This window comes from Rhodococcus sp. 05-2255-3B1, from assembly GCF_002258545.1.
GTDB lineage: Bacteria > Actinomycetota > Actinomycetes > Mycobacteriales > Mycobacteriaceae > Rhodococcoides.
On the sequence record NZ_NOZC01000035.1, the window covers coordinates 226,102 to 341,444 of the forward strand.

Here is a 115,343-nt window from a genome sequence, read left to right on the forward strand (position 1 = left end):
GGTGAGGCGCCCGGGGTGACCTCCTTGCCCTCGGGGTGCCCGAAGTGCCCGACGACAGCACGTTCGGTGTTGCCGGTCATGAAGGTCACGAAGTAGCCGGCAGAATGCAAGAACGCCACTGCGCCCACCATCCCGGCCAGTCCGGACAATATCCAGGACAGACGAGCTTCGGGACCGACTGCTGTGTCGCGGCTGATTGCCACCGGAGAAGTCATGACTCGATTCTCCTGGCTACGGGCGAACCGGCAAATCTTTGAGTTGTCAATCACATAACCGACGCCGATTCACCATTCGCCACCATTCCGCGATGCATCACCCTGTTTCCCACGACTCCGCTGTGATCGGCTCGATGCATCACACATCGGTTGTCCCACATCACCACATCGCCGGGTGCCCACGCATGCCGCAACAGGTTGGTTTCGCGAGTCGAGTGCTCGAACAGCACTCGCACGGTCTCGTGCGCCTCCTCGGAGGACATTCCACTGATCGCGACGCACCGCGCCGGTGCCGACAACGCCAGTGCAGTGCGCCCGGACACGGGATGCACTGCGAACAGGGGATGTTCGGCACTGGAATCGGTGTCCGACGCCACCCCGGTCACTCGATGCGTCACGGTTCGCTCGGCCAGGTTCGCTTTCAGGTCGGCGGGCAGTGTGTCGTAGGCCTCGTACTGATCGCTGAACAGCGTGCTGCCTCCAACTTCCGGTACCTCGACCGCGCGTAACGCGGTGTAGGCAGGCGGATTCGGCACATACGTGGTGTCGACGTGGAACGTCGACTTCGGCGGGGTGGTTCGGCCGACGTTGCTGATGACGTTCAGATCGGGGAAGCCCGGCACCGGCGTCTCGCCCTCGGTGAACATCATGTCGCCGAACCGTCGGAGAAACGCCAGGAAACCCGCGTCGTCCAAGGGTTGCTCGCGCAGAATCAGCACGCCGTGTTCGGCCAACAGCGCTCGCAGTTCTTCGGTGTCGGTAGAGCTCAGGTCCAGCTCGGCGATCTCGATTCCCAACGTCACGAGGACAGCTCCTTCACCGACAGTTCGTCGAGCGATCGTGCGAACAGTTCGTCGACGGCGATGCCCGCCGCCGAGGCCATCACCGCGAGCACGCTCGACGGCGAGTACGAGCAGTACAGGCCGGCCTCGAGGAACCACGGCTCCCCGTCGGGGTCGATTCGGAAGTCGAAGAGACCGTAGTGTCGGCAGCCGAGAGAGCGATAGCACGATCGTGCTGCGGCCCAGACCTTCTCGGTGATCGGATCGGAGACGTCGACCATCCACGCCTTGGTCTGCTCCTTCGCGACCAGGTACAGATCTCCGTCCGAGGTGCGATTCAACTTGTCGGCGCTGGTGCGGATCGACTCGACGGCGTACTCCTCGAGCGGAAGACAGATCAGCTCGTCGCCTCGGGCGATGATGCCGCAACGTACCTCCCGGCCGAGTGGAACGTACGACTCCACCAGTGCCGCAGACGAGTACGCCAGAGCCTCGGTCACTGCGGTTGCCAGACGGTCGGATTCGCGAACGAGCGCGACGCCCATCGAGTTGTCCGAGTCCACCGGCTTGACGACCACGGGCAGATCGACGTCGATGTCGTCGCCGCAGCGGACCACCACCCCGGTGGGTACGGCGACCCCGGCCGCAGCGACGACGGCTCGGGCACGGGCCTTGTCCGCCGTCATCGCCATCACGTCAGGACCGTTGCCCACGTACGGCACGCCCAACAGATCGAACAGACTGCGGTACGTCGTCATCCCGGGCAGGCAGAACATCTGCGGCACCATGACGTCGAAATGCCACGACGACATGATTTCCACTGCCTGTGCCAACGACATCTGCTGCGCCGCAGCCACACTGGCGGCATCGATACCGCCGGGGAAGCTCCAGAGCCCACCGGGGGAGACGAACGCCACCTCGAAGCGGTAGTCGGGATTCCCGCCGAGCGCGTCGAGGAATCCGCCCGCGTACACCCGTGACAGATCGCAATGGAACTCGTCCACCGACGATCCGACCAACACCAGTACCGACAAGGTCATCAGTCGCCTCCGTTCTCCACGAGCTTGCCGATGTTGAAGTCGATGCGCGACCAGCCACGTCGCGCCAGCAGATTGCGCAGCAACAGGGACGGGATCTGGAGGTGGTGCACGAGAAAGTACGGCAGAGGATCCCATCCGGTCAGGATGGCGTCCTTGCCGTGGAAGATGCTGCGAAGGCGAGCTTTTCGGTTGCCCTCGGAGAACAAGCGCCATATCTCGTGGTAGACCCAGTAGGTCGGCCGAGCCGTCGGACGCGGCACGATCACCGGGTGGCCGTCGTCGAGATACGCGGCCGCCAGGTCGGGATGGTCGTAGAACATCGTGATGGCCGAGTGGGTGCGGGGGTTGCATTCGATCGCGTATATGTGGCCGTCGGCGGCGGATTCTATGAAGTCGAACGACAGCTGGCCGGTCACGTCCAGAGAAGAGACGAATGTTTCCACCCAGCGCAGGATGTCCGGCTTGTCCACCATCTCGTAGTTGACCTGGAACGCCGAGGACACGCAACAGCCGTACACCTGCAGCCGACCCTGGCGTACCGTGCCGTGCGTGCAGTACTCCTGACCGGCGATGAACTCCTGCAGAATCCACGGATCGTCGTCCGTGATGTGCAGGCTCCTGGCGAATGACGAGTTCCGCTCCGGTGTGCGTGCCGACAACCGCGTCAGGTCCATTCGCCCGACCGGGTTGTACGAGATCCGTTTCAGAATGTATTCGCGACCCGGCGGAAACTCGAAGTCGTCGATCTGGGCCGGATCGGTGATCCGCCGGAAGTCGGGCACGCGAAGTCCCAACGATGTTGCGTGCTCGGAGAATCGGGACTTGTCGTCGACCATTCGCACGGTGTCCGCGTCGCCGTGGATCACTTCGCAGTGCGGGTCGAGCACGGCCCTGGCGTCTGCGTCGTGAATGCTCGCCGCAGGGCTGGCCACGGGGACGAAGACATCGACGTTCTCGCGTCGCACGATGTCCAGCAGAGCCTGCGCGTATCCCGGGGCACCCGGATCGGGTACACAGTGAAATCGGTCGACGGCCCGGGAGAACCGGTGGCCGGTGAAGCGGTACTTGGCCGATTCCACCAGGATCACCCGATGCCCGGCGAGGTGAAAGGAGCGAGCGAGCTGCAGTGCCTTGGTCATCTTGCCGCCGCTGATCAGCACCGTTCTGGGTGACTCGGATCGGCGGGTGGGCGGCGCAGTGCCACCGATCGCGGCCACCGCCGTCGCCGCGAGGTCGGCGGGCAGGGTGGCCGCGAGACCGAGCAGCGCGGCAACCGTACGAATCATGTTCGACGGATGAGCGTGACGCCGTCGCGCAGAGGAAGCAGAACCTGCTCCACGCGAGGGTCGTTCGCTACGTAGTCGTTGAATTCGGCAACGGCCCTGCCGTTCTCGGTGGGCTGCTCGCTGTACGGCTGGCCCTGCAGTAGGGTGTTGTCGACCGCGATCACGGCGTTCTCGGCGAGCAGTTCGCTACCGAGCAGATACTCCACGTAGGCGCGGTACCCGGTTTTGTCGGCGTCGATGAACACCAGGTCGAACCGACCGTCGAGCCGTCGAAGGGTCTCCAGTGCCGGACCGACCTCCACCGTGATGGACGAGCCGGCAGGTGATTCCGCGAAGCAGGACTGCGCGAACTCGGCCACGTACGGATCCACCTCGCACGCCACCACCTCACCGCCCGCAGGCAGAGCCTCGGCCATCGCCAGTGCCGAATAGCCGGTGAACATACCGATCTCGAGTACCCGCTTCGCCCCGGTCATGTGCACGAGAAACGCGAGGAAGCGTCCCTCCACGTGGCCGGAGAGCATCTCCATCTCCAGGGGCCCCGAGCCGGAGACCACGTCGCGTGATCTCCAGTCCTCGGTGCGGGTCCGCGACGCCAGTGTCGCCAGCGCTGCGGATTGGGAGGTGGTACAGGTGTCGAGATACGGGTCGAGTCCCGCTGCGAGATCGCGGGCTCGATGAACACGGGTGGTCAGCTCGTCGGTCACCCCGGCGCCGGCGTCGAGCAGATCTGCTATCTCGCTCAGCTCACGCGCCAGAATGGTCGTCGGGGTCACCGGTCGCGGGGCCTTCGTCACGGCGTCGGCGCGGTGAACATGTCGAGGCCCTCGCCTGCCCGGGGGAAGTCCAGGCAGATCTTCTTGTGCAGCGTCAGGACATCGGCCAGCTCCGCTGCGTCGAGGTCGTTGAGGAAGCGGCACGTGCCGATCGGATCGGGCACCGCGGCACGCAGGATCCCGTCGCGTGTCTTGAGGATCGATGCCGTTGCCTCGGAAAGCAATTCGGGTGTCAGGTACGGGCTGTCCAGGGCCAGGCCGATGCTGGACATCACACCGAGTACGCGATCGCGGTCGGCCGTGGACAGATGTCCGCGTTGCTCGGCGACGGTCGTCGAGAGCGCCATGTCGATGTTGATCGCGTGACCGTGGAAGAACGGTGCAGGCGGGGTCAGCTCGAGCGTCGGACTCCAGGTGTGACCGAAGGCGATGACGCGATCGAGATCGATCTCGTGCAGATTGGGGGCCTCGAGTTCGAGCATCGTCGCGATCGCCGAGTAGGTCAGTTTGTCTGCGACCGAACGTAATTCCGCTGTTCCGTCGAGATGGCCGAATCGGGTTCGCAGCAGTTCGGGCCCGTACTGTTCGAGCATCTCGAAGATTTCCAGATTGCCGACCACGGAGATCTTGATCAGCTCGGCCATGCCGTTGCGCACCTGGTCCTCGGGCAGCGTGCCGAGGAACGAGAAGTCCAGCAGCACCTTCTGTGACGCGTGGTAGGCACCGAGGCGGTTCTTGTGCTTTCCGTAGTTGACGGCCACCTTGATGGACACGCTTGCATCGATCAAGCCGATCAGGGTGGTGGGAATGCGGATGTACGGGGTGTTGCGGCGGTAGCTGGCGCACGCGAATCCTGCTACGTCCGTTGTCAGTCCGCCGCCCACCACCAGTACCGGCTCGGTGCGGACCAGACCGAATGCATCGAACTCACCCACGATGCGCTCGAAGGTCTCCAGCGACTTGGCGGTCTCCGCGATGTGCACCGGAACCACCGTCAGCGCGATCTCGTGGTGATCGAAGTATGCGCTGATCCGGTCGCCGTAGATGTCGTGCACCGCTTCGTCGACGACCATCAGCGCGCGACCGTACGGCCGGTAGCTGTCGGCCAATTCGGTGTTCTCGATCGCGAACACCCCGTCGACGTAGATCAGGTCGTACTCGATGCGCTCGTATCCCTCGACGCGAAACGACCTGTCCCCGGCAACGACCTGGGCCTGAAGATTGCTCACTGGTTACTCCTGGAGGATTGGATGAAAAGGTCAGACAAAACGCGCGCTCCGCAGGTCGGGCTCAGGCGGAGAGCAGAGCTCGGACGCGCTCGGGATCGAGTGCATCGACGGTCTCGGTGGCCGAGTCGAATTCGGTGCCTGCAGTGTTCTCGTTGGGGAATGCCACACAGGTGATGCCCGCAGCCGCTGCCGCCTGGACACCGCCGGCGTTGTCTTCGATGGCCACACTGTCGGACGCGTTCTCGCCCAGCGTCTTCAGCGCGTACTGGTACGAGGCGGGGTCGGGCTTTCCCGGCTCGACCGAGGTGGCGTCGACGATGACGTCGAACGAGTTGGCGGTGAGTTCGGGAGACAGAGCCGCGAGGAGCGCGTCGATGTTCTCTCGCGAGGTCGTCGTCACGAAGCCGACTTTGAGGCCGTTCGCTTTGGCGGAGTCGATCGTGTCGGCGACTCCCGGACGTGTCTTGACGTCGGACTCGCCGATCAGTCGTTGGAAGATCTCCGATTTGGTGGCGTGTACGGCCGCGGCGTCCACCTCGGTTCCGGTCTCGGACGCGTATTCGCTGATTCGGTCGGCACCACCGTTCGAGCCGAGCATGGCCCGGTAGTCGTCCCGGGACCAGTTCCAGTTCAGATCGTGCGCTGCGAACGCCTCGTTGAACGAGCGACGCTGCAGTTCGGACGTGTCGACGAGTGTGCTGATCGAGCCGAACAGAATTGCGGGCATGGTTGCCTTTCGGAGCGAGAGACGTTGTACCAGTCAACGTCTCGCGTAAGCGCGATGGGGTGAGTTGGTTCGGGGGGTATGCCCCATCGGAGTCGAACGGGAAACCTTCGAATTTTTTTTCGGCCGAGCGTTCGTCAGCGGGGCCGCACGGGTGCAGCCAGAATGGTCGGTGTCGAGCGGCCGCGCAGTGTCACCGTCTCGCCCGTCGTCCAGTGCGTGCGTTCGTCGTCGGATGCGTGATCGAGCACCGTCGACGACGTGAGCACATCGGTGTCGGGGTCATCCTTGGCGAGATCGGTGAGCCGGGCCGCCTGGTTCACCGTGTCGCCTATGACGGTGTACTCGAAACGCGACTCGGCGCCGATGTTGCCTGCGATGACCGATCCGTACGTGACTCCGATGCCCAACTCGTAGTCGCCGTCGATGGACAGTTCGGCCGCCAGGGTGCGCGCGGTGCGTAGTGCGGCGGTCGCGGGATCCGGGTGATCGACCGGAGCACCGAAGATCAGCAATGCGGCATCACCCTCGAACTTGTTGACGAATCCGCCGCCTCGCTCGCCGTGCTCCACGACGACCGCGAAGAATCGATTGAGCCAGTCCACCACGGCTTCGGCCGATTCTCGTTCGGCGCGAGCCGTCGAACCCACGAGATCGACGAACAGCACCGCCACAGTCCGATTCTCGCCGCCGAGGCGGGGTGCGCTCGCGAGCGCTCGCTGGGCGACGTCGTGGCCCACGTGGCGACCGAACAGCGATCGGAGACGTTCGCGCTCGTCCAGTCCGACCACCATCTTGTTGAACCCGTTCTGCAAACGGCCGATCTCGGAGGCGTCGTAGACGTCGACACGGGTATCGGTCGCCCCGGCTTCGACGCGTTGCATGGCGCTGCTGACCTGCTGCAGCGGGTCCGAGACGGAGCGTCCGACCAGAAACATGCCGCCGAATCCGACGACCAGGGCAACCGCGGAGAGCGACACCATCGCGGGGGAAAGATCGACGTCGGGAGGGATGACGGTGTCGATCAACCTGCCGAGTCCGATGAGGCCCAACCCGAGAACGGGAATCGCTGTGCTCAGGACCCAGATGAGAACGACACGAAGCCGAACACCGAGAGCTGCGGAATCGGTGACCGCACCGACGTCCATCACCGCGGCTGTGATCGGGCGAAGAGTTCGTTCGGCCACCAGGTAACCCAGCGAGCACGTTGCCAAGCCGCCGAAGCTGACGGCGATCGCCACGATGATCGACAGCGCCGCACCGGCCGACGCATTGACCGAGACGAACACCGCGACGCCGAGCGCCCACAGCAGAACGTGGACGCCGAGTTGGCGCAACGGCAGTCGGACGACGCCGATCGCGGTCTCGTCCGTCGGCGTTCCTCCGGTGTGCAGCCACCGAATCAGGGGTGCTGCGACGCGGAGCCCGAGCCCGATACCGATGGCTATCGCGACCGGTAGGTACACGAAGAACGCCAGGTAATTTCGGTCCGACAGGATCTCTTCGGAACCGACCGGCAGCGGCAGGACGAAGCGCGCCAATACGAACACGATGACGGCCCCGATGGCGTTGGCCGACACCATTCCCACCGCGTACAGCCGCATGGGTCTGCGTTCGAGGGCAGATCGCAGGGCGGCGATCACCGGTGGTTCTCCGTGTTCGGCACGCTCGAACTCTAGGGGTCCGGCAAAAAGAATCCAGGAACTTCTGCCCGAACGACTACCTGTGTCGCTGAGTACCTGGTAATCTCCGTAACAGTTACCTACAGCTTTTCGACGATGGAAGGAACCACGGCGATGACCAGCACACTGTCCCGGAACGACGTTCTCGAGCCGGAGGACGTTTCCGCTCGTCTGCTCGATTCCGCCGCCCAGCTGTCCTACGACCCGTCCGAGGAAGTCGACTGGGAAGCCGACCTCGATCCCTCCCTCTACGGACTCAATCCGGAGTGGAGCACCCTGTACGGGACGAAGCTGTGGGACGAGATGAGCGAGGAGCAGCGCATCACGCTCACTCGCCACGAGGTCTGCTCCATCATGAGCACCGGCATCTGGTTCGAGATGATCCTGCAGCAGATGGTTCTGCGCGATCAGTACTGCAAGGACTCGTCGAACTCCGACTTCCAGTTCGCGCTCACCGAGATCGCCGACGAGTGCCGTCACTCGATCATGTTCGCCCGCGCCTGCCAGAAGATGGGCATCAAGGCATACCTGCCGCGTCGATCGAGCATCGAACTCGGCCGCGGCTTCAAGGCTCTCGCGTCCGCCGAGGTCGCCTACGGCGGCATCCTCGTCGCCGAAGAGGTGCTCGACGTCATGCAGCGCGACTGGATGCGCGGCGAGAACGTGCTGCCACTCGTGCGCACCACCAGCAAGATCCACGTCGTCGAGGAATCACGACACATGACCTTCGCGCGCGCTCAGATGCGTGAGGAGATCGCCCAAAAGAGCCCTGCTCGCCGCAAGACCAGTGCGCTCGTCGTCGCGATCGCTGCTCGGCTGATCGTGTCCAACATGGTCAACAAGGAGGTCTACGCAGCAGCGGGCCTCGACGTCGACCGCGCGGTGAAGGAAGCGAAGAACAACGCGCACCACCACACGATGATGCGTACTTCGAGCGAGCACCTGATGGCATTTCTTCTCGACTGCGGTTTGATCACCAAGCCGGCCGAGATGATCTACCGTCGCTTGCACATGCTCTGATCGCACCGCTCCCGCTCGAGGCCGTGAAGGACATCCGATAACCCATGCCGTTCGCGATCACGCAGAACTGTTGCAACGACGCATCCTGCCTGTCGGTGTGCCCGGTCAATTGCATTCACCCGACACCCGACGAGCCGGACTTCGGTAAGACGGAACTGCTCTACATCGATCCGCGCTCGTGCATCGACTGCGGAGCCTGCGCCGACGCGTGTCCGGTGGACGCGATCACGCGCGTCTCGAGACTGACGCCGGATCAGCAGATCTATGCCGACATCAACGCCGACTACTACAAGGACAAGCCCGCCGTGGCCGAGTGGGGCGCGCCCCGATTCCCGGTGGCGACGGTCAACGACCTACCGCCGATCGACATCGCCATCGTCGGAACCGGGCCTGCGGCCTGCTACACCGCTCAGGCGTTGCTGAGGGTGCCCGGCACCAGCGTCACCTTCTACGATCGGCTGCCCGTCGCGGGCGGTCTCGCCCGCTACGGCGTCGCTCCCGATCACCTGGGTACCCGACGCATCAGCGAGCACTTCCGTGGGATCTTCGCCCATCCTCGGGTGACGATGAAGCTGGGCGTCGAGGTCGGCAAGGACGTCGACCACGTCGAACTGGCCCGCAAGTTCGATTCGGTGGTCTACGCCGTAGGTGCCGACAAGGACCGGGCCCTCGAGATTCCCGGTATCGACCTCGACGGATCCGTCAGCGCGCGCACCCTGGTGGGCTGGTACACCGGCCACCCCGACGTTCCCGCAGACGCGATCGATCTCGCCGGCGTCGACCGCGTCACCGTCATCGGAAACGGCAACGTCGCGCTCGACGCGGCTCGTATCCTCACCGCCGACCCGGACGGGCTCGACGGAACCGAGATCGCCCCGCACGCGCTGGCCGAGCTGCGTCGCCATCGAGTGAACGAGGTCGTCGTCCTCGCCCGTCGTGGGCCCGAGTTCGCGGCGTTCACTCGTTCCGAGTGCAAGGCTCTGGTCGATCGGGCAGGCGTCGACGTCGTCGTCGCAGGACCGGACGGAATCATCGACGCGATCGATCGCCTGCCGTTGTCCGCCCCCGCATCGGCTCTTGCCGGGGCGACGCGAGTCGAACTGGGATCCTCGGTGCAGGGCCGGCGCATCGTGTTCGCGTTCGGCCGGGCACCGGCTGCTCTGCACGGAAGCGGCTCGGTGGAGTCCATCGAGGTGGGTGTGGGTGAACACGCGGTCACTCTCTCGTCGGAGCTGGTGCTGCTCGCGATCGGATACCGCGGAACTCCGTCACCGGGCATTCCGTTCGACGACATCACCGGCACCATTCGCAACGAGGGTGGTCGTATCACCGCCGCCGACGGCACTCCGGTTCCAGGCTGTTACGTCGTCGGTTGGGCCAAGAGAGGTGCCACCGGTGGCATCGGCGACAACAAGATCGACGCCGAGGAAACCGCCGAAGCGCTGCTGGCCGACGTGCCGACACGCGGGTCTGCGCGTCCGCTCGGGTGGTACGGAAAAGTGAGCGCGGCCCTGGGCGACCGCGTCTCGCGAGTGCGCTGACCGGCCGGTATCGCTCGGTTCTGTTCACCTTGTGTAGCAGTCTCATTCGAGTCTGAGCGATTCGGATGTGCAGCGCGGCGCGCAGGGTTACCGTTGAGTATGGCTGAACGGGGGGCCAAGCCCCAGGTTTCTTTTGTGAGACGGACGATGCTGCGCGCAGTCCGATCGTTGTTCAATCCGCTCCGGCCCGACGACTACCTGTCGATGATCAATCCGCTGTGGACCACTCGCGAACTTCGAGGGAAGGTCGAGCGGGTGGTTCCGGAGGGGTCGGAGGCCGTCTCGGTGTACATCCGTCCAGGTTTCGAGTGGCAGGGCCACACGCCCGGGCAGTACGTCCGACTCGGAGTGCTCATCGACGGTCGGTACCACTGGCGGGCGTACTCGATCACCTCCGATCCGGATCCGGTGGACGGCCTGGTCAGTGTCAGCCCCAAGCTGGTGCCCTCGGGCACTGTCTCGCCGTACCTGGTGGGCACCATCAGAACGGGCGATATCGTCCGGCTCAGCGAAGTCGAGGGTGAGTTCACTCTGCCGAGCCCGATTCCGGAAAAAATGGTCTTCATCAGCGCGGGCAGCGGGATCACACCCATCATCAGCATGTTGCGCGCCCTCGACCACCACGATCAGGTGACCGATGCAGTCGTGGTGCACTCGGTGCACAACCGCGAGCAGTTGATGTTCGCGGACACGCTCGACGAGCTCGAAGCCAAGCACGCCGGGCTCACGGTGAAGTTGCGGATCACCAGCGACGAGGGGCGGATGAAGGCCTCCGAACTGGACGAGCTGGTTCCGGATTGGCGTGAGCGTGAAGCATTCTGCTCCGGCCCGGGTGAACATCTGGACGATCTGCGCTCGTACTGGAAAGACCAGGGCGACTACGACAGATTCCATCACGAGAGCTTCCAACCGGTCATCGGCGGCGGAGACGATGCAGGTGAGGGCGGCACGGTCAAGTTCCTCAACAGCAAGAAGGACGTCGAATGCGACGGCGGCACAACCATTCTCGCCGCAGGTGAAGAAGCCGGGTTGGATCTGACCTACGGCTGCCGCATCGGCATCTGCCACACCTGTGTAGGTACCCTCAAAAAGGGGCGTTTACGTGACCTACGTAACGGGGATATCTCCGAACCTACGGGGCAAGCGGTTCGGATCTGTGTCAACACCGCCGAGGGCGACATCGAAATCGAACTCTGATCAACCATCGAACAGGGGAATTCATGACGATCGACGAAACCACCAGGCGTACCGGCACCAGTGACGAACCGGTGAACCCGTTGGCGCACCTGAGCGACGAGACCATTGCCGAACTGGCCAAGGAGTTCGACGCCATCCACGACGAGGTGTACGCCAGCCTCGGCGACAAGGACCGCAAGTACATCACGTCGGTGATCGCCGCCCAGCGTCAGTTGCTGGTCGCGGGGCGTGTGCTGCTTCTCGGCTCCACCAGCAAGCCGGCCTGGCTCGCCGGAACGACATGCCTCGGGATCGCGAAGATCCTCGAGAACATGGAGATCGGCCACAACGTCATGCACGGCCAGTGGGACTGGATGAACGATCCGGAAATCCATTCGTCCGTGTGGGACTGGGACACCGCCTCCACCGCCAGTTCGTGGAAGCACTCCCACAACTACGTGCACCACACGTACACGAACATTCGCGGCAAGGACAAGGATCTCGGGTACGAGATCATGCGTATCGACCCACGTCAGAAGTGGCACCCTGCGTACCTGGCCCAGCCGTTCTACAACGTTCTGCTGATGGCGTTCTTCGAGTGGGGCGTGGCCCTGCACGATCTCGACATCGAGGCCATCCGTCGTGGCGAGAAGCCGATCAAGGATCTCGTCGAGGACCTCAAGGGCATCGGCGTCAAGGCTCGTAAGCAGTTCGTCAAGGACTACGTGGGCTGGCCGATCATCAGCGCCGGTGCGTTCGCGCTGGCGCAGCTGGCTTCGGGTGGCCGGTTGCCCGAGAGCAAGAGGTCGCGTCTGGCGTCCAAGCTGCGTGGGTCGGCTCGGTTCGGAAAGAACCGCAGGACGGCGTCCTTCCTGGACAGCCGGTTCAGTGGAGTGGAGAGCACGTTCCTGTCCACGTTGGCCGCCAACTTCACCGCCAACATCATTCGCAACGTCTGGTCGAACGCGATCATCTTCTGCGGCCACTTTCCCGACCAGGCCTACACCTTCAGCCAGGAAGAGGTCGAGAACGAGACTCGCGGCGGCTGGTACGTCCGTCAGCTGGTCGGTGCCGCCAACATCGACGGCGGACCACTGTTCCACCTGATGAGCGGCAACCTCAGCTACCAGGTGGAACACCACCTCTACCCGGACATGCCCAGCACTCGCTACGCGGACGTCGCGCCGAAGATCAAGGACATCTGCGAGCGCTACGAACTTCCGTACAACACAGGACCGTTCTTTCAGCAGTGGGGCATGGTCCAGCGGACCATCGCACGGCTGGCGTTCCCGGGCGGCAAGACTCGGCCGAAGCCGGGCCCCTACCGGCCTGAGGAGAGCTGGCGTCGTAAGTTCGCCGAGGGTGCCACCAAGGACAGCGAGGCCGCGAAGACGCGTGGGCGCGTGCCCGCCGGGCACCCGGCAGCCGGGCCCGAGCACAACTCCGGTGGCGTCGACGTTGCGCCACCGCCCCGCGGCGACGACTGAGTTTCGTCCGTAGAGAGCCGACAAGAACCGCGGCCACCCGACTTCCGGGTGGCCGCGGTTCTGCGTTGTGGTGGGTCAGGTCATGTCGACGTCCTTGGTCTCGATCAGCCTCTTGGTGCACACCAGACTCAGTACCGACAACAGGGCCAGCATGACGCCGATGGAGATGCTGCCGAATGCGGCCGTGAGCGGTGCGGCGAGCATCGGCGGAATCGCTCCACCGAGAACTCCGGCGAGGTTGTAGCCCAAACCTGCTCCGGTGTAACGGAATCGAGTCTGGAACAGCTCGGGGAGCAGGGCTCCGGTCGGTCCGTAGGCCACTCCGAAGATGGCCAGCGTGACGCACATGCCGATCACGAACGCTGCCGGTGACCCGGTGTCGAGAACGGGGAACAGTGCGATCGACCAGGGTATCGCGATGATGCACGCTCCCATGATCACCCGCCGACGTCCCACGCGATCGGAGTAGGTGGCAGAGACTGCGATCGCGATTCCGAAGATCACCGCGGCTCCGATTCCGGTGATCAACACGAACGGGCGCTCGAATCCGAGTGTCTTGGTGCCGTAGCTCGTCAGGTACGCGGTTCCCATGTAGAAGAAGGCGAACAGTGATGCCAATGCACCTGCAGCAGTGATGATTTCGCGCTTCTGGATGCGCCAGGCGTCGAAGATCGGCAGTTTCGTCGGAGCCGCGTTCGCCGGTGCCTGCTCCTCGACGAGTTTGTTGGCGCGAAAGACCGGGGTCTCCTCGATGGCCAACCGCATGTACAGGCCGATGAGTACCAGAACGGCGCTGAGCAGGAACGGGATTCGCCAACCGTAATTGAGGAACGTCTCGTTGGTATCGCCGAGCAGGAGGCCGGTCGCGAGGAATGTGGCGCTGGAGAAGATGAAGGCGGCCGACGGTCCCAGCTGGGGGAACATCGCGTAGAACCCGCGTTTGCCGGGCGGTGCGTATTCGGCCGTGAGCAGGGTCGCGCCGGCCCATTCGCCGCCGACCGCGAACCCTTGTCCGAACCTGAGCAGTACCAGGATGATCGGCGCGGCCACGCCGATGGTCTCGGCGCCGGGGAGCAGACCGATCGCGAACGTGGACACACCCATCAGCAGCAGTGTCGAGATCAGGGTCTTCTTGCGGCCGATGCGGTCACCGAAGTGTCCGAACAGCACTGCGCCGACGGGCCTGGCGATGAACGCGACGGCGAACGTCGCGAACGAGGCCACCGTGCCTGCGGTGGAGCCGAGGGCCGGGAAGAAGATCGTCGGGAAGACCAGCGCTGCTGCGGTGCCGTAGATGAAGAAGTCGTAGAACTCGATCGTCGTGCCGATGCCACTGGCGACAGCGACCCGGCGGACACTGGTCTTGGTCTGCACCGCAGGTGGCGTCGACGCGGACACACCCGGGTCGTCGGGTGAGACAGTGGTCATTGTTCCTCCGTTTTGTCGGGTATCGGGTAAATGTGCGATACCGAGTGCGACGAACGGTAGTGACCCGGGTCACCCCACGAATACCCCCGGATGGGGGTGTGGGTGGCGGAGAGTGCGCACGTCCGCCGAGGGTTCGACTCAGGCGCACCTCAGGGTTCGCCGGTACCGTTTCGTCACGGGGGCGGAGAGCCCGTTTCTGCGGTCGGTGAAGCGGAGGTGTTCGTATGTCCATAGACCACAATCGAGACGTGTTCGACAGCGCGCGGGTAGCCGCTGCATACGTGGAGTACGCGGGTCCCACCGATGGGTTTCTCGACCGTGGGGAGGCGGCGGCGCTGGTCGCAGCAGCCGGGGTTGCTCGCGGGAAACCGGTACTGGATGTGGGCGTCGGCAGCGGCCGAACCACGGCGCTGCTGCGACTGCTCAGCGACAACTACGTCGCGATCGACTACGCACCGAACATGATCGCGAGCTTTCGACGGAACTTTCCCGACCTACCGGCGCACGTGGCCGACGCACGTGATCTCGCGGACTTCGCCGACGGCGAGTTCGGCTTGGTTGTGTTCAGCAACAACGGAATCGACACCGTGACACACGACGAACGCCGTCGGGTGCTGGCAGAATTCCACCGAGTTCTCGGCGAGTCCGGAACTCTGGTCTTCTCCACTCTCAACCGCAATGGACCGTCGTTCGGGGAGAAGCCGTTTCAGCTGAGCAGGCCGACCCAGAAATTCACGTTCTCACTCGAGCGCATCGTGACCGCCGTCGGCAGGCGACTGCTCGATCCCGCCGGAGTCGTTCGTAGCGTTGCCAATTGGTGGTCTGCGCGCAGTCGAGTTGTCGATCGCGGAACGTGGGCCGTCGCTCCGCTCGCTGCGCACGATTTCGCTCCGATCATGCACTTCACCACGGTGACGGATGTGCGACGACTGGTGACCGACGCCGGATTCACCATCTCCGAGATCTTCGCCGACGACGGTTCGATCGTGGCCCCCGACGCTCCGACGAGCTCGGCGGACAACTTCACCGTCGTCGCGCGAAAGTAGGGGCCCTCAGCCCAATCGCTCGAGTGCCTCGGTCATCTTCTCCACCGTATCCGGCGCGACCTTGGCCTCGAACCCTGCCTTCAGAAACGGGCCGGCCACCTTGGCGGCACCGTTGAATTCGATTTTCGCGTGGTAGTCGACTCGGGTCGAGCGCGGTCCTTCGGCGGTCAACGTGATGTCGTCGACGCTTGTGGCCGTCTTGTTCTCACCTTCGAACACGACGTGATCGGGCTCGTCGGTGACCAATGTGTAGGTCAGTTCGGTGGTGATACCGAACAACTTCGAAACGTTGTGCCACTGCGTGCCGACGGCAACCGGACCGTCGGAAATCTGTGTACAACTCTGGGTCCCGGGATCCCACGCTGCCGCATTGGAGAAGTCCCGGAGAAATGCCGCTGCCTTCTCGATCTCCACTGCGGCGGTGAATGTTCTGGTGACGTCGACCATGACGCTCTCTCTTTCTTCTTCGTGTGGATCAGTCTTCGAGGCGGACGCCGAGATGGTCGGCGAGACGGCGCATGGTGTCGACGATCTGATCCTCGGTCACCCGGGGGAAGCCGGCCATCTTCCTGAACTCCTGGTCGGTGACGCGTGACCAGTCGTAGACCTGAGTCAGGGCAGTGCGATCCTCGGAGACCGCGTCGAGCTCCCAGGACCACCGCGTACCGCGAGGCTCCATGCCTCGACGACGAGGAATCCATCCGATGCGCCGGTCCTGCTCGAACACGAACACGGTGTTCTCCATGACGTACTCGCCGAGCTCCGGCTGATACATGTCCATCGCGAAGGTGTCGCCCACGGCCCCCAACGGCATCGGGTCGATCGCCCCACGCAGCATTTCCGAGCCGTCGACCGCTGCCTGGACCTCGGGGTTGACGAGCGCGGTGAACACGGAGGCGGGGGGAGCGTCGATCACGCGCCTAACGGTCAACTCGTCGGTCATGGAACACGCCTTTCAGTTATTTGTGCTGGCTACGGACTTACCCCCGTCTGCGGGGAAAGAAACTCCGATCGCCGTTTTTGCCTCGCAGTGGACACAGCGACGAAACACGACCGCCACCAATCGTTCGTACAGTCGCCGGGTCGGACTCCGCACAATCCAGGTGCGGAGCAGCATCTTGTCAAGGGGTAGCCATGAGTGGAAATACCGTCCGCCTGCAGGCGATCAAAGACGTCGAGGCGTATGTACCGCCTGCGGTCAGCTTCGTCGGAGACGAGAAGCCGGGCGAGATCTTCGGTGAGAACGTCTTCAGCAAGGTCGTCATGCAGAAGCGTCTGCCCAAATCGGTCTTCAAATCGGTGATGGCAACGATCGACAAAGGCAAGAAGCTCGACCCCATGGTCGCCGACGCTGTCGCGTCGGCGATGAAGGACTGGGCACTCGAGAAAGGCGCGACGCACTACGCGCACGTCTTCTACCCGCTCACCGGGTTGACGGCCGAGAAGCACGACAGCTTCTTCGATCCGGTCGGTGACGGCAGCGCACTCGCGGAATTCGCGGGCAAGACCCTGATCCAGGGCGAGCCCGACGCATCGAGCTTCCCCAACGGCGGCCTGCGCAACACGTTCGAGGCGCGCGGATACACCGGCTGGGATGTCACCAGCCCGGCATACGTGCTCGAGAACCCGAACGGCAACACTCTCTGTATCCCGACGGTGTTCGTCTCGATGACCGGTGAAGCCCTCGACCACAAAACGCCGCTGCTGCGCAGCCAGCAGGCGATGGGCGGTCATGCCGAGCGCATCCTGAAGCTCTTCGGCCACGAGAACGTCGAGAACATCGTCTCGTTCTGCGGCCCCGAGCAGGAGTACTTCCTCGTCGACCGGCACTTCTTCCTCGCCCGGCCGGACCTGCTCAATGCAGGCCGCACCCTGTTCGGCTCGAAGCCGCCCAAGGGCCAGGAGTTCGACGATCACTACTTCGGTGCCATCCCCGAGCGGGTGCTCGGCTTCATGATGGACACCGAACGGGAGCTGTTCAAGCTCGGCATCCCGGCCAAGACCAGGCACAACGAGGTCGCACCCGGACAGTTCGAGATCGCCCCGATGTTCGAGCGCGGAAACATCGCGGCCGATCACCAGCAACTGCTGATGACGACGTTCAAGACCATCGCCAAGAAGCACGGCATGGAGTGCCTGTTCCACGAGAAGCCCTTCGAGGGCGTCAACGGCTCCGGCAAGCACGTCAACTTCTCGCTCGGAAACTCCGACCTCGGATCGCTGCTGGTTCCCGGCGACAACCCACACGACAACGCGCAGTTCCTGGTCTTCTGTGCCGCCGTCATCCGCGCGGTACACAAGTACGGCGGTCTGCTGCGCGCGTCGGTGGCGTCGGCGACCAACGACCACCGCCTCGGCGCGAACGAGGCTCCGCCCGCGATCATCTCGATCTTCCTCGGCGATCAGCTCGCCGACGTGTTCGATCAGATCGCCAAGGGCGCGGCCACCTCGTCGAAGGGCAAGGGCACCATGATGATCGGTGCCGACACCCTGCCCGTGCTGCCGACCGATCCCGGTGACCGCAACCGAACCAGCCCGTTCGCCTTCACCGGCAACAGGTTCGAGTTCCGTGCACCCGGTTCGATGCAGACCGTCAACGGCCCCATGGTCACGATCAACACGATCATGGCCGAGGCTCTCGACTACATGGCGACCAACCTCGAGACGGCCGTCGCCGACGGCACCGATTTCGACACCGCGGTGCAGAACCTGTTGACGGAGATCATCACCGAACACGGCGCCGTGGTGTTCAACGGCGACGGCTACTCCGACAACTGGCAGATCGAGGCCGAGGCACGCGGTCTACCGAACCTGCGTACGACGCTCGACGCGTTGCCGGAGCTGATCTCGGATTCGGCCATGGAGCTGTTCGAGAAGTACAAGGTCTTCAACCACCGTGAGATGCACTCGCGCTACGAGGTGGGACTCGAACAGTACGCGTTGACGGTGTTCGTCGAGGCTCGTCTGACCCTCGAGATGGGCCAGACCTCCATCCTGCCCGCAGCGGTGCGATACCAGACCGAGTTGGCGCAGAACGTCAGCGCGCTCAAGGGTGCCGGTGTCGACGATGTGGACATGACTGCGCTGCAAGCAGTGTCGGCTCCACTGTCGGAGCTGCGCGCAGCGTTGACGACGTTGAAGACCGCCCTCGAAGCCGATCCCGGCGGCGAGGCACTCGCCGAGGCGACACACGCGAAGGACGAACTGCTGCCGGCAATGGCCGCCGTTCGATCTGCCGCGGACACCCTCGAGGCAATGGTGGCGGACGATCTCTGGCCGCTGCCGACGTACCAGGAAATGTTGTACATCCTGTAGTGCGCTGCGGGCAGGAGTGGAGCCTGCGGAACGACCGGGTAGCGCAGTGGTGTGGATAAATGCCCCGGAGGGCACTTATCCACACCACTGTTGTGTTCGGGGTGAGCAATATCTCGAGTCGGAATAGCTCGATGGATCTTTCGGGTTCGGAGTGAACAGTGGCAAAGCAGTGCACGCACTCGTGAGGAGAGAGATTCATGAAGTTGTTTTCCCCGTTGGCACTCGGTGAGCTGAAGCTCGACAACCGGTTGGTGATGGCCCCGTTGACACGCGTGCGTTCCGGCAAGGACGGTGTGCCGGGCCCGCTGGTCGTCGAGCACTACAAGCAGCGCGCATCGCTGGGGCTGATCGTCAGTGAAGGCACCTACCCGAGCCACGCAGGCCAGGGCTTCCCGGGTCAGCCGGGCCTGGTGACGGACGAGCAGATCGTCGGCTGGCGCAATGTCGCCGACGCGGTCCATGCCGACGGTGGACTGATCGTCGCGCAGGTGATGCACGCCGGTCGGGTGACGCACGAGGCGACGACGGGTGGCCACGAGGTCGTCGGACCCAGTGCCATCGCCATCGAGGGGGACACCCACACCTACGAGGGTAAGAAGCCGTACCCCACCCCGCGTGCGCTGCGCGATGACGAATTGCCCTCCGTGATCGCAGATTTCGTGCAGGCGTCGAAGAATGCCATCGCCGCCGGAATGGACGGCGTCGAGATTCACGGTGCCAACGGCTACCTGTTGCACGAGTTCCTCTCGCCCGCCTCGAACCAGCGCGACGACGCCTACGGCGGCTTGCCGGAGAACCGGGCGCGCTTCGTGGCCGAGGTCGTCGAAGCAGTGGTCGCTGCTCTCGGAGCGGGCAAGGTCGGAATTCGCATCTCACCCGAGCACAACATCCAGGATGCGCTCGAGACGGACGCCGACGACGTGCGCGCCACCTACCGTGCGTTGGTCGAGCGGCTCGCGCCGCTGGGACTGGCGTACCTCAGTGTGCTGCACAAGGATCCGTCGGGCGATCTCGTCCAGGGTCTGCGACAGGCGTTCGGCGGACCGGTGCTCGTCAACAGTGGCTTCGGTGAGATCACCACCCGCGACGAGGCGCTTTCACTCCTCGACAACGGAATCGGCGACGCAGTTGTCGTCGGCCGTCCGGCGATCGCGAACCCCGACCTCGCCTACCGCTGGCGCGAGGATCTGCCGTTGAACGAGCCCGATCCGAGCACCTTCTACACCGATGGTGCCAAGGGCTACACGGATTACCCGGCCCTGCAGCACTGAGAGTGCCTGCGGCAGTGGTGCGGTCGAGTGCCCCAGAGGGCACGCAGGGGTGGAGCCTGCGGAACGACCCGAGAACAGTGCCGCACCACTGCGCGGAGCGCACTAGAAGTCGGCGGTCTTGCGGGCCCTGATCTTGCTGACGATCGAGAACACCACGGCGATGATCATCAGTGCGTAGAGCACGATGGTGATCGCGCTGCCGACCAGGATCGACGGGTCGCCCTCGCTGACGGCCAGTGCGCGTCGGAGTGACTCCTCGGCCAGCGGGCCGAGGATCACCGCGATCAACACCGGTGCCAACGGAATGTCGTATCGGCGCATCATGAATCCGACTATGCCGAGCCCGAGCATGAAGATCAGATCCACGATCGAGGCACTCGATGCGTACACGCCGAGGGCCGCGAACACCGAGATGCCGGCGTAGAGGTAGTTCTTCGGGATCTTGAGCAACTGCGCCCACAACGGTGCGAACGGCAGGTTGAGGATCAACAGCACGATCATCGCCACGAACAGGCTGGCCAGTAGGGCCCAGACGATGTCGCCGCTGCGCTCGAACAACAGCGGTCCGGGCTGCATGCCGTACTGCTGGAAGGCAGCCAACATGATGGCCGCCGTCGCCGACGTCGGAAGACCCAGGGCCAGAAGCGCTCCCATGGCCGTACCGGCCGTGGAGTTGCCGGCTGCCTCTGGTCCCGCGACACCGCGAATGGCACCCTTTCCGAACATCGGCTTCGTGCGCTTGCGATCGAGTCTGCGCTCGGTGCCGTACGCCAGGAAGCTCGGCACTTCGGCACCACCTGCGGGGATCACACCGAACGGCACACCGAATGCCGTGCCGCGCAACCACGCCGGCATCGCATCGCGGAACTCGGCCTTGCTCAGCCAGGGGCGTCCCTGCGACTTGATCAGGCTGCGATCCTCGGGTCGACCGATCTTGGACGCGATGTGGATGACCTCACCGAGCGCGAGCATCGCGACGGTGATGACGACGATGTGAATGCCGTCGAACAGGGCGGGTACCTCGAACGTGAATCGTGAAGCGCCCGAGGGGCCGTCGATGCCGATCACGGCCAGGGTGAGGCCGATCAGCAGTGCGGTCAGGCCTTTGAGGGCCGAGTCCGAGACCACGGCCGAGGTGGCGATGAACGCGAACACCGCGAGGGCCAGGTACTCGGCGGGGCCGAAGTTCGTCGCCAACGACGCGAGGGTGGGAGCGAAGAACACCACCAGGGTGGTGGCGACGATGCCGCCGATGAACGCTCCGATGGCGGAGGTGGCCAGAGCCTGTGGGGCGCGGCCGTTCTTGGCCATCCGGTGCCCCTCGAACGTCCCGGCGATCGCGGTGCTGTTGCCGGGTGTGTTCATCAGTATGCCGGAGATGGAATCGCCGAACAGGCCGCCGAAATACACGCCGGCGAACATGATCAGCGCTGCGGTGGGGTCGAGGGTGAAGGTGACGGGCAGCAGCAGGGCCACCGCCATGGCGGAGCCGAGACCGGGTAGGACGCCGACGGCGGTGCCGAGCAGCGCGCCGACGAACACCCAGACCAGGTTCATCGGGGTCAGCGCGGTGCCGAACCCGTCGATCAGATTGCTCAGTGAATCCATCGTAAGTTCAGCTCCGTCAGAAGATCTGGGCGAGAACGCCGCCGGGGAGGGTCAGGCCGAGGCCCGCGGAGAATGCGATCTGAACCGCGCTCGAGACCAGCAGAGCGACGGCCGCGTCGAACACGTAACGGCGACCGCCCAATCCGATCGAGACACCCCAGAACAACAGCGCGCCGGCGAGAACCCACCCGAGCGGATCGAGCAGTGCGATGAACACCGCTACCGATCCGACGGTGATCGACAGGGTTCGCCAGTTGCTGACGGTGCCGGTGTGCGGCACGCCGTCGCCGTCCACCCCACGGTCGACGACGTCGGGCTTGATCAACAGTTGAAGGGTGACCAGCAGGGCGACGACGAAGCAGCCTCCTGCAACGATGGCCGGAAAGACCTGCGGGCCAGGTGATGTGGCGGTGGGCGGAACCTGCATCGTGACGGTTCCGTAGACCAGGAAGGCTCCGAGTGCGACGAGCAGCGCCGGAACGATCAGTCCACTGCGGCCCGTCCAGAACGATCGGGATGTGTCCGTGTCGGTGGTCGTCGTTGTCATACCAGTCCCAACTCCTCGAGAATTCCGGTGATACGTGTCTGTTCGACGTCGAGGAACTCTCCGAATTCGTCTCCGGTCAAAACCGATTCCTTCCAGCGGTTGCGTTCGACGGCCGTGGCCCACTGTTCGGTCTCGACCATCTCGGAGACGATCTCGACCAGCGTCTGTCGGTCCTCGTCCGAGATGCCGGGTGGGGCAACGATTCCGCGCCAGTTGACGAGGTCGACGTTGTACCCCTGTTCGATGAACGTGTCCACGTCGAATCCCTCGAGGGGCTCGGGCGCGGCGACTGCGAGTGCGCGCACATTGCCCGCCTCGATCTGATCGCGGAAGTCGTTGAACCCACTCACTGCCACACCGACGGTGTTCGACAGCAGTGACGTGAGTACTTCACCGCCGCCGGAGTAGGCGATGTAATTGATTGCGGCCGGATCGATGTCGGCTTCCTGTGCCAACTGGCCCGCGACGATGTGGTCGATGCCGCCGAGCGAACCGCCGCCGATCGGAAGTCCTCCGGGGTTCGCCCGCCACGCCTCGATCATGTCTTCGAGATTCTGGATCGGTGAATCCCTCGGCACGACGAACACTTCGAAGTCCTCGGCCAGTTTCGCGATCGGGACGGTGTCGGCCAGAGTGGTCTCGGAGTTGTTGATCGCGATGCCGCCGAGCATGACGGTGCCGGTGATCATGACGGTGGTGGGTTGCCCGCTCAGGTTCTCGAGCTGGCTCAGACCGATGGTGCCGCCTGCACCGGGGACGTTGACGACCTGGGCGTTGTTGACGATGCCGTCGCTGCGCAGTGCCTGCTGCGATTCACGGGCGACGAGATCCCAGCCGCCACCTGCGGCGGCGGGCGCGATCAGCGTCAGTTTCGCTCGTGCGTCCGAGCCGCTGGCGCTGCGAGCGGCATCGATACCTGCCACGGTCACCGCTCCCACCACCACCAATGCGCCGACCGTCCGTAGCAGTGTGGGCGATATCGCCATCAGAGACCTTTCGTGTGGTGTGTCACAGCGTCAGGTTAGATACAGTTTGTCTGATTAGTCCAGTTCACAACTCTCCGAGGTGATCCTCGGTGGATACGACCAACGAGCAACGAACAACGGGAGAGAACGTGTCGGTATCGAGCGCAGTGGCAGTGGCGATGAGCAACACACCGGAGGGGCAGGAAGCGTTGCGTCGCGGTGCCGCCGAGGCCGAACTTCGTCAGGCTCCGTTGATCGTATTGTCCGTGGTGGACCGGGATTCGGTGTCCGCGGACGACCGCAACTCCGCGCAGGCCGAGGTCGAACGGACTCTGCCCGGTATCGCGACCATGGTTCGAGTGGAACCCGACGGCGGAGACCCGGCCGGTGCTCTGGTCGACCTCGTCGCGGACGTCGGTGCGGGAATGGTCGTCATCGGTTCCAAGCGTCGATCCGCGGTCGGCAAGTTCTTGATGGGCAGCACCGTGCAGAGAGTGCTGCTCGACTGCCCGGTGCCCGTTCTCGTCGTCAAGGCACCGTGACCACGACGTCGCACGGTAGTATCGGACAAAACTCTCACCACACGACCCTGAGGAATCATGGACAGCGATAAACCCGGGCCGGACACGGCTCCCCGCACTACTGCTACTACGTGCGAGGCGGTGTCCGGCGAATGAGCGTAGTGCTCACTCTCTTGCTCGGCCTGCTCGTCGTTTTTCTCATCACCGTCGCGACCGGCTACTTCGTAGCCCAGGAATTCGCGTACATGACCGTCGACCGCTCCCGGCTCAAGGCTCGCGCCGAGGCCGGTGACGCCGTCGCGGCTCGGACGTTGACGGTCACCAAACGCACCTCCTTCATGCTGTCCGGTGCGCAGTTGGGCATCACGGTCACCGGCCTGCTCGTCGGCTACGTGGCCGAACCGCTGATCGGGCAGTCGTTCGGCGCGATACTGGGCGGCGTCGGGGTTCCGACGGCCGTCGGTGTCGGACTCGGTGCCGTACTGGCGATCACGTTCGCGACATTCGTGCAGATGCTCTTCGGCGAACTGTTTCCGAAGAACTTCGCCATCGCGCGTCCCGAGCCGGTGGCCCGCTGGCTGTCGCTCTCGACCACCATCTACCTCAAACTCTTCGGCTGGTTGATCACCATCTTCGACCAGTCGTCGAACCTGCTGCTCAAAGCGCTCAAGATCGAGCCGGTGCACGACGTGGAGCATTCGGCCAGCCTGCGCGACCTCGAGCACATCGTCTCGGACTCACGCGAGACAGGCGATCTGCCCGACGAACTGTCGACACTGCTCGACCGTATCCTCGACTTCCCAACTCGCACAGTCGAACACGCGATGATCCCGCGTTCGCGCTCGGCCACGGTCCGAGACACCGACACCCTCGCCGAGGTCGCGGCTCTGATGGGCCAGGAGCATTCTCGATATCCGGTGCTCGACGAGGACGACGGCATCGTCGGCGTCGTCCATCTCGCGGACGTCCTGTCCGCGACGGTGCCGGGGTCCACCCCGATCTCCGAGCTCACGCGGGACGCGCTGATCCTCCCGGAGATCCAGAGCCTGCCCGACGCGATGCGCGAGTTGCGCTCGACGAAGAACCAATTGGCCTGTGTGATCGACGAATACGGCGGTCTGACCGGCGTCATCACGATCGAGGACCTGGCCGAGGAACTGGTCGGCGAGATCACCGACGAGCACGACGACGACCTGTCCGATCCGAGCCCGGTCAGTGCCGACGACGGCAGCTGGACCATGGCCGGTGAGGTACACATCGACGAGGTCGAGCGAGCGATCGGCATCGATCTGCCCGAGGGCGATTACGAGACCATCGCCGGTTTCGCCATCGCGCACAACGGATCTCTCCCCGACGTCGGGGAACGGATCGAAGTGGACCTACCACCGGACAACGCCGATCTGGCGAACGACGAGGAGAGTCCCGTTCGCTTCGTGATCCTCGAAATCGAAGAGATCGACAGCCACGTCCCGTCCCTGCTGACCCTGACGCTCGGCGAGCGTGACCCCGAGCACGACGACGAGTCGGCCGAGGCGAAGGAAAGTGTGCACCGATGAGCAACATCTGGGTCTTCCTGGCCGTCACGATCGGCCTCATCGCTGCCAGTGCCTTCTTCGTCGCCGTCGAGTTCGCGCTGTTGGCCGCCAAGCGGCACCGGCTCGAGGACGCCGCTCCCAATTCACGCTCTGCGCGGGCAGCTCTGCGCAGCTCGTCCGAGCTGACCGTCCTTCTCGCCGGCTCCCAGCTGGGTATCACCGTCTGCACCCTCGGTCTCGGTGCGACGACCAAACCGGCCGTGCACTACTGGCTCACGCCGTTGTTCGAGAGCGGCGGCCTGCCGTACTGGTTCGCCGACGTTCTCGGCTTCGTGCTCGCGCTGATCGTCGTCACCTTCCTGCACCTGGTGGTCGGAGAGATGGCTCCGAAGTCCTGGGCCATCGCCCATCCGGAGAAGTCCGCGACGATGCTCGCAATCCCGATGCGCGGCTTCATGTTTCTCACCCGTCCGGTGCTGACGGCGCTGAACAACATGGCCAACTGGTGCCTGCGGCGGGTCGGCGTCGAGCCGGCCGACACCGTGGGCACGGGCCAGAACGCGGACGATCTGCGTCAGCTGGTGGAGCATTCGGTGAACGTCGGTGCTCTCGATGCCAGCTACCAGGCGCAGATCTCGAGTGCGCTCGAACTGCAGGAGCTGACGGTCGGTGACCTGGTGCGCGAGTTCGGCAAGCCCACATCGGTGCCGTCGACGGCGACCATCGACGACGTGCGCGAGGCCTCGCGTCGCTCGGGGCATCTGCGGATCCTGGTCAGCGACGCGGATGTGGTCAAGGGAGTTGTGCACGTCCGCGACACGTTGACCGCACCGCAGACCCTCGCCGAGATCACGCGTCCGGCGTACACGCTGGAGTCGACGACCCCGGTGTACGTTGCGCTGCAGTCGATGCGGGAGACCAGGCACCACCTGGCGCTGGTGGTCGACGGTTCTGCTGCCGCTGACGATCCGGCGCGCAGCGTCGGCGTCGTGACACTGTCCGATGTGCTGACGCGGCTGTTGCCCCAACCCGTCTGATTCGATCCCGCCTTCGAACGAGGCATCCCCGCCCGGCCTGCGTGGCCGAGCGGGGATGCTTTGTCGTATCGGGTCGCAGATCTCAGACTGGGGCGACAACCAGCAGGTGTGCCCAGTACGACGCGACGTCGTGGCCGAGTTGGGGGAGCAGAACGTCGTAGAGCAGGTAGGACATCATTGCCGTCGAACTCCTTGTTCAGCGGGTCGTTGCCGACTCGCATTCCGAGACTGTGGGTGACCGAGACTGTGGGTCATTCAGACTCTAGATCACGCGGCCGTCGGTGACATCCATATCGCGCACTCGCCCCCCGTGGCGCACGTCAGCCGATGCAGCCCTGCAGGGTGGTGAAGCTGCCCGCGATTCCGGCACCGTCGCACACCGCGCCGGTCGGGGTGAGAGTGACGGTGGAGCCCGGTGCTGCCACCGCGATGGAGAGCCCGAGGCCGGCTGCCGTGTTCTGTGCCACGGCACCGGGGCCGAATGCGATCGCTGCAGGCGCACCACCGAAACTGCCGTTGCTGACTGCGGTTCCACCGTTCAGTCCGAGTGCAAGGGCTGCGGCATTGTTCATTGCCTCGGCCGAACCCCACCCCTCGAGGCCGAGGCCGGCCGCCGCACTCGCGACGTCTGCGGAGCTGTCGCACTGCGATCCTCCGAGGATCGCAGCGATATCCGCCCCTCCCGGGGCGGTGGTGCAGGCGACCGGCGCTGCTGATGCGGTGCCGGGTACCAGTGCCGCGAACGCGCAGGCGAATCCGAATGCTGCGGCTCCGCCGACAATCCTCTTGGTGTGGAACATGGTGAATGCCTCCCGAGATCGGTGCGTCGGCACCGGTGTGCCGAGCGTGACGGTCGCTGGGCCGTGTTGCTGGGGACCCGACTCCCTGATACCGAGTCTCGACCCGCCCGGGCGCAGCGGGGGTTCGGTAATATCTCGAAAACGTCTCGTTAGAATAACGCTGAGGTAACAGTGTTGAGGAGTGTGGTCGGTCCGAACGATTGCTTGATGATCGGACGTATCGATGAGGTCGTTTTCGACTGCTCGGATCCGGCGTTGCTCGCGCAATTCTGGGCCGGCGTGCTCGGTGGGAAACCTGCAGTACGCGACGACCGCTGGCATTACGTCGACGTTCCCGGCTTCACCCGGCTGGCGTTTCAGCGGGTCCCGGAGGGCAAGTCGGTCAAAAATCGACTCCATCTCGACGTCGACGTGCCGAGCATCGACGTTGCTGTCGAGCAGGCTATTGCGATGGGTGCGTCGGTGTTCGGCGAACGGCACTCCGACGCGGCGGGATCCTTTCAGGTGCTCCTCGACCCCGAGGGCAACGAGTGGTGCCTGGTGACGCCGCCCGGGTGAGCTCGGTCGATCAGCGAGTGTCGTGTTCGGCGCGTGATTCGAGGACGGTGGGCATGTTGCCCTCGATGAGTTCGATCAGATCGCTCAATCGGGTACCGACTTCGCGTCCCAGCGGGGTGAGGCTGTACTCCACCTTGGGCGGAATGGTCCCCTGCACGGTGCGAATCACGAGACCATCCCGTTCCAGGGTCTGCAGAGTCTGCGAGAGCATGCGTTCGCTGACGCCGTCGACGCGTCGGCGCAACGCATTGAACCGGTAATCACCCTCGGTGAGCGCCGCGAGCGCGAGAACGCCCCACCTGCTGGTGGCGTTCTGCAACGTCTGCCTCGACGCACAGTCCCGCGCGAAGACGGACGCTTCGAGTGATTCGGTGGCCTCGGACATACCTCCATGCTAGCGCATGCGAAAGGCATAGTGATGACTATGGGGGTTGCACTGCACGAAAAGTAAGTGCATAGTGGGTGAGTACTTGAAACCTCAACCTCAGGAGCTCGATCATGACCACAGCGGTAACCGGAGCAACGGGCAACCTCGGCGGCCTCGTCGTCGACGCACTCATCGAGCGTGGCGTTGCACCCGCCGAGATCGTGGCGGTGGTCCGAAACGCAGACAAGGCCTCGCCACTGGCCGAACGAGGCGTCGTGGTTCGGGTTGCCGACTACTCCGATTCGGCCGCGATGACGGCAGCTCTCGCAGGCGTCGACAAGCTGCTGCTCGTCTCGGGTTCGGAGGTAGGTCAGCGAATTGCACAGCACACCAACGTGATCGAGGCAGCCGAGACAGCCGGAGTCGGCCTCATCGCCTACACGAGCCTGCTGGCCGCCGATACATCCGGAGTGAGCCTCGCGCCCGAGCACAAGGCCACCGAGGAACGCCTCGCCGCGTCCGGCATTCCCGCGGTGTTCCTGCGCAACGGCTGGTACTGGGAGAACTACCTCGGCTCGCTCGCGCAGACCATCGAGGGCGGAGTGCTCCTCGGCGCGGCAGGAAACGGCAAGCTGGCCGCCGCGTCCCGCGTCGACTTCGCGCACGCGGCCGCCGCTGTGCTGACGCTCGACGATCAGGGCGGAAAGATCTACGAGCTCGGTGGCGACGAACGCCTCACCTACGCCGAGCTCGCGGCCGTCATCGGCGAGATCTCCGGCAAGTCGATCGCCTACAAGGACGTTTCCGAGTCCGAGTACGCCGCGATTCTCCAGGGCGCAGGACTGCCCGACTTCGTGGCAACCATGTTGGCCAGCGCAGATGCGGGAATCGCGCGCGGCGAGCTCGACACCGACTCCGGCGACCTGCAGGCCCTGATCGGTCGAGCATCCACTCCGGCCGCAGAAGTACTCCGCGCCGCAGTGTGACGGGCATCGGGGGCGGTACTTGTAGCGTGGGCGCGGTGAATCACTCCTACACCCGCACCATGTTCCTGGCCGCCTCCGTCTCGCTCGTCCTGCTGACGGGTGCGTGCAGCTCGGACTCCGACGCCTCGTCCTCGGCGACGTCCACGTCCTCGGCTTCGTCCGCCGCCGCTGCCCCGGCCGCCGCGAGCACCTGCCCCACAGCGGCACCCGACGCCGCGGCCACCCCCGACTGGACCCTCGACGGGGACTCGGGCAGCATCGCCGTCGTCGGATCCACCGACACCGCCGCGCCCGCTATCACCGTCGACACCCCGTTCAGCGTCGCCGAGACCCAGGTCGAAACGTTGACAGCGGGGGACGGGCCGGTCATCGCGTCCGACGCCGAGGTGTCGGTCTGCTACGTGGGCGTCAACGGACGTACCGGAGAGACGTTCGACAGCAGCTTCGAGCGGGGTGCACCGATCGAATTTCCACTGGATGGAGTCGTCGCCGGCTTCCAGAAGGCCATCGCCGGACAGACCGTCGGCTCGACCGTCGCCGTGGCGGTCACCTCGGCCGATGGATACGCGACCGGCAATCCGGCAGCCGGAATCGAGCCGGGAGACAGCTTGATCTTCGCGATCTCGATCCTGTCCGCGAGCTGAGTGCCTCCGGCAGTGGTGCGGTTGTGCGCTCTCCGCGGCACACAACCGCACCACTGCGGCTCCGCCGCACTTACACCGTCGAGAGCTGCTGAATGGTCGTCGCGCCGCCCGGCGTGGGTGTCGTGGTGATGAAGTTCGAGTCGTAACCCAGCGATTCGACGACTCCGCGGATCTCGCGGAACTGCTCGACGCTGACGTCGGGCGTGCGCTTGAGCACGAATCCGGACGTGCGGTTGGGGCTTCCGACGAACGCCCACGAGTAGTCGTCGGCAATGTAGGCGACGATGTAGTTGGTCGGACCGTCGAGGCTCTCCTGGGTGGGCACCCCCGGGAAGCTCACGTGCAGTTGAGCATTGGTGACGGTGTCGTTGACCCTGGCGTTTCCGACGATGCGGTTCTCGCCGCCGGTCCAGGTGGTGCAGGTGTTCTCGACGCGAATGTTGGTTTCGTCGATCATCTGGTAGTTCGCCTGGGTGTCACGAGCACAGATCAGGTTGAACGGCTGTGGCACCGCGGCAACCTGGTTCCAGGTGCCCAGGTAGCGCTCGACATCGAGTGACGGGATCGGAGCCAGCGGCTCCAGGCCGACCGATCCCAGTGGACCGACCGGCTGCGCCTGAGCCGGGGCCGCGGTCAGCAGTGCGCCTGCGGCCAATGCTCCGGCAATTGCGGTGCGTCCGAGTGCGGTACGGATGTTCATCAATTCGCTCCTTGTGTTGCGGTTGTGGTTACGGTCTCGCTGGAATCGATTCTGTTCGGCCACCAGATTTTCGGGCCGATGAGGGTGAACAGGGCGGGAATCACGACGGTGCGCACCACGAAGGTATCGAGCAGAATGCCGAGTCCGACGATGATGCCGAGTTGGGTCAGGGTGATCAGGGGCAGGACGCCGAGCACGCAGAAGACTGCTGCCAGAACGATTCCCGCGCTCGTGATGACACCGCCGGTGGCCGAGACGGCGCGCACGATGGCCGATCCGGTGCCGTGCCGAGGCGTCTCCTCGCGGGTGCGAGTGACCAGGAAGATGGTGTAGTCCACACCGAGCGCGACCAGGAACAGGAACGCGAACAGCGGGGTGTTGTCGTCGAGGGCGGGGAAGCCGAAGACGTGCAGGCTCACCCAGCTGCCGATCCCGATCGCTGCTACCGCACTCAATACCGTTGTGGCAACCAGGATCACGGGTGCGACGAGGGCACGCAGCAGTACCAGGAGCACAGCGAGCACGACCGCGAGGATCGCGGGGATCACCACGAGGCGGTCGCGGGCCGCTGCGTCGGATGTGTCGAGTGCCTTGGCGTCGCTGCCGCCCACTCGGGCTCCGTCGACGTTGCCGAGTGCCGAGCGAAGGTTCTCGACCACGGCGAACGACTCTTCGGACGCGGGGGCCGCATCGGTGACGACCGAGAGGCGGGTGAGTCCGGTGTCGGAATCCGCGACGCGATCGACCGACACGACACCGTCGATGCCCTGGGCGGTGCCGATGACTGCGTCGATGTCTGCGGTGGGAGCCAGGACCGTCATCGGATCGGCGGATCCGGCCGGAAAGTGTTGCGAGAGAGTCTCGAAGCCTTCGACGGACTCGGCGGTGACACGGAACTGCTCGGTCTGCGAGAGTCCGATCTGCGTTCCGAACAAGGCCGCGCAGCAGGCCAGCAGCGCGACGATGGTCACCGAGGCCGTCGCCACGGGGCGTCGGGCAACACCTGCCGCGATCGAGTGCCAGACGCCCTCCGTGGTGGTGTCACGGTCGGACTCCTTGGGGACGAAGGGCCAGAACAGCTTCGGGCCACACAGTGCCAGCAGGGGCGGCAGTACGAACAGCACGAACACCGCTGCCACGACGAGGCCTGCGGCGGCCAGGGCACCCAGGCTGCGGGTGCTGGGCAATATTGCCAGGAGCAAGGTCAGCAGCGCCAGGACGACGGTGGCGTTGCTGGCGAGGATGGCGGGCCCGGCATGGCGAACGGCGTGGCGCAGGGCGAGGCGATGATCGGGCTCGCGCCGCAGTTCCTCGCGGTACCGAGAGATCAACAGCAGCGCATAGTTGGTGCCGGCACCGAAGACCAGCACGCTGGTGATGCCCGACGTGGACCCGTCGAAGGACAGACCGGTGACCTCGGCCAGCGCGGTGCCGACGGTAGTGGCGAATCGGTCTGCGAAACCGATGACGGCCAACGGCACCAACCACAGGATGGGCGATCGGTAGGTGACGATGAGCAGGACGGCCACCACGAGCGCGGTAACGGCAAGAAGGGTGAAGTTGGCACCGGAGAACGAGTTCGCGATGTCGGCTCCGAAGGCCGGTCCGCCGGTGACCTGAGCGGTCAGATCGGGCGACAGGCCCTCGGTTGCTGCGGACCGCAGTTCGGTGATCAGTTCGTTGAGGGTGAAGCCCGACAACTCGGAATCGACCTGAACCAGCGCAATCGCAGCTTTGCCGTCGGGTGCGACGATCGGGGGCGGGCCGGGCTCGTCCGGTACCGAGCGATCCACGGCGATCAACCGGCTCTGCGCGGCAGCGGCGTCCTCGATGTCGGCCGGTGTGAGGTCACCGCCGTCTGTGCGGCTCAGAACCAGAATGACGGGTGCGGTGTCGGAGTCGGGGAACTGGGAGAGGAGCTCGTCCACCTGGTAGGACTCGGCCGACGTCGGCAACGAGTTCGGTGACTGGCCGGCGGAGTCGTTGCTGCCGACCAGACCCATCACGGCGACGGACAGAACGAGGACGGCGAGCGCGATCGCCCACGATCCACGGTGCGTCACGACTGCGGCGACGCGGTCCCAGACTGCGGTGTTCTCGGTTCGAGTGCTGTCCACGTGACAAACAATCTCATTTACTTAGATATTAAGCAACTGAATCTCTTGTGGGCAGTAGTCTGACCATGACCACAGCGAAGGAGTTACCACCGACATGGCCGACCGAAACCAGCTCGAATCCGCGATCTCCGCGGATCTCCGAGCGCTGTCGTCGGTCTCGGAACAGATCGGCCAAGTGTTCGGTGCTCTGCACAGCCTGCGGCCCAACGACTTTCGCGCGTTGCTCCACGTCATGGTTGCCGATGTCGAGGGTGCGCCGCTGACGGCGGGGGAACTGGGCACGATGTTGGGGCTGTCGTCGGCGGCGATGACCTACCTCGTCGAACGCATGATCACCTCCGGGCACATCCGCCGCGAATCCGACGCATCCGATCGACGCAAGGTCATTTTGCGATACGACGAGCACGGAATGGAGGTTGCACGCGGGTTCTTCGGCCCCCTCGGCAGGCGCACGAGCGCCGCGTTGGCGGACCTTCCCGACGCCGATCTCGCCGCCGCGCATCGGGTGTTCGAAGCGCTCATCGGAGCCATGCGAGAACACCACGCCGACCTGGGAGACAGCCGCCGGTCGTAACGAATGTTCCTGGTCCGATGTTCGAACCGCTGGTGGACGGCCTGCGCAGAATCGATGCTGGACTCCGAGCGTGCGAGTGCCGTAGGGTTGGCGCTGGTTGAGCTAACAGCCGGTCACGGGGAAACGCAGCGAAGTCGGCGTCCGGGTCAGGCTCTATTCTGCTCCCGCTGCATCGATCGGTTTCCCCCTCAGTTCGACCGATCGATGGGATCTGCCATGAGTGTTGAATCTTCAGGCAACAAAGTTCGAACCACCCCGGTGACTGTCGCGGAGAAGTCCGTGTCCGTCGCAGCGACCGGAGCAATCTTCACCGCGCACGACGGCCCCGACGGTTCACTCGTCGTCGCCGTCCACGGCGACATCGACATGCGCAGCGCGCCGATGTTCTCCGATTTCGTCTGCAGCCGCATGTCCAGCAAAAGGCATGTCACTCTCGATCTGTCCGATGTCGAATTCTTCGGCATCGCAGGTCTCACAGTCTTCGATGCAGTCCGTGAGTACACGGTAGGCATCGGTGCATCATGGTCGATCGTCGCAGGACGCTCGGTCTCACGTCTGATCCAGGTCGCCGACCTCGAGTCCACGATTCCGACGGCTCGTCCCTCGAACGACCGGTAGTACTCCGGCGATCATCGCCGCGACAAGAGGTGGGCAGCTCCGATTCAGGGGCTGCCCACTGTTCGTTCGGCCCCCGATCGCACCACCCGATCGACAGATCGGACGATCCCGGTCGACGGTGTGACCGAAGTTCGGGATCGTCCGAAACTGTTGCAGCACAGGCGAACTAGTCTTTGGTTCCTTCGGAGTCACTGAAGAACGCCCAGTCGCCGTCGTGCTCGACCTCGAGCCGCCACCCCAACTCCTCGTTGTCGGCGCGGCTGTCCTTGAACCAGGCGTGCGCGTCCTCGGAACTGGAGATGTCCTTGGTCGCGACGACGGTTCCGTGCGGATCGATAACTCTGTAATTTGCCATGCAGCCAGGGTGCCCCGATGTCGCAGAACCTAATCCACGGTGGAACGCGGCGGCCGACTCCTGGGATCCGCACACGCGCGCGCATTCGTCGAATGCGCGCAGAATCGCCTCCGAAACGTTGAGATTCTGCGCGCGGATGACAAACGCGCGCGCGTTTGCGGGGACCGGGTGGTGCGGCGACCGGGTGGTGCGGCGACCGGGTGGTTCGGTGACTGAGTTCTGGGGCACCCTCAGGTACGCGAGAGGACCGATCGCGCGAAGAACATCAGGTTCGCGGGGCGTTCGGCAAGCCTGCGCATGAAGTAGCCGTACCACTGCGATCCGTACGGGACGTACACGCGTACTTTGCGTCCCGCGTCCACGAGTCGACGCTGTTCGGGATCGCGGATTCCGTACAGCATCTGGAACTCGAACTCCTCGGACGATCGTCCTGCAGCCGACGCCATCCTGTCCGCCGCCTCGATCATCTCCGGGTCGTGCGAGGCCACCATGGGGTAGCCGCGGCCGTTCATCAGGATCTGCAGGCATCGGAGGTAGGAGTCGGAGACCTCGCGTGCACCCTGGAACGCCACCGACGACGGTTCGTTGTACGCACCTTTGCACAGTCGGATACGAGATCTCGGCCCGGACAGGTCGTGGCAGTCGGCCTCGGTGCGCCGCAGGTAGGCCTGCAACACCGTGCCCAGGTCGGGGAAGTCGACGCGTAGTTCCCGGACGATCGACAGGGTCGAGTCGGCGGTGGTGTGGTCCTCGGCATCGACCGTCACCCACACCCCGGCCGCGGCGGCGGCCGTACAGATCGTCCGTGCGTTCTCGAGCGCCAGAGTTCGGTCGATTCCCTGGCCGAGTGCGGACAGCTTGAGTGATATCTCGAGCGCGGTTGCGTCGGCCTCTCGCGTCGAAAAGCGTTGTACGAGTGAGAGATAGGCGTCCACGGTTGCCTTCGCCAGGCCTCGGTCGGTGGTGTCCTCACCGAGGTAGTCCACCGAGACGAACCGCCCCGACGCCAGCAGGGCGTCGACGGCGCTGACGGCCGCGGGCTCGGATTCGCCCGCAACGAAGCGGTCGACGAGGGACCGGGTGGCGCGTAGACGTGTCACGGTCGCCTGCAGTTTGGGTGAACGTGCGGCCGCGAGCAGGGCCGGACGCAGCGGATTGCTCAGCAGGGTGGTCATCGCGTGCCCTCGCCTTCCTGATGCGGGTAGCCGTGAGTGGTCGGCGGAACGAACGTTTCCTTCACGGTGCGGGCCGAGGTCCACCGCAGCAGGTTCTGCGGTGAACCCGCCTTGTCATTGGTTCCCGACGCGCGGGCCCCGCCGAACGGTTGCTGTCCCACCACCGCGCCGGTCGGTTTGTCGTTGACGTAGAAGTTGCCTGCGGCGAATCGCAGTGCCGCATGGGCCTGTTCGACGGCGGTGCGATCGGTGGCGATGACCGCTCCGGTCAACGCGTACTTCGATCCGGTGTCGACGGTGCGCAGTGTCTCGGCATAGGCGTCCGGCCTGCTGTCGTCGTAGACGTGCACGGCCAGGATCGGCCCGAAGTACTCGGTGGTGAAGGCCTCGTCGGTGGGGTCGTCCCCGAGAAGCACCGTGGGGGAGACGAAGTACCCCTCCGAGTCGTCGCAGGTACCACCGGCGGCGATGGTCAGGCCGGGAACGGACTTCGCTCGATCGAGAGCAGCTGCGTTGCGGTCGAACGCCTTTCGGTCGATGACGGCACCGCCGTAGTTGGACAGGTCGGTCACGTCGCCGTACTTCAGTGCCGAGACCTGCTCGATGAACCCGTCGCCCATCGAAGCCCACAGCGACTTCGGTACGAAGGCCCTCGACGCTGCCGAGCACTTCTGACCCTGGAAGTCGAAGGCACCGCGAATCATGGCGGTGGTCAGCACATCCGGATCGGCGGAGCTGTGCGCGACGACGAAGTCCTTGCCGCCGGTCTCACCCACGAGCCGTGGATACGAGTGGTAGTTCGAGATGTTGTTGCCCACCTCGCGCCACAGCGTCTGGAATGTCGCGGTGGACCCGGTGAAATGGATACCGGCCAGCCGTGGATCGGCAAGGGCCACTTCGGAAACCATCGGTCCGTCACCGAGAACCAGATTGATCACCCCCGGCGGAAGGCCTGCGGCTTCGAGCAACTGGAGCGTCAGATATGCAGCGACGGCCTGCGTGGGCGAGGGCTTCCACAGCACGGTGTTGCCCATCAGCGCAGGTGCGGTGGGCAGATTGCCTGCGATGGCGGTGAAGTTGAACGGGGTGATGGCGTAGACGAAGCCTTCGAGCGGACGGTATTCGACGCGATTCCACACTCCCGGTGCCGAGACCGGCTGCTCGGCGAGAATCTGTCGGGCGAACGCGACGTTGAACCGCCAGAAGTCGATCAGCTCGCAGGGTGCGTCGATCTCCGCCTGGTAGGCCGACTTGGACTGACCGAGCATCGTTGCCGCAGCGATTCTTTCGCGCCACGGACCGGACAGCAGATCGGCGGCTCGCAGGAACACCGCGGCGCGCTCGTCGAAGGGAAGCTCGCGCCACGCGGGGGCCGCTGCCGTCGCAGCATCGATGGCGTCGCGCACGTCCCCGTGGGTGGCACCGGTGAAGCTACCGATGACCGACGAGTGTCTGTGCGGTTCGACGACGTTCTCGACCGGGCCGTCGGCCTCTCGGTGAATGCCGCCGATGACCTGACGGATCTCGACGGGGGAACTCCGGAGCTCGTCCAATCGGCTGCGCAAGCGGGCCCGTTCCGGGCTTCCGGGGGCGTAGGTGTTGACCGGCTCGTTGATGGGGGTGGGGACGGATGTGACGGCGTCCATGGCTGCTCCTCGTCTTCGGTGTGTGCTGCTCATTGAAGTCCGATCCGCACCTCGTTCAATCAGCCCATCGGCCAAAGAATCGGTGATCTACTTGTCCGTATGGCCAACACTGTGTCGCTGCGTTCGATGCTGACCTCGCTGCACAGCGCCGTCGTCGAACTCGTCCTCGCGCCGGCAGGAACGGATATGGAGGTCGAGTCCGTCGCGCTGCTCGATGCCGACGACCTGCGGCTGCCTCCGGGAGCATCCTCCGATCTGACGCTGCTGGTGGGCGTGACCGAGGCCGATGTGGTGCGGTGGTTCGACGATCTCGCGTTGCGCCCGGTGGCGGATCGACCGCTCGCGGTGCTGACCAAGGTCGACGCCTCGACTGCGCTGTCCCACGGTGCGCGGGAGGCGGGTATCGCACTGGTCGCGGTGCACCAGCAGACACGGTGGGAGCTGTTGCTGTCGATGATGCGGGGAGTTCTCGACCAGGTCCGTGCCCAGAGCTCCGACGACGGACTGTTCGGAGCCGATACCGATCTCTACGAACTCGCGCAGACGGTGGCGTCGCTGACGAAGGGCATGGTGAGCATCGAGGACGAGCGCTCACATGTGTTGGCCTACTCTGCATCCGACGACGCGGCCGACGAACTGCGGACCCTGTCGATCCTCGGACGCGAAGGTCCGGCCGACTACCTGCGCAGACTGCACGAGCGAGGTGTGTTCGATCGACTCCGCCGCACCGACGACGTGATCGACGTACCGGCCGATACCGAACTGGGAATTCGGCGACGCCTCGCGGTCGGGATACGTCGCATGCACGGGAGCGCGACGACTCTCGGGACGATCTGGGTGCAGGAGGGTGCCGCCCCGCTCGCCGCCGACGCCGACGCGGTACTGCGCGGTGCCTCGGCCGTCGCGGCTCGACTGATCACCCGCATCGCGAACGCCCCGACCAACGAGGCCCTGCAGATTCAGCGCCTGCTCGGTGCACGGGGTGGCGGAGTCGACGTCCCGTCGCTCGCGTCGGCACTGTCGATCCCCACCTCGGGATCGGCGGCGGTCGTAGGATTCGCTGCCTGCGGGGAATTCGAGATCAGCACCCTGGCACCGTCTATCCGATTGCACGCCAGCGCTTTTCGCCGTGACTCGTTGGTCACCACCATCGGTGAGAGAATCTACGCACTGTTTCCCGGGGTGGCGTCGGGCACGGGGATCGCGGCGTGGACCGCCGATGCCGTCGGGCGAATCGAGACGCGCACCTCGCTGGCGTTGCGCGCTGCGGTCGCCGCACCGATCGCCGATCTCGACGGGGTGGCCGTGGCCAGATTCGAGGTCGACCGAGTGCTCGACGGCACCACCGGCGAGGTGCGGGTCACGACGCTCAAGGAGTCGAGAACCTCCGTGCTGCTGGGCGAAATCCTGGAACTGATCGCCAATCACGAACAGCTACGAGACCCGCGCATCACCGCCCTCGACCGATACGACGCGACCAACGACTCCAGAATGCGCGAGAGCCTCGTGTCGTACCTGGCGTGTTTCGGTGACGTTCGGGCGGCCGCCGAGCGACTGCACATCCACCCGAACACCCTGCGCTACCGCATTCGCCGCGTCGAGCAGATCCTGGACCTCGATCTCGGCGATTCCGATGCTCGCCTGTTGGTGGAACTGCAGCTGCGCATGTGAGAGCGGCTTCGCCGCACGTGAGCGGAAATTCGTAGCAGGCTACGAAGTTTCATGCACGTGCGGCACCGGTGCTCGACCTGATCACCAGGCTCGGTTCGATGCTCGAACGCATGGTGCTTCGATTTCCGGTGTCGATCTGGTCGAGCAGAATCTCGACGCTCCGGATGCCTACGTCGGTGAACTCCTGGCGGATGGTGGTCAGGGGCGGCGAGAAGAATTCCGCGTCGGGAACGTCGTCGAAGCCGACCACACTGACGTCCTGTGGCACTCGCCTGCCGTGGACAGCCAGTGCGCGAAGCACCCCGAGCGCCATGGAGTCGTTGCCTGCGAACACCGCGGTGACGTCGGCGTTCCCGGCCAGTTCGCTGCCGGCCTCGAACCCCGATCTCGCGGTCCAGTCGCCGCCGAGAGTGGGCGGTGGCTCCACGCCGGCATCCTCGTGGGCCATCCCCCACCCGGTGACGCGATCGGTGGCCTCGTACCAACCCAGCGGCCCGGCAACGTGCCACACGGCGCGGTGCCCGAGCGAGAGCAGGTGCGCGGTTGCGGCCTTGGCTCCGGCGATCTGATCGACCGAGACCACGGCCAGATCGCCGGCGGGCGAACCCTCGACGGCCACCAGCGGCAGCTCCCCGGCCAGATCGGCGATGTCGCCGCCGTCGGTGCGCAGTGGCGCGATGACGACCACGCCGTCGACGCCCTGCTTCTGCAACCGGCGCACGCAGGTGATGATCGCCGACTCGTCGAAGGAGGTGGGGACGGCGACCACCACCGAGTAGCCGGCGTGGCGTGCTGCGTACTCGACGCTGTAGAGGGTCGAGACCGGGCCGTACAGAGCGTTTCCGGTGCCGACGATTCCGATGGTCTTGCTGCGGCCGGTCACCAGAGCACGAGCGGCGGTGTTGGGGCGGTATCCGAGCTCCGAGATCGCCCGATCCACTTTCGTTCGCGTCGCCTCGGTCACGTTGGGATGACCGTTGATGACGCGGGAGACGGTCTGGTGGGACACACCTGCGAGCCGGGCGACATCGGTCATGGCTGGTCCGCGTGTCGGCGTCATCGTCGTGCAGCTCCTCTCGCGTCGTCGAAGACAATCACAGCATGCCGGGTCCCTCGGCGCCCGCGAACATGCACGTCAGGTGGGTGTGTTCACCGCCGTGCCGGTCGTGGTGGGCGCAGGCTTGCCCTGCTCGGCACCGGTGAACATCTCGGCGGGCACGGGCACACCGAGATAGCTGCTCGGGGGCGCGGCTTTGTCGCCCTTGTTGCCCTTGCCGCTCGCTGCTCGACGCTTGGTCCAGATGTCGAACGCAACCGCCGCGAGCAGGACCAGGCCCTTGACCAGCTGAACGCGCTCACTGGGCGAGCCGATGAGCGACATTCCACTGTTGATCACGGCGATGATCAGCCCACCGGTGAGTGCGCCGACGATGCGGCCGACGCCGCCCTGTACTGCCGCGCCGCCGATGAAGGCCGCCGCGATGGCGTCGAGCTCGAAGCCGTTGCCCGCGGTGGGTCCGGCCTGGTTGAGTCGACCGGCGAAGATGATTCCGGCCAGGGCCGAGAGCACGCCCATGTTGACGAAGATCCAGAAGGTGACCGGCTTGACCTTGATTCCGGACAGCGAGGCAGCGTGGATGTTGCCGCCGATCGCGTACACGTGCCGACCGAACACCGTCTTGCCCGCGAGGGTGGAGTAGCCCATCACCAGCACGGCGAGCAGGATCAGTACGTACGGCAGGTTCTTGAACCGCGCCAGCTGCACCGCGATGGCGAGTACGAGAGCGGCAGCGAAGGCCATCTTGATCAGGAACAGCGGCAGTGCGTCCACGGTCTGGCCGTACTTCTGCCGACCCGTGCGAGATCGCCACTGGCTGAACACGATTCCGACGACGGCCACAATGGCGACGAGCAACGTGAAGATGTCGGCCCCACCCAGTGGTCCGAGTCCCACGTTGCCGAGGAAGCCGGGCAGGAAGCCGTTGGACAGTGTGCGTACCGGTCCGGGGAACGGCCCGATGCCCTGGTTGCCGAGAACGATGAGAGTGACTGCGCGGAAGACGAGCATGCCTGCCAGCGTCACGATGAACGCCGGTATGCCGAAGTACGCGACCCAATAGCCCTGCCAGGCACCGATCAGGCCGCCGACGATCAACGTGATGAGCACCGCCAGTGGCCACGGCACGTTCTGTTGAACCATGAGGACACCGGCGATGGCACCGGTGGCCGCGACGACGGAGCCGACGGACAGGTCGATGTGGCCCGCGATGATGATCACGACCATGCCGATGGCCAGGATGAGGATGTACGAGTTCTGCACCACCATGTTGCTGATGTTCTGCGGCACCAGAAGCTGACCGCCCGTCAGCACGGTGAACAGCACGATGATCAGCGCGAAGGCGATGAAGATTCCGCTCTGGCGAAGGTTGCGCGTGAGCAACCCCCGCACGGTCGACAACTGATTCATCGAAGTACTCCTGTTCCACGGGTCATGAGATGCATGAGCGATTCCTGGGTCGCGTCCTCGCGAGTGACCTCACCGGTGATACGGCCTGCCGACAGTGCGTAGATCCGGTCGCACAGCCCGAGCAGTTCTGGGAGCTCGGAGGAGATCACCAGGACCGCCTTCCCGGCGTCGGCGAGATCGTTGATGATCGAATAGATTTCGAACTTCGCGCCGACGTCGATTCCTCGTGTCGGTTCGTCGAGAATGAGCACATCGGGATCGCTGAAGATCCATTTGCTCAACACGACCTTCTGCTGATTGCCGCCGGAGAGTTTGCCGACCACGGCGGCGACGTTCGGTGCCTTGATGTTCATGCTCTTGCGGAAACCTTCGGCGACCTTGAACTCTTGGTTGTCGTCGACGAAGCCTCCCGTCACCAGCTTGTCCAGGGCGGCGGTGGAGATGTTGCGCTTGATGTCGTCGATCAGATTGAGGCCGTACCGCTTTCGGTCCTCGGTGGCGTAGGCGATCCCGTGATGGATGGCATCGTTGACCGACTTGACGTGAATTTCCTTGCCGTACTTGTACATTCGCCCCGAGATGTCGATGCCGTAGCTTCGGCCGAAGACGCTCATGGCCAACTCGGTGCGTCCGGCACCCATCAAGCCGGCAAGACCGACGATCTCCCCGCTGCGCAGACTGAGATTCGCCTTGTCGACAACGGTCCGGCCGTGTTGCGTAGGACTGTGCACGGTCCAGTCCTCGATACGCAGAACTTCCTCTCCCACGGTCGATTCGTGCGGCGGAAACCGGTGCTCGAGATCGCGGCCGACCATGAGCGAGATGATGCGATCCTCGGTGACGTCCGGGTCTCGCATATCCAGGGTCTTGATGGTCCGGCCGTCACGGATGATCGTCGTCCGGTCCGCGATGGCCGCGATCTCGTTGAGCTTGTGCGAGATGATCACGCACGTGATGCCCTCGTCCCGCAGACCGCGTAGCAGGTCGAGGAGGTGAGCGGAATCCGAATCGTTCAGTGCCGCAGTCGGTTCGTCGAGAATCAGCAGCGTCACGTCCTTGGACAACGCCTTGGCGATCTCGACGAGCTGCTGCTTGCCGACACCGAGGTCGCTGACGACGCTGACGGGGTTCTCCCGCAGCCCTACCCGGTTCAGTAGGGCTGCGGCCTCGGAATTGGTGCGGTTCCAGTCGATGAACCCGCGCTTGGACCGCTCGTTGCCGAGAAAGATGTTCTCGGCGATCGAGAGGTACGGACTCAGTGCGAGTTCCTGATGGATGATGACGATGCCCTCGGCCTCGCTGCCCCGGATGTCGGAGAACTCGCACGGCTTACCGTCGAACACGATGTCGCCGTCGAAGGTGTCGTGTGGATACACACCCGACAACACCTTCATGAGCGTCGACTTGCCTGCGCCGTTCTCGCCGCAGATCGCGTGGATTTCGCCGCGATTCACCGAGAGAGTGACGTCCTGTAGAGCCTTGACGCCGGGAAAGGTCTTGGTGATGCCACGCATCTCCAGGATCGGGCTCGTCATCGCCGAACTCACTTCAACTGATCCTCGGTGTAGTAGCCACCCTCGACCAGCAGCTTCTCGTAGTTGTCCTTGTAGACGATCTCGGGCTGCAGCAGGTACGCGGGAACGACCTTGTCGCCGTTGTCGTAATCGGTGGTGTTGTTGGTCTCGGGCGTCTGACCGTCGAGCATGGCCTGAGCCATCGCGATCGTGACCTCGGCCAGCTGACGGGTGTCCTTGTAGATCGTGGAGTACTGCTCACCGGCGATGATGGACTTGACGGACGGCACCTCGGCGTCCTGTCCGGTGACGATCGGGTACGGCTGCCCTGCTGTTCCGTATCCGTTGCTCTTGAGTGCGGAGAGGATGCCGATGGACAAGCCGTCGTACGGCGAGAGCACGCCCTGCACCTTCTGGCCGGAGGAATACGTTTTGGTGAGCAGATCCTCCATGCGCTTCTGGGCGGTGGCCGGATCCCAGCGCAGTGTCGCAGCCGTCTCGAAATCGGACTCGCCGCTGCCGATCTTCAGAGTTCCTTTGTCCAGGTACGGCTTCAGGGTGTCCATGGCACCGTCGAAGAAGAAGGTGGCGTTGTTGTCGTCGGGCGAACCGGCGAAGACCTCGATGTTCAACGGGCCGGCCGGGGCATCGGCCTTGTCGGTGCCGTCCTCGTTCTTCAGGCCGAGACCGACGAGAAGCGACGTGGCCTGGTCGACGCCGACCTTGTAGTTGTCGAACGTCGCGTAGTAGTCGACGTTGGGCGAGTTACGGATGAGGCGGTCGTAGGCGATGACGCCGATGCCGTTGTCCTTGGCTTCCTGCAGCTGGGTGGTGATGGCGGTGCCGTCCACGGAGGCCACGATGAGAAGCTTTGCGCCCTGGGTGATCTGGTTCTCGATCTGGTTCACCTGGGTGGGAATGTCGTTCTCGGCGTACTGCAGATCGACCTTGTAGCCCTGCCCCTCCAGCGCGCTCTTGAGGTTGTCGCCGTCGGCGATCCATCGAGCCGAGGACTTCGTCGGCATCGTGACGCCGATCAGGGCGCCCGCGGTGCTTCCGCCTTCGGCCGGAGCCTGGTCCGCGGTCTTGGTGCTCGATCCACACGCGCCGAGCGTGAGGGTGAGCGCCACCGCGGCTGCGGCGATGGATAGGTGTCGAAACTTCATCGTTTCTCCCTGCGTAGTGGAGTAGACCGTGAAGCGGGGTCCGCCGGGGTGTCCCGTGTGGTTCGCATCACATCAAGACGAAAGTGTGAGCGATAACATCGGCATTGTCAAAGATTTCTTTTTCGCACCCACGTGACCAGTGTGAGCGCTAACATCGGCCGACTCGAAAAGGCCAGGAACGTACCCATCGGACGGGTCAGTGCAGTTCGTGCACCGACTGCTTACCGCTCTTGAGCCACCGACTCGGAAGTCGCCCGACCAGCTCTCCCAGCGGATGGACCGCGGCCGAGAGGATCTCGACGGAATCCTGCAGGATGTCGATCGAGATGCTCATCCGCTCGATGTTGGGGGCCACCGACGTCAACGTCTCCGAGAGCTTGACCAACTGATCGAGCGGGCCACCTTTGGCGGTCAGACGCTCGATGGCTCCGTCCTCGGCGAGGAGCGTTTCGAGGATGCCCTCCTCGGCGATGGCGCGTTCGATGAGGCCGTCCTGACGCGTGAGCACCTCGAGCGGACCGTCCTTGGCCGTCAGTCGTTCCAGTGGTCCGTTGGTGGCGGTGATGCGGTCCAGCAGACCGCCCTCGGCGAGCAGTCGTTCGAGCGGTCCGTCTTCGGCGAGCAGCCGGTCCAGGGGTCCGCCGGGAGCCAGGATTCGCTCGACCGGGCCGCCAGGGGACAGCAGCCGCTCGAGGGTGCCGTCCTCGGAGGTGAGGCGGTCCACGACGCCACCCTGGGCGAGCAGGCGATCGAGTGGCCCGCCTTCCTTGAGTGCGTTGCCCAGGGCGCGGTCGTCGGAGGTGAGCTGGCCGAGCTGGGCCAGCAGTTGCATCGTGCCGCCGCGCGGGTTGGCGAGCGAGGCGACACCTGCGGTGCCCGACGCACCGGTGGCCAAGGCCATTCTGGTGGTCGCCAGAGCGACCTCCGCGACGCCGATCGCCTGCTCGGCGATGGCAATTCCGGCGCGCGCGGGCAGTGTGATCGCTGACACCCAGTTCATCGTTTTACTGTAACTGCTCGTAGCCCGGAAAATCAGTGAAGAACCTTCAGTCCGACGACGCATCCGACGATGCCGACCAGAAGCGCAACCTTGAGCAGCGAGGCGGATTCGGCACCGGTGATCATCGCGTACGCGACGGTGAGGGTGGCACCGATTCCCACCCAGACGGCGTAGGCGGTGCCGGTGGGCAACGATCGCATCGCGATCGCGAGGCCGATCATGCTGAGCACCACCGCGACGCCGAAGACGACGGACGGTCCGAGTTTGGTGAAGCCCTCGGACTTACCGAGTGCGGTTGCCCAGATCGCTTCGAGGACGCCGGAGACGACGAGAATCAGCCAAGCCATGAGAAATCACTCCTTGCACCGTCTTGTCGCTGTTCGGGTACGGTGCGCTCGTCCGATTGTCGGAAGTGACTTGTACGATCGTACCAATTCGTGTGCACGGTGGCCATGGCGTCAGTAGGCGTACGTGTTCGCCGGTGCCTCGATCCGCGCGACCGCCGACACCGTCATCGTGGGTGTGAACGACGTGTCCTCGGTCGCGGTCGCCGCGTCGACCGTCCCCGAGATCTCCAGCCAGGTGCCGTCCGGAATGTCGTCGAGAGCCGCGCTACCTGCGTCGAGATGGATGCGAACGGACCTGGCGTCGGCCGCGCAACAGATGATGAGAATGCGGGCGAGGTCGAGGCCCTCTCTCGTGCCGTCGGCGCGCGGCGAGCCTCCGTTCGCGGTGGCGACGGCGAATCCGGTGACGCGAATCTCCCGTCCGTCCAGGCTGCCTTCGGTGTCCCTGACCGCGCGTTGTACGACATCGAGCAGCGGAACCTCGGGCGCGTACTCGTCCGGCAGGGGTGGAAACGCCGTCCTCTGACGATCGGCCGCCGAGGTGACGGATCGGTCACCCACTGCCGAGACTCCCAGCGCGGGCGGTGCGACGAACAGGATGACCGCGAGCGGGACCAGGAGCAGCCAGTACGGTCGCGAATCATGGTCGTGTCCGTCGTCTCCGGGCCCACCGCGGCGGATGTCGGCGACGATCGACGCGATCGCCAGGGCGGCGATCAACACCCCGGCGGTCAGCAGATACGGATGCAGCGACGGTTTGACGTATCGCACAAAGCTTCCGTCCACCGAGATCTTGACCGTGGCTCCGCCGAGGAGCAGCAGCAGCAGATTCTGTACCTCGCGTCTCATCGCACACCCAGGAACACGTAGCCGCTCACCGAGGCGCACACGATCGCCACGACGAAGGTCAGGGGAGCGAAGCGAGCCACGAAGCCGCGTCCGAAGCTGCCCGCCTGCATCGCCATCAGCTTCACGTCGACAGCTGGTCCCACCACCAGGAAGACCAGCCGCGGCAGCAGCGGCAGCATCGACATGCTCGCCGCGACGAACGCGTCGGCCTCCGAGCACAGCGCCAGGACCACCGCGAGGACGGCCATCACCAGGATCGACAGCAACAACTGGCCGGCGAGATGGGCGAACACCCAGTCGGGGACCACCAGATGGAGCAACGCGGCGGCCGCTGCTCCGAACACGAGAAAGGCTCCGGCCTGCAGCAGGTCCGCACGCGCGGACTCACGGAACGTCTCCCACTTCGAGGTGCCGTGCCGGTGTTCGCGATCGGCGAGGCGAGCGGTGATCCACTCGGCCTTGCCGATCCTTGTCCACAGCCGGCCCATCACCAGAGCGGTGGCGAGCGAGCCGAAGAACCGCGCGAGAACCATCGCCGGCTCGCCGGGAAAGGCCACCGCGGTGGAGACCAGGACGACGGGGTTGATCGCCGGTGCCGAGAGCAGAAACGCCAGGGCTGCAGACGTCGGAACACCCTGATCCATCAGCCGGCGCGAAACGGGAACGGCACCGCACTCGCAACCGGGCAACGCCATTCCCGCCAGTCCGCTCACTCCGACGGCAGCGGTGGCGTTCTTCGGCACCACCTTCTGCAGCACCGCGGGCGAGACGAACGCGGCGATGCCTCCGCTGACGAGCACTCCGAGCACCAGGAACGGCGTCGCCTGCACGAAGATCCCGGTGAACACCGTCGCTCCGGTCCTCAGTGCAGGGGACGAGTCGACCCACCGGGCCACGTCGGCACCGAACGCGATGCCCAACACGAGCAGAGTTGCGAATACGTGCATGGATGACACGGGAGGCCGAACCCTGGTGCGGGTGCCCGGGTTCGCGTCGACCATGGTGCTGCCATCATGCCTCCTCGTCGGGGGCTCACAGCAACCTCACAGCGAGAGTCCAGCGAACGGGCAGCATCTCGCGCGATGATGGACACCGTGAGCGAGACACCCGAGGCCCGAGTCCTGATCGTCGACGACGAACCGACGATCGTCGAACTGCTGTCGGTCAGCCTCAGGTACCAGGGATTCGAGGTGGCGACGGCGTCGTCCGGCCCCGAGGCATTGGACAAGGCCCGCAACTTCAGGCCCGAGGCTCTCATTCTCGACGTGATGATGCCCGGCATGGACGGCTTCGGTCTGCTGCGTCGGCTGCGGGCGGACGGAATCGATGCGCCCGCACTGTTCCTGACCGCACGAGACTCCGTGGAGGACAAGGTGACCGGGCTGACCCTCGGTGCGGACGACTACGTGACCAAGCCGTTCTCGCTCGAGGAGGTGGTGGCCCGACTCCGGGTGATCCTGCGCCGTTCGGGCAAGAGCGAGGACGCGCAGCCCTCCCGAGTTGCGTTCGCGGACATCGAACTCGACGACGACACCCACGAGGTCTGGAAGGCGGGCGAGCCGGTCTCGCTCTCGCCCACCGAATTCACACTGCTGCGGTACTTCATGGTCAACGCGGGAACGGTATTGAGCAAGCCGCGGATTCTCGATCACGTGTGGCACTACGACTTCGGCGGAGAAGTGGGTGTGGTGGAGTCCTACGTGTCCTATCTGCGCCGCAAGGTCGATACGGGCGACACCCGATTGATCCACACGTTGCGGGGCGTCGGCTACGTCATGCGCCAGCCACGGTGACGGGCATTCGAGGTCGGATTCGAAGTCTGCCGCTGCGCTTCACCTTGGTCGCCGCGCTGTTGCTCCTGGTCGGTCTCGGCCTGTTGGCGTCGGGGATTGCCGTGACCTCCTCGCTCGAGACGTCGTTGATGCGTCGCCTCGATCAACAACTGATCGAGGCGTCCCGTGGGTGGGCGCAGCCCGACGCTCGCCCGCTGCCACCGGTGGACGAGCCCAACCCCGGTCGACCTCCGTCCAACTTCTTCGTTCGCTCGGTGGCCAACGACGGTACCGTCCGGGGTCCGATCAACGATGTGGCAGAGGATGTTCCGGATCTGTCGGGCACGCCGTCGGCGACCCCGACGACCGTCGGTTCCGAGGGCGACCCGTCGAAGCAGTGGCGGGTGATCACGGTGACCAACAGCGAGGGTTCCACCACCGTCGGCATGTCGCTCAACGCCAATCAGCAGACCGTCAGCAGACTCGTGGTACTCCAGTTCTACATCGGCGCAGCCGTGTTGCTGGCACTGGCCGTGATCGCCTACTTCGTGGTGCGGCGCAGCCTGCGACCGTTGCGTGAGGTGGAGACCACCGCCGCGGCCATCGCCGCCGGAGACCTCCACCGTCGAGTTCCCGAGTGGAGTGAGAAGACCGAGGTGGGCCGGTTGTCGGCGGCCCTGAACGGCATGCTCTCGCAAATTCAGCGTGCGTTCGCGGCCACTGCCGCCTCCGAGGAGGCCGCGCGCGCATCCGAGGATCGAATGCGCCGCTTCGTCGCCGATGCCAGCCACGAATTACGAACACCGCTGACGACCATTCGCGGGTTCGCCGAGCTGTACCGACAGGGTGCGATGAGTGACATCTCGCTGCTGATGAATCGAATCGAGGGCGAGTCGGCGCGCATGGGCCTGCTCGTCGAAGACCTGTTGATGCTCGCGCGCCTCGACGCGCAACGACCTCTGGACATGCGGCGCGTCGACCTGCTGACCGTCGCCGCCGATGCCGTGCACGACGCCAAGGCCGTCTCGCCCACGCGGGACATCTCCCTGAAAGTGTTGGCGGGGCCGGGAATACCCGAAGTCCGCGGCGACGACGCGCGGCTGCGTCAGGTGCTCGCGAACCTCGTCGGAAACGCCGTACGGCACACGCCGGAATCCGCGTCGATCACCGTCTGCGTCGGGACCACCCAGTCGTCGGTGCTGCTCGAAGTACAGGACACCGGACCCGGTCTGGGCAAGGAAGAGGCCGCGCACGTCTTCGAGCGCTTCTATCGTGCGGACTCCTCGCGCACACGCGAGAGCGGGGGCAGCGGGCTCGGTCTCTCGATCGTGGCGGCCCTGGTCGCGGCGCACAGCGGAACTGTGACAGTCCAGAGCGCCCCGGGGCAGGGCGCGACCTTCCGAGTCGAATTACCCCGCGTCGACGGTTGATTCGCGTGCCGTTGCGGCCTTCTTGCGTTCGGCCAGCTTCGTGTACGCGGCTGCGGCGAGTGGCGCGGCGACGAGCATCGACACCAACCGAATCACCTGAACGCACGCGACGAAGGTGACGTCCGATCCCGTCGTCGCGGACACGGCCAGCACGGCGGCCAATCCACCGGGCGTGGTCGCGAGGTAGCCGGTGAGCATGCTGACTCCGGTGATCGCAGACAGTGCCCAGCCGAACAATGCGCAGATCACCCCGATCGATACGACCAGCAGTGCAGCCCACGGGAAGATGCGACCGATCGCCCGCAGGCTGGAGACGGTGAAGGCGAGCCCCGCCTGCCATCCGATGACGATGAACGCCACCGGCAGCAGCACGGCGGGTACCGAGATGTCGACCGGCCAGCCGAGCAGTTCGCAGGTGCCGGCGACGATCAGTGGTCCGAGGGTGGCGGGCGCGGGCAATCGGATGATCCGAGCGAGAACGATTCCGGCGATGACGGCAGCGATCAGAAAGGCCGTACCGATGTACCAAGGCGTCGTCAAACGCTCGGACGATGCTGTCCCACCACCGGTGTCGGTATGGAACGCGAACGTGACGATCAGCGGCATCGTGACCACCACGAGTGCGACGCGTAGGTACTGGACCACCGCGACGATGCGCTCGTCCCCGCCGAGTTCTCGGGCGATGGACACCAGACCCGTTGCGCCACCGGCAATCAGGGACAGCGCTCCGGTGACCGGGTCGACGTCGCGATGCAGAGCCAGCAGCGCGCCGCAGCCTGCACTGACGACCAGTGTCCCCGCACCGACGAGAACTGCGGGAATCCAGTTCTCGCCCAACGCACCCAGTGTGTCGGTGTCGAGCATCAACCCGATCGTCACCGCCAGTGTGCCCTGCGCCGCCATCGATGCCGGACGGGGGACGGCAGCCGGACCGAGGCCGGTGAGTGCGAAGACCACGGCGACGACAAGTGCGGCGAACAACGACGGTGCCGTCAGACCCAGAGTCGCGAAAAGGGCCCAGCCCCCGACGGATACGGCCGCGAGGCCGATCCATCGGAGGCTGTACCCGAGTACTCGTCTCATCGATGTCGGAGCACTCACGCTCCGGACTTGACCAGCAGAACCGGGACCGGGATCTCGAGGAGCAGACGCTGAATGGTCTGTCCCATCAGGAACTTTCCGACCGCCGAGCGGTGCCGCGAGCCCACCACCAGGATCTCCGACTTCTGTTCCTCCACCAGGGTCAGCAGTGTGTTGACGGCGTCGGGGTCGGGCCTACCCACTGCCACGGTCCAGGAGACCGCGTCGGCGTGGTCGATGTCGGTCAGAGCGGTCTCCACCGACGTGGACACGGCCTGCGTCTCGGCGGCCTCGGCGGACGGTTCGGCCGATCCGGAGAGTGCGTGCAGGACGACCAGGTCCGTCTCGCGGATGCGTGCTTCTCGAACGGCTGCCGCCAGTGCTGCGCGGCCCTCGGGTGAATTGTTGTGCAGTACGCCAACAGTCATGACGGTTTCTCCTACGCGAGATGGGGTGGGGGATCAGCCGAACGGGATCTGGCCGAGGACGATGCCGACGGCAAGCATCGCGAGGGAGACGACCACCGCTCGCCACAGCACCTTCTTGTGGTGATCGGCCAGTGACACTCCGGCGAGGGTGACCAGCAGCAGGATGGCCGGAACCAGCGGGCTCTGCAGGTGGACGGGCTGACCGGTGATCGAGGCACGGGCCATCTCGACCGGGTCGATGCCGTACTTGCCTGCGGTCTCGGTCAGCACCGGCAGGATGCCGAAGTAGAAGGCGTCGTTGGTCATGAAGAACGTCAGCGGGATGCTCAGGATGCCGGTGATGACGGCCAGGTACGGGCCCATGCCGGACGGAATGACGTTGAGCAGCCACTCCGCCATGGCCTCGACCATGCCGGTGCCCTGGAAGACGCCGGTCAGAATTGCCGCGGCGAGCACCATGGCGACCACCGAGACGATGGACGACGAGTGCCGTGCGATCGCGTCGCCCTGCTCCTTGACCTTGGGGAAGTTGACCGTCAGGGCAATGGAGGCAGCGATCATGAACAGCACCGGGATGGGCAGGATGTCCATGACGAGGATGACGAGGAGGATGACCGTCAGAGCAGCGTTGAACCACAGCAGCTTCGGGCGCAGGGTGTCGCGGTTGGGGTCGAGACCGTCGAAGAACTGACCCGATTCGCCGTCGTCCGATCCGCCGGTGCCTGCACCGCCGGTTGCCTTGCCACCCTTGCGGATACTGCCGCCGCCACCGGAGGCCACCAACTCGGGCTCGTAGATCAGCTTGCCGATGCGTCGGCGCTCCATGATGCCCAGGTGAACGGCGAAGAGCAGCACGATGATCAGGCCGACGATCATGGAAGGAACCATCGGAACGAACACGTCGGACGGGGAGATGCCGAGAGCGGAAGCAGCGCGAACCGTCGGACCGCCCCACGGAATGATGTTCATCGTGCCGTTGGCGAGACCGGCGACGACCGTCAGAATGACCGGGCTGACACCGAGTTTGAGATACAGCGGCAGCAGGGCGGACGTGACGATGATGAACGTGGTGGAGCCGTCACCGTCGAGCGAGACGACCATGGCCAGAATGGCCGTTCCGACAACGAGTTTCATCGGATCGTTGCGCACCAGGCGCAGAATGCCGCGCACCAGTGGGTCGAACAGTCCGACGTCGATCATGATGCCGAAGAAGATGATGGCGAAGAACAGTAGGGCCGCGGTGGGGGCCAGCGACTTGATGCCGTCGGTGATCATGTCACCGATGCCGAGCCCTGCGCCGGCCAGCAGACCGAAGATGACGGGTACGAGGGTGAGTGCGACGACGGGCGTGGCTCTCTTGGTCAGGATCAAGAACATGAAGGCGGCTACCATGAGGAAGCCGAGTATCACCAACATCGTGCACTCCTTCTCGAATGTGTGAGGTGGGTCCGGTTGGACTGTGTGTGTGACTGAAGTTACGTAACCGGCATCACATGGTCGCCGTTGTGCGCACTACCCGCGCAAGCAACGTAAAGAGCCTTTTGCGCATTGTGCTCGAGCCCGCCCGACGCATAGCCTGAACGAGTGCGATTGAGGACCCAGGTGCTGTTGTTGCAGGCAGCGCTGGTGGCGGTGGCCCTGGCTGTGGCGTTCGGGGTGTTCGCGATCAGCAGCGGCAGGCAGGCGAGCGAGGAGTACGGCGAGCGCGCGCTCGCGGTCGCCCGGACGGTGGCGTCGGACCCGGAGGTGCGCTCGCTCGTCGAGCAGTTCTCGGCAGTCGACACCGCAGGCACCGACGCCGCGCCCGCGGGAGTGCTGGCGGGCGGGGCCTTGCAGCGCGCGGCCGAGGGTGCCCGCACCCGCACCGACGCCCTGTTCGTCGTCATCACCGACGATCGCGGTCTTCGCTTGGCGCACCCCGATCCGACGGTGTTGGGCCAGCGGGTGAGTACCGATCCATCCGGTGCGCTGGCGGGCAACGAGGTGGTCGAGCAGGAGCGCGGCACCCTCGGCGACTCCGTACGCGCGAAAGTGCCTGTGCTGGCGCTCGGTTCGACCGACGTGGTGGTCGGTGAAGTGAGCGTGGGCATATCGACCACGGCCGTGCGTACCGAGCTGGTGAAGGATCTGGTCAACGGCGGGTTGGTGACCGGTGCCGTGCTGTTGCTCGGGCTGGCCGGCTCGACCCTGTTGGCGCGCAGGTGGAAACGACTGACGCTGGGGCTCGAGCCGGAGGAGCTCGCCGAATTGGTGCGTGAACAGGAGGCCGTGCTGCACGGCATCGGCGAGGGCGTGGTCGCCATCGATCCGAACGGCGTCGTCACGGTCGTCAACGACGAAGCGCGCTCGTTGCTCTCGATCGACGGTAAGCCGGGGATGCGGATCGAGGACATCGGTCTGACTCCGAGACTGCTCGAGGTCATCGAATCTCCGACGGCCGAGCCCGTACTCGCGGCGGTGAACGAGGTCGTGGTCGTCGCAGCCGCTCGGAAAGTGCTGCGTGACAATCGCAATCTGGGTACGGTGCTGACCGTGCGTGACCGAACGGACGTCGAGACGCTGACGCGTCAACTCGACGCGGTGCAGTCGATGTCCGCCGTACTGCGCGCCCAGCGCCACGAGTTCGCGAACCGAATGCATCTGGTCAGCGGACTGCTGCACGAGGGCCACCCGGATCGTGCGTCGCAGTACATCGACGAAATACTCGGCGTGGGGCCGAGATCGGAAACCGTCGAGGGTATCGATGCCCTGTCCGACGCCTATCTGCGGTCGTTCCTGACCGCGAAAGCCGCGCACGCGCGTGAGAGCGGGGTGCGAATGGTGTTGGGCGAGAACACCTGGGTCGGGGGAGAGGTGGCCGTTCCCGTCGACGTGACGACTGTGCTGGGCAACCTCGTCGACAATGCGATCGATGCTGCCAGGCTGGGAGTCCGCAGGCCCGCCGAGGTGGAAGTGGAACTGGTGCAGGACGGTTCGACCCTGCACATCGTGGTCGTCGATTCCGGTGACGGTGTGGATCTGGAAGTCGATCAGGTGTTCGTGGAGGGAGTCTCGACCAAGTCGACGGCGGACTCGCCGGGCGGCCGAGGGGTGGGGTTGGCGCTGAGTCGGCAGATCGCACGTACCCGCGGCGGCGACGTGACGCTGGCCGATGTCGGTGGGCAGATCACCGACGAGAACGAACGAGGAGGCGCAGTGTTCATCGCGTCGATCCCGGACGCACTACTGACCGACGAGGTGTCGCAATGAGAGTACTGGTGGTGGACGACGATTTCCGGGTCGCGGATCTACATGCGGCACTGGTGAATTCGCTGGCCGACTACGAGGTGGCCGCGGTGGCGACGAGCATCGCCCAGGCGCGGGAGTTGGCGTCGACGCAGTCGTTCGATCTGGCGCTGGTCGACGTCTATCTGCCCGACGGATCGGGAATCGACCTGGTGCGCGAACTCGAGTGCGACGCCGTGGTGCTCTCCGCCGCGGCGGATCAGCAGACCGTTCGATCGGCGTTGGCCGCGGGTGCCTGGACGTATCTGATCAAACCGTTTCCGCGCTCGGCGTTGGTCGATCGCCTCTCCGGATACCGGACGTACCGCGGCGCTCTCGACCGTTCGGACGAGCTGAGCCAGGCCGACATCGACAGCGGACTCGACGCGTTGCGTCCGCGCGCGGCGGCACCGCTGCCGTCCTCGCAGTCCGTCACCCGTGATCTGGTGCTCGACGCCGTGCGCGCGACCGCCGATCCGATGTCCGCGGGTGAAGTTGCTGCGGCCATCGGCATTTCACGTGCGACCGCGCAGCGTTACCTGGCCACCCTCGTGTCCAAGGGTCGACTGCGCATGCAGCTGCGCTATGGGTCGACCGGCAGGCCGGAGCAGGAGTACTCGCTACCGCCGGGAGCGTGAGACCGCCACGACCACGGCTCCGACCACGGAAATCGCCGCGGTGACCAGAGCTGCGGTGTTCCACCCTTCGGTCAGCGCCGCCGCGGAATGCTCGCCCGATGGGACAGCCACCACCGCAACGACGGTGACTCCGATGGCGGAGCCGACGTAGCGCGCGGTGTTGTTGGCACCGCTGCCCATGCCGCCGCGGCCGGTGGGCACGCTGGCCACGGCCTCGCGTCCGAGGGCGGCGTTGAGTACCCCGCTGGCGACTCCTGCCACGAGCAGTCCCGGCAGCAGTCGCGGCCAGGATGCGTTCTCGGACAACCCCGTGAGCATCACCATGCCGATCGCGACGCCGACCAGACCGACGGCGAGTTGCGTCCGACCGCTCATCGATGCGGGCAGCCTGCGGGCGAGCAGGGCGGTGACCACGGACGTGGCCGACCACCCGAACAGCAGCAGGGCGGCACCGAGCGCATCGATTCCCAGCGCGGTTCCGAGGAATCCGGGCATGTACGACATCAGGGCGATGATGCCGCCGCCGGTGGCCAGCGCGGCGACCGTGGCGGCCAGAAAGGGTGGGTGCCGGAAGAGTGTCAGATCGAGCATCGCAGTGGCACTGCGCAATTCGAGGACCACGAACGCGGACAGCAGCAGGGCTGCGAGGACGAAGAGCACGATCGGAGTGACGGCGATCCAGCCCTGCCTGCCCTCGACGAGCGCGGCCAGCAACGCGGCGACGCCCGTGGCCAACAGCAGCGCACCGACCGGATCGAGGCCACGCGGGGCGTCGGACCTGGATTCTTCGACGAGCACATGCGCGGCGACGGCCAATGCGACCGTGGCAACCGCGAGAACCACGTAGGCCTCACGCCAACTCGCCCATCGATCGAGTACGGCGGCGAGCAGCGGGCCGAGAGCGATGCCTGCACCCACGCTTGCGCCCCACACCCCGCTCGCCTTCGCGCGCACCGGACCGGCCGGGTGAGTGTGCGCGATGATCCCCAGGCTCGACGCGATGACGGCCGCGCCGCCGAGACCCTGCAGGATGCGGGCGAGGACGAAGATCAGAGTGTCGGGAGAGACGGCGCAGACGATCGCACCGACGGCCAGCACCGTCGCACCGAGTGCGAAGGTGCGTCGGCGGCCGAAGTCGTCGGCGACGGTACCGGTGGTGAGCAGGGCGGCAGCGAGGCCGATGCTCATCGAGCTGAGAATCCAGGTGCGTCCTGCTGCGTCGGACATCAGGTCCGCGGCGGTGCTGTTGATCGTCGCGAGTGGTGCGGTGAACGCCATCAGAGTCAGCAGGGTGCCCAGCGCTGCGATGGTGAGCGCGCGGGTGCTGTTGTCGGTGCTGACGGGCGAGGGTGCAGCGTCGGTCATCGTCGTCCTTTTGGTCTGGTGATCGAACTGTAGACGCCCAACTTGGTTCGGTCAACAGACTGTACTATCGCGTCATGGCACTCGGAATCGACTACGCCCGCCAGGACTGCTCCCTGGCCCGTGCCCTCGAACTCGTCGGCGAGCGATGGACGATGCTCATCGTGCGCGATTGCTTCTTCGGGGTCCGACGCTTCGGTGATTTCCAGGTCCACCTCGACATCTCCAAGGCGGTCCTCGCACAACGACTCGGCGCACTGGTCGAGGCCGGGCTGCTCGAACGACGAGCCCGCGCCGTCGAGGGCGGACGCGACGACTACGTCCCGACCGTCGCCCTCGAACGACTGTGGCCCGCCGTGTTCGCCCTGAGCTACTGGGGTGAGGAACAGACGGCGAAACCCGCAGGGAAGCGTCGACGGTTCCTGCACGCGACCTGCGGAACCGACCTCGGACCGTTGGGGATCTGCCCCGAATGCGGACTCGCGCCCGGCCCGCACGACATCGACACCGATATCGGCCCGGGCTACGACCCCGACACCCGATCCGACGAGGTGTCGATGCACCTGAGGACGCGTCGACGCTTGCTCACGCCTCTGCGGTGAGCGTGGTGCGTCACTCCGGGACGTGAGCCGCGTGCCCGAGTTCACGCAACGCCGCGCGCAGCTTGGTCGCTGCCTCGTCCTGCGACTCCGCCGACGGATTCGGGTCGGCACCGGAGATGTCGAAGTTGCCCATGTCGTATGCCGGAAACACGTGCAGATGCAGGTGCGGCACTTCGAGCCCGGCGATCAGCAGTCCGGCGCGGGGAGCGTCGAACGCGGTCCTGACCGCCTGGCCGATGATCTGGGCAACGGCAGTGATCTTGGCGAACGCGGCACCGTCGACGTCCTGCCACTGGTCGATCTCCTCGCGCGGAACCACCAGTGTGTGGCCCTGAGTGACCGGTGCGATCGTCAGAAACGCCACCACGTCGTCGTCCTGCCAGACGAAACGTCCCGGGATTTCGCCGGCGATGATCTTGCTGAAAATGGAAGCCATGGGAACAGGATGCCCTACCCGATTCGACCGGGGCCGTTCCACCGGTCGCGTCTCCCAGGTGATTGCCAGGTTCATCGCAGGGTGGGTCCAGCTCGGGGCCCGATTCTGGTCCACATGACAACGAATTCCCTCGCACGAGCAGGCCAGCGGCCCGGCTCGAACGCCACGGCCACTCTCGAGGTGGTCATCCCGGTATACAACGAAGAGGCGGATCTCGAACAGTGCATTCGTCGTCTACGCGAGCATCTGGAAGACCGGATCCCGTTCCGGTCGCGCATCACGATCGCGGACAACGCCAGTACCGACGGCACCCTCGCGGTGGCACACCGGCTGGCCGACGAGATCGAGGGAGTCCGGGTTCATCACCTGGACGAGAAGGGCCGCGGACGAGCACTCAAAGCCGTCTGGCTCGCATCGGACGCCGATGTCGTGGCCTACATGGACGTCGACCTGTCGACCGACCTCAACGCTCTGATGCCGCTGATCGCGCCGTTGATGTCCGGTCACTCGGACCTCGCCATCGGATCACGACTCAACCGATCGTCCCGGGTGGTCCGCGGTGCGAAACGCGAATTCATCTCGCGCAGTTACAATCTCATTCTACGCACGTCGCTGCGCGCACGCTTCTCGGATGCGCAGTGCGGTTTCAAGGCCATGCGCACCGACGTCGCCCGACAGCTGTTGCCGCTCGTCGAGGACACCGGGTGGTTCTTCGACACCGAATTGCTCGTCATCGCAGAGAAAGTCGGCCTGCGTATCCACGAGGTGCCCGTCGACTGGGTCGACGACCCGAACAGCAGCGTCAACATCGTCGACACCGCCGTCAAGGACCTGCAGGGATGCTGGCGCGTCGGCCGCGCCCTGGCCACCGGCGTACTGCCGGTCGCCGAACTGCGTCGAAGCCTGGGACGGGAGCCGCTCGTGCCCGGAGTACCGCACGGAATGATCAGCCAGATGGTGCGATTCGGCATCATCGGTATCGCCAGCACCGTCGCGTACGCGCTGCTGTACCTGGTGCTGCACTCGTTGATCGGCGCGCAGGCCGCGAACTTCTTCGGACTACTGATCACCGCGGTACTCAACACCGCGGCCAACCGCGCCTTCACCTTCGGCGTCCGCGGATCGGACGGCGCAGGCAAGCATCAACTGCAGGGACTGGCGATCTTCGGTTTCGCTCTGCTCGTCACCAGCGGATCGCTCGCGGTACTGCATGCCTGGGTGCCCGATGTGTCCCGGCACGTCGAACTCGCCGTCCTCATCGTCGCCAATCTCGTTGCCACGATGTGCCGATTCGTCGCACTGCGGTGGGTCTTCCGTAGCTCCACGTCGTCCGATTCGCAGTCCGCCGGTTCGGAGAAGAATCTGTGACGACGACGATCGAACGCCCCGCCGCGGACGCCTCGGCCGCGCCCGTCACCTCCCCGCGATGGGAGTGGATCGGTCTGGTCGCGTTGCTGGTCGGCACCGGCGTCGCCTACATCTGGGGACTCGGTGCCTCGGGTTGGGCCAACTCCTTCTATTCCGCTGCGGTGCAAGCGGGTTCGGTGTCGTGGAAGTCCTTCTTCTTCGGATCCTCCGACGCCGCCAACTCGATCACCGTCGACAAGCCCCCGATGTCGCTGTGGTTGATGTCGTTGTCGGTGCGCATTTTCGGCCTCAACACCTGGGCGATGCTGGTGCCGCAGGCGCTCCTCGGAGTCGCCTCGGTGGCCCTGCTGCGCGCCACCGTCAAGCGTCGCTTCGGCGGCGCGGCCGGTCTGCTCGCGGGCCTGGTACTGGCCGTCACCCCCGTCGCCGCACTGATGTTCCGGTTCAACAATCCCGACGCGCTGCTCGTGCTGCTGATGATCGCATCGGTGTGGGCACTGCTGCGCGGCGTCGAGACCGGAAAGACCAAGTGGCTGTTGATCACCGGCATGTTCGTCGGATTCGGCTTCCTCACCAAGCAGCTCCAGGTGATGCTCGTCGTACCGCCGCTGGCGTTGACCTACCTGATCGCCGGACCGCCGAAGTTTCTCACCCGGCTGATGCAGTTGTTCGGTGCACTCGGCGCGATGATCGTCTCGGCCGGATGGTGGATTCTGATCGTGGAATTCTGGCCGGCGTCGTCGCGGCCGTGGGTCGGCGGTTCGCAGAACAATTCGATCCTCGAACTCACGCTCGGCTACAACGGATTCGGTCGGCTCAGCGGTGACGAAACCGGAAGTGTCACCCCCGGCCGCGGCGGTATGGGCGGGGGCATGGGTGCCGACATGGCCGGGGGCATGCCCGGTGGTATCTGGGGAGAGACCGGCATCCTCCGCATGTTCGACGCCTCGCAGGGCGGCCAGATCGCCTGGCTTCTCCCGGCCGCGTTGATCCTGTTCGTGGTCGGACTCGTGTTGCGCGGCAGGGCACCTCGAACCGACGGGCAGCGTGCGTCGCTGATCGTGTGGGGATCGTGGTTGCTCGTGACGGGGCTGACGTTCAGTTTCATGGCCGGAATCTTCCACGCGTACTACACCGTTGCTCTCGCACCTGCCGTCGCCGCACTGATCGGCATCGGCAGCGTGGTGCTGTGGCGTCGACGCGATACGTACTGGGTACGCATCGCGATGGCCGCCGCCGTGGCGTCCACCGTGGCGATGGCGTGGGTGTTGTTGCGCCGCAGTGAGAGTTTCGTGCCGTGGTTGAAGTGGGCGATTCTCGTCGTCGGAGTTGTTGCCGTCGTGACGCTGCTCGTACCCGCGCTGACCCGGGGCAGGCTGGCGGCGGCGTCGATCCTGGCGGTGATGTTCGCCGGACTCGCCGGGCCGACGGCCTACGCGGTCGACACGATCGGTACTTCGCACACCGGCGCCATCGTCTCGGCCGGCCCGAACACCGGTATGCGCGGGTTCGGCGGTATGGGCGAGGGCCGTCGCGGTCAGGGCGGTATGCCGGGCGGAATGCAGTTGCCGGCAGGCGTCCAGCTACCGGCCGGGATGCAGCCACCGGCGGGATTCCCGGGACAGGCCGGTGCTCCCGGCCAGATGCCGGGTGGTGCCGAGATGGGCGGCATGGGCGGCGCAATGGGCGGTCTTCTCGAGGGCAGCAAGCCGACCACCGCGATCACCGAGATGCTCGAGCAGGACGCCGACTCCTACACCTGGGTGGCAGCGGCCATCGGAGCCAACACGGCGGCCGGCTATCAATTGGCCACCGAGGAGCCCGTCATGCCCGTCGGCGGGTTCAACGGCACCGACCCGTCCCCGACTCTCGCCGAGTTCCAGCAGTACGTCGCCGAGGGACAGATCCACTACTTCATCGGCGGCGGAGGGATGCCGGGAATGGAGTCGGGTACCTCGGCGGAGATCTCTGCCTGGGTCACCGAGAACTTCACCGCGACCACGGTCGACAACGTGACGTTCTACGACCTCACGCAGTAACACCGAACCACCACGAAAGAGCCCCGCACCATGACAGGTGCGGGGCGCTTTCGCGTCGAGCAGATAGTCTGATGCACTGTGCGCGTACTAGTCATTGGTTCCGGTGCTCGTGAGCACGCCCTTCTACTTGCGTTGAAGGCCGATCCGTCGGTCGAGAAGCTGTTCGTGGCTCCCGGCAACGCAGGCACCGCGAAGCTCGCCGAGCAGCACGTGGTCGACGTCGCTTCCGGTGAGGCGGTGACCGCGCTGGCGAAGAAACTCGACGCCGACCTGGTCGTCATCGGACCGGAGGTGCCCCTGGTCCTCGGTGTGGCCGACGCACTCCGCGAGGCAGGCATCGCCGCATTCGGACCGTCCGCCGACGCCGCTCGCATCGAGGGATCCAAGGCCTTCGCCAAGGACGTGATGGCAGCAGCAGGTGTCCGCACCGCGCACAGCGAAATCGTCGACTCACCCGCCCTGCTCGACGCAGCCCTCGACCGCTTCGGCCCCAACTGGGTGGTCAAGGACGACGGCCTGGCCGCAGGCAAGGGGGTTGTCGTCACCACCGACCGCCTCGTCGCGCGCGATCACGCTGCCGAACTCCTCGAGAACGGCCACCCGGTGCTGCTCGAATCGTTCCTCGACGGACCCGAGGTGTCCCTGTTCTGCCTCGTCGACGGTGAGACCGTGGTGCCTCTGCTGCCGGCGCAGGACCACAAACGCGTCGGCGACGGCGACACCGGACCCAACACCGGCGGCATGGGCGCATACACCCCGCTGCCGTGGTTGCCCGAGGGCGCAGTCGAGGAGATCGTCCGTGATGTGGTGAAACCCGTTGCCGCCGAGATGGTGCAGCGTGGCGTGCCGTTCTCCGGTCTGCTGTACGCCGGTCTGGCGATGGGTGCCGACGGCCCGGCGGTCGTCGAATTCAACTGCCGCTTCGGTGATCCCGAGACCCAGGCGGTGCTGGCGCTTCTCGATTCCCCTCTCGGTGAGGTGCTGAACGCGACGGCGACCGGCACGCTTGCCTCACTGCCGCCGTTGCGCTGGAAGGACGGTGCGGCCGTCACCGTCGTCATCGCCGCCGAGAACTACCCCGGTCGCCCGCGGACCGGTGACGAGATCCTCGGCTCCGACGGGGAAGGCGTCCTGCACGCAGGAACCGCGGTGAAGGACGGCGCAGTCGTCTCCGCGGGCGGACGCGTGCTGAGCGTGGTCGGCACCGGATTCGACCTCACCGCCGCCCGCGACGACGCATACTCCCGTATCGCGGGAATCCGATTGCCGGGCAGTCACTTCCGCACCGACATCGGCCTGGCTGCGGTGGAAGGTCGCATCTCGCTGTAGATGTGCTGCGTCGGCCGGTTCGTCGAAGCCGGTCGTCGGGGGGGGGGGGGGCAAACGCGCGCGCATTTGTCGGATGCGAGCGGAATCGCCTCCGAAACGACGCGATTTTGCGCGCACATTACACATGCGCGCGCGTTTGCGAAGGCGTGAGGTACCGAGCGTCCCGGGATCAGTAGGGTCGAAACAATGCACAGTGAATCCCAGCGATCGATGGTCGAGCCGTTCCACGTGATGGATGTGTTCGCCGCGGCGGCCGAGCGGGCGCGCACTCACGGCGACGTGCTCTCTCTTGCTGCAGGTCAGCCCTCGACGCGAGCGCCCGAGCCGGTACTGCGCGCCACCCGCGAGGCCCTGGACGCGCAGCTGCTCGGGTACACCGAGACGCTGGGCATTCTGCCGCTGCGTCGCGCGATTGCCGAGTACCACAGCGCGCGGTACGGTATCTCCGTCGACGCCGACGACGTGGTGATCACGACCGGGTCGTCGGGCGCATTCACGTTGCTGTTCCTCGCTGCGTTCGACGCGGGGGACACGGTCGTCATGGCCAGGCCGGGTTATCCGGCGTATCGAAACACGTTGGCGGCGTTGGGCTGTCGCGTCGTCGAACTGGATTGCGTCGAAGAGACCCGGTTCCAACCGACCGTCGCCATGCTCGAGGAACTGCCCGAGCCGCCCGCCGGGCTCATCATCGCGAGCCCGGCCAACCCCACCGGCACGATCATCGACCCCGACGAGCTCGCCGCGATCGCGCGCTGGTGCGACGAGCACGGAACTCTGTTGATCTCGGACGAGATCTACCACGGCATCGCCTACGGGGACGCGCGGACGTCCAGCGCCTGGGAGACCTCCAAGGAATCCGTCGCCATCGGATCGGTGTCGAAGTACTTCTCGATGACCGGGTGGCGTCTGGGCTGGATGCTGCTGCCGACGCGATTGCGCAGAGCCGTCGAACGATTGGCGTCGAACATGACGGTCTGCCCACCGGCGATCTCCCAGGTTGCCGCCATCGCGGCGTTCACCGAGGAGTCCCGCATCGAGCTGGATTCACATGTCGAGCGCTACGCCGTCAACCGTCGCATTCTGCTCGACGGTTTGCCGGCCATGGGGATCACCGACCTCGCACCGGCCGATGGTGCCTTCTACGTGTACGCCGACATCGCGCACCTGACCGACGATTCACGAAGTTGGTGTGCGCGAGTGCTGTCCGAGACCGGGGTCGCATTGGCACCGGGCATCGATTTCGACACCGTACGCGGGAACCACACCGTGCGATTCTCGTTCGCAGGCACCACGGCCGACGTCGAGGAGGCGTTGGAGCGCCTTCGTCGCATGTGAGTGTTTCCTCGTAGCAGACTACGAGGCAGGAGTGGAGCCTGCGGAACGACAGGAAGGCACGGCGCTCACATGCTGCGCAGCCGCTCCAGCGCCTCGGCGATATCGGCGGCATCGACGTCGCGGTGGGTCACGAAACGCACCTTGCCCGCGACGGTCACCGCGGCGATACCCGACTCGGCCAACTCGGTGACCGTCGATGCCGGGTCGGGAACCGTTGCGAGCACGATGTTCGTCTCCGGCTCGGTCACCTCCCAACCACGCTCGCGCAAACCGGACGCGAGGGTCGATGCGTTGGCGTGATCGACGGCCAGATCACCGATCCGATCCAACGCCACGAGCCCGGCCGCAGCCAGGACGCCACCCTGACGGACGCCGCCGCCCAACATCTTTCGTACACGCCGAGCCTCGTGAATCCTCGCGGAATCCGAGACCAACATCGAACCGACCGGCGCGCCGAGGCCCTTGCTCAGGCACACCTGCACCGTGTCCGCACCGGCAGCGAGCGAGGCGATCGGAACATCCAGAGCCACAGCGGCATTCCACAGTCGCGCCCCGTCCAGGTGCACCTTCAGTCCGCAATCACGGCCGGCGGCAACGAGATCCGACCACTCGTCCGCTCCGAACACGGTACCGCCTGCGAAATTGTGGGTGTTCTCGAGCGACAGCAGCGTGGTCCGCAGCGCGAAGTACGGTCCGTCGCCGCCGGCTTTCGCGCGCACCGTCGACGCGAGGGGACGGCCGGGCCCACCGTCGTGGGGGAGGGCGTCGGGCATTCCGCCCGCCAACCATGCGGCGGTACCGAGCTCGGACCCCAGCACATGGGCGTGCTCGGGTGCCAGGAATCGATCGCCGCGCTGCAGATGCAGCATCAGCGCGATGATGTTGCCCATCGACCCCGACGGCACCCACAGTGCCGCCTCGAATCCGAGCAGACCTGCAACGGCTTCTTCCAGTGCCGCCATCGTCGGATCGTGATCGAGGACGTCGTCGCCCACTTCGGCGTCGGCCATGGCTTTTCGCATGACCGAATCGGGTCGGGTGATGGTGTCGGAGCGGAGGTCGATCGTTCGATGTGCCACGAATACTGACAATTCCATAGCGCGAAAGCAGTCCGACGAACGGCCTCGAGCTGGCACGATGACTTGAATGTCCGCAGGTCCGACCGAGTCGCAGCACAAGGTGTCGGGTGCGACTCCGAAGGGGGTGCGCCGCCGGCAGGCACTGGCGTCGGCCGCTGCGGACCTTCTCGTCGAAGGCGGATTCGACGCGGTGCGGCACCGTTCCGTGGCCGCACGAGCCGGGCTCCCTCTTGCGTCGACCACCTACTATTTCGAGTCCCTCGGAGACCTGGTGGCCGCGGCGGTCGACGTCGTGGGCACCCGTGAGATCGATGTGATGCGCGGCCGCATCGAGGACGAGGGCAAGTGCTCGAACGAAATGGAGTCGACGGTCGACCTCATCGTCGACCTGCTGATCGGACCCCAGGACGGACACGAGCAGCTGATCGCGAGATACGAACGCTTCATCGCCTCGGCACGCCATCCCGAGCTACGGGAGGTTCAGCTGCGCCTACGCGCCCAGATCGACGACCTGCTCACCGACGTCCTGCGCCGGTCGGGTCGAACCGTGCAGGAAGAGCAGCTTCGACGACTCGTGGCGGTGGTGGACGGAGCCGTGGTGGGCGCGCTCAGCGAAGTGGACCCCGACCCCCGCCACATGGCCCGAAGCATGTTGCTGGCCGTCATCGACATCGTCGCACCGGCGGAACAGGTGCCGGCGGACTGACTGCTACCTAGCCGAGATGTTCGGCCCCGACTCGGCCCGGTCGGTCTCGCCGGAGTCTGCGTCGTGGATCGGTGGCACCTCGCACACGCCGTCCGTGCAGACGAGGCCGTGGTCGTCGCCGACGATCTCCAGAGGACCGCTCATGAGCCGGCAGCGGCCTTCTGCAGGACGTCGGCGAACACCGACGGGTCCTGAGCGCCGGACACACCGAACCGTCCGTCGATCACGAAGAACGGCACACCGTTGATTCCGTAGGCGATGGCCTGCTCCTTGTCCGCGCGCACCGCCGGCAGGAATTCCTCGGACTTCAGCGCCTCGACCACCTCGTCACGGTCGAGGCCGACCTCCGCGGCCAGGTCGGCGAGGTCATCGGTGCGGCCGACATGGCGCCCCTCCTCGAAATAGGCCGCCAGCAGGCGCTCCTTCATCTCGACCTGCTTGCCCTTCGACTTGGCGAAATGCAGCAGCTCGTGCGCCTTGACTGTGTTGGTGTGCTGCAGGGCGTCGAAGTCGTACGCGAGCCCCTCGCCTGCGGCCAGCTCGGTCATCTGCCCCAACATCTGCGTGACCTGGGCGGCCGGCATGCCTTTGTGGGAGACGAGAAAATCGACCTCGCTGCCGTCGAAGTCGACCGGTGTGTCGGGTGCCAGCTCGAACGAGTGGAACTCCACCTCGAGTGTCCCACCCCCGGCGGTGAATTCCGCGGCGCCTGCCTCGAAACGGCGCTTACCGACGAAGCACCACGGGCATGCGATATCGGACCAGATGTCGACCTTCACTGTTCGGCTCACGACGCCTCCAACAGCGGAATGCGCTGCGGTTATTCCACGCGGCGTCGACGGGCGAACGAGACGCGTGCACGAACGCGGGCGGTCGGTGGTGCAGTCCTTTCCGAAAGAGTGCAGTCGTCTTCCGAGGCCGACAACTGCGCCACGTAAGCTGGGTGCTCGTGAGCATCCCGAATGTCCTGGCCACCCGTTACGCGAGTCCCGAACTGGTGGAGCTGTGGTCTCCGGAGCACAAGATCGCCCTGGAACGCCAACTGTGGATCGCTGTGCTGCGCGCGCAGTCCTCCCTGGGAGTCGACGTACCCAACGCTGCGATTGCCGACTACGAAGCCGTCGTGGACCAGGTCGATCTCGCGTCCATCGCCGAGCGTGAGCGCGTCACCCGGCACGACGTGAAGGCACGCATCGAGGAGTTCAACGCCCTCGCCGGCCACGAGCACATCCACAAGGGGCTCACCAGCCGCGACCTCACCGAGAACGTCGAGCAACTGCAGATTCTGCGTTCACTCGAACACGTGCACGCGCACGGTGTCGCCGTCGCGAAACGGTTGGCCGAGCGCGCTGCCGAATACTCCTCCCTGGTGATGGCCGGCCGCAGCCACAACGTCGCAGCTCAGGCCACGACGCTGGGCAAGCGTTTCGCGTCCGCGGCGGACGAGCTGCTGCTGGCTCTGGCCCGGGTGCAGGAGCTGATCGCTCGTTATCCGCTCCGCGGAATCAAGGGGCCGATGGGCACCTCGCAGGACATGCTCGATCTCTTCGGCGGCGACTCCGCCAAGCTCGTTGCGCTCGAACGCATCGTCGCCGACCACCTCGGTTTCCGGCACACGCTCACCAGTGTCGGCCAGGTCTACCCCCGTTCGCTCGACCACGAGGTCGTCTCCGCGCTGGTTCAGATCGGTGCCGGACCGTCCTCGTTCGCCCACACCGTTCGCCTGATGGCGGGCCACGAACTCGTCACCGAGGGCTTCCAGGCGGGACAGGTCGGCTCGTCGGCGATGCCGCACAAGATGAACACTCGCTCGTGCGAACGCGTCAACGGCCTGCAGGTGGTGCTGCGCGGCTACGGCTCGATGGCCGCCGAGCTCGCCGGAGCGCAGTGGAACGAGGGCGACGTCTTCTGTTCCGTCGTGCGCCGCGTGGCGCTGCCCGACGCCTTCTTCGCCATCGACGGACTCATCGAGACATTCCTGACGGTGCTCGACGAATTCGGCGCGTACCCGGCCGTCATCGCCAAGGAACTCGACCGCTACCTGCCGTTCCTCGCGACGACCAAGGTGCTGATGGCTGCCGTGCGCGCGGGCGTCGGACGCGAAACCGCACACGAGGCGATCAAAGAACACGCCGTCGCGGTGGCGCTGGCCATGCGTGAGCAGGGACTGGAACCGGACCTGCTCGACCGTCTGGCCGCCGACGATCGCCTGCCCCTCGATCGCGCTGCCCTCGATGCGGCGCTGGCCGACAAGACGGCCTTCATCGGGGCGGCCGACGCCCAGGTCGCTGCCGTCGTCTCGGCAGTGGAGCGGCTGATCGCGAAATTCCCGGCCGGGGCTTCGTACACGCCGTCGCCGATTCTGTAGTCAGGAGAGGACGTCGGGCAGGTCGGCGACAGAGTCGATCACGTGGTCGGGTTCCATCGCGAACTCGTCCGTGATGCGTCGATCGAGCATGTCCTGACGGAACTTTCCGGTGCGCACGAGCACTCCCGTCATCCCGACGACCTGGGCGGCGAGTACGTCGTTGTCCAGATCGTCCCCGACCATGACGACGTCGTCCGGGTCGACGCCCATTCGCTCGGACGCCGTCCGGAATCCCAGCGGTGCAGGTTTTCCGATGGCCTTCGCGGTGTGCCCCGACGCCTGCTCCATACCGCCGAGGTACATGCCCGTGTCGATGCGCAGCCCGGCACCGGTGCTCCACATCAGCGATCGATGCATCGCAACGACGGGTATGCCTCGGCACAGCCAGTCGTAGACGCGGCTGAGCCGCTCGTGCGTGAACTCCGGGCCTGCGCCGCCGACGACCACGACATCGGGATCATCGGACGTCTCGTCGACGAACTCGATTCCCGGCATGTCGCCTGCGATCTCGCCGTTGTTGATCAGCACCACCCGCGCGTCGGGATAGTTCTCCCGGAGATGGTCCGCAGTGAGTGACGCGGCCGTGACGATTTCGTCCGAGTGCACGTCCAGCCCCACCTCGCGCAGTGCCGTAGCGATCTGCTCACGCGTCTTCGACGTCGTATTGGTCAGAAACGCGCGCGCAATGTCCTTGCTGTCCAGGTACTTCAGAGTGTCCGCTGCCCCTGGCACCGCCTGCCACGACGTGACCAGGACGCCGTCGATGTCGAAGAGAACCCCGCCGATGCTCATCGGCAAACAGTAGTCTTCGGGTCCGGGCCCCGCAGCGTCAGCAGTCGAGCGCCTACGCTCGGTGGCTGTGAACCCCTACACGATTTTCGCCGAGATCATTGCCGGTACGGCCGAGGCGTCGCGCGTCCACGAGGACGAGACAGCGGTTGCGTTCATGGACATTCGCCCGCTCACCAGCGGACATGTGTTGGTGGTGCCCCGGCAGCAGTTCCGGACATTGGCGGAGTTGCCACCCGAAATCGGGGCGCACCTGTTCGTGGTGGGGCAGAAGGTGGCCGCCGCTGTGCGAGCGAGCAACCCGCGTGTCGCGGGCGTCAACTTCTTTCTCGCCGACGGCACGGTGGCCGGTCAGGAAATCTTCCACGTGCACCTGCACGTCATCCCCCGCATGATCGGCGACGGCTTCGGCCTCCGTGCTCGACCGTCGTCGCCGCAGCGATCCGAACTGGACAGGCAGGCCGCCGAGATCGCCGCTGCACTGTAGAGCGAGGCGCATCACGGGACCACCGGCGGATGGGCACCGGTGGTCCCGTGTGTGGTCGTGTCTGCTACTCGGCGCTGACCTTCTTCGCCCTGGACAGTCCGTCGGGGGTCTGCCGGTCCGATGTCCTGGGCGGGTGGTGCAGGTCCGACCACTCCTCCGGGCGGACAGATGTTAGCCTGCTGAGGGTCGACTAAGCGAGGGTAGCCTTTCCTTATGCCTCTGGGGTGGCAAACCTCCTGGCCGCGACCGGTACGACGCACAGCAGCCGATCGAAGGGGATGCACCGAATGGATCAGCAGGGAACAGGGCTCGACGAACTGCGAACGTCGGTCGCAGAGCTGATCGGCTCCGAGCCCGACGCTGTGCCGGTCGATGCGAACCTGTTCGAGTTGGGGCTGGAATCGATCGTGCTGATGCGGTTGGTCGGTAGGTTTCGCAAACAGGGCAGTGCGGTGACGTTCGCCGACCTCGCGGCGCAGCCGACGATATCGGCGTGGTGCGAATTAGTCGGTGCCGCAGACGAACCGGCACCCCGGACTCCCGTCCCCGAGGCGGTAACGTCCGCGCGCACGCTCGACACGGACAGCTTCGATCTCGCTGTACTGCAGCATGCCTACTGGATCGGCCGCAGCGCTGAGCAGCGGTTCGGTGGCGTCTCGCCGCACCTCTACACCGAGTTCGACGGCAGCGCAGTCGATCCCGATCGACTGCGTGTAGCACTCGAAGCCGTGGCCCGCAGGCACGACATGCTGCGGGCTCGGATCACCGACAACGGACAGCAGGTGATCGAGTCCACGCCAGGGTGGCGCGGGTTGACGGTGCACGATCTGCGGAGCGAGGACGACGCAACGGACGAGCTGGAACGAACTCGTCAACGCCTGACGCACCAGATGCTCGACATCGAAGCAGGAGAGGTGTTCTCGGCCGATCTGTCGTTGCTCCCGGACGGTCGAACGCGACTGCATCTCGACATGGACATGATTGCGGGCGACGCCGTCAGCTTCAGAATCCTGGTCGCAGATCTGGCCAAGGCATACGACGGACAGGTGCTTCCCACCGTCGATTACAGCTATGCGCGCTACCTCGCCGACCGCCCGCAGGATCGCCGCGAGGCGCGAGCGCAGGCGCAGCGATACTGGACCGATCGACTCGACGCGCTGCCCGGTGCACCCACTCTGCCTCTGCTGGAACATCATTCGGGATCTCCGTCGGCGACCAGGCGGTCGTTTCACCTCGATTCGCAGAACTATTCGCTGTTGCAGTCGCGGGCTCGCGCACATGGCGTCACCCCGGCGGTAGCGGTGGCAGCGGCGTTCGCCGAGGTGGTCGGGGCCTGGTCACGTGAGCAGCGATTTCTGCTCAACGTTCCGATGTTCGACCGCGCCCCGACGCACCCCGCTGTCGGTGATCTCGTCGGCGACTTCTCGTCCTCGGTCATGCTGGACGTCGATCTGAGCGAGAACCTGTCGTTCGCCGAGCGGTCCCGGCAACTGAGGGCTCGACTGCACGAGGATGCCTCGCACGTCGACTACTCCGGAGTCGAGGTTCTCCGTGACCTCGGCCGTCGTCGGGGAGAACCGGTACTCGCGCCCGTGGTCTTCACCAGTGCGCTCGGGTTGGGCGAGTTGTTCGACGCCCGCGCGCGGGAGATTTTCGGGGACCCGGTGTGGATCATGTCGCAGGGGCCGCAGGTGGTACTGGACGCCCAGATCACCGAGCTCGACGGCGGCGTGCTGGTCAACTGGGACATTCGCGAGAACGAGTTCCTACCTGGGGTTTCCGAGGCGATGTTCGACGCTTTCGAGACGCTGGTTCGCGGACTCGTCGTCGACGGTGACGCCGTGTGGTCGGAACCGGTGGGTCGGCTGGTTCCGCAGCGTCAGCTGGTCTCACGAACTCCGTCGGACGATGTACCCCGAACGGACGCGTCGCAGGCAGCCGGGAACGAGTCCCTGCACCGCGCCTTCTTCGATCGCGCGTCGCAGAATCCCGATGCGGTGGCGCTCGAGTGGGGCGAGAACGAGTCGATGACGTACGGCGATCTGTGTGACCGAGCGCTGAGAGTGGCTGCGACACTGAAGGATCGAGATGTGGCAGTGGGCGACACCGTAGGGGTGACGCTGCCGAAGGGGCCCGATCAAGTGGTCGCCGTTCTCGGTGTGCTCGCCGCGGGCGGGGTGTACGTCCCGATCGGCGTCGACCAACCGGCGAGTCGCGCTGCACTGATCGCGCGAAAAGCAGGGTTCGCGGTGACGATCGGAGGATCGGGTGGCGACGGCCTCGCGGTGTCCGACGCGGTCCTCGGTGACGCTCTGCCCGCCCCACATCTCGGACCCGACACCGCTCCCGCGTACATGATCTTCACCTCCGGTTCGACGGGGGAGCCCAAGGGTGTGGTCGTGTCGCATCGTGCGGCGATGAACACGATCGGCGACCTGGTCGACCGATTCGCGCTGGACGAGCGCTACCGCCCGTTGTGCCTGTCCGAGTTGGATTTCGACCTCTGCACGTTCGACCTGTTCTCGGTGTTCGCCGTCGGCGGCAGCGCCGTGCTCGTCCAGGAGCACGAGCGCAAGGATCCGCAGCGGTGGGCCGCTCTGATTCGTGCGCATCGAGTCACGGTGATCAGCTGCGTACCGCCGCTGCTGGACATGATCCTCTCCGCCGGTGAGGATCTGGGTGACTCGCTGCGGGTCGTCATGCTCGGCGGCGACAAGGTCGGTGTCGATCTCTACCGCCGACTGAGGGCAGCCGTTCCGGAATGCCGATTCGCCGGACTCGGCGGCGCAACCGAAACGGCCATCCACAACAGCATCTGCGAGGTCGTCGAGGTCGATCCGCACTGGCGTACGGTGCCGTTCGGAGTGCCGCTGCGTTCGATGGCGTTGCGGGTCGTCGATGCGCGCGGGTATCCGGTGCCGGACTGGGTGCCCGGCGAGCTGTGGGTAGCAGGAACAGGATTGGCCGACGGTTACCTGGACGACCCCGAGCGCACGAGCGAACGCTTCGTCGAGGTCGAGGGATATCGCTGGTACCGCACCGGCGATCTGGTTCGCTACGGCACGGACTCGATGGTGGAATTCATCGGCCGCGTCGACAATCAGATCAAGATCAACGGGTTTCGCATCGAGCTGGGAGAGATCGAGTCGGTCCTGGTCGGCGATCCCGACGTAGCCGCCGCCGCGGCAGTTGTCGATCGCTCGGGCGCTGCGGTGGTGATGGCTGCGGTGGTGCTCGGCGATTCCGACGCGGATTCCGACGAGACCGTCGCGGGCATCACCGCCAGGGTTGCCGACCGTTTGCCTGCCCACATGGTGCCGGACCGGACGGTGGCACTGCGGGCCCTGCCGCTGACCGTCAACGGGAAGATCGATTCGGCGGCAATCGTCCGACTGTGCCGGGCGGCAGGTGATACCGAGCGGGTCAGGGCTCGTATCGCGCCTCGAACTCGACTCGAGGGTGCACTCGCCCTGATCTGGCAGAGCGTGCTCGGTGCCGAGGAGGTGGGAGTCACCGACACCCTGTTCGCGCTGGGCGGCGACTCCGTGCTCGCGACCACCATCGTCGCCCGAATTCGCGCGGCCTTCGACATCACCTCCGTCACGGTGAGGATGCTGTTCTCCGCGCCGACCGTGTCGGGTCTGGCGGAGTCGATGATCGCAGCCGAAGGTGACGCCGAACTGCTGGAGGCGACCGCAGAGATCTACGTGTCGATCGAATCCATGACGGAGGACCAACTGCTGGCCGCACTCGACCACCAGCACACCCCCTGAATCGACATGCCCACCCACTCCTTCCACGATCGGGAATCCACAGTGCACCCAGTCATCGAGCACAACGCTGACTTCGTACCGTTCGACCGGGGCCGCGCCCGAACGTACCTCGACGCCGGACTCTGGCGCGAGACAACACTTCCCGACGTGTTCACCTCGTGGGTGCACCGCTTCGGCTCCAGACGCGCGGTAGTGGACGAATCCGAGGAGCTGACGTACGACGAGCTGTATTCGCGAGTACGAGCGACCGCAGCAGGGTTTGCCGACCGCGGCATCGGGCCGGGGGATCGAGTGGTGGTGCAACTACCCAATTCGGTGTCGTTCGCGGTCGTACTGCTGGCGTTGCTCGAGTGCGGCGCGGTCCCGGTACTGACTCTCCCCGCACATCGCCGACGCGAAATCATCCATCTGGCAGCCACATCGAAGGCCGTGGCGTACGTGATCGCCGACCGGGACGGACAGTTCGACTACCGTGCGCTCGCCGACGAGACAGTGGCGGCGGTACCGAGCATTCGGGACGTCTTCGTCGATGGATCGTGCGGCTCGCACAGTCCGTTGTCCGAGGTCGTCGGTACGCCACGGGATTTTCCGCGCGCGTCCCCTGCGGATATCGCGGTGCTGTTGGTATCCGGCGGAACGACGGGTCTGCCGAAGTTGATTCCGCGTACCCACAACGACTACGAGTACAACGCACGGGCCAGCGCGCAGGTCTGTGAGCTGAAAGCCGAGGACGTGTATCTCGCGGTTCTGCCTGCCGCGCACAACTTTCCGCTGGCCTGTCCTGGTCTGCTCGGTGCTCTCGGGGTCGGAGCAACAGTGGTGTTCTCCCGTACCCCCAGTCCCGATCAGGTGTTCGCGGTGATCGAGCGGCATCGGGTCACGGTCACCGCGCTGGTTCCGACGTTGACGCATCTGTGGTGCGAGGCGACGGACTGGGAAGAGGCGGACCTGTCCAGCCTGCGCTTGTTGCAGGTCGGGGGAGCGAAGCTGACACCCGAGATCGCCAAGATCGTCGAACCGTCGCTCGGGTGCCGGTTGCAGCAGGTGTTCGGGATGGCCGAGGGGCTCTTGAACTACACACGGACCGACGACGCACCGGAGCTGGTGATCGGCACCCAGGGACGCCCCCTGTCCGAGCACGACGAGATCCGGATCGTCGACGCCGACGGTCACGACGTCCCGGCAGGGCAGACGGGCGAGCTGCTCACCCGCGGCCCATACACGATCAACGGCTACTACGCTGCGGCAGAGCACAATACGACGGCCATCACCCCCGACGGTTTCTACCGCAGCGGAGATCAGGTTCGACGATTGCCTTCCGGTCACCTGGTCGTCACCGGCCGGATCAAGGACGTCATCACCCGCAACGGGGAGAACGTCGCGGCCGACGAGCTCGAGGATCTCCTGCTCACCCATCCCGGAGTTGCCCGAGCCGCGGTGATCGGAGTACCCGATCCCGATGTGGGCGAGAGCATCTGCGCCGTGATCGTGCCGAACGACAGTGCTCGGAACGACAGCGCTGGAAACGACAGCGCTCCGACCGTCGCCGAGGTGCGAGCATTCCTCACGGCCGCAGGCTGCGCGGGGTTCAAGCTGCCCGACCGCGTGGTGACCCGACCGTCGCTGCCCGTGACGGCAATCGGCAAAGTGGACAAGTCCTTGCTCGTCACGCAGTCCTCCGAACGGCAGGCGACTCGATGAAGGCGACGGATCTCGACGACATCAAGCGCCGGTTGCTGGCGGATCGGCTCCGGCGCGCCCGGGGTGGCGAGACCGCCGAGATCGAGCGCGGTCCTCTCGCCGACCTCGAATCGCTCGAATTCGGTGCGCTGAAAGCACGATTCGGCTCCGTCGACGATCTGTGGCCGTTGTCTGCGCTGCAGCTCGGGCTGGTGTATCAGGTCGGCGTGGATGCGGACGCCACCGAGCTCTACACCGTTCGTACCGTGGTCGAGGTGAACCGGGTTCTGGACGGCGACAGGGTTCGTCGTGCTCTGCAGTCGGTGGTCGACTCCACTGCGGCGCTGCGCACGGCATTCGTCACTCCCGACGGCGGCATGCCGGTGCAAGTGGTTCTGTCGACGGTGCAGGCACCGTTGACGGTGGTGGACCTCGGTAGCTGCTCGGCGAGCGAGATCGACCAGCAGTGGAACCGGATACTCGCCGACGACCGGCAGCGGTCGTTCGACATCGTTGCGCCGCCACTGTTCCGGGTCACTCTCGTGCACTTTCCCGACGGTGTCGATCGCCTGTTGACGACCTACTGGTTCGGGTGTTTCGACGGCGGGTCCTCGTCGTTGTTGGTCTCGCGTGTCCTGGAGCAGTACGACGGCGCGAGCCCGAACCTCGATCACGGCTACCGGGAGTATCTGCGCTGGTTGGCCTCTCGCGACCGGGTCGAGTCCGAGCGGGCATGGCAGCGCTGGTTCGGCGATGTCGACACGCCCACACTGGTGGCCGAATCGGGTCAGGGCGGCGACGAGGCTCCTCGACGCGTCGAACGGAGACTGTCGCAGGCGGTCTCCGGACGACTGGATTCGATTGCGCGCGAATCCGGGTCGACGCTCTTCACCGTGTTGGCGGCCGCGTGGGCCGGCGTGCTCATGCGCATATCCGGTCGGTCCGACGTGGTGTTCGGTACCGCCGTTGCCGGGCGCCCGATGGAGGTGCCGGGCTCGCAGCATGCCATCGGCGCGTTCATCAGTACCGTTCCCCTCCGGGTCACGGCAGGCGGATCCGACACCGTCGCGGGCATCGCTGCGCGAGTGCAGGATCAGCGCCTGGATCTGATGGCACACGACATCCTCGGTCTCGGCGGAATTCAGAAGGCGATCGGTGCCGGTGCGCTGTTCGACACCCTGCTGGTGCTGCGCAACGCGGCCGGTCCTGCAGGCGACACCGGTGCTCCGTCGGAGCGGCAGGTGCGACACGTCTCGACCGTCGACGGCTCGGAGTTCCCGGTGTCGATTGCCGTCGACCCGGGTAGCGAGCTGAACCTGTCGGTGACGTACCTGCCCGACTCGGTGGACGACGATCGCGCACGGTATCTGCTCGAGTCCTTCGAGAACGCTCTGAAAACCGTTGCCGAGCAGCCCGATCTGCCGATATCGCAGTGGCCGGCACCGGCCACCGAATCGGTGAGCATCGTGGACAACGGTTTCGACGACAGGCTCGAGCGCCTGGGCGATTCCACGATCGCCGAGTTGCTCGCCGACCGGGCCGCATCCGTGCCCGACGCGACCGCGCTGGTGTTCGGGGCCGAACGAGTGACGTTCGGAGACTTGGACGCGCGCGTCGGTGCGTGCGCACGGGCACTCCTGCGCCGAGGTGCCGGTCCGGAACGCATCGTCGCCCTCGCGCTGCCGCGGTCGGTGGAGATGGTGGTGGCGCTGTTCGCGGTACTGCGCACCGGCTCGGCCTATCTGCCCCTCGAACTCGACTATCCGAGCGATCGCCTCGACCTGATGTTGGCCGACGCGCGGCCCGCGATCCTGGTGACGACCACCGAGACGCAGGCCCGAGGACTGACGACCGACGCCACCGAGATGATCGTCGACGATCCCGCCGTGGCAGCCGAATTGGCGGAACTTGTCAACGCGTCGGAGTTCGACTCGGGGCCGTTCGCGCCGGGGACACCCGGCCGCCTCGAGCACCCGGCCTACGTCATCTACACCTCGGGCTCGACCGGCACGCCCAAAGGCGTCGTCACCCCGTACCGGGGTCTGACGAACATGCAGATCAACCACCGAGACGAGATCTTCGTTCCGAGCATCGCCGCGGCCGGGGATCGGACGCTGCGGATCGCGCACACCGTTTCGTTCTCCTTCGACATGTCGTGGGAAGAGCTGCTGTGGCTGGTCGAGGGCCACGAGGTGCATGTCTGCGACGAGGAATTGCGCCGTGACGGTGAAGCATTGGCGCGATACTGCGAGCAGAACCTGATCGACGTGGTGAACGTGACGCCCACGTACGCCGGGCACCTGCTGGACCTGGGATTGCTGAACGAGCACGACGGACATCGGATTCCGCTGGTGCTCCTCGGCGGGGAAGCGGTACCCGATTCGTTGTGGCAGCAGCTCGGCGGTGTCGGCTACAACCTCTACGGACCTACCGAGTACACGATCAATGCGCTCGGTGCGGGTACCCGAGACAGTGACACCCCGTCGATCGGTGCACCGATCCTCGGAACTCGCGCGTACGTTCTGGATCAGTGGCTACGTCCCGTCCCCGTGGGATCTGTCGGTGAGCTGCATCTGTCGGGTGTGGGTCTGGCCCGCGGTTACCTGCACCGATACGCGCATACGGCAACCAGTTTCGTCGCCGATCCCTGGTCGCCGGGCGAGCGGATGTACCGCACCGGCGATCTGGTGCGGATCAGGCCCGATGGCCTGTTCGACTATCTGGGCCGTGCCGACGACCAGGTCAAGATCCGCGGATATCGCGTGGAGACCGCCGAAGTCGAGCGGGCAGTGACGAACTGCGACGCGGTTGCCGGTGCGGTGGTGCGAGCGGTGGAGATCGGCGCGGGTACCCGGGCGCTCGCCGCGTACGTGGTTCCCCGCGATGCCGCTGCTGGCGAGGACCATTCCGCGTTGTTCGGATCCATTCGGGACGAGCTTGCGGCCGTCCTGCCGGAGTACATGGTGCCCACGCTGTTCGCCGCTCTGGAACGCGTTCCGATGACGATCAACGGCAAGCTCGACGTACGAGCTCTGCCCGCCGTCGACGCCGCGGGCGGCGATACGTTCGTGCCGCCACGAACACCGGTGGAGACGATGTTGTGCGAGATCGTCGAGGCGGTTCTCGGGGTCGGCCGGGTGGGTATCGACGACGATTTCTTCGCCCTCGGCGGTGACAGCATCACCTCCCTCGCCGTGGCATCGCGGGCGCGCAAGGCCTCGATACCGCTGGCACCGCGTGAGGTGATGCGCAAGCGAACAGTGCGGATGTTCGGTGCGGAGCTCGTCACCGACGACTCCGCCCGGCCTGCGGTCTCTGCTGCGGCGGTCACCGTGGATCTGTCCCAGGACGAGCTCGACGAATTCGAAAGCAGTATCTGAGTGACCGAGACGACGACCGAGACCGCGGCTGCTCCGCAATCCAAGATCGCCGCTGTCCTCCCGCTGACGGCGCTGCAGACCGGCATGTACCTGCAGTCGAGTCTTGCTGCGGCGACACAGGACCCGTACCTGTCGCAGACAGTGCTCGACCTGTCTGCTCCGGTGGATCGCGGCCGTCTCACCCGCGCACTCGAACATCTGCTCGAGCGTCATCCGAACATCAAAGCGCAGCTGCGCCAGCGCCGTAACGGCGACCTGGTGTGGGTGGTTCCGCGCGCATCGACACCGGAACCGACACCTGTCGTCGGAAAGTGGAACGATCATCTGGGCCGCGACAGGTCCGCCGGATTCGCGTTCTTCGAAGGTCCGTTGATCCGATTCGCGTACTCCACCGATCCTCGGTCGCCACGGGTACTGATCACCTACCATCACGCCCTGATGGACGGATGGTCCGAGGCCATCTTCGTTCGTGAATTGATCGCCCTCTACACATCGGTGGAGTCGGCTGCTCTGCCCCCTGCTCCGGACTTTTCCGACTACCTGGCCTGGACGGCCGGTCAGGATCGTGATGCGGCGCTGGCGCGGTGGGCGCAGTATCTCGACGGCTTCGATTCTCCGACCCTGATCGCAGACGGCGCACCGTCACAGGCGAATTCATCCTCCCGTATCGATCTCGACATCGACGACCGGCTGGGACGACGCGTCGCCGACTACGCGCGGAGCCGCGGAGTGACCACGAACGTGGTGGTGCAGGTGGCGTGGGCGTCGATGCTGGCAGCTCGTACCGGAGCAGTCGACGTGTCGTTCGGAATGGCGAGCTCCATCAGGCCGTTCGATCTGGACGGGGCCGAGGCGATGGTCGGTCTGCTGCTCAACACCGTGCCCGTGCGGCTTCGGTTCGATTCGACGTCGGCGGTCGCAGAGGTGGTCGACGGCCTACAGGCAGACCATCTCGACCTGGACGAGCACCGATTCCTCGGCCTGTCCGACATCGCCGGAACCGTCGGTGGCGGTGAATTGTTCGACACCATCGTCGTGTATCAGAACTATCCGGCACCGGTCCCGAATGCGAGCGAGCCGGCCGTCGAGCACCCCGTCGTGGACGAGGTCACGGTACTGGGCGCGCACATGAGTTTTCCGATGGCTCTCATCGTCGGGCCCGACCCGACGCTCTGGGCATTCGTCCTGCACGACGACTCAGCCGTCGATCATCGTTCGGCCACGGTGTGCGCCGAGACCTTCGTCGAGATGCTGGACCGACTGACGAGCCGTCCGGACGTCGATGTGCCGCAGCTCTTGTCGGCCCCGGACGGCCAGGGATACAGCGTCGGTCCACACCGGTCGGTGCCGACGCTGGAAGCGGCCCTCGCAGAGAGGTTCGCGCGGTCGAGCGAGGACATCGCGCTGGTGGTCGGCGACGACGAGACGACGTACGGCCGACTCCGGACTCGGGTGTCCGAGGTGTCGGCGCTCCTGCGCGCCCACGGCGTCGGGACCGAGAGCCGTGTCGCTATCGCCCTCGGCAGGGGTACGGACATGGTGGCCGCGCTGCTGGCGATCATCGACGTGGGTGCGGTGTTCGTTCCCATCGACATTCGCTACCCGCGCGAGCGTATCGACCACCTGTTGTCGGATTCGTGCCACGACATCCTGTTGGTCGACGACGCCACACCTGCCGCGCTGGCCGAACTCGAGACCGCGACGAGAATCCGTTCGAGTTCGGCTACGGAGGCGGTGGAAGAACCCTTCACCCTGAGCATTCCGGGCGGCTGCGGGGTCTATCTCGTCTACACCTCGGGTTCGACGGGTACACCCAAGGGTGTGCTCGGCTCGAGGAACGCGCTCGCCAATCGCCTGCACTGGGCGACCGAGCGATGGGGCGGACCCACGAGTCGGATTGCCAAGAGCTCGCTGTCGTTCATCGACGGGGCCACGGAACTGCTCACCGGAATCCTCGCGGGTCAACGAGTGGTGTTGGCGCAGGACCACGAGTACGCCGACGCGGGCGCGTTGGCTGCGCTCCTCGAACGATCCGGTGCCGAGCAGATCACCGCCGTCGGGTCACTCGCTGCTGCATTGGCAACCACCTCGACGCCGGAATGCCGTTCGCTGACCGGTTGGATACTCAGCGGAGAGCCGTTGACCAGCAGCACGATCGACGCCATCGGACACGCCACGCCCCACGCCTCGGTACACAACTCCTACGGCTCGTCCGAGGTGGCCGGGGACGTCGCGGTGCATCGCGTCGCAGGTGATCCGACGGTCATCGGAACGGCAGTGGACAACACGGTCCTCGGGTTGCTCGACGGCCGCTTGCTCCCGGTACGGACGGGCGTCGGCGGCGACATCTACGTCTCGGGAGCCCAACTTGCCCGCGGGTACGCCGGCAGGCCTGCGGACACCGCGGCTCGCTTCGTCGCGGACCCTCGCGTCGACGGCGGACGAATGTATCGCACCGGTGACCGCGCCCGCATCGTCGACGACGGAGCGCTGGAATTCCTGGGACGCGACGACAGGCAAGTCAAGGTCCGGGGACATCGCGTCGAGCTCGGTGAGGTCGAGAACCTCACGGCCGACAGCGAATCCGTGAACGAATGCGTGGTGGTGGCGGTGACGGACAGCGCAGGCGCGACCGTGCTCGTTGCTTACCTGACCCCCGAGAGTGTCGATACCGCGGCAGTACGCGACGCTCTGCGCGCCCGTGTACCCGACTACCTGGTGCCGACGTTTTGGGTGCCGCTCGACCGACTGCCGAACACTCCCAACGGCAAGACGGACCGGATCGCTCTGGTACAGAGAGGAATTCCGGACAGCGAACCCAGCCGCTCACGTGCAGCTGCCACCGACGACGAGCGTTGCCTCGTCGGCCTTTTCGTCGACGCCACTCGTGCGGGTGCCGAGTCCATCGGCGTCGACGACGACTTCTTCGCACTCGGCGGCGACAGCATCACCGCCATCACGCTCGTGTATCACGCGCGGGGAGCCGGGTTGGCCATCACCACGGCGGACGTTTTCGAATGCCGTACCGTCTCCGGACTCGTCCGACGAGCCCGACAGGCCGAATGTGCCGTCGGCGCAGCGGAACCCGACAGCACTACCCCGTTGCTCGATGCAGACGATCTGGCCGAACTGAGCCGACTCGGTGTCGACGCCGATCTCGCACGTCCGGCGACTCCGCTGCAGCAGGGTCTGGCATTCCAGTCCGTTGCCGCCGGGGACGGAGTCGAGGAGATCTACGTCATCGCCACCGAGTTCGAGGTGCGCGGCGAGCTACGCACCGATCGACTCGACGCCGCGCTGGACGCGCTGCTCGATCGTCATCCAGCTCTGCGCTCACGCTTTCTCACGCTGAGTACGGGGACCACCGTCGCCGTGCGTGATGCGGGTCGGGTGCAGGTCGTCAGGCACGCGGTGGACGATCCTGATTCGTACTCGGCGCGCGCATCGGTGCTCGACGATCGCCGTACCTTCGATATCGAGCACGATCCGCTCGTGCGAATTCTCGTGCTGGACTGCGGAGAACAGCTGCACCGAGTGGTGCTGACCGTGCACCATCTGCTCGTCGACGGGTGGTCCATGGGTACCGTCGGCACCGAGTTGTTCATGCTGTACCGAGGCCGAGATCTACCGGCTCCGGCTCCGTTCGACGACTACCTGCAGTGGCTGTCGCGTCGGGACGACCCGTCGATCGATGTATGGCGCGAGGCGCTCGGCCCGGACCTCGCTCCCACGACCATCGCGCCGTCCGCACCGCTGACCTCGAACGACCGGTCCGAGGTTCGGGAGATCGAGATCGGCTGGGATGCCGACGACACTGCTCGCCTCACCGACTCCGCCCGTCGGCGATCGGTGACGGCGAGCGAGCTGATCAATGCGGCATGGGCCGTGGTTCTGTCGTCCTTCACCGACAGCGAATCGGTCGTGTTCGGGTCGACGGTATCCGGCCGCCCGACGGACCTGGACCGTGTCGGGGACATGGTCGGGTTGTTCATCAACACCATCCCGGTGCGCGCCGAGGTCGGTCGCGATGCCACCCTGTCGTCGATTCTCGCAGGCCTGCGCGAGTTCTCCATCGCCGTTGCCGCGCATCATCACGTCGGCCTGTCGGACATCCAGAAGGCAGTCGGCCGGGGGACACTGTTCGACACCCTCGTGGTGTTCGAGAACTTCGCCACCGCCGAAACGAACGGTATCGACTCGGAGGACTTCTCGGTCTCGGTCGCCCGGTTCCATACGGTGACTCATTACCCACTGACGTTGACGGTGTTACCCGGCGAAAGACTGCGGCTGGTGCTCGAATACCGCAGCGACGCCGTGTCGGCGGAGCGCGCACATGCGGTGGCGTCGGCCATGACGGCAGTGCTTCGAACGTTCGCCGAGCCGGGCGACCCGCCCATCGCATCGGTGTCCCTCGTGGACGAGTCGACGGCGGCTCGGCTCACCTCGGAGTGCGCCGGCATCGAGCGCGCCTACCCTGACGGAACAATGGTCGACCTGTTCACCGATCGTGTTGCGCAGCAGCCCGATTCGATCGCTGTTCAGGACGACACCACGGTGTGGACGTTCGCGGAGTTGGATCGCGTGTCCAATCGAATTGCACGATCGCTCATCGGATCCGGAATCGGCGCCGAGGACATCGTGGCCGTCGAGGCCCCGCGCACGGCGACGACGATGGCAGCGATCCTCGGCGTGATGAAGTCGGGGGCTGCCTACCTGCCGATGGATCCGAACTGGCCGGTCGAGCGCACTCGCCAGATCCTCGACGAAGCACAGCCGGTGGTTACGGTGACCACGGATTCCGTTGCGGCGCTTCAGCCGTCGTCCACGGATTCCGTCGCCGTGACCGATGCGGAGCGTCGGGCATCGTTGCATCCCGATCATCCGGTGTACACGATCTACACCTCCGGTACGACGGGTGTGCCCAAGGGCGTTCTGGTCTCGCATCGAGGCCTGGCCAATCTGTACCACTCGCACCGCGAGAACGTGCACACTTCGGCGATCGCTCGCGCGGGCAAGCCCACCCTGAACGTTGCGCACGCGTGGTCGATGGCCTTCGACGCGTCCTGGCAACCGCAGCTGTGGCTGTTCGGCGGTCACACACTTCATCTGATCGATCCGGGGACCGTCCTCGACCCGGTGGAACTGGCAGCCCGGCTGACGGAGCTGTCGGCGGACTTCGTCGAGGTCGTGCCGTCGTTGCTCGAGCAGATGATGCGAGTGGGATCGATCGACACGCTGTCCACGGTCGGGGTCGGCGGAGAAGCGGTATCTGCGGACCTGTGGAATCGACTGCGCACCAGTGAAACCCTGGTGGCCTACAACTTCTACGGCCCGACCGAGGCGACGGTGGATGCGGTGTACACCTCCACCGAGCTGGTGAGCGAGCCGGTGATCGGTAGGCCGGTGACCAACATGCGGGCATACGTGCTGGACCGCAACCTGCGGCTGGCCCCGCCCGGCGTGCTCGGCGAGCTCTACCTGGCCGGTCCCGGAGTCGCGCGGGGCTACCGACACGCACCGGGGCGTACGGCTCACCGCTTCGTTGCCGATCCCTTCGCTGCAGACGGCACGCGGTTGTACCGGACCGGAGATCTCGTGGCGTGGACCGAGAACGCTGCGCTGCGATACGGCGGCCGCTCGGACGATCAGGTCAAGATTCGTGGCCACCGAGTGGAAGTGGGGGAGGTCGAGGCTCGATTGCGCGACCTCGACGCAGTCGCCGACGCACGAGTGGTGGTCCGAGGTGCCGATACCGGGAACGCCACGCTCGCCGGGTATCTGGTTGCGGCATCGGATCGCGAGCTCGACACGAATCTTGCCCGTGCCCGGTTGCGGGGTCTGCTGCCGTCGTACATGGTGCCGGCGTCACTGACCGTGCTCGATGCTTTTCCGCTGTTGCCGAACGGCAAGGTCGATGCCTCCGCATTGCCCGAGCCCGTGTTCTCGACACGGACCGGGCGTGCTCCACGTACCGATGCCGAGCGGCGGATCTGCGCTGCCGTGGCCGAGGTGTTGCACCTGCCCCAGGTCGGTGCCGACGACGATTTCTTCGATCTGGGCGGCGACAGCATCATGGCGATGGAGCTGTCCGCGAGGCTCCGATCGGCCGGCGTCGGGGTGTCACCGCGGCACATCGTGTCGCTCCGTACGCCGGAAACCATTGCAGGTCAGCTCGAGTCGAGCGAACCGTCGAACGCAACCCCTGCTGTCGGCCCCTACGGGGACGTTCCGCTGACACCGATCGTCCGGTGGATGGACGCACTCGACGGGCCCATCGACGAGATCTCGCAGGCGGTGTTGCTCGATGCTCCGGCGTCGCTCACCGAGGACTCGCTGACGCAGCTCCTCGTCCGCCTCGTTGCTCGGCATCCGATTCTGCATTCTCGATTCCAGCGGAGCCCGGGTTCGGAGTCCAGCTTCACGGTGTTGCCGGACGGCACCGCCGATGTGACCGAGTGGATTCGCATCGAGGATTGCGACGGAACGACCGAGTCCGAGCCGGCGGATCGGGTCGCTGCCGAATCACGTTCTGCACGTGCGCGATTGAATCCGGCCGCGGCGAGGATGGTCGATGTCGTGTGGCTGCGGCACGGACGCGATCCCGCGTCGTCGGGAGAGCTGCTGATCACGCTGCATCACCTCGTGGTCGACGGAGTGAGTTGGCGGATACTGTTGCCCGATCTGGTCGGTTGCTGGACGCAGGCCGCCGTCGAGCGAAACCCCGTCGGTCCGTCGATGCGGCAGTGGGCGTACGAGATGCGCAGTCTCGCAGACTCGCCCGAGGTGCTCGCCGATCTCGACTACTGGGCGAGCATCGGTGACGGAGCGGCGCAGATTCCGTCGACGCGGCCACTCGACCCGTCGATCGACACCGGTGCCCGCGTGCGTACCACTCTCTTCGCCCTGTCGCAGGACGAGAGTGCAGGGCTGATATCGGCGGCTCGTACTCACCTCGGGGTCTCCGTCGAACACCTGCTGTTGGCGACTTTCGCTGCGGCAGCGGCACACTGGACGAATCCCGATGCGGTGGACCCGCAGTCGTTCGTCGTCGATGTCGAAGGTCACGGACGCTCGGGAGCGGCCTCCGACCGAGTGGACGGCTCGGCCGTGGTCGGATGGCTCACTGCGGTGTTCCCGCTCCGTCTGACCGCGAAGCCTCGGGATCACCGCACGTTGACCGCGCACGAGGGGAATCTCCCTGCGGCAGAGTCCGTTCTGCGTGAACTGACAACCGCCGCCAAGGCGTCCAGGGACTCGGTGCCGGGAGACGGATCGACCTATGGACTGTTGCGGTGGATGGGCGGCGACGCCGGCGAGACTCTGCGCGGAACACCCGGTGCAGACATCGAATTCAACTACCTCGGTCGTTTCGACGCGACAACCGACGGGCCGTTCGGTGCCAGTCGGCTGCGCAGCAGCCTCGACTCGACCCCCGGGGTGAACACCCCCTGCGGCTACGCCTTGATCGTGGACAGTTACATCAACGACCTCCGTGGCTCGTCCGTGCTGGGTGTGACGATGAGCTGGCCGGAGGGGGTGCTGTCCGGTGTCGAGGAACTCGCAGGGCTGTGGCACGACGCGTTGTCGGCCACGTGCCGAATACTCGCTGCCGGCGCTCCTAGTGAGGCAAGGGTTACCTCATAAGTGTTACCTTGTCAGTCGCCTCACCCGGTCGGGTGTTGGACGCCGAAGCGCGTGGTCGAGTCGAGAGGTACCGAGCAACGATGAAGGTTCGTACGAAGTGGATGAGGAGCGCCGCGTCGATCGCGCTCGCCGGAGGGCTGACCATCGCCCTCGCCGCCGGGTGCAGCAGTGGTACCGACGAGGCACCCACAGCCGAATCCACGACTGCTGCGCAGGAATCGGCATTCCCGGTCACCATCGATTCCGCACTCGGATCCGCGACGATCCCCGAGGCACCCGAGCGGATCGCCACCTGGGGTTGGTCCAACCAGGACGCCATTCTCGCCCTCGGTGTCGTGCCCGTCGCCATGCCGACCTTCGACGGCGCTCAGTACGGCGCGGACGACCGCGGCATTCTGCAGTGGGACGCGAAGGCGCTCGCCGACCTGGGCGGCGAAACACCCACGCTGCTCTCCGGTGACGGAACCGGCGCGGTCCCGGTCGAGCAGTTCGCCGCCGCCGCCCCCGATCTCATCTTCGCTCCGTACTCGGGACTGACTCAGGAGGAGTTCGACCAGCTCTCCGACATCGCGCCGGTCGTCGCCTACCCCGACGAGCAGTGGACGACGTCCTGGGAGGACCAGCTGACCATCGCGGGCAAGGCCCTGGGCAAGGAGAAGGAGGCCGCCGATCTGGTGTCCGGAGTCGAGGGTTCCATCGCCGACGCGGCTGCGAAATATCCGGCGCTGAAGGGTAAGACGGTCACCATCGCGCTGCCCAACGCGCCCGGCACGTTCGCCGTCAGCAAGGACGACGACGTACGCGTCGAGTTCCTCGAACAGCTCGGTCTGGTCAACGAGCCCACCATCCAGGAAGCCGACCCGGTCGAGGATCCCGATGCCGTGTACTTCGAGCTCAGCCTCGAGCAGGCCTCGCTGCTGAAGTCGGATGTGTTGTTCGTCGTCGCCTACGACAAGGAATCGCTGGGTGCCTTCCTCGTCGAACCGGCCGTGGCCTCGCAGCCCGTGCTGGCACAGGGGCGCACTGCATCGACCGAGAACCTCAGTGCAGACAAGAACTTCGCGTTCGGCGGCCTGACGGTGCTCACCATTCCGTACATCCTCGACGACGTGGCATCGGCGCTGAACACCGCCGCCGAGAACGTCCAGGGCTGATCCGAGCGCAGGCCCACCCGACGCACCGCAGACGTGCATTCATCCGAGAAGGAGCGTGTTTCACCGTGGCAAGGTCCCACCGACTTCAGGTCGTCTTTCCCGAAGTCATCCGTACGGCCACCGTGATCGACACGCGGCAACTCGGTCCTGGAATGCGCAGGATCGTGTTGGGTGGGCCGCAGCTGCGTGAGTTCACGCGTGACGGATTCGAGTTCCCGGCGCTGCGCAGTGAAGGATTCGACGATTTCGTTCGCCTGTTCTTTCCCCTCGACGACATGGGCACGATGGCGCTGCCCGTCCAGCACGAGCGCACGGTGGAGTGGCCGCGCGACCCGCGGCCGGTTACTCGCAACTACACCGTGCGCAGCGTCGACACCGACAGTACGGAACTGACGCTCGATTTCGTCACCCACGACACCGGAATCGCATCGACGTGGGGGCGTCGCTGCTCGGTGGGTGACTCCATCCCGCTGCTCGGTCCGGTGCGGTCGGGTCATGCACCCGCCGAAGTGGATTGGGTGTTGCTCGTCGGCGACGAGACAGCGTTGCCTGCCGTTGCTCGCTATCTCGACGAGGCCGCGGCGGGGGAGCGAATCCGGGTGTTCGTCGAGGTGGCCGACGCCGAGCGAGAACTACCGCTGCCGACGGCCGCCGACGCCGAGATCACCTGGGTCCACCGCGACGGCGCAGTTGCAGGCACCGGGGATCTGCTCGAAACGGCCGTGCGCAGTGCGCTCTGGTGGGACGGAACCGTGTTCGCCTGGGTCGCAGGCGAATCCACAGCGCTCAAGGGCATCAGGCGGTACCTGCGGGAGGATCGCGCCCTGCCGCCCGAAATGGTCGAGGTCACCGGATACTGGCGTCGCGCAGAGGTACTCACTCGCACGGACGATCCGGAAGTTCCCGATCTGACCGCCCGCGAATCCGAGCCGTTCGACAGGCTCGCCGAACGTGCGGAGTTGTTCTCGCCCTTCGCAATCAGAGCGGCCAACACGTTGCGCATCCCGCTGCATGTCTCTCGCGGCGTACGCACCGTTGGTGAACTGGCGACGGTCACCGGCACCGACGTGCGAGCCTTGGCAAAATTCGTCCGCTATCTGCGGGCCGTCGACGTGCTCGGCGAGGACTCCGACGGCGGTGTGGTCCTCGCCGATATCGGTGAGGCCATGCTCGGTGACGACTGGATCTCGCATTGGCTGGATCTCGAGGGAATCGAGGCGCGAGTGGAACTGTCGATCACCGGCCTCGTGGAGAGCCTGCGCACCGGTGGTGCCAGCGTCAGCCTGCTCACCGGCAGGACGTTGAGTGAGGACCTCGCAGGTTCGTCCCGGCTGACCGAACTGCACCACAACCACATCGCCGACGAGGCTGCGTTCCTCGGTCCGGCCCTCGTGCAGGACTATTCGTTCGACGACGTGTCGACGTTGGCGGTGACCGGTGCGGCCTCCGGTGTGGTGCTCGGCTCGATCCTGACGGCCCACGACGCGATGTCGGCAACCGTTCTCGGATTGCCCAGCGAGCTCGACCTCGTCCGACGTGATCTGCAGACGAGGCCGGAACTTCCGGCGCGCGTGACCGAATGCGCTCAGAGCGTCGTGTCCGAACCGCGTACGACCCCGGCCGGTGGATTCGACGCGTATCTGTTGCTCGAGGTCACCGGGCACTACCGCGACGACGATCTGGCGTTACTGCTGGCGAGTGCCGCATCGGGCGTCTCCGAGAGCGGCAAACTGATTGTGGTGGAACGGCTGTCGGACGAGCAGTCGATCAACGAGGACCAGGCCGAGTTCGATCTGCTGATGCTGTGCATGCACGGCAGCGGAGTGCGAACCAGAGCCGAGTTCGAGTCGGTGGCAGCCGCGGCGGGACTGACGGTGACCGCGTCTCGACTGGTCGGTTGGGGTATCGCCGTACTCGACCTGCGGCGTGCGTCCGAAGCCGTTGTGCGCAAGGTCTAGTTAGGTTAGCGTTGCCTACTGAAGGCGCGCGGCGATGCTCTCGGCATATCGGTTGCGCGCGATGCGCGGTCTCGGACCGATTCACCGTCAGGAGTGCACATACACATGACCGTTGTCGAAGAAACGGCGTCGGGCACGGCCGATACGACCATCCTGCAGCGCGGGTTGCAGACGGTGGTCACGTTGGCCGAGTCCGGCTTGTTCGACGAGTACGTCGTGTACGAGGACAGAGGACGCTGGGTGTTCGCGGGTGGCGTGGTCGCTCGCATCGTCCTGCAACCGGATGTCGTCACGACAACGTGGGGGAGCGGGGCTCCGACGGTGCGTCGGTGGTCCGGCAACCCGGCGGCGGCGTTGCGTGAGGCCTGCGACGGTCTCACTCGCGAATCCTGGAATGCGTACGGCTACGTCGGATTCGGGTTCGCAGCCCACCTGCACGACGCCGTCGCCGAGTCCGAGTCCGACGAGGTGATCGCCCACTTGGTCGTGCCGCGAGTCGAGGTCCGATTCGGACATGACTGCGACGACATCGAGGTCACCGGGACCGAGGAGGACCGCGCCGCGGTGTTCGCCGTACTCACCGCCGCCTCCGTCGACGAGCCACCGACGGTCCACCCGCTCGATGTCGGCGGCGACCTCGACGACTATCGCGGTCGGGTGGCGCAAGCTGTTGCAGAGATTCACCGAGGTGAGTACGCCAAGGTCATTCTCTCTCGCACGGTGCGTATTCCGTTCGATCTGGACATGCCGGGTACCTACCGGGCGGGGCGAGCAGCGAACACTCCGGCTCGCTCGTTCCTTTTGCACCTCGGTGACCTCCGTGCCTCGGGTTTCAGCCCGGAGCTGGTTGCGTCCGTCGACGCACGTGGTGTGGTCACCACCGAACCGTTGGCAGGCACGCGGGCCTTCGGCTTGGGTTCCGATGCCGACTCCGCAGCGAAAACCGATCTCGAGCAGGATCCCAAGGAAATCACCGAACACGCTGTGTCCGTTCGTACCTCGTTCGAGGAGTTGGAATCGATCGCACGACCCGGGTCGACCGCCGTGTCGGACTTCATGAGTGTGCGAGAGCGCGGAAGCGTCCAGCACCTCGCGTCGACCGTGCGGGCACGTCTGCGTGACGACCTGTCCTGCTGGGACGCTTTCGGGGCCCTGTTCCCGGCCGTCACGGCATCGGGCATTCCCAAACGTGAGGCCATCGAGGCGATAGGGCGGCTCGACGACCCGCCTCGCGGCCTGTACTCGGGGGCCGTCGTGAAGGCGTCGTCCACGGGGGAACTCGAAGCGGCGCTGGTGCTTCGAGCTGTGTACGAACAGCGCGGATCGGCATGGCTGCGTGCCGGTGCCGGCATCGTCGGCCAGTCGACTCCCGATCGTGAATTCGACGAAACCTGCGAGAAACTCGGCAGCGTCGCCCCGTATCTCGTCCGTAAGAAGGAGGAAGACGCCTGATGCATCGCACCATGTTGGGTGGAAAGATCCACCGCGCCACTGTCACTCACGCCGACCTGCACTACGTCGGTTCGATCACCATCGACTCCACTTTGATGCACGCCGCCGACCTGATCGAGGGCGAACAGGTTCACGTCGTCGACATCACCAACGGAGCGCGCCTGGTGACGTATGTGATCGAAGGGCACCCCGGTTCCGGTGTCATCGGAATCAACGGCGCAGCAGCGCATCTGGTGTCTCCAGGTGATCTGGTGATCATCATGTCGTTCCGACAGGTGGAAGACTCCGAGCTGTCCTCGCACACCCCGTCGGTGGTGCACGTCGATTCTGCCAACGAGATCGTCGCTCTCGGAGTCGACCCGTCCGCGCCGGTTCCGGGTGCCGTCGATCAGATGTCGGGGGCGAGCGTTCGATGACGTCGCACGAGAACTACGACATCGTCGGCGTCGGATTCGGGCCCTCCAATCTGGGACTGGCCATCGCGATCGAGGAGCACAACCGAACCTGCGCGCCCGCAGAACGGTTGACGGCCTGCTTCGTCGAGTCCAAGGACGAGTTCGCCTGGCACCCCGGAATGTTGTTGCCGGGGACGACGATGCAGATCTCGTTTCTCAAGGACCTGGCGACCCAGCGCAATGCAGGCAGCGAGTACACCTTTCTGGCGTACCTGTCGGAGCACGGTCGACTCAATCACTTCATCAACCTGCAGACGTTCTTCCCCAGCAGGCTCGAATTCCACGACTACCTGACGTGGGCCGCCGGAAAGGTCGACGCAACGGTGCACTACGGCACCCGGGCAGTGGACGTCGTCGACACCGGTGACGGATACGGCGTCCGAACCGAGGGACGACGAACCGGGACCGTGCGGGGTCGCAACATCGTGCTCGCCGGCGGTTTGACGGCCACCCTGCCGGACGGGGTGACAGCGTCGGCGCGGCAGTTCCACAACCACGATCTCCTCGGGCACCTGGACCGCCTGTCGTCGCGGACGCATCGCACGTTCGTCGTCGTCGGTGCCGGGCAGAGCGCGGCCGAGGTGGTGGACTACCTGCACTCGTCGTACGGCGATTCCTCCGTGCACGCGGTGCTCCGCAAGTACGGGTACAGCCCGGCCGACGACAGCCCCTATGCCAATCGCATCTTCGATCCGACGGCCGTCGACGACTTCTATTCGTCGTCCCACACGCTGCGCGAGCAGCTGCTGCAGTATCACCGCGGTACCAATTACTCCGCCGTCGACCTACCCCTGATCGAGGAGCTGTACTCGCGCGAGTACGCGGAGCGGGTCAGCGGGCAGCGCAGGCTGTTCGTGCACGGAGCATCTCGAGTGGTCGACGCCGTCGAGGAGCCGTCCGGCGTCCGGGTCGCCGTCGAGCACGGCCCGACGGGTCTGGCCGAGGACATACTGTGCGACGCTGTCGTCTATGCCACCGGCTTCACGTCCCTCGATCTACCCGAGATCCTCGGTCCGCTGTTCGACGCCGTCGAATACGACTCCCGCGGTCCTCGCGTGACGCGGGACTACCGACTCGTGACGCGCGAACCGAGTGCGGGTTCGATCTACCTGCAGGGCGGTACCGAGCACACGCACGGTCTGACCTCGTCGTTGCTGTCGAACATCGCTGTTCGCAGCGGTGAGATCGTGAAGTCCGCAGTGAGCGCGAGGGTGCGATCGGTGGTGTGAATCGGGTGAGTGCGAGCGTGGGCGACGAGCCGGAACAGCGAGATGTTCCGGCCGAAGTCGGTGGTCTCGCTCGCACCGATGCGCGTCGGGCCGCAGGGTTGTTCGTCGTCCTGGGTGTTCTGGCAGCGCTGTGCTTGGTGAGCATTTCGGTGGGCACCGAGTACATCCCGATCGGTCGGGTGTGGCACGGGCTGCTACACGCCGACGGATCCACCGAATCCGTGATCGTCCGCGAACTGCGGCTTCCGCGTACGGTTCTGGGTTTGCTCGTCGGACTCGCCCTCGGGGTCGCCGGTGCGCTGATTCAGGCGATGACGCGAAATCCGCTGGCCGACCCGGGAATTCTCGGCGTCAACGCCGGGGCCGCGTTCTTCGTCGCGATCGCCGTCGGCGTGTTCGGTTTCACCGGAATCGGCTCGTACATCTGGTTCGCGTTCGCCGGGGCGGTGTTCGCAACGATCGTGGTGTACGCGCTGGGGTCACTGGGGCGCGCCGGAGCCACTCCGATTCGCTTGACGCTCTCCGGAATTGCGCTCGGTGCGGTACTGGGCGGCGTCACCTCGGGCATGCTGCTGCTCGATCCGGATGCCTTCGACAGGATGAGGTTCTGGGGCGCGGGGTCGTTGGCCGGTCGAGGCCTGGACATCGCGTCCGAGGTTGCCCCGTTCATCGCGCTCGGAGTCTTTCTGGCGGCCCTGATCGCTCGTCCCCTCAATGCGATATCGCTCGGCGACGATCTGGCCCGGTCACTGGGAGCGAACGTGGTTCGGACGCGAATCGTCGGCGTCGTCGCTGTGACTCTGCTCGCCGGAGCCGCGACGGCGGCGGCCGGGCCCATCGGATTCGTCGGACTGATGATCCCGCACATGGTGCGTTGGATCGTCGGACCGGACCAGCGTTGGATTCTGATCTACACGGTGTTCGCGGCACCGGGATTGCTGCTGCTCTCGGACGTGGTCGGCCGCATCGTCATCAGGCCGGGGGAGCTGCAGGTCGGTATCGTCACCGCGTTCGTCGGCGCACCGGTGCTGATCGTGCTGGTTCGCCGGAAGAAGGCGAGCGGACTGTGATCGGTGAGCAACGCGGCGGCAACATCGATTTCGGCCGAAAGTTGTGGGTCGTGCGAGTGCGGGATCGAGTGGACGGCCGCATCGGCATCCGAACGGTGGGCGTCTGCGCGGCCCTGCTTGCCGTGACGGCGGTGGTCTCCATCGTCGCCGTCGGTACCGGCGACCTCTACATTCCGCCGAACGAGGTGCTCGCCGCAGTGTTCGGCGATGCGCCACGCCTGACCGAGATCGTGGTGATGGACTGGCGGTTTCCCCGAGTGGCACTGGCCTTCCTGTTCGGTGCCGCCCTCGGTGTATCGGGCGCGGTCTTTCAATCCTTGACGCGAAATCCGTTGGGCAGCCCGGACATCATCGGGTTCGGTACCGGTTCCTACACCGGCGCGCTCGTCGTCATCCTCACTCTCGGTGGTGGCTACTACCGGACCGGAGCAGGCGCGCTCGTCGGCGGACTCGCAACGGCCGCCGTGGTCTACCTGCTCGCGTACCGGCGCGGGGTGCAGGGCTTTCGGTTGATCATCGTCGGGATCGCGGTCAGCGCCGTGCTGGCCTCCGTCAACACCTGGCTGGTGATCAGGGCCGATCTGGACGACGCCATCGCGGCCGCCGTGTGGGGTGCGGGCACCCTGAACGGGCTGGGGTGGTCGCAGGTAGGGCCTGTACTGGCAGTGTCGGTCGTCATCGCGTCGTGCTCGGCGGTGCTCTCGCGTCGGCTGCCGATGCTGGAGATGGGGGACGACGCGGCGAGGGCGCTCGGCGTGCGCGCCGAGCCGACCCGTCTGATGCTGGTGTTTCTGGGTGTCGCGTTGATCGCGATGGTCACCGCGGCCGCGGGACCCATCTCCTTCATCGCGCTCGCTGCGCCGCAGTTGGCTCGCCGCCTCACCGGCACCTCGTCGGTGGCGCTGATGCCTGCCGCGTGCATGGGAGCGCTGCTGCTGGTCGTGAGCGACGTTGTCGCGCAGCGCGTGTTCGCTCCCACCCAGCTGCCGGTGGGTGTGGTGACCGTATCGGTCGGCGGCGCATACTTCGTGTGGTTGTTGGCGCGGGAAGGCAGGAAGCAGTGACGAAGCCTCGATTGCACACCGACGAGATCACGGTCGGATACGACAGCAACGTCATCAGCGAGAACCTGACCGTCGAGATTCCCGACGGCAAGTTCACCGTCGTCGTGGGACCGAATGCCTGCGGTAAGTCGACTCTGCTGCGGGCCCTCTCGCGGCTGCTGAAGCCGACGCACGGAACCGTTCTGCTGGACGGGAAGGCGATCTCGTCGTATCCCGCGAAAGAAGTTGCCCGACGCCTCGGCCTGCTTCCGCAGACCTCCATCGCGCCCGACGGGATCTCGGTGGCCGATCTCGTTGCGCGGGGCCGTTATCCGCATCAGAAGTTGATCCGGCAGTGGTCGGCGGTGGACGAGGCTGCGGTGATCGAGGCCATGAACGCAACGGCAGTGACATCGCTGTCGGCTCGTCCGGTGGACGAGCTGTCCGGCGGACAGCAGCAACGCGTCTGGGTGGCAATGGTTCTGGCGCAGCAGACACCGCTGCTGTTGTTGGACGAACCGACCACCTTTCTCGACATCGCCCACCAGATCGAACTGCTCGACCTGTTGGCCACTCTGAACCGCGAGAACGGCCGCACTCTCGTCGCCGTGCTGCACGACCTCAACCACGCCTGCCGGTACGCCGACCACATCATCGCGATGAAGGACGGCGCAGTGGTCACCGAGGGCGCGCCCGCCGACGTCGTCACCGCCGAGCTGGTCGAGGCGGTCTTCGGGCTGCCGTGCCGCATCATCGACGATCCGGAATCGCACACTCCGCTGGTGATCCCCAAGGTGGTCGGTCGCAGGCTAGGCAAGGCTTAGTTTAAAGTTGAGGGAGAACGGCCCCGAGTCGGCCCTGAGGGTTTCTCGCAGGAGTGACGTCGAGATATGTATCGAGGACGAAGATGAGTGAACAACCGCGTGGCTTCCACTACGCCGACGTCGTTGCGGTGGAACGACTCACGGTGCACATGGTGCGTGTGACCTTCGGCGGCGACCACGTCGTCGGCTACCGCACGCTCGGGGTGCCCGACGAATGCGTCGGAGTCTATTTCCCCAGAGCAGGCGAGGTGATCCCGCCGCCGATGACCGAGGTCGACGGTCTCTGGTGGTTCCACGGTCTCGACGACGCTCCCGAAGGTCGCAACTACACCATTCGCCGCCTCGACGAGGAGCGCGGTGAGCTGACCATCGACTTCTTCGCACACGAGGGCGGTGTCGCATCGACCTGGGCCCAGCAGGCCGCCCCGGGGCAGACGGTGCTCTTCACCCGCCCCCGCTCCTGGTATTCACCGCCCGCCGACGTCGAATGGCTGCTGTTGGTCGCGGACATGACCGGGTTGCCCGCGCTCGGTCGTCTCGTCGAGCAGTTGCCCGCCGGAACGCGTGCGCACGCGATCGTCGAGGTGCTCGAGCGCGGCGACATCCAATCCTTCGAGACCCCCGCCGACGTGACGTTCGATTGGCGTATCGGATCCGGAAACGGCGACAGCGCAAGCGTTCTCGACGACGCGGTGTTGGCGTACCCATTGCCCGAGGGGCGTGGCTACGTGTGGTTCGCCGGCGAGGCGTCGTCCTCGCGTCGGGTGCGCAAGCACTTCCGCAAGGAATTGGGCTACGACATCGCGTATTTCGACATCATCGGATACTGGCGCGCCGACTCCGAGAAGTGGCTCGAGAAGTACAAGCAATACCAGGAGGAGGCGCTGGCGGTGTACAACGGAGTCATCGAATCCGGCCGCTCGGAGCAGGAAGCCAGCGAGGCGTTCGATGCGCTGCTGGAACGTGTCGGACTGTAGGTGAGCAGAACTTCGTAGCAGGGGTCGAATTACCGCTCACGTGGGGCTGCGTCGAACTCGTAATCCGGCAGCTCGAGCGTCGCCGCGTCGGGACCGAGGAACTTGCTGGTCACGGCCTGTACAGGCTTGGATCCGGCCAGGCGCAGCACGGTGCGGAATGCAGCGACTCCTGCCGAGGTCTTCGGATGCGCGACGCGAGGCACACCGGGTGGGAGTTTCTGCGCCTGCTCGACGAAAGGCCGCATCCGCGCCTCGAAGGCCTCGAATCCGGCGCGATGATCGTTCGCCCTCGCGAGCTCGCCGGCGAGCACGTACGCGCCGGTGACCGACAACGTTGTTCCCATGCCGCTCAACGGCGTTGCGCACCAGGCGGCATCGCCGAGCATGCCGATTCTGCCGTCGGACCAGCGCGGGGCCTTCACCTGCGCCAGATAGTCGACGTACAGTTCCGAGTCCGGTCCCAGCGAGTCCAGGATCCGGGGCACTTCCCAACCGACATCGGCGAATGTCGAACGCAGGGCGGCGATGACGCGTTCGGTGGACGCGCCCTCGTAGCCGCTGTCGTCGGACACCCAGGACAGGCTGAATCGCGTCGTGCCGAGGTTGTCCGGTCGTAGATTCGCCACGCGAGATCCGGGGGCGTTGTACCAGCGCCACCAGCCGTCGTCGCTCGGTCCCTTCGGCAGTACGCCGTAGGCGGTGTACAGGCCGACGGGTGTGGTCTCGGCCTCCCCGGAGAACACCAGTTCCCTGCTGCTGGAACGTATTCCGTCGGCGAAGAGAACGAGGTCGAACCTTTCCGCTGCGCCCGTTGCGAATGTCACATCGACTCCGTCGGCATCCTGGACCACGCCGACGACGCGATCGCCGTAGCGATACTCGGTCCGTGGTCCGGCGGACTCGACGAGGATCCGTGCGAACTCGCCGCGCAGAATCTCCAACTCCGCCGTCGGCCCGTCATGGGTTCCGTCGCCGGCCGGGAAGGCCGCGATGGTGGCGTCGGCGTCGTCGACGAATCGGGTGCCCTTCTCGGTGGTGCCGTTCGCGAGGAGGGTCGCGTCCAGGCCCATGCGCTGCAGCACCTTGCGGCCGGAGCCGCGAACGTCGATGTTCTGGCCGCCGAGTCGCAGTTGCGGTGAGCGTTCGAGGACGGTGACCTCGAAGCCGGCTCGGTCCAGCCAGAACGCCACGGTGGGACCGGCGATGCTGGCACCGGTGACGAGAACACGAGAAGTCATGGGGCGCGCATGCCCGGGCGGCCGGTCGTTCAATCCCGGAGGGAAAGTAGCTGAGCCTCACCTTTGTGGTGTACTTTCATCGAATTGTCTTCAATGTCCCGTTTTCGTCAGGAGAACCGTGTTCACCGTTCGCCGTCTGGCGCTGCTCTCGATCAGCGCAACCCTCGCCCTCGGTCTCATCGCATGCAGCTCGGACGGCTCGTCCGACGACGGCACGTCCACCTCCGAGTCCGCCTCCGCTGAGTCTGCCCTCGTGGTCTACTCCGGCCGCGGTGAAGAGCTCGTCGACCCCCTGATCGAGCGCATCGGCGGCGGTATCGAGGTCGATTACTCCGGCAACACCAACGCCCAGGCCGCAAAGATCCTCGAAGAGGGCGACGCGACCCCGGCGGACGTCTTCTACGGACAGGACGCAGGAGCACTCGGTGCCCTCGACGAGGCGGGCGCTCTCGCACCGCTGCCTGAGGACATCCTCTCCCTGGTCCCCGAGCAGTACCGCGGTGCCGACGGCACCTGGGTCGCCACCTCCGCGCGGGCTCGTGTGCTGGCCTACAACTCCGATTCGGTGCAGGCAGCCGACCTGCCCACCGGCATCGACGGACTGCTCGACCCACGCTGGCGCGGACAAATCGGCTACGCACCGACCAACGCCTCGTTCCAGGCCTTCGTCACCGCCCTGCGCGTGCAGCGCGGCGAGGACGGTGCCCGCACCTGGCTCGAGGGATTCGTCGCCAACGAGCCCGTCGCCTTCGAGGGCAACGGCCCGCTGTTGACCGCCGTCAACGACGGACAGGTGGCCACCGGCCTGCTCAACCACTACTACTGGTACCCCTTCAAGGACGAGAACGGCGACGACGCCCCGGTCGAGCTGCACTACTTCGAGCCCGGCGACCCCGGCGCACTGATCAACGTCGCCGGTGCGGGTGTGCTGGCTGCTTCGGACAACCAGGAAGCGGCCTTCGATTTCGTGCGCGAGTTGCTCTCGACCGAATCGCAGACCTACTTCGCGAACGAGACCGCCGAATATCCCGTCATCGACGGAGTCACCTCCGACTACGACCTGCCGCCGCTGTCGGAGCTGGGCTCGACCGATCTCGATCTGGGTCGCCTCTCGTCTCTCGAGGCCACCCAGACCCTGCTGACCGACGTCGGAATCATCTAGGCAATCCTCGGTTCCGGGCTCGTGTCTGCACTCCAGCCGCTTCGGCGGCACCACTTCGGCGGTCGTCCCGTTCTCGGGACGGCCGCGTTGTGCGTGGGAGCGCTGACGCTGACACCGCTGGTGTATCTGTTCGTCCGAGCGTTCGACGGCGGCACCGAGAAGGTCCTGGGGCTGCTGTTGCGGCAACGCACACTCGACCTCGCCATCCGCACGGCAACACTGACGCTCACCGTGCTCGTTGCGTCGGTCGTGGTCGGGACGCTGCTGGCGTGGTTGACCGTACGGACCGATCTACCGGGGCGACGCTTCTTCGCGATGGTGCTCGCCGCCCCGCTGGCCATCCCGTCGTACGTGTCCGGATATCTGTGGATCGCCGAGTTCCCCTCGTTGGCAGGCTTTTCCGGTGCAGCCCTGGTCCTCACGCTGTCCTGTTTCCCGCTGGTGATGCTGCCGGTGTCCGCGGCCTTCGCCACTGCGGACCCGTCGTTGGCCGAGGTCTCGCGCACCCTCGGTCGAGGCGCTGTGCGCACGGCGCTGACCGTCGAGTGCCGTCGCGTCGTTCCGGCCGCGGCGGCGGGTGCGCTGCTGGTCGCGCTCTACACCATCAGTGACTTCGGGGCGGTGGCTCTGATGCGATACGACGCCTTCACGCTCGGCATCTACAGTGCGTACCGCGGGGGACTCGATCGCACCGCGGCCGCGGTTCTCGGACTGGTCCTCGTGGTGGGCGCGTTGGTGCTCACCCTCCTCGAACGGCGTGCCCGACGCGGTGCCACGGCGAGGGTGGGATCTGGAACGGACCGGATGGCCGAGCCTGTGGTTCTGGGCCGGTGGCGCGTGCCTGCTCTGGCCGTTGTCGTTGCAGCCCTCGGTGTTTCGGTGCTGGTACCGATTCTGGCCCTGGCCCGGTGGCTGAGTCGATCGTTGCGCTTCACCGTCGACTGGGTGGACGTGCTGGCCGTCACGGCCAAGACCGTCCAGTACTCCGCGACCGCCGCGGTGGTGGTGGCCGTGCTCGCGTTGCCGGTCGCGCTGTTCGCGGCCCGATCCACGTCGAGGGCCGCCCGCGGTGCCGAATTGTCCACCTACATCGCGCACGGACTACCGGGTATCACCGTCGGGCTCGCCACGGTCTTTCTCGGAATCAGGTTCCTGCCGTCGTTCTACCAGACGGCGGTGCTGCTGGTGCTGGCATACGTGGTGTTGTTCCTGCCGTTGGCCGTCGGCAGTACGAGAGCGGTCGTCGTCGCCACTCCCGTTGTCCTCGAGGATGTCTCACGGACCCTGGGCGCGGGCCGGCTGCACACCGACCTTCGGGTGACGATTCCGATCGCGGCTCCCGGCATCGCCGCCGGGGCCGCTCTGGTGTTCCTGACCGTCGCCAAGGAGCTACCGGCGACGCTGATGCTGCGTCCTCGGGGAGTCGACACGCTCGCGACCACGCTGTGGTCCACCACCGAGGCGTTCCGATACGGCGAGGCGGCTCCCTACGCCCTGGCCCTGATCCTGATCTCGGTGGTCCCGACCGTCGTACTGACACGGGCGCTGGGGCGCACGACGCGGAAGCGAGTAGCACTGCCATGAGCATGGTGATTTCCGGACTCGTTGCCTCGTACGGCAGTACGGCCGTGCTGCACGGGATCGACCTCGACCTCGGCGACGGCGAGATGCTTGCCGTTCTCGGCCCCTCCGGCTGCGGCAAGACGACGCTGTTGCGATCCATTGCGGGACTGCACCGCATCGACGCGGGCCGGATCACCTCGGACGGGCGGGACATCTCGGTGGCGGGGCAGATTCAGGTGCCACCGGAGAAGCGGGGAATAGGCCTGATGCCGCAGGAAGGTGGACTCTTCCCACACCTGACGGTACGAAGAAACATCGAATTCGGTTTGCGTGCAGGGTTTCTGCGACCCCATCTGTCCGGTCGCGCAGAGCGCACGCGGCGGGTCGACGAGATGCTCGAGCTCGTCGGACTGCCCGACGCCGGTGGGGTCAGACCCAGCGAGCTCTCGGGCGGCCAACAGCAGCGCATCGCGTTGGCGCGGGCGCTCGCGCCTGCTCCGTCGGTGGTGCTGATGGACGAGCCGTTCGCCGCCCTCGACGCGGGGCTACGTACCTCGATCAGGCAGGACGTGCGAGAGTTGTTGCAGTCCAGCAAGACCGCGTCGATCCTGGTCACCCACGACCGCGCCGAGGCACTCGGGACTGCCGATCGGGTCGCCGTGCTGCTGGGTGGTCGCTGCGCCCAGATCGACACCCCGCGTGAGGTGTACGAGCGACCCGCCACACCCGCGATCGCGCGCTTCGTGGGCGACGCCTACTTCGTCGACGCTGCGTCCCACGGCGGCCACGTCGACACCGTCCTGGGGCGTCTCGAATCCACGACCCGAGAGACGGGAAACGGACAGGCGTTGCTTCGGCCCGAGCAGCTGCTGGTCTCGGAGTTCGACGACGGCGCGTTCGTCGTCGAACACGAGCTCTTCACCGGCCCCGAATCCTCGGTCACCCTGCGGCACAGCGCCACCGGGCTGCGGCTTCGAGCCATCGCCCGGACCGGCGACCGACTCGCCCCCGGCACCGCCGTCGACGTCACGGTGACATCGCCGGTGCACTGGTTCGAGGGTTCGGCGGACTAGTTTTCGCAGACGCACCGGCACGACCGGCCGTGCCCGGCACGATCACGCGCCGGACCGACGAAACGAGGGCCATGCCGACAAGCAACCGAAAGGAACGCTATCGGCTCGGTTCCGCTCCACGCTTGGGCATGAACAGTGCCGCGACGGCCATCACCGCTGCCGCCGCCAGGACACCGAGAAAGACCGGATGGATGGCGTCGGACAGTTGTTCGGGGCTCGGGTCGGCGGAGATCCGTGAGTTGACGATGGCACCGAACACCGCGACTCCGACTGCGCTGCCGATGGAGCGGGCGAACATGTTGGTCGAGGTGGCGACGCCGCGCTCGGACCATTCGACGCTCGACTGAGCGGCGATGAGAGTGGGGCTGGCGATCAGACCCATACCGAGGCCGATGACGAAGCACACCGCGCCCACCTGCCACACCTGTGAACCGGCACCGAGGCCGGTGGCGAATGCCGCTCCGACGACCGCGATGGAGGCACCGATGAGCGCCGTGGTGCGGAAGCCGAACCGCAGGTACACCCGCCCGGAGAGCGATGCCGCGATGGGCCAGCCGAGTGTGAGGGTGGACAGGGCGAATCCGGCGACGATCGCGCCGGTGCCGAGCACGCCCTGCACGAACGTCGGAACGTAGGACGTCAGGCCGAGAATCAATGCCCCGACGAGCAGCGAGATGGAACTGCTGACCACCAGCACCCGACGGGTGAACACCCACAGCGGCAGGATCGGCTCCTCGACTTTGGTCTGCACCACTGCGAACGCGGCCAGCAAGGAGAATCCGGCGACGAAGATGGCGATGCTGACGGGGGAGTTCCAGGCCCAGGACTGTCCGCCCTCGAGCAGCCCGAGCAGCACCATCGCTGCGCCCACCGTCAGCAGGCCTGCACCGAGGTAGTCGATCTTGGGCTTGGTGCGTTCCACGGCTCCCTCGTCGAATTTGCGCCACAGCATTACCGCGGCCAGCGCGCACAGCGGAATGTTGACGAAGAAGATCCAACGCCACGTCAGGAACTCGGAGAAGATACCGCCGAGCGCCGGGCCGAGTACCGAGGACATCGCCCATACGCTGGCGAGGTAGCCCTGCACCTTGGCGCGCTCGGCCAGGGTGTAGATGTCGCCGGCGATGGTGATGGCCATCGGCTGCACGGCACCCGCACCGAGACCCTGGACGGCACGGAAGGCGATCAGGGCGGGCATGCTCCAGGCCAGGCCACACAGGACGGAGCCGAGCAGGAACACCGCGATGCCGAACAGCATGATCTTCTTGCGGCCGAACAGGTCGGCCAGTTTGCCGTACAGCGGCACCGATACCGCCTGCGCCAGAAGATAGATGGAGAACAGCCACGGAAACTGAGTGAACCCGCCCAGGTCGTCGACGATGGACAGCACCGCCGTGGCGATGATGGTCGAGTCGAGAGCGACCAGAGACGTGCTGAGCATCAGCGCAACCAGTATCGGTCCTCGTTCGGAGCGGAATCCGACATCCGATGTCGTGTTGTTCGTTGCCACAGCTACCAGTCTGATGCCTGCCGGCACCCCCGCGGCCACCGGCCCAGATAGTGTTGAACACCGTGCGACCATCACTGAGTAGCTACGAGCATCTGGCCGGCGGCAAGGTCCGCGATCTGTACACGATCGACGACGCGCATCTGTTGCTCGTCGCGAGCGACCGAATCTCGGCCTACGACCACATCCTCGACACCCCGATCCCGGACAAGGGACGCGTGCTGACGGCGATGAGCGTGTTCTTCTTCGAGGAGCTCGGCGGCGTCAACCACCTGGCCGGCGATCCGCTCGACGAACGCATTCCCGCCGAACTGCTCGGCCGTGCCCTGGTGGTGAAGAAGCTGAACATGGTGCCGATCGAATGCGTCGCGCGTGGGTACCTCACCGGATCCGGGTTGGCGGACTACAACGCGACCGGAGCCGTGTGCGGCGTGCAGCTTCCCCCCGGGCTCGTGGAATCCAGCAAACTCGACCAGGCGATCTTCACGCCCGCGTCGAAGGCCGAGATCGGCGACCACGACGAGAACATCACCTTCGACCAGGCCGTCGAGCAGGTCGGTGCCGAACTCGCGTTCAAGCTGCGTGAGGACACCATCGAGATCTACACGCGCGCAGCCAACTTCGCTCTGGAACGCGGAATCATTCTGGCCGACACCAAGTTCGAGTTCGGTACCGACGCCGACGGCAACCTGGTCCTCGCCGACGAGGTTCTCACCCCTGATTCCTCACGCTACTGGCCTGCCGATTCGTACCAGGAAGGCCGCGTCCAGCCCAGCTTCGACAAGCAGTTCGTCCGCGACTGGTTGACGGGCGAATCCGGCTGGGATCGCAGCTCCGACACTCCACCGCCACCGTTGCCGGACGACATCGTCGCCGCAACCCGCAGCCGCTACATCGAGGCCTACGAGCGCATCTCGGGTCTGAACTTCGACGATTGGGTCACGCCATGACGATCACCCCTCCCGTTGCCAAGAAGGTGCCGCACGAGCGCACCCATCACGGGGACACGTTCATCGACAACTACGAGTGGTTGCGCGCCAAGGACGATCCCGAGGTGATCGCCCACCTCGAAGCCGAGAACGCCTACACCGAGCAGCAGACGGCCGGCCTCGAGTCACTGCGGGGAAAGATCTTCGACGAGATCAAGTCGCGAACCCAGGAGACCGACCTGTCCGTGCCCACGCGCATGGGGCAGTGGTGGTACTACTCGCGCACCGTCGAGGGACAGTCCTACGGACTCCAATGCCGTTGTCCCGTCGACTCTCCCGACGACTGGACCCCGCCCACCCTGTCGTCCGACGTGGACGTCCCCGGTGAGCAGATCCTGCTCGATGCCAACGAAGAGGCGAAGGGACACGACTTCTTCTCCCTCGGCGCGTTCTCGATCAGCCTCGACGGCAACCTGCTGGCCTATTCCACCGACACCGAGGGCGACGAGCGCTACACACTGCGTTTCAAGAACCTCGAGACCGGCGAGCTGCTCGCCGACACCATCGAGAACGTCGCGCCCGGGGCCACCTGGACGGCCGACGCGACCCACGTGTTCTACCTGACGGTCGACGAATCCTGGCGTCCCGATACCGTCTGGCGGCACACCCTCGGCACGTCGGGGGACGTCAAGGTCTTCCACGAGCCCGACGAAAGTTACTGGGTCGGTTTCGGTTCCACCCGCAGCGAGAAGTACCTGATGATCTGGGTCGGCTCGAAGATCACCTCCGAGTGCCTGGTGCTGGAATCCACCGATCCCGAGGGCGAGTTCCGCGTCGTACTGCCCCGCACGGACGGCGTCGAATACAGCATCGAGCACGCCGTCGTGGCCGGTGAGGATCGATTCCTGATCACCCACAACGGCTCGGTGAACGGTTGGGGCACCGAGGGGGAGAAGGCCGAGAACTTCCTGCTCGCCGAGGCTCCGGTCTCGGACCCACTCGATCAGCGCACGCTGGTTCCGCATCGCGACGACGTCCGCGTCGAGGACATCGATGCGTTCGCCGGCCACCTGATCTTCACGTACCGACGAGAAGCCCTGACGCGCATGGCGATCTGGCCGCTGACCGACGAGGGGTACGGCGAGTACCGCGAGCTCGAATTCGACGAGGAGCTCTACTCCGTCGGCGCAGGTTCGAACCCGGAATGGGATCAGCCGCTGCTGCGGATGGTGTACACCTCGTTCATCACCCCCGGCCAGGTCTACGACCTCGACATCGCCAGTGGCGAACTGCTGCTCCGCAAATCACAGCCGGTCCTGGGCGAGTTCGACGCCGGTGACTACGTGCAGCATCGTGAGTGGGCCACTGCGCCGGACGGAACTCAGGTTCCGCTGTCGGTCATCGCGCGCAAGGATGTCCCCGAGGGGCCGGCTCCCACGTTGCTCTACGGCTACGGATCGTACGAGGCGTCGATGGACCCGTCCTTCTCGGTCGCCCGGTTGTCGTTGCTCGACCGCGGCATCGTGTTCGTCGTCGCACACGTACGCGGCGGCGGCGAGATGGGTCGGCACTGGTACGACAACGGCAAGACGTTGAAGAAGAAGAACACCTTCACCGACTTCATCGCTGCCGCACAGCATCTCATCGACACCGGGCGCACCTCACCGAAGCATCTGGTCGCCGACGGCGGCAGCGCAGGCGGACTGCTCATGGGAGCGGTGGCGAACATGGCACCGGAGTTGTTCAACGGCATCCTCGCCAACGTTCCGTTCGTCGATCCGCTCACCTCCATCCTCGACCCGTCGCTCCCGCTGACGGTCATCGAATGGGACGAGTGGGGAAACCCGTTGGCCGACAAGGAGGTGTACGAGTACATGAAGTCGTACAGCCCCTACGAGAACGTCGAGGCCAAGGACTACCCGTCGATCCTGGCGATCACGTCCATCAACGACACTCGCGTCCTCTACGTCGAACCCGCCAAATGGGTTGCGGCTCTGCGTGCGACGAAGACCGGTGACTCGGACCTTCTGCTCAAGACCGAAATGAGCGCCGGACACGGCGGCGTCAGCGGACGCTACGAGAAATGGAAGGAAGCGGCTTTCGAGTATGCGTGGATCGTGAGCGCCTCCGGCGCACGTGCATAGAAATTCGTAGCCTGCTACGAATTTCCGCTCACATGCGGCGCAGCCGCTCTAACGCCACACGTAGCGGACCTGCGGTCGCCCGGCCTTGCCGTATTCGGTGTGCCGGGTGACCAGTCCGTCGTCGGCGAGGCGCTCGAGATATCGCCACGCCGTCACTCGGGACACTCCGACGACCTTGGCAGCCTCGGATGCATTGAGTCCGTCGGCCGCTTCCTTGATGCTCGCGGTGATGCCGTCCATCGTCTGCGGGGCGATGCCCTTGGGTGTCGAGACGCGTTCGTCGGCCGTCCGCAGATGCGCCATCGCGCGGTCGATGTCGCGTTGACTCGACGCGTTCTCTCCGGCAGGCAACGCGGCATGGAATTCGCGATAGCGCTCGAGCTTGTCGCGGAACGCGGCGAACGTGAACGGCTTGAGCAGATACAGCACGATGCCGTGTGCCACGGCGGAGCGCACCACCGACAGATCCCGTTCGGAGGTGATGGCGATGACGTCGGGACTCGGGCGTAGACCGCCGAGCGCCGCCGCCACGTCGATGCCGCTCGCGTCGGGCAGACCGATGTCGAGCAACACCAGATCGACGGCCTCGGTGCTGGCGAAGCGCATGGCCGACGCTCCGGTGTGCGCCACCCCGGCCACCTCGAAGCCCGGGGTTCGCTCGACGTACGTCTTGTGCGCTTCGGCGATCAGCGGTTCGTCGTCGACGATCAGGACGCGGATCACGAGAGCGATCCCGGGATGGTGGCGACCATGACCGATCCGTACGTCACTTCCGAGGTCAAGGTGCCGCGATGGCGACCGATCACCTGAGTCACCAGGGCGAGGCCGAGACCGCGTGAGCCGGACTTGGTCGAGTAGCCTCGCCGCAGAGCAGCTTTGAGCGTTTCCGGCGGCATTCCGGGACCGCTGTCGGCGACTCGGACGACGAGTTCACCATCGGCGTCACGGACCGTCACTTCGACCCACGGCTGGTCGGATTCTTTCGAGGCATCGATGGCATTGTCTATCAGATTGCCTACCAGCGTGACCAATTCACGTGCAGTGAGCACACCCTCGTGCTCCATGGCCGTGTCGTCGGTGATCGTCAGCTCCACGCCCTGCTCGGCGGCCTGACTGACCTTGCCCAGCAGCAGTGCAGCGAGTGCAGGTTCGCTGACCGCGTTCATCAGGCGATCGATGAGAGCCTGCGACAGCTCCAGATCGGCCGTCGCGAATTCGACTGCCTCCTCGGGTCGGCCGAGCTCGACCATGGTGATGACGGTGTGCAGCCTGTTCGCCGACTCGTGAGCCTGCGAACGCAGCGACTCCGCGAAACTGCGCACCGAGTCCAATTCACCCATCAACGAACGCAATTCGGTCTGATCGCGAATTGTGAGTACGTTGCCCAGGCGTCGGCCCTCCCACATCACCGGATCCTGATTGACCACGAGCACGCGATCCTTCGTCAGATGCAGTTCACCGCGCACGATGCCGGTGTCCATCTGCTGCATGGACTCCGGCAACGAGCCGAAGGAGACAGGGCCCTCGGGCAGATCGAGGAGGCGTCGGGCCTCGTCGTTGACCAGCTCCGCCTCGTCACCCCGGCCGAACACCAGCAAGCCTTCACCGATGGAATGCAGAACGGCGTCGTGATGCTCGTACATCGTGCGCAGCTCCGCAGGAGCCATCCCCAGTGTCTGACGCCGGAGCCGGCGGCTGAGCAGCGTCGATCCGGCGGCGGCGACGACGAAGGCGGCGAGAACGACCCCGACGATGAGGGGTAGACCCTGGAAGAACTGGTCGCTGATCTTGGCCCTGGTCACGCCCGCCGAGACGAGGCCGACGATCTCGCCGGAGGAATCGGTGACCGGAGTGACCGAACGGATCGACGGGCCGAGAGAACCCACGTACGTCTCGGTGAACGTCTCACCCTGCAACGCGCGATCGATGTTGCCGCTGAATGGCTTACCGATCAGGTCGACGGTCGTGTGGGTGAAACGGGTCCGATCCGGGGCCATGACCACGATGAAATCGACACCCGTGACCTGACGGATCTTCTCGGTTTCCGGCTGCAGCCGAGACGTCGGATCGTCGGACTCGATAGCAATGGGCGTCGACGGTTCGTTGGCGATACTGACCGCGATCGCCGTGACTTCGCGTCGGGTCGCGTCGTCGCTGTTGGACCGCTCGTTGAGCACCGTCAGGATGCCGCCGGCGAACACGACGACCGCCATGACGACGAGCTGGAGCACCAACACCTGGCCGGCGACGCTCAGTGGGCGCTTCGAGGACAACGCAATCCTTTCGTGCAATACATCGAACGTGAACGAAATGAACGTATAGGTGACTCCTGTCACCCGGTGCAGCAACATCATCTCTCAGCAGGGGTGATCCACCTCACTCCACTCCCAGTAGTCACGAAGCCAGCAGTTCGACTCGCGCTTCACCGGAACCAGAAGGAACATTCATGACAACCATCGATGCGGAGCGGTTCGACAATCCGCCCACCGAGCCCAAGAAGAAGCGCGACAAGACTCACTGGCTCTACATCGCCGTGATCATCGCCGTCGTCGCCGGCGTCATCGTAGGACTGACCGCCAAGGACTTCGCCGTCGAGCTCGCGGTCCTCGGCACGCTCTTCGTCAGCCTGATCAAGATGATGATCAGCCCGGTCATCTTCTGCACCATCGTCCTCGGTATCGGATCGGTTCGAGCGGCAGCCAGCGTCGGACGGGTCGGCGGCCTTGCCCTGGCCTACTTCATCACGATGTCGACCATCGCCCTCGGTATCGGCATGGTCGTCGGCAACCTGATTCAGCCCGGCGAGGGACTCAATATCGTGCCCGGCGGTGGCGATGAGTACGCCAAAACCGCAGAGGGTGCAGGCGGAACCATGGACTTCATCGCCGGCATCATCCCGGAGAGCTTGCTGTCGTCGCTGACCGCCGGATCCGTCCTGCAGACGCTGTTCGTCGCCATCCTCGTCGGCTTCGCGCTGCAGGCCATGGGCAAGAGCGGCGAGGGCATCCTCAAGGGCATCGGTTCGGTGCAGAAGCTCGTCTTCCGCATCCTGACCATGATCCTGTGGCTCGCCCCGATCGGTGCCTTCGGTGCCATTGCCGGTGTTGTCGGCAAGACCGGGTTCGACGCCGTCATCCAGCTCGGCACCCTGATGCTCGCCTTCTACATCACCTGCTTCATCTTCGTCTTCTTCTTCCTCGGACTGATCCTGCGCTTCGTCTCCGGCTTCTCCATCTTCAAGCTGGTCAAGTACCTGGCCCGTGAGTACCTGCTCATCGTCGCCACGTCGTCCTCCGAATCGGCCCTGCCGCGTCTGATCGCCAAGATGGAGCACGTCGGAGTCGAGCGCACCACCGTCGGCATCGTCGTCCCCACCGGATACTCGTTCAACCTCGACGGCACCGCGATCTACCTGACGATGGCCTCGATCTTCATCGCCGACGCCATGAACATGCCGCTCTCGATCGGCGAGCAGTTCTCGCTGCTGCTCTTCATGATCATCGCCTCCAAGGGCGCAGCCGGCGTCTCCGGAGCCGGTCTGGCCACCTTGGCCGGTGGCTTGCAGAGCCATCGCCCCGAACTGCTCGACGGAGTCGGCCTGATCGTCGGAATCGACCGCTTCATGTCCGAGGCCCGTGCGCTGACGAACTTCTCGGGTAACGCCGTCGCCACCCTGCTGGTCGGCACCTGGACCAAGACCATCGACAAGGATCGAGTCAATACCGTCCTCGACGGCAACCTTCCGTTCGACGAGGAGACCATGGTCGACGATCACCTCCCCGAGGACGACCGGCCTGCAGACAAGCAGGTCATCATCGAAAAGCACGCCGCCAAGGCGTAGTGCCTGCCGGGCGCCGCGCATCCCCCCGTCGCCCGGTTCGGAAAACCGAGAACGACCCCGCCACCAGCGGGGTCGTTCTTGTTTTCCACGTCGGTTCCCGTTCTCGGCGTACTCACAGGTAAGTTCGGATGATGACTGAAGTTCAGAACATCGGCATCAACACGCTGGGCGGTGCGCCCACCTCGCTCGACGAGTACGCCGGACGGGCCGTGCTCGTGGTCAATGTCGCGTCCAAGTGTGGACTGACCCCGCAGTACGAAAAGCTCGAGAAGCTCGCCAACGATTACTCCTCTCGTGGCCTGTCGGTCGTCGGAGTGCCCTGCAACCAGTTCGGTGGCCAGGAGCCCGGCACGGCAGAAGAGATCGAAACCTTCTGCTCCACCACCTACGGCATCACGTTCGCGATGACCGAGAAGATCGACGTCAACGGTGACAATCAGCACCCGTTGTACGCCGAACTGACCAAGACCGAAGACGCCGAAGGCAAGGCCGGAGACGTCCAGTGGAACTTCGAGAAGTTCCTGATCTCGCCCGACGGCGTCGTCACCAACCGTTTCCGTCCGCGCACCGAGCCGGACGCCCCCGAGGTGCTCGCAGCGATCGACAAGATCCTGCCGAAGGAAACGATGACCGTTTAGCTTCTGTCTGCATCGACTTCGAGTCTCGTTCACGCTGGTGTGCGAGGCTCGAGTCATGTCTGGACGTCTGATCGTGTCGGTGAGCGGTATCAAGAACGACACCTACGAGCACGCCGCCGAGTTCGCGCGGATCCTCGACGGACGAGGCGTTCCGCTCTCACTGCTCGTCGCGCCTCGGTTGAAGGACAGATACCGTCTCGCAGCGGACGCGCCCACCCAGGAATGGTTGCGGGCGCGACGCGACGGCGGCGACGCGATCGTTCTGCACGGCTACGACCAGGCCGCGACGAAGCGTCGACGCTCCGAGTTCTCCGCACTGCCGCGTCACGAAGCCCGACTTCGACTGATGGCCGCCGACCGCGTCATGGAACAGACCGGCCTGCGCACCCGGGTGTTCGCCGCTCCCCGCTGGATCGCTTCACCCGGCGCCGTGGAAGCACTGCCCGACGCGGGATTTCGAACGTTGGCTGCGCTCAACGGTATTCACGACCTCGACCGGGACGGTGTCGTCCGCGCCCGAGTCTGGGGAATCGGCGAAGGCTTCAAAGCCGAACCCTGGTGGTTCAAAGCACTGGTACTCGGCGCAGGCCGCACCGCCCGCCGCGACGGAGTGGTACGCCTGGCCATCAGCGCCAAGCAACTCGGACGGCCCGGACCGCGCCAGGCAATCCTGGACGCCATCGACCTCTCCCTGCACCACGGAGCCGAGGCCGGGGTCTACGAATGGACCCCACGCACCAAATCCCGCGTGGCCTAGCGGACCGTTTCGTTCGCTCGCGCGCTCTCGCGTCAATGGACCATTGCACTCCCCAGACGTATGCAATGCGACATTCACGCGCACGGGGTTGTGGCGTGAATGTGCCAGTGCAGCGCCCAGACGTATGCGATGGTCCATTGACGCGAACGGGGTGGGCGCGGTCGTAGACTCGCAACAATGAGTGTCTCGACTGTGACCCTGGACGACATCGTCGCCGCGCATCGTATTCTGCGCGATCGCAATCCGCTGGTGCAGTGTCTGACCAACACCGTGTCGGTGCAGTTCGTCGCGAATGCACTCCTGGCCGCGGGTGCCGCTCCGGCGATGGTGGACAACCCAGAGGAAGCGGCCGGATTCGCCGAGATCGCCGATGCAGTGCTGGTCAACCTCGGAACTCCGACGGCTGCCCAGGTGGAAAGTTCTCGGCTGGCGTCGGCCGCGGCGAGGGCAGCGGGGAAGCCGTGGGTACTCGATCCGGTGGGAGCGGGCGGTCTGCCGTGGCGAACCCAGGTGGCCGTGGAGCTGCTTGCCAACCGGCCCAGCGTCATTCGCGCAAATGCATCGGAAGTCATGGGACTGGCGGGCGCTGACGGCGGATCGCGCGGCGTGGATTCGTCTGCAGCCGTGGCAGATTCGGTCGAAGCGGCCCGGTCGCTGCTCGATCGAGTGGACGTGGTGGCTGCATCAGGGGAGATCGATCACATCCTCGGCCCCGGCGGCCTGGTGAAGGTGGGCGGCGGAAGTGCACTGCTGCAGCGAGTTACGGCTACCGGGTGTGCGCTCGGTGCACTGACGGCTGCCTACTGCTCGGTGTCACCGAATGCGCTGATCGGTGCCGTCGCGGCGCACGCGCATGTCGCGGTGGCGTCGGAGATCGCGGCCCGGTCGACGTCGCGGCCGGGATCCTTCGCAGCCGCGTTCCTCGACGGACTCGACACTGTCGACGAGTCGGCAATTCGTGAATTGGTTCGGCTCGACATCGGCTGGCCTGAATGACGCGCGCTCCAGTGTGCACCTGGCGCTCCACTGTGCCGCAGTATCCGCGGGAATGTCGCGAAATGTGCGCGTAGTGGTGCGAAAAATGCAGATCGCTGCGAAGGTAACGCCCTCTTGACCGAAACGTGATGTAACGGAACATGTTTGCGGGCGGACATACCTGGCGTCGGGCAAATCGAACCAGGTGGTCTCATGAAGCGAATTCTCCTCGTCACCCTCACTGCTCTCAGCCTTGTCGCGTGCGGAAACTCGGACGAACCGAGCGCAGCGCCGGTCACTGCTGCCCCCACCACGGCGTTCACCTCGAGCGCTCAGGCCCCGGCCACCCAGCCACAGGCCCAGCAGGACGAGGGCCGGCCGATCGTCGACGCCGGGGGCGCAGAGCCGAACGGTCCGGTCGACTCGAACACCGAGGAACTACCGGAGAACAACTCCCTGCCCGACGGCGAACAGCATGCACCGGGCTCGGAGTACCCCATCTGCCTGGGGCTGGACTCCACGAGGGTGGTCGACGCGGTCGCGTCGTTGCCGGAGTACTTCCCGGGCGAGCCGTGGATCGCAACGAAAATCGGTGACGCCTGCGCGCCGTTCACCTGGGTGCGAGCCGACACCGGCGGGACCGTGTCGTCTCCGACGCACCTTCTCTTCTTCGCAGGTCACAACTACGACTACCTGGGCACAGCGACGCTCGAGCCCACCGCGTTCACCTCGGTGGTGGGCCAGACCGCCGACACCGTCACCGTGAACTACCGCTGGCCTCTCGCGAACGACGCCAACGCGAATCCGACCGGCGGCCCGGTGACGATCGACTATCGATGGGATGGGACGCAAGTGACCATGATCGGTACCCTCCCGCCCGAGGTCATCGGCTAGATCGAGACGGACGATTCCTCGGGAAGCTCGCGGATTTCGGCGTCGGACATCTCCTTGAAGCGGCCGTAATAGATGCCCCTTGCCTGCTCCGCAACCACGGCCTGGTGAATGGGGAAGGCCATCCTCGGAGCCACCGCGCGCAGGAACTCGACGGTCTCGGAGAGTTTCGACCACGGCGCGGCTGCGGGAAGCGCGAGCACCTCGACCTGCTGCTCGGGGACGAACAGCGAGTCACCCGGGTGGAACAGCTGGCCCGGATTCTCCGGAGTGCCGAGCAGGTAACCGGTGTTGTCGATCTCCGGCAGTTCGGGATGGATGACGGCATGGGTGCCGCCGACGCCGGTGACCGTGATGCCGCCGACCGTGAAGGCCTGACCCGCGGGAGCCGGAGTCCACTGGCCGCCGAGCTGGCCCGCGGTCATCGGATCGGCGTGCAGTGCCGCTCGCGGATTCGCCTCGACGAGCGCGGGAAGCCGTTGCAGATCAACGTGATCCGGATGCTGATGGGTGACGAGGATCGCGTCGAGTCCGGTGATGCCCTCGAACCCGTGAGAGAACGTGCCGGGATCGAACAACACGGTGGTGCCGTTGAGTTCGACGAGAACGCAGGAATGTCCGAAGTGTGTCAGCCGCATGGACTCCACAGTAAGCGCGGTTTCGCGCCTCCCGCCAGGGCTGCGTAGACTCCCACCTGCCGGTAACTGTCTTGCTGTACGTATTTCAAGGAGCGCTTTCGTGGCCCGAGTCGTTGTCGATGTCATGCCCAAGGCCGAGATTCTCGATCCGCAGGGTCAGGCGATCGCAGGAGCGCTCGGCCGTCTGGGGATCTCCGGCGTGTCCGACGTCCGCCAGGGCAAGCGCTTCGAGCTCGAGGTCGACGACACCGTCGACGACGCTGAACTCGAGAAGATCGCAGAATCACTGCTTGCCAACACCGTGATCGAGGACTGGACGGTCACTCGCGTCTCGGTGGAGCCCGCCGCATGAGCGCCCGCGTAGGGGTCATCACGTTTCCCGGGACCCTCGACGACGTCGACGCCTCGCGCGCCGTCACCCTCGCCGGTGGCGAGGCCGTCAGTCTGTGGCATGCCGATGCGGATCTGAAGAACGTCGACGCCATCGTCGTCCCCGGCGGATTCTCGTACGGCGACTACCTCCGGGCCGGTGCAATCGCTCGCTTCGCCCCCGTGATGGAGTCCGTCGTGAAGGCCGCCGAGGGTGGCATGCCGATCCTCGGCATTTGCAACGGCTTTCAGGTGCTCTGCGAGGTGGGCCTGCTCCCCGGCGCGCTGACCCGTAACGAGGGTCTGCACTTCGTCTGCCGCGATCAGTGGCTGAAGGTGGAGAACACCGACACCGCATGGTCGTCGCGCTACGAGCCCGGTGCCGAGATCCTGATCCCGGTCAAGAATGCCGAGGGCCGGTTCCAGGCACCGCAGAACGTGCTCGACGAGCTCGAGGGCGAGGGTCGCGTCGTGTTCCGCTACAGCGGCACCAACCCGAACGGATCGCAGCGGGGGATCGCAGGAATATCCTCGGCCAACGGTCGGGTCGTCGGTTTGATGCCGCACCCCGAGCACGCCACCGAGCCGTTGACCGGACCGAGCGACGACGGCCTGGGGATCTTCTACTCGGCACTGGACACGATCGTCAACGCCTGAGTTTCGTGTCGGTGGTCGCGGTTATTGTGCCGCCATGACACTGACCTTGGGCATGATCACGTTCGACACAACCGATCCGGAACCGCTCGCACACTGGTGGGCGGCACAGGTGGACGGAACGATCGTGGAAGAGAACGACGGCTGGTTCTACGTCGTCGAACTCGCTGCGGCACCGTACCGAATGGCCTTCCAGAAGATCGAGGACCCGACGCCGGGCAAGAATCGCGTCCACCTCGACATGACCACCCTTGACCTCGACGGCGAGGTCGCGCGGCTGGTCGAGGCGGGTGCACGCGAAGTTGCGCAGCACACCATGGGCGACTTTCGCTGGGTGACGCTGAGCGACCCCGACGGCAACGTGTTCTGCGTGTCCGGGTCGCACTGAGCAGTGAATGCCGGCCCAGGCATGGGTGACTCTGGTGGTAGGCGTCCTCGCCGTCGTCGGAGTCGCTCTCACCATTCGTCAGCGCACCGTCGCCGACAAACGAGCGCAGGCATGGCAGCGGATCACCTGGTGCCTCGACCACACAGTCAGCACGGACGACGCCGAAGCTGCCCTGGGGTGGGATATCTACGGGGCGGTCACAGATTCGCCACTCATAACCAGAACAGAACAGGACGTTCTCGTTGCCGTTGCCGATCGCGCCCTCCGACACGCACTGGCGGAACCCTCTGAATGCGAGGACACTGACAATCGAGTCGATGAACTGGAGGAACCGCGATGACCACCGCCGAGGAACGCAAGATCAAAGCTGGGCGTCCGGAAGTCGCCGCGGCCGCGGCTCGCGCATCGATCGCAATCCGTGAACGCAACGGGCGTGAGGTACCTCAGTGGATTCGCGACGCCGCAGCGGGACGACCCACCGTCCCGCCGCCCGAATAGCACGCGTCCTATCAGGACACGAGCGCCCAGCATTTCGTCTCTGGAATGCGGTGCGTTCGTCGTGAATGCCAGGCGTTCGGACCGTCGAACACAGTCATGCCGCACACTCTCGCAGCTCGGTCACAGTCGAGGCGAAGATGCCGGTGGGTTCGATCGAGATCCCGTCGAACACCTGGCAGTACTCGCCGTCCCGCCAGAAGAACACCGAGCGAGACAGTGGGCTCGGTGTATCACGACTGAACATATCCGCCAGATCGGCGAGCTCGGCTGCTGCCATGAGCGCCACGTCGGCGTTGCGCGGCCGGTGAAAAACGAACTCGTAGGCATTGGGAACCACGAACAATACGCCGTACAGACATTCGCCGAGGTGCGCGGAGATCAGCGTGGTCATATCGGCAACCTTCGACGCGAGGTAGATCGAATCACCGCTGAGGACCTCGATGTCGATGCTGTTTCTGCTGAGAATTCGGCCGTCCTCGAACTTCAGCGCCGCGGTGTTCCTTCGTCCGGCTGCCCAGGCGGCGTTCAGGTCTCGGCCGACGAGATGCCGATCTGCCAGTGTCACAGCGCGATTCGGAGAAGACAGGTTCAGCACCCGTCGCGGTGCGCCCGGCACGTCGAGTAGTGGGACGGAATACTCGTACTCGCACTCACCCATAGCCGCCAGGGCTGACGGAGCGATGACGCGCTCGCGCAGCCTCGAGTGGAATTCGTCGTCCGACAATCCGGTGAAGAACGTGGGATCTGCCTCGCGCATCGTCTCGATCATGAGGTCGACATGGCCGGCGATGATGCCGTCCCACGCCGATCGACTCACCCCGGAGCATCGGGCGAACACATTGTTCAGTGACATGCGAACGCCCGAGCCCACCGCCAAAGTCGTCGCGTCCTCGCGGTGAACCACCACCCCGCGCTTGCGAAATGCTTCGATCGTCTTCATTCGCACGATGGCGAATGTGGTCGCGTGAACTGCGCCGTAGTCGGGCAAAGAATGAAATTTCATGACGTCGTCCCCCCGGTCGGTGTGTGCTCTCGAGGTGTTCGACGCGGCGGCTGCCACAATGGTTCCCATGTCGACTCACGCCTCCGCAACCGGTCTCTGCAACTTCGTCGACGTGTCGCCGTCACCGTTCCACGTCTGC

101 protein-coding genes and 1 riboswitch (2 of these 102 only partly in view) are annotated in these 115,343 nt (G+C 65.5%); of the genes, 57 read left to right on the plus strand and 44 right to left on the minus strand.

All coding sequences use genetic code 11. The features are described from left to right. From CH249_RS20460 to CH249_RS20495, 8 genes are all read right to left on the minus strand, one after another. Positions 1 to 215: the 5' portion of a YoaK family protein gene (locus tag CH249_RS20460; protein ID WP_045196782.1), read on the minus strand. The gene continues 511 nt to the left of window position 1, outside the view; 215 of the gene's 726 nt are visible here — the first part of the coding sequence; the start codon lies at positions 213 to 215; the stop codon falls past the left edge of the window. Between the two features lie 50 nt (positions 216 to 265). Then, a complete protein-coding gene (locus CH249_RS20465) occupies positions 266 to 1,018 on the minus strand; it encodes a TauD/TfdA family dioxygenase (RefSeq protein ID WP_094681886.1) in 753 nt (250 codons plus the stop codon). Then, entirely contained in the window at positions 1,015 to 2,037 is a 1,023-nt protein-coding gene (locus tag CH249_RS20470) for a D-alanine--D-alanine ligase (RefSeq protein WP_094681885.1), read from the minus strand. Before CH249_RS20470 ends, CH249_RS20465 begins: the two co-directional genes overlap by 4 nt. Further along, complete coding sequence (locus CH249_RS20475; protein ID WP_094681884.1) at positions 2,037 to 3,323, minus strand: ATP-grasp enzyme; 1,287 nt, start codon at positions 3,321 to 3,323, stop codon at positions 2,037 to 2,039. Before CH249_RS20475 ends, CH249_RS20470 begins: the two co-directional genes overlap by 1 nt. After that, a complete protein-coding gene (locus tag CH249_RS20480; protein WP_032396323.1) occupies positions 3,320 to 4,099 on the minus strand; it encodes an O-methyltransferase in 780 nt (259 codons plus the stop codon). Before CH249_RS20480 ends, CH249_RS20475 begins: the two co-directional genes overlap by 4 nt. 17 nt (positions 4,100 to 4,116) lie before the next feature. Beyond that, positions 4,117 to 5,328 (minus strand): sedoheptulose 7-phosphate cyclase, encoded by a 1,212-nt coding sequence (locus CH249_RS20485; protein ID WP_045196776.1) that lies wholly within the window; start codon positions 5,326 to 5,328, stop codon positions 4,117 to 4,119. A gap of 61 nt (positions 5,329 to 5,389) precedes the next feature. Beyond that, complete coding sequence (locus tag CH249_RS20490) at positions 5,390 to 6,055, minus strand: HAD-IA family hydrolase (protein WP_094681883.1); 666 nt, start codon at positions 6,053 to 6,055, stop codon at positions 5,390 to 5,392. A gap of 134 nt (positions 6,056 to 6,189) precedes the next feature. After that, positions 6,190 to 7,695, minus strand: coding sequence for an adenylate/guanylate cyclase domain-containing protein (locus tag CH249_RS20495; protein WP_094645770.1), 1,506 nt, complete (start codon positions 7,693 to 7,695; stop codon positions 6,190 to 6,192). Positions 7,696 to 7,848: 153 nt separating this feature from the next. Here CH249_RS20495 and CH249_RS20500 point away from each other — a divergent pair, with 153 nt between their 5' ends. The 4 genes from CH249_RS20500 to CH249_RS20515 all read left to right on the plus strand — a co-directional run bounded on the left by CH249_RS20500 (position 7,849) and on the right by CH249_RS20515 (position 12,958). Next, the gene (locus CH249_RS20500; RefSeq protein WP_045200329.1) at positions 7,849 to 8,754 is read left to right on the plus strand and encodes a diiron oxygenase; all 906 of its coding nucleotides are present in this window, start codon (positions 7,849 to 7,851) and stop codon (positions 8,752 to 8,754) included. 44 nt (positions 8,755 to 8,798) lie between these two features. After that, a complete protein-coding gene (locus CH249_RS20505; protein WP_094681882.1) occupies positions 8,799 to 10,295 on the plus strand; it encodes an FAD-dependent oxidoreductase in 1,497 nt (498 codons plus the stop codon). Between the two features lie 99 nt (positions 10,296 to 10,394). After that, entirely contained in the window at positions 10,395 to 11,492 is a 1,098-nt protein-coding gene (locus tag CH249_RS20510; protein ID WP_179273227.1) for a ferredoxin reductase, read from the plus strand. Between the two features lie 23 nt (positions 11,493 to 11,515). Further along, positions 11,516 to 12,958: an acyl-CoA desaturase gene (locus CH249_RS20515; protein ID WP_032395989.1), complete on the plus strand. Its 1,443-nt coding sequence runs from the start codon at positions 11,516 to 11,518 to the stop codon at positions 12,956 to 12,958. A 75-nt stretch (positions 12,959 to 13,033) separates the two neighbouring features. Here the strand turns inward: CH249_RS20515 and CH249_RS20520 are convergent, their stop codons facing one another. Next, positions 13,034 to 14,386, minus strand: coding sequence for an MFS transporter (locus CH249_RS20520; protein WP_032395988.1), 1,353 nt, complete (start codon positions 14,384 to 14,386; stop codon positions 13,034 to 13,036). A gap of 224 nt (positions 14,387 to 14,610) precedes the next feature. On the opposite strand from CH249_RS20520, the gene CH249_RS20525 reads away from it, so the two are divergent. Beyond that, complete coding sequence (locus CH249_RS20525; protein WP_094656515.1) at positions 14,611 to 15,432, plus strand: class I SAM-dependent methyltransferase; 822 nt, start codon at positions 14,611 to 14,613, stop codon at positions 15,430 to 15,432. 6 nt (positions 15,433 to 15,438) lie between these two features. Here CH249_RS20525 and CH249_RS20530 read toward each other — a convergent pair whose 3' ends face one another. Then, positions 15,439 to 15,879: an SRPBCC family protein gene (locus tag CH249_RS20530; protein ID WP_094656516.1), complete on the minus strand. Its 441-nt coding sequence runs from the start codon at positions 15,877 to 15,879 to the stop codon at positions 15,439 to 15,441. Between the two features lie 28 nt (positions 15,880 to 15,907). Continuing rightward, complete coding sequence (locus tag CH249_RS20535; protein WP_032395985.1) at positions 15,908 to 16,375, minus strand: SRPBCC domain-containing protein; 468 nt, start codon at positions 16,373 to 16,375, stop codon at positions 15,908 to 15,910. A 191-nt stretch (positions 16,376 to 16,566) separates the two neighbouring features. Here CH249_RS20535 and CH249_RS20540 point away from each other — a divergent pair, with 191 nt between their 5' ends. Continuing rightward, positions 16,567 to 18,747 carry a glutamine synthetase III gene (locus CH249_RS20540; RefSeq protein ID WP_032395984.1) on the plus strand — a complete coding sequence of 727 codons (2,181 nt, stop codon included), beginning with the start codon at positions 16,567 to 16,569 and terminating at the stop codon, positions 18,745 to 18,747. Between the two features lie 197 nt (positions 18,748 to 18,944). Further along, positions 18,945 to 20,018, plus strand: a complete 1,074-nt coding sequence (locus CH249_RS20545; RefSeq protein WP_094681880.1) for an alkene reductase — start codon at positions 18,945 to 18,947, stop codon at positions 20,016 to 20,018. A gap of 102 nt (positions 20,019 to 20,120) precedes the next feature. Here CH249_RS20545 and CH249_RS20550 read toward each other — a convergent pair whose 3' ends face one another. From CH249_RS20550 to CH249_RS20560, 3 genes are read right to left on the minus strand one after another with little or no spacing between them, the layout of a single operon-like run. After that, complete coding sequence (locus CH249_RS20550; RefSeq protein ID WP_032395982.1) at positions 20,121 to 21,626, minus strand: tripartite tricarboxylate transporter permease; 1,506 nt, start codon at positions 21,624 to 21,626, stop codon at positions 20,121 to 20,123. 16 nt (positions 21,627 to 21,642) lie between these two features. Next, positions 21,643 to 22,173 carry a tripartite tricarboxylate transporter TctB family protein gene (locus tag CH249_RS20555; RefSeq protein ID WP_032395981.1) on the minus strand — a complete coding sequence of 177 codons (531 nt, stop codon included), beginning with the start codon at positions 22,171 to 22,173 and terminating at the stop codon, positions 21,643 to 21,645. Next, positions 22,170 to 23,159 carry a tripartite tricarboxylate transporter substrate binding protein gene (locus CH249_RS20560; protein WP_032395980.1) on the minus strand — a complete coding sequence of 330 codons (990 nt, stop codon included), beginning with the start codon at positions 23,157 to 23,159 and terminating at the stop codon, positions 22,170 to 22,172. Before CH249_RS20560 ends, CH249_RS20555 begins: the two co-directional genes overlap by 4 nt. An 89-nt stretch (positions 23,160 to 23,248) precedes the next feature. Between CH249_RS20560 and CH249_RS20565 the strand changes: the two genes are divergently transcribed. From CH249_RS20565 to CH249_RS20575, 3 genes are all read left to right on the plus strand, one after another. Further along, the gene (locus tag CH249_RS20565) at positions 23,249 to 23,680 is read left to right on the plus strand and encodes a universal stress protein (RefSeq protein WP_230596844.1); all 432 of its coding nucleotides are present in this window, start codon (positions 23,249 to 23,251) and stop codon (positions 23,678 to 23,680) included. 131 nt (positions 23,681 to 23,811) lie between these two features. After that, positions 23,812 to 25,215 carry a hemolysin family protein gene (locus tag CH249_RS20570; protein ID WP_094681879.1) on the plus strand — a complete coding sequence of 468 codons (1,404 nt, stop codon included), beginning with the start codon at positions 23,812 to 23,814 and terminating at the stop codon, positions 25,213 to 25,215. Then, positions 25,212 to 26,231: a hemolysin family protein gene (locus tag CH249_RS20575; RefSeq protein ID WP_032395977.1), complete on the plus strand. Its 1,020-nt coding sequence runs from the start codon at positions 25,212 to 25,214 to the stop codon at positions 26,229 to 26,231. The genes CH249_RS20570 and CH249_RS20575 overlap by 4 nt, the downstream gene beginning before the upstream one ends. A 320-nt stretch (positions 26,232 to 26,551) precedes the next feature. On the opposite strand, the gene CH249_RS20580 is transcribed toward CH249_RS20575, so the two are convergent. Continuing rightward, positions 26,552 to 27,031, minus strand: a complete 480-nt coding sequence (locus CH249_RS20580; RefSeq protein ID WP_032395976.1) for a DUF6764 family protein — start codon at positions 27,029 to 27,031, stop codon at positions 26,552 to 26,554. Between the two features lie 207 nt (positions 27,032 to 27,238). On the opposite strand from CH249_RS20580, the gene CH249_RS20585 reads away from it, so the two are divergent. Then, complete coding sequence (locus CH249_RS20585) at positions 27,239 to 27,589, plus strand: VOC family protein (RefSeq protein ID WP_094681894.1); 351 nt, start codon at positions 27,239 to 27,241, stop codon at positions 27,587 to 27,589. A 10-nt stretch (positions 27,590 to 27,599) separates the two neighbouring features. On the opposite strand, the gene CH249_RS20590 is transcribed toward CH249_RS20585, so the two are convergent. Then, a complete protein-coding gene (locus tag CH249_RS20590; protein ID WP_032395975.1) occupies positions 27,600 to 27,974 on the minus strand; it encodes a helix-turn-helix domain-containing protein in 375 nt (124 codons plus the stop codon). Positions 27,975 to 28,087: 113 nt separating this feature from the next. On the opposite strand from CH249_RS20590, the gene CH249_RS20595 reads away from it, so the two are divergent. Beyond that, on the plus strand, positions 28,088 to 28,942 hold the full coding sequence (locus CH249_RS20595; protein WP_032395974.1) for an SDR family oxidoreductase: 855 nt from the start codon (positions 28,088 to 28,090) through the stop codon (positions 28,940 to 28,942). 59 nt (positions 28,943 to 29,001) lie between these two features. Next, positions 29,002 to 29,586, plus strand: a complete 585-nt coding sequence (locus CH249_RS20600; RefSeq protein ID WP_094681893.1) for an FKBP-type peptidyl-prolyl cis-trans isomerase — start codon at positions 29,002 to 29,004, stop codon at positions 29,584 to 29,586. Between the two features lie 70 nt (positions 29,587 to 29,656). Here CH249_RS20600 and CH249_RS20605 read toward each other — a convergent pair whose 3' ends face one another. Beyond that, complete coding sequence (locus tag CH249_RS20605) at positions 29,657 to 30,286, minus strand: lipocalin family protein (protein ID WP_094645761.1); 630 nt, start codon at positions 30,284 to 30,286, stop codon at positions 29,657 to 29,659. Next, positions 30,286 to 32,349, minus strand: a complete 2,064-nt coding sequence (locus CH249_RS20610) for an MMPL family transporter (RefSeq protein ID WP_373453541.1) — start codon at positions 32,347 to 32,349, stop codon at positions 30,286 to 30,288. Before CH249_RS20610 ends, CH249_RS20605 begins: the two co-directional genes overlap by 1 nt. 148 nt (positions 32,350 to 32,497) lie before the next feature. Between CH249_RS20610 and CH249_RS20615 the strand changes: the two genes are divergently transcribed. Together CH249_RS20615 and CH249_RS20620 are read left to right on the plus strand one after the other, a co-directional pair. Then, positions 32,498 to 32,977 carry a MarR family winged helix-turn-helix transcriptional regulator gene (locus CH249_RS20615; protein ID WP_045196752.1) on the plus strand — a complete coding sequence of 160 codons (480 nt, stop codon included), beginning with the start codon at positions 32,498 to 32,500 and terminating at the stop codon, positions 32,975 to 32,977. A gap of 279 nt (positions 32,978 to 33,256) precedes the next feature. Then, positions 33,257 to 33,595 (plus strand): STAS domain-containing protein, encoded by a 339-nt coding sequence (locus CH249_RS20620; protein ID WP_230596842.1) that lies wholly within the window; start codon positions 33,257 to 33,259, stop codon positions 33,593 to 33,595. Positions 33,596 to 33,761: 166 nt separating this feature from the next. On the opposite strand, the gene CH249_RS20625 is transcribed toward CH249_RS20620, so the two are convergent. From CH249_RS20625 to pruA, 3 genes are all read right to left on the minus strand, one after another. Then, positions 33,762 to 33,950 carry a hypothetical protein gene (locus CH249_RS20625; RefSeq protein ID WP_094615637.1) on the minus strand — a complete coding sequence of 63 codons (189 nt, stop codon included), beginning with the start codon at positions 33,948 to 33,950 and terminating at the stop codon, positions 33,762 to 33,764. Between the two features lie 230 nt (positions 33,951 to 34,180). Then, positions 34,181 to 35,125, minus strand: a complete 945-nt coding sequence (locus tag CH249_RS20630; protein WP_094681878.1) for a proline dehydrogenase family protein — start codon at positions 35,123 to 35,125, stop codon at positions 34,181 to 34,183. Beyond that, complete coding sequence (gene pruA, locus CH249_RS20635) at positions 35,122 to 36,771, minus strand: L-glutamate gamma-semialdehyde dehydrogenase (protein ID WP_094681877.1); 1,650 nt, start codon at positions 36,769 to 36,771, stop codon at positions 35,122 to 35,124. Before pruA ends, CH249_RS20630 begins: the two co-directional genes overlap by 4 nt. 99 nt (positions 36,772 to 36,870) lie before the next feature. On the opposite strand from pruA, the gene CH249_RS20640 reads away from it, so the two are divergent. Continuing rightward, positions 36,871 to 38,442 (plus strand): CdaR family transcriptional regulator, encoded by a 1,572-nt coding sequence (locus CH249_RS20640; protein WP_094681876.1) that lies wholly within the window; start codon positions 36,871 to 36,873, stop codon positions 38,440 to 38,442. Positions 38,443 to 38,491: 49 nt separating this feature from the next. Here CH249_RS20640 and CH249_RS20645 read toward each other — a convergent pair whose 3' ends face one another. From CH249_RS20645 to CH249_RS20680, 8 genes are all read right to left on the minus strand, one after another. Then, positions 38,492 to 39,502, minus strand: coding sequence for a LacI family DNA-binding transcriptional regulator (locus CH249_RS20645; RefSeq protein WP_094681875.1), 1,011 nt, complete (start codon positions 39,500 to 39,502; stop codon positions 38,492 to 38,494). 75 nt (positions 39,503 to 39,577) lie between these two features. Beyond that, on the minus strand, positions 39,578 to 40,909 hold the full coding sequence (mmsB, locus tag CH249_RS20650; protein ID WP_094656527.1) for a multiple monosaccharide ABC transporter permease: 1,332 nt from the start codon (positions 40,907 to 40,909) through the stop codon (positions 39,578 to 39,580). Beyond that, positions 40,906 to 42,444, minus strand: a complete 1,539-nt coding sequence (mmsA, locus tag CH249_RS20655; RefSeq protein ID WP_094681891.1) for a multiple monosaccharide ABC transporter ATP-binding protein — start codon at positions 42,442 to 42,444, stop codon at positions 40,906 to 40,908. The genes mmsB and mmsA overlap by 4 nt, the downstream gene beginning before the upstream one ends. 8 nt (positions 42,445 to 42,452) lie before the next feature. Further along, a complete protein-coding gene (chvE, locus tag CH249_RS20660; RefSeq protein ID WP_032395966.1) occupies positions 42,453 to 43,589 on the minus strand; it encodes a multiple monosaccharide ABC transporter substrate-binding protein in 1,137 nt (378 codons plus the stop codon). Positions 43,590 to 43,785: 196 nt separating this feature from the next. Continuing rightward, positions 43,786 to 44,589: a hypothetical protein gene (locus tag CH249_RS20665; protein WP_037194493.1), complete on the minus strand. Its 804-nt coding sequence runs from the start codon at positions 44,587 to 44,589 to the stop codon at positions 43,786 to 43,788. Between the two features lie 32 nt (positions 44,590 to 44,621). Beyond that, on the minus strand, positions 44,622 to 44,936 hold the full coding sequence (locus CH249_RS20670) for a multidrug efflux SMR transporter (RefSeq protein ID WP_094645757.1): 315 nt from the start codon (positions 44,934 to 44,936) through the stop codon (positions 44,622 to 44,624). A 12-nt stretch (positions 44,937 to 44,948) separates the two neighbouring features. Beyond that, positions 44,949 to 45,011: riboswitch (guanidine-III (ykkC-III) riboswitch) on the minus strand. 36 nt (positions 45,012 to 45,047) lie between these two features. After that, positions 45,048 to 45,785 (minus strand): TIGR03943 family protein, encoded by a 738-nt coding sequence (locus CH249_RS20675; RefSeq protein WP_094681874.1) that lies wholly within the window; start codon positions 45,783 to 45,785, stop codon positions 45,048 to 45,050. Then, entirely contained in the window at positions 45,782 to 46,732 is a 951-nt protein-coding gene (locus tag CH249_RS20680; RefSeq protein ID WP_256988393.1) for a permease, read from the minus strand. Before CH249_RS20680 ends, CH249_RS20675 begins: the two co-directional genes overlap by 4 nt. 135 nt (positions 46,733 to 46,867) lie before the next feature. On the opposite strand from CH249_RS20680, the gene CH249_RS20685 reads away from it, so the two are divergent. Both CH249_RS20685 and CH249_RS20690 read left to right on the plus strand, forming a co-directional pair. Continuing rightward, positions 46,868 to 47,578, plus strand: a complete 711-nt coding sequence (locus CH249_RS20685) for a response regulator transcription factor (protein WP_045200320.1) — start codon at positions 46,868 to 46,870, stop codon at positions 47,576 to 47,578. Positions 47,579 to 47,604: 26 nt separating this feature from the next. Beyond that, positions 47,605 to 48,987 carry a cell wall metabolism sensor histidine kinase WalK gene (locus CH249_RS20690; RefSeq protein ID WP_094681890.1) on the plus strand — a complete coding sequence of 461 codons (1,383 nt, stop codon included), beginning with the start codon at positions 47,605 to 47,607 and terminating at the stop codon, positions 48,985 to 48,987. On the opposite strand, the gene CH249_RS20695 is transcribed toward CH249_RS20690, so the two are convergent. From CH249_RS20695 to CH249_RS20705, 3 genes are read right to left on the minus strand one after another with little or no spacing between them, the layout of a single operon-like run. Next, positions 48,967 to 50,070, minus strand: coding sequence for an AbrB family transcriptional regulator (locus CH249_RS20695; protein WP_094681872.1), 1,104 nt, complete (start codon positions 50,068 to 50,070; stop codon positions 48,967 to 48,969). The two genes, CH249_RS20690 and CH249_RS20695, sit on opposite strands and share 21 nt — an antisense overlap. Before the next feature lie 14 nt (positions 50,071 to 50,084). Further along, positions 50,085 to 50,495: a universal stress protein gene (locus CH249_RS20700; protein WP_032395960.1), complete on the minus strand. Its 411-nt coding sequence runs from the start codon at positions 50,493 to 50,495 to the stop codon at positions 50,085 to 50,087. A 33-nt stretch (positions 50,496 to 50,528) separates the two neighbouring features. After that, positions 50,529 to 51,911, minus strand: coding sequence for a CitMHS family transporter (locus tag CH249_RS20705; protein WP_032395959.1), 1,383 nt, complete (start codon positions 51,909 to 51,911; stop codon positions 50,529 to 50,531). A gap of 168 nt (positions 51,912 to 52,079) precedes the next feature. On the opposite strand from CH249_RS20705, the gene CH249_RS20710 reads away from it, so the two are divergent. Beyond that, the gene (locus CH249_RS20710) at positions 52,080 to 53,744 is read left to right on the plus strand and encodes a sensor histidine kinase (protein WP_094630418.1); all 1,665 of its coding nucleotides are present in this window, start codon (positions 52,080 to 52,082) and stop codon (positions 53,742 to 53,744) included. Further along, the gene (locus CH249_RS20715; protein WP_094681871.1) at positions 53,741 to 54,397 is read left to right on the plus strand and encodes a response regulator; all 657 of its coding nucleotides are present in this window, start codon (positions 53,741 to 53,743) and stop codon (positions 54,395 to 54,397) included. The genes CH249_RS20710 and CH249_RS20715 overlap by 4 nt, the downstream gene beginning before the upstream one ends. On the opposite strand, the gene CH249_RS20720 is transcribed toward CH249_RS20715, so the two are convergent. Continuing rightward, positions 54,380 to 55,762 carry an MFS transporter gene (locus CH249_RS20720; protein ID WP_094681870.1) on the minus strand — a complete coding sequence of 461 codons (1,383 nt, stop codon included), beginning with the start codon at positions 55,760 to 55,762 and terminating at the stop codon, positions 54,380 to 54,382. The genes CH249_RS20715 and CH249_RS20720 overlap by 18 nt on opposite strands. A 74-nt stretch (positions 55,763 to 55,836) precedes the next feature. Here CH249_RS20720 and CH249_RS20725 point away from each other — a divergent pair, with 74 nt between their 5' ends. Then, the gene (locus tag CH249_RS20725; RefSeq protein WP_094645749.1) at positions 55,837 to 56,361 is read left to right on the plus strand and encodes a helix-turn-helix domain-containing protein; all 525 of its coding nucleotides are present in this window, start codon (positions 55,837 to 55,839) and stop codon (positions 56,359 to 56,361) included. Positions 56,362 to 56,371: 10 nt separating this feature from the next. Here CH249_RS20725 and CH249_RS20730 read toward each other — a convergent pair whose 3' ends face one another. Next, a complete protein-coding gene (locus CH249_RS20730; protein WP_094656532.1) occupies positions 56,372 to 56,797 on the minus strand; it encodes an HIT family protein in 426 nt (141 codons plus the stop codon). 114 nt (positions 56,798 to 56,911) lie between these two features. Here CH249_RS20730 and CH249_RS20735 point away from each other — a divergent pair, with 114 nt between their 5' ends. The 4 genes from CH249_RS20735 (at position 56,912) to CH249_RS20750 (ending at position 62,868) form a co-directional block, all read left to right on the plus strand. Next, entirely contained in the window at positions 56,912 to 58,165 is a 1,254-nt protein-coding gene (locus CH249_RS20735; protein ID WP_094681869.1) for a bifunctional glycosyltransferase family 2/GtrA family protein, read from the plus strand. Continuing rightward, positions 58,162 to 60,204 (plus strand): glycosyltransferase family 39 protein, encoded by a 2,043-nt coding sequence (locus CH249_RS20740; RefSeq protein WP_094681868.1) that lies wholly within the window; start codon positions 58,162 to 58,164, stop codon positions 60,202 to 60,204. Before CH249_RS20735 ends, CH249_RS20740 begins: the two co-directional genes overlap by 4 nt. Positions 60,205 to 60,282: 78 nt before the next feature. Further along, complete coding sequence (purD, locus tag CH249_RS20745; RefSeq protein ID WP_094645746.1) at positions 60,283 to 61,533, plus strand: phosphoribosylamine--glycine ligase; 1,251 nt, start codon at positions 60,283 to 60,285, stop codon at positions 61,531 to 61,533. A 186-nt stretch (positions 61,534 to 61,719) separates the two neighbouring features. Beyond that, positions 61,720 to 62,868: a pyridoxal phosphate-dependent aminotransferase gene (locus tag CH249_RS20750; RefSeq protein ID WP_094630426.1), complete on the plus strand. Its 1,149-nt coding sequence runs from the start codon at positions 61,720 to 61,722 to the stop codon at positions 62,866 to 62,868. A 65-nt stretch (positions 62,869 to 62,933) separates the two neighbouring features. On the opposite strand, the gene CH249_RS20755 is transcribed toward CH249_RS20750, so the two are convergent. Next, the gene (locus CH249_RS20755) at positions 62,934 to 63,947 is read right to left on the minus strand and encodes a GntG family PLP-dependent aldolase (RefSeq protein WP_256981028.1); all 1,014 of its coding nucleotides are present in this window, start codon (positions 63,945 to 63,947) and stop codon (positions 62,934 to 62,936) included. Between the two features lie 67 nt (positions 63,948 to 64,014). On the opposite strand from CH249_RS20755, the gene CH249_RS20760 reads away from it, so the two are divergent. Further along, positions 64,015 to 64,653, plus strand: coding sequence for a TetR/AcrR family transcriptional regulator (locus tag CH249_RS20760; RefSeq protein WP_045196709.1), 639 nt, complete (start codon positions 64,015 to 64,017; stop codon positions 64,651 to 64,653). A 3-nt stretch (positions 64,654 to 64,656) separates the two neighbouring features. Here the strand turns inward: CH249_RS20760 and CH249_RS28050 are convergent, their stop codons facing one another. Both CH249_RS28050 and CH249_RS20765 read right to left on the minus strand, forming a co-directional pair. Further along, on the minus strand, positions 64,657 to 64,797 hold the full coding sequence (locus CH249_RS28050; RefSeq protein ID WP_155290808.1) for a hypothetical protein: 141 nt from the start codon (positions 64,795 to 64,797) through the stop codon (positions 64,657 to 64,659). Further along, positions 64,794 to 65,444 carry a DsbA family protein gene (locus CH249_RS20765; RefSeq protein ID WP_094645743.1) on the minus strand — a complete coding sequence of 217 codons (651 nt, stop codon included), beginning with the start codon at positions 65,442 to 65,444 and terminating at the stop codon, positions 64,794 to 64,796. The genes CH249_RS28050 and CH249_RS20765 overlap by 4 nt, the downstream gene beginning before the upstream one ends. Before the next feature lie 158 nt (positions 65,445 to 65,602). Here CH249_RS20765 and purB point away from each other — a divergent pair, with 158 nt between their 5' ends. Then, on the plus strand, positions 65,603 to 67,021 hold the full coding sequence (purB, locus tag CH249_RS20770) for an adenylosuccinate lyase (protein WP_045200318.1): 1,419 nt from the start codon (positions 65,603 to 65,605) through the stop codon (positions 67,019 to 67,021). On the opposite strand, the gene CH249_RS20775 is transcribed toward purB, so the two are convergent. Continuing rightward, on the minus strand, positions 67,022 to 67,813 hold the full coding sequence (locus CH249_RS20775; protein WP_032395946.1) for an HAD-IIA family hydrolase: 792 nt from the start codon (positions 67,811 to 67,813) through the stop codon (positions 67,022 to 67,024). Positions 67,814 to 67,880: 67 nt separating this feature from the next. Between CH249_RS20775 and CH249_RS20780 the strand changes: the two genes are divergently transcribed. The 14 genes from CH249_RS20780 (at position 67,881) to CH249_RS20845 (ending at position 94,936) form a co-directional block, all read left to right on the plus strand. Further along, positions 67,881 to 68,297 (plus strand): HIT family protein, encoded by a 417-nt coding sequence (locus tag CH249_RS20780; protein WP_094656537.1) that lies wholly within the window; start codon positions 67,881 to 67,883, stop codon positions 68,295 to 68,297. A gap of 287 nt (positions 68,298 to 68,584) precedes the next feature. After that, a complete protein-coding gene (locus CH249_RS20785; protein WP_094681867.1) occupies positions 68,585 to 72,070 on the plus strand; it encodes a non-ribosomal peptide synthetase in 3,486 nt (1,161 codons plus the stop codon). 6 nt (positions 72,071 to 72,076) lie between these two features. Beyond that, the gene (locus tag CH249_RS20790; RefSeq protein ID WP_179273228.1) at positions 72,077 to 73,771 is read left to right on the plus strand and encodes an AMP-binding protein; all 1,695 of its coding nucleotides are present in this window, start codon (positions 72,077 to 72,079) and stop codon (positions 73,769 to 73,771) included. Beyond that, positions 73,768 to 77,130: a non-ribosomal peptide synthetase gene (locus tag CH249_RS20795; protein WP_094681866.1), complete on the plus strand. Its 3,363-nt coding sequence runs from the start codon at positions 73,768 to 73,770 to the stop codon at positions 77,128 to 77,130. The genes CH249_RS20790 and CH249_RS20795 overlap by 4 nt, the downstream gene beginning before the upstream one ends. Beyond that, positions 77,131 to 84,774 carry a non-ribosomal peptide synthetase gene (locus CH249_RS20800; protein ID WP_094681865.1) on the plus strand — a complete coding sequence of 2,548 codons (7,644 nt, stop codon included), beginning with the start codon at positions 77,131 to 77,133 and terminating at the stop codon, positions 84,772 to 84,774. 80 nt (positions 84,775 to 84,854) lie between these two features. Next, positions 84,855 to 85,928, plus strand: a complete 1,074-nt coding sequence (locus tag CH249_RS20805; RefSeq protein WP_032395940.1) for an ABC transporter substrate-binding protein — start codon at positions 84,855 to 84,857, stop codon at positions 85,926 to 85,928. A gap of 65 nt (positions 85,929 to 85,993) precedes the next feature. Continuing rightward, entirely contained in the window at positions 85,994 to 87,886 is a 1,893-nt protein-coding gene (locus CH249_RS20810; RefSeq protein WP_143544567.1) for a siderophore-interacting protein, read from the plus strand. A gap of 105 nt (positions 87,887 to 87,991) precedes the next feature. Beyond that, the gene (locus CH249_RS20815) at positions 87,992 to 89,338 is read left to right on the plus strand and encodes a salicylate synthase (RefSeq protein ID WP_094681863.1); all 1,347 of its coding nucleotides are present in this window, start codon (positions 87,992 to 87,994) and stop codon (positions 89,336 to 89,338) included. Further along, the gene (gene panD / locus CH249_RS20820; protein WP_094681862.1) at positions 89,338 to 89,754 is read left to right on the plus strand and encodes an aspartate 1-decarboxylase; all 417 of its coding nucleotides are present in this window, start codon (positions 89,338 to 89,340) and stop codon (positions 89,752 to 89,754) included. Before CH249_RS20815 ends, panD begins: the two co-directional genes overlap by 1 nt. After that, a complete protein-coding gene (locus CH249_RS20825; RefSeq protein ID WP_094681861.1) occupies positions 89,751 to 91,022 on the plus strand; it encodes a lysine N(6)-hydroxylase/L-ornithine N(5)-oxygenase family protein in 1,272 nt (423 codons plus the stop codon). The genes panD and CH249_RS20825 overlap by 4 nt, the downstream gene beginning before the upstream one ends. A gap of 5 nt (positions 91,023 to 91,027) precedes the next feature. Next, complete coding sequence (locus CH249_RS20830; RefSeq protein ID WP_094630650.1) at positions 91,028 to 92,092, plus strand: iron chelate uptake ABC transporter family permease subunit; 1,065 nt, start codon at positions 91,028 to 91,030, stop codon at positions 92,090 to 92,092. Beyond that, positions 92,092 to 93,156, plus strand: a complete 1,065-nt coding sequence (locus CH249_RS20835; protein ID WP_094681888.1) for an iron chelate uptake ABC transporter family permease subunit — start codon at positions 92,092 to 92,094, stop codon at positions 93,154 to 93,156. The genes CH249_RS20830 and CH249_RS20835 overlap by 1 nt, the downstream gene beginning before the upstream one ends. Continuing rightward, positions 93,153 to 93,959, plus strand: a complete 807-nt coding sequence (locus tag CH249_RS20840; protein WP_094630436.1) for an ABC transporter ATP-binding protein — start codon at positions 93,153 to 93,155, stop codon at positions 93,957 to 93,959. The genes CH249_RS20835 and CH249_RS20840 overlap by 4 nt, the downstream gene beginning before the upstream one ends. A gap of 83 nt (positions 93,960 to 94,042) precedes the next feature. Then, on the plus strand, positions 94,043 to 94,936 hold the full coding sequence (locus CH249_RS20845; RefSeq protein ID WP_094681860.1) for a siderophore-interacting protein: 894 nt from the start codon (positions 94,043 to 94,045) through the stop codon (positions 94,934 to 94,936). 29 nt (positions 94,937 to 94,965) lie between these two features. Here CH249_RS20845 and CH249_RS20850 read toward each other — a convergent pair whose 3' ends face one another. Then, complete coding sequence (locus CH249_RS20850; RefSeq protein WP_094645735.1) at positions 94,966 to 96,174, minus strand: FAD-dependent monooxygenase; 1,209 nt, start codon at positions 96,172 to 96,174, stop codon at positions 94,966 to 94,968. A gap of 118 nt (positions 96,175 to 96,292) precedes the next feature. On the opposite strand from CH249_RS20850, the gene CH249_RS20855 reads away from it, so the two are divergent. From CH249_RS20855 to CH249_RS20865, 3 genes are read left to right on the plus strand one after another with little or no spacing between them, the layout of a single operon-like run. Next, positions 96,293 to 97,336, plus strand: coding sequence for an iron ABC transporter substrate-binding protein (locus tag CH249_RS20855; RefSeq protein WP_094645734.1), 1,044 nt, complete (start codon positions 96,293 to 96,295; stop codon positions 97,334 to 97,336). A 21-nt stretch (positions 97,337 to 97,357) separates the two neighbouring features. Further along, the gene (locus CH249_RS20860) at positions 97,358 to 98,920 is read left to right on the plus strand and encodes an iron ABC transporter permease (protein WP_256981026.1); all 1,563 of its coding nucleotides are present in this window, start codon (positions 97,358 to 97,360) and stop codon (positions 98,918 to 98,920) included. Beyond that, positions 98,917 to 99,972 carry an ABC transporter ATP-binding protein gene (locus CH249_RS20865; protein WP_094681859.1) on the plus strand — a complete coding sequence of 352 codons (1,056 nt, stop codon included), beginning with the start codon at positions 98,917 to 98,919 and terminating at the stop codon, positions 99,970 to 99,972. Before CH249_RS20860 ends, CH249_RS20865 begins: the two co-directional genes overlap by 4 nt. 97 nt (positions 99,973 to 100,069) lie before the next feature. On the opposite strand, the gene CH249_RS20870 is transcribed toward CH249_RS20865, so the two are convergent. After that, the gene (locus CH249_RS20870) at positions 100,070 to 101,482 is read right to left on the minus strand and encodes an MDR family MFS transporter (RefSeq protein WP_094656555.1); all 1,413 of its coding nucleotides are present in this window, start codon (positions 101,480 to 101,482) and stop codon (positions 100,070 to 100,072) included. Between the two features lie 62 nt (positions 101,483 to 101,544). Between CH249_RS20870 and CH249_RS20875 the strand changes: the two genes are divergently transcribed. Both CH249_RS20875 and CH249_RS20880 read left to right on the plus strand, forming a co-directional pair. Further along, complete coding sequence (locus CH249_RS20875; RefSeq protein ID WP_045200314.1) at positions 101,545 to 102,429, plus strand: phosphoribosylaminoimidazolesuccinocarboxamide synthase; 885 nt, start codon at positions 101,545 to 101,547, stop codon at positions 102,427 to 102,429. Then, positions 102,426 to 104,552, plus strand: coding sequence for a S9 family peptidase (locus tag CH249_RS20880; RefSeq protein WP_094681858.1), 2,127 nt, complete (start codon positions 102,426 to 102,428; stop codon positions 104,550 to 104,552). The genes CH249_RS20875 and CH249_RS20880 overlap by 4 nt, the downstream gene beginning before the upstream one ends. Before the next feature lie 48 nt (positions 104,553 to 104,600). On the opposite strand, the gene CH249_RS20885 is transcribed toward CH249_RS20880, so the two are convergent. Both CH249_RS20885 and CH249_RS20890 read right to left on the minus strand, forming a co-directional pair. Further along, entirely contained in the window at positions 104,601 to 105,275 is a 675-nt protein-coding gene (locus tag CH249_RS20885; RefSeq protein ID WP_032395931.1) for a response regulator, read from the minus strand. Next, a complete protein-coding gene (locus tag CH249_RS20890; protein ID WP_230596876.1) occupies positions 105,272 to 106,765 on the minus strand; it encodes a sensor histidine kinase in 1,494 nt (497 codons plus the stop codon). Before CH249_RS20890 ends, CH249_RS20885 begins: the two co-directional genes overlap by 4 nt. 233 nt (positions 106,766 to 106,998) lie before the next feature. On the opposite strand from CH249_RS20890, the gene CH249_RS20895 reads away from it, so the two are divergent. The 5 genes from CH249_RS20895 to CH249_RS20915 all read left to right on the plus strand — a co-directional run bounded on the left by CH249_RS20895 (position 106,999) and on the right by CH249_RS20915 (position 111,657). Then, positions 106,999 to 108,393 carry a cation:dicarboxylate symporter family transporter gene (locus CH249_RS20895; RefSeq protein WP_094633005.1) on the plus strand — a complete coding sequence of 465 codons (1,395 nt, stop codon included), beginning with the start codon at positions 106,999 to 107,001 and terminating at the stop codon, positions 108,391 to 108,393. 128 nt (positions 108,394 to 108,521) lie between these two features. Beyond that, a complete protein-coding gene (locus CH249_RS20900; RefSeq protein WP_306436637.1) occupies positions 108,522 to 109,031 on the plus strand; it encodes a glutathione peroxidase in 510 nt (169 codons plus the stop codon). A gap of 55 nt (positions 109,032 to 109,086) precedes the next feature. Then, positions 109,087 to 109,788, plus strand: a complete 702-nt coding sequence (locus CH249_RS20905; RefSeq protein WP_094681857.1) for a DUF2334 domain-containing protein — start codon at positions 109,087 to 109,089, stop codon at positions 109,786 to 109,788. Positions 109,789 to 109,965: 177 nt separating this feature from the next. Then, positions 109,966 to 110,784, plus strand: a complete 819-nt coding sequence (gene thiM, locus CH249_RS20910; protein ID WP_176459133.1) for a hydroxyethylthiazole kinase — start codon at positions 109,966 to 109,968, stop codon at positions 110,782 to 110,784. Positions 110,785 to 110,976: 192 nt separating this feature from the next. Then, positions 110,977 to 111,657: an LppP/LprE family lipoprotein gene (locus CH249_RS20915; protein ID WP_094630443.1), complete on the plus strand. Its 681-nt coding sequence runs from the start codon at positions 110,977 to 110,979 to the stop codon at positions 111,655 to 111,657. Here CH249_RS20915 and CH249_RS20920 read toward each other — a convergent pair. After that, positions 111,654 to 112,292 (minus strand): MBL fold metallo-hydrolase, encoded by a 639-nt coding sequence (locus tag CH249_RS20920; protein ID WP_094681856.1) that lies wholly within the window; start codon positions 112,290 to 112,292, stop codon positions 111,654 to 111,656. The two genes, CH249_RS20915 and CH249_RS20920, sit on opposite strands and share 4 nt — an antisense overlap. A gap of 100 nt (positions 112,293 to 112,392) precedes the next feature. Here CH249_RS20920 and purS point away from each other — a divergent pair, with 100 nt between their 5' ends. The 5 genes from purS to CH249_RS28055 are packed head-to-tail and all read left to right on the plus strand — an operon-like array spanning position 112,393 to position 114,201. Beyond that, positions 112,393 to 112,644: a phosphoribosylformylglycinamidine synthase subunit PurS gene (gene purS / locus CH249_RS20925; RefSeq protein ID WP_032395924.1), complete on the plus strand. Its 252-nt coding sequence runs from the start codon at positions 112,393 to 112,395 to the stop codon at positions 112,642 to 112,644. Beyond that, positions 112,641 to 113,318 carry a phosphoribosylformylglycinamidine synthase subunit PurQ gene (gene purQ / locus CH249_RS20930; RefSeq protein ID WP_045196674.1) on the plus strand — a complete coding sequence of 226 codons (678 nt, stop codon included), beginning with the start codon at positions 112,641 to 112,643 and terminating at the stop codon, positions 113,316 to 113,318. The genes purS and purQ overlap by 4 nt, the downstream gene beginning before the upstream one ends. A 34-nt stretch (positions 113,319 to 113,352) precedes the next feature. After that, on the plus strand, positions 113,353 to 113,703 hold the full coding sequence (locus CH249_RS20935) for a VOC family protein (protein WP_094681855.1): 351 nt from the start codon (positions 113,353 to 113,355) through the stop codon (positions 113,701 to 113,703). Between the two features lie 7 nt (positions 113,704 to 113,710). After that, entirely contained in the window at positions 113,711 to 114,043 is a 333-nt protein-coding gene (locus CH249_RS20940; RefSeq protein ID WP_094645721.1) for a hypothetical protein, read from the plus strand. Continuing rightward, positions 114,040 to 114,201: a hypothetical protein gene (locus CH249_RS28055; protein ID WP_155290807.1), complete on the plus strand. Its 162-nt coding sequence runs from the start codon at positions 114,040 to 114,042 to the stop codon at positions 114,199 to 114,201. Before CH249_RS20940 ends, CH249_RS28055 begins: the two co-directional genes overlap by 4 nt. Positions 114,202 to 114,295: 94 nt before the next feature. Here CH249_RS28055 and CH249_RS20945 read toward each other — a convergent pair whose 3' ends face one another. Further along, complete coding sequence (locus tag CH249_RS20945) at positions 114,296 to 115,204, minus strand: hypothetical protein (protein WP_179272976.1); 909 nt, start codon at positions 115,202 to 115,204, stop codon at positions 114,296 to 114,298. Positions 115,205 to 115,262: 58 nt separating this feature from the next. Between CH249_RS20945 and CH249_RS20950 the strand changes: the two genes are divergently transcribed. Further along, positions 115,263 to 115,343, plus strand: the 5' portion of a protein-coding gene (locus CH249_RS20950) for a M18 family aminopeptidase (protein WP_094681854.1). The gene runs 1,227 nt beyond the window's last position; the window shows 81 of its 1,308 coding nt (coding positions 1-81); the start codon lies at positions 115,263 to 115,265; its stop codon lies beyond the right edge, outside the window.

Bases quoted from the DNA above. Each gene is read 5' to 3' on its own strand.
- CH249_RS20470 (WP_094681885.1), bottom strand. From the start codon at position 2,037: ATGACCTTGTCGGTACTGGTGTTGGTCGGATCGTCGGTGGACGAGTTC.
- CH249_RS20475 (WP_094681884.1), bottom strand. From the start codon at position 3,323: ATGATTCGTACGGTTGCCGCGCTGCTCGGTCTCGCGGCCACCCTGCCC.
- CH249_RS20490 (WP_094681883.1), bottom strand. From the start codon at position 6,055: ATGCCCGCAATTCTGTTCGGCTCGATCAGCACACTCGTCGACACGTCC.
- CH249_RS20500 (WP_045200329.1), top strand. From the start codon at position 7,849: ATGACCAGCACACTGTCCCGGAACGACGTTCTCGAGCCGGAGGACGTT.
- CH249_RS20505 (WP_094681882.1), top strand. From the start codon at position 8,799: ATGCCGTTCGCGATCACGCAGAACTGTTGCAACGACGCATCCTGCCTG.
- CH249_RS20510 (WP_179273227.1), top strand. From the start codon at position 10,395: ATGGCTGAACGGGGGGCCAAGCCCCAGGTTTCTTTTGTGAGACGGACG.
- CH249_RS20515 (WP_032395989.1), top strand. From the start codon at position 11,516: ATGACGATCGACGAAACCACCAGGCGTACCGGCACCAGTGACGAACCG.
- CH249_RS20520 (WP_032395988.1), bottom strand. From the start codon at position 14,386: ATGACCACTGTCTCACCCGACGACCCGGGTGTGTCCGCGTCGACGCCA.
- CH249_RS20525 (WP_094656515.1), top strand. From the start codon at position 14,611: ATGTCCATAGACCACAATCGAGACGTGTTCGACAGCGCGCGGGTAGCC.
- CH249_RS20530 (WP_094656516.1), bottom strand. From the start codon at position 15,879: ATGGTCGACGTCACCAGAACATTCACCGCCGCAGTGGAGATCGAGAAG.
- CH249_RS20535 (WP_032395985.1), bottom strand. From the start codon at position 16,375: ATGACCGACGAGTTGACCGTTAGGCGCGTGATCGACGCTCCCCCCGCC.
- CH249_RS20540 (WP_032395984.1), top strand. From the start codon at position 16,567: ATGAGTGGAAATACCGTCCGCCTGCAGGCGATCAAAGACGTCGAGGCG.
- CH249_RS20545 (WP_094681880.1), top strand. From the start codon at position 18,945: ATGAAGTTGTTTTCCCCGTTGGCACTCGGTGAGCTGAAGCTCGACAAC.
- CH249_RS20550 (WP_032395982.1), bottom strand. From the start codon at position 21,626: ATGGATTCACTGAGCAATCTGATCGACGGGTTCGGCACCGCGCTGACC.
- CH249_RS20555 (WP_032395981.1), bottom strand. From the start codon at position 22,173: ATGACAACGACGACCACCGACACGGACACATCCCGATCGTTCTGGACG.
- CH249_RS20560 (WP_032395980.1), bottom strand. From the start codon at position 23,159: ATGGCGATATCGCCCACACTGCTACGGACGGTCGGCGCATTGGTGGTG.
- CH249_RS20570 (WP_094681879.1), top strand. From the start codon at position 23,812: ATGAGCGTAGTGCTCACTCTCTTGCTCGGCCTGCTCGTCGTTTTTCTC.
- CH249_RS20575 (WP_032395977.1), top strand. From the start codon at position 25,212: ATGAGCAACATCTGGGTCTTCCTGGCCGTCACGATCGGCCTCATCGCT.
- CH249_RS20580 (WP_032395976.1), bottom strand. From the start codon at position 27,031: ATGTTCCACACCAAGAGGATTGTCGGCGGAGCCGCAGCATTCGGATTC.
- CH249_RS20585 (WP_094681894.1), top strand. From the start codon at position 27,239: ATGATCGGACGTATCGATGAGGTCGTTTTCGACTGCTCGGATCCGGCG.
- CH249_RS20590 (WP_032395975.1), bottom strand. From the start codon at position 27,974: ATGTCCGAGGCCACCGAATCACTCGAAGCGTCCGTCTTCGCGCGGGAC.
- CH249_RS20595 (WP_032395974.1), top strand. From the start codon at position 28,088: ATGACCACAGCGGTAACCGGAGCAACGGGCAACCTCGGCGGCCTCGTC.
- CH249_RS20600 (WP_094681893.1), top strand. From the start codon at position 29,002: ATGTTCCTGGCCGCCTCCGTCTCGCTCGTCCTGCTGACGGGTGCGTGC.
- CH249_RS20605 (WP_094645761.1), bottom strand. From the start codon at position 30,286: ATGAACATCCGTACCGCACTCGGACGCACCGCAATTGCCGGAGCATTG.
- CH249_RS20615 (WP_045196752.1), top strand. From the start codon at position 32,498: ATGGCCGACCGAAACCAGCTCGAATCCGCGATCTCCGCGGATCTCCGA.
- CH249_RS20625 (WP_094615637.1), bottom strand. From the start codon at position 33,950: ATGGCAAATTACAGAGTTATCGATCCGCACGGAACCGTCGTCGCGACC.
- CH249_RS20630 (WP_094681878.1), bottom strand. From the start codon at position 35,125: ATGACCACCCTGCTGAGCAATCCGCTGCGTCCGGCCCTGCTCGCGGCC.
- pruA (WP_094681877.1), bottom strand. From the start codon at position 36,771: ATGGACGCCGTCACATCCGTCCCCACCCCCATCAACGAGCCGGTCAAC.
- CH249_RS20640 (WP_094681876.1), top strand. From the start codon at position 36,871: ATGGCCAACACTGTGTCGCTGCGTTCGATGCTGACCTCGCTGCACAGC.
- CH249_RS20645 (WP_094681875.1), bottom strand. From the start codon at position 39,502: ATGACGCCGACACGCGGACCAGCCATGACCGATGTCGCCCGGCTCGCA.
- mmsB (WP_094656527.1), bottom strand. From the start codon at position 40,909: ATGAATCAGTTGTCGACCGTGCGGGGGTTGCTCACGCGCAACCTTCGC.
- mmsA (WP_094681891.1), bottom strand. From the start codon at position 42,444: ATGACGAGCCCGATCCTGGAGATGCGTGGCATCACCAAGACCTTTCCC.
- chvE (WP_032395966.1), bottom strand. From the start codon at position 43,589: ATGAAGTTTCGACACCTATCCATCGCCGCAGCCGCGGTGGCGCTCACC.
- CH249_RS20665 (WP_037194493.1), bottom strand. From the start codon at position 44,589: ATGAACTGGGTGTCAGCGATCACACTGCCCGCGCGCGCCGGAATTGCC.
- CH249_RS20670 (WP_094645757.1), bottom strand. From the start codon at position 44,936: ATGGCTTGGCTGATTCTCGTCGTCTCCGGCGTCCTCGAAGCGATCTGG.
- CH249_RS20675 (WP_094681874.1), bottom strand. From the start codon at position 45,785: ATGAGACGCGAGGTACAGAATCTGCTGCTGCTGCTCCTCGGCGGAGCC.
- CH249_RS20680 (WP_256988393.1), bottom strand. From the start codon at position 46,732: ATGCACGTATTCGCAACTCTGCTCGTGTTGGGCATCGCGTTCGGTGCC.
- CH249_RS20685 (WP_045200320.1), top strand. From the start codon at position 46,868: ATGATGGACACCGTGAGCGAGACACCCGAGGCCCGAGTCCTGATCGTC.
- CH249_RS20695 (WP_094681872.1), bottom strand. From the start codon at position 50,070: ATGAGACGAGTACTCGGGTACAGCCTCCGATGGATCGGCCTCGCGGCC.
- CH249_RS20700 (WP_032395960.1), bottom strand. From the start codon at position 50,495: ATGACTGTTGGCGTACTGCACAACAATTCACCCGAGGGCCGCGCAGCA.
- CH249_RS20705 (WP_032395959.1), bottom strand. From the start codon at position 51,911: ATGTTGGTGATACTCGGCTTCCTCATGGTAGCCGCCTTCATGTTCTTG.
- CH249_RS20715 (WP_094681871.1), top strand. From the start codon at position 53,741: ATGAGAGTACTGGTGGTGGACGACGATTTCCGGGTCGCGGATCTACAT.
- CH249_RS20720 (WP_094681870.1), bottom strand. From the start codon at position 55,762: ATGACCGACGCTGCACCCTCGCCCGTCAGCACCGACAACAGCACCCGC.
- CH249_RS20725 (WP_094645749.1), top strand. From the start codon at position 55,837: ATGGCACTCGGAATCGACTACGCCCGCCAGGACTGCTCCCTGGCCCGT.
- CH249_RS20730 (WP_094656532.1), bottom strand. From the start codon at position 56,797: ATGGCTTCCATTTTCAGCAAGATCATCGCCGGCGAAATCCCGGGACGT.
- CH249_RS20735 (WP_094681869.1), top strand. From the start codon at position 56,912: ATGACAACGAATTCCCTCGCACGAGCAGGCCAGCGGCCCGGCTCGAAC.
- CH249_RS20750 (WP_094630426.1), top strand. From the start codon at position 61,720: ATGCACAGTGAATCCCAGCGATCGATGGTCGAGCCGTTCCACGTGATG.
- CH249_RS20760 (WP_045196709.1), top strand. From the start codon at position 64,015: ATGTCCGCAGGTCCGACCGAGTCGCAGCACAAGGTGTCGGGTGCGACT.
- CH249_RS28050 (WP_155290808.1), bottom strand. From the start codon at position 64,797: ATGAGCGGTCCTCTGGAGATCGTCGGCGACGACCACGGCCTCGTCTGC.
- CH249_RS20775 (WP_032395946.1), bottom strand. From the start codon at position 67,813: ATGAGCATCGGCGGGGTTCTCTTCGACATCGACGGCGTCCTGGTCACG.
- CH249_RS20785 (WP_094681867.1), top strand. From the start codon at position 68,585: ATGGATCAGCAGGGAACAGGGCTCGACGAACTGCGAACGTCGGTCGCA.
- CH249_RS20790 (WP_179273228.1), top strand. From the start codon at position 72,077: ATGCCCACCCACTCCTTCCACGATCGGGAATCCACAGTGCACCCAGTC.
- CH249_RS20795 (WP_094681866.1), top strand. From the start codon at position 73,768: ATGAAGGCGACGGATCTCGACGACATCAAGCGCCGGTTGCTGGCGGAT.
- CH249_RS20805 (WP_032395940.1), top strand. From the start codon at position 84,855: ATGAAGGTTCGTACGAAGTGGATGAGGAGCGCCGCGTCGATCGCGCTC.
- CH249_RS20815 (WP_094681863.1), top strand. From the start codon at position 87,992: ATGACCGTTGTCGAAGAAACGGCGTCGGGCACGGCCGATACGACCATC.
- panD (WP_094681862.1), top strand. From the start codon at position 89,338: ATGCATCGCACCATGTTGGGTGGAAAGATCCACCGCGCCACTGTCACT.
- CH249_RS20825 (WP_094681861.1), top strand. From the start codon at position 89,751: ATGACGTCGCACGAGAACTACGACATCGTCGGCGTCGGATTCGGGCCC.
- CH249_RS20845 (WP_094681860.1), top strand. From the start codon at position 94,043: ATGAGTGAACAACCGCGTGGCTTCCACTACGCCGACGTCGTTGCGGTG.
- CH249_RS20850 (WP_094645735.1), bottom strand. From the start codon at position 96,174: ATGACTTCTCGTGTTCTCGTCACCGGTGCCAGCATCGCCGGTCCCACC.
- CH249_RS20865 (WP_094681859.1), top strand. From the start codon at position 98,917: ATGAGCATGGTGATTTCCGGACTCGTTGCCTCGTACGGCAGTACGGCC.
- CH249_RS20880 (WP_094681858.1), top strand. From the start codon at position 102,426: ATGACGATCACCCCTCCCGTTGCCAAGAAGGTGCCGCACGAGCGCACC.
- CH249_RS20890 (WP_230596876.1), bottom strand. From the start codon at position 106,765: ATGGCGGTCGTCGTGTTCGCCGGCGGCATCCTGACGGTGCTCAACGAG.
- CH249_RS20895 (WP_094633005.1), top strand. From the start codon at position 106,999: ATGACAACCATCGATGCGGAGCGGTTCGACAATCCGCCCACCGAGCCC.
- CH249_RS20900 (WP_306436637.1), top strand. From the start codon at position 108,522: ATGATGACTGAAGTTCAGAACATCGGCATCAACACGCTGGGCGGTGCG.
- CH249_RS20905 (WP_094681857.1), top strand. From the start codon at position 109,087: ATGTCTGGACGTCTGATCGTGTCGGTGAGCGGTATCAAGAACGACACC.
- thiM (WP_176459133.1), top strand. From the start codon at position 109,966: ATGAGTGTCTCGACTGTGACCCTGGACGACATCGTCGCCGCGCATCGT.
- CH249_RS20915 (WP_094630443.1), top strand. From the start codon at position 110,977: ATGAAGCGAATTCTCCTCGTCACCCTCACTGCTCTCAGCCTTGTCGCG.
- CH249_RS20920 (WP_094681856.1), bottom strand. From the start codon at position 112,292: ATGCGGCTGACACACTTCGGACATTCCTGCGTTCTCGTCGAACTCAAC.
- purQ (WP_045196674.1), top strand. From the start codon at position 112,641: ATGAGCGCCCGCGTAGGGGTCATCACGTTTCCCGGGACCCTCGACGAC.
- CH249_RS20935 (WP_094681855.1), top strand. From the start codon at position 113,353: ATGACACTGACCTTGGGCATGATCACGTTCGACACAACCGATCCGGAA.
- CH249_RS20940 (WP_094645721.1), top strand. From the start codon at position 113,711: ATGCCGGCCCAGGCATGGGTGACTCTGGTGGTAGGCGTCCTCGCCGTC.
- CH249_RS28055 (WP_155290807.1), top strand. From the start codon at position 114,040: ATGACCACCGCCGAGGAACGCAAGATCAAAGCTGGGCGTCCGGAAGTC.
- CH249_RS20945 (WP_179272976.1), bottom strand. From the start codon at position 115,204: ATGAAATTTCATTCTTTGCCCGACTACGGCGCAGTTCACGCGACCACA.